This is a genomic window from Psychroserpens sp. SPM9, assembly GCF_025153525.1.
Taxonomy (GTDB): Bacteria; Bacteroidota; Bacteroidia; order Flavobacteriales; family Flavobacteriaceae; genus Psychroserpens.
The window spans coordinates 230,687-346,029 of the sequence record NZ_JANZNR010000005.1 but is presented as its reverse complement, the minus strand read 5'-3'; the positions used below and the strand labels follow the sequence as shown (position 1 = coordinate 346,029).

General features: G+C 34.7%; 103 protein-coding genes and 2 tRNA genes (2 of these 105 running past the window's edge). 81 read left to right on the top strand and 24 right to left on the bottom strand.

Translation table 11 applies throughout. The features are described from left to right. A protein-coding gene (locus tag N4270_RS12235; protein ID WP_260097500.1) for a helix-turn-helix domain-containing protein crosses the window boundary here: on the top strand, positions 1-60 show its end. The gene continues 2,370 nt to the left of window position 1, outside the view; 60 of the gene's 2,430 nt are visible here — the last part of the coding sequence; the start codon falls outside the window, past its left edge; the stop codon is at positions 58-60. 49 nt (positions 61-109) lie between these two features. Here the strand turns inward: N4270_RS12235 and N4270_RS12230 are convergent, their stop codons facing one another. Further along, positions 110-1,252 carry an acyl-CoA dehydrogenase gene (locus tag N4270_RS12230; RefSeq protein WP_260097499.1) on the bottom strand — a complete coding sequence of 381 codons (1,143 nt, stop codon included), beginning with the start codon at positions 1,250-1,252 and terminating at the stop codon, positions 110-112. 92 nt (positions 1,253-1,344) lie between these two features. Between N4270_RS12230 and N4270_RS12225 the strand changes: the two genes are divergently transcribed. From N4270_RS12225 to N4270_RS12185, 9 genes are all read left to right on the top strand, one after another. Next, positions 1,345-2,403: an anhydro-N-acetylmuramic acid kinase gene (locus N4270_RS12225; protein WP_260097498.1), complete on the top strand. Its 1,059-nt coding sequence runs from the start codon at positions 1,345-1,347 to the stop codon at positions 2,401-2,403. 149 nt (positions 2,404-2,552) lie between these two features. Beyond that, positions 2,553-3,779: a Glu/Leu/Phe/Val dehydrogenase dimerization domain-containing protein gene (locus N4270_RS12220; RefSeq protein ID WP_260097497.1), complete on the top strand. Its 1,227-nt coding sequence runs from the start codon at positions 2,553-2,555 to the stop codon at positions 3,777-3,779. A 10-nt stretch (positions 3,780-3,789) separates the two neighbouring features. Then, positions 3,790-5,184: a sodium:proton antiporter NhaD gene (gene nhaD / locus N4270_RS12215; RefSeq protein ID WP_260097496.1), complete on the top strand. Its 1,395-nt coding sequence runs from the start codon at positions 3,790-3,792 to the stop codon at positions 5,182-5,184. Between the two features lie 67 nt (positions 5,185-5,251). Beyond that, positions 5,252-5,935 (top strand): MotA/TolQ/ExbB proton channel family protein, encoded by a 684-nt coding sequence (locus N4270_RS12210; protein ID WP_260097495.1) that lies wholly within the window; start codon positions 5,252-5,254, stop codon positions 5,933-5,935. After that, complete coding sequence (locus tag N4270_RS12205; protein WP_260097494.1) at positions 5,935-6,330, top strand: biopolymer transporter ExbD; 396 nt, start codon at positions 5,935-5,937, stop codon at positions 6,328-6,330. The genes N4270_RS12210 and N4270_RS12205 overlap by 1 nt, the downstream gene beginning before the upstream one ends. A 62-nt stretch (positions 6,331-6,392) precedes the next feature. Next, complete coding sequence (locus N4270_RS12200; protein WP_260097493.1) at positions 6,393-7,235, top strand: energy transducer TonB; 843 nt, start codon at positions 6,393-6,395, stop codon at positions 7,233-7,235. Continuing rightward, the gene (locus tag N4270_RS12195; RefSeq protein WP_260097492.1) at positions 7,236-8,453 is read left to right on the top strand and encodes a folylpolyglutamate synthase/dihydrofolate synthase family protein; all 1,218 of its coding nucleotides are present in this window, start codon (positions 7,236-7,238) and stop codon (positions 8,451-8,453) included. 44 nt (positions 8,454-8,497) lie between these two features. Then, positions 8,498-8,791 (top strand): hypothetical protein, encoded by a 294-nt coding sequence (locus N4270_RS12190; RefSeq protein ID WP_260097491.1) that lies wholly within the window; start codon positions 8,498-8,500, stop codon positions 8,789-8,791. Between the two features lie 6 nt (positions 8,792-8,797). Further along, complete coding sequence (locus N4270_RS12185; protein ID WP_260097490.1) at positions 8,798-11,293, top strand: Hsp70 family protein; 2,496 nt, start codon at positions 8,798-8,800, stop codon at positions 11,291-11,293. Here N4270_RS12185 and N4270_RS12180 read toward each other — a convergent pair. Next, positions 11,290-12,900: a hypothetical protein gene (locus N4270_RS12180; RefSeq protein WP_260097489.1), complete on the bottom strand. Its 1,611-nt coding sequence runs from the start codon at positions 12,898-12,900 to the stop codon at positions 11,290-11,292. The two genes, N4270_RS12185 and N4270_RS12180, sit on opposite strands and share 4 nt — an antisense overlap. A gap of 227 nt (positions 12,901-13,127) precedes the next feature. On the opposite strand from N4270_RS12180, the gene N4270_RS12175 reads away from it, so the two are divergent. Continuing rightward, positions 13,128-13,202: transfer RNA gene (locus tag N4270_RS12175), tRNA-Val, on the top strand. Between the two features lie 45 nt (positions 13,203-13,247). Next, a tRNA-Val gene (locus N4270_RS12170) sits at positions 13,248-13,322 on the top strand. A 148-nt stretch (positions 13,323-13,470) separates the two neighbouring features. Here the strand turns inward: N4270_RS12170 and murF are convergent. Together murF and gldJ are read right to left on the bottom strand one after the other, a co-directional pair. Beyond that, positions 13,471-14,736: a UDP-N-acetylmuramoyl-tripeptide--D-alanyl-D-alanine ligase gene (gene murF / locus N4270_RS12165; protein ID WP_260097488.1), complete on the bottom strand. Its 1,266-nt coding sequence runs from the start codon at positions 14,734-14,736 to the stop codon at positions 13,471-13,473. A 64-nt stretch (positions 14,737-14,800) separates the two neighbouring features. Next, positions 14,801-16,483, bottom strand: coding sequence for a gliding motility lipoprotein GldJ (gene gldJ / locus N4270_RS12160; protein WP_260097487.1), 1,683 nt, complete (start codon positions 16,481-16,483; stop codon positions 14,801-14,803). 251 nt (positions 16,484-16,734) lie between these two features. Between gldJ and porU the strand changes: the two genes are divergently transcribed. The 8 genes from porU (at position 16,735) to N4270_RS12120 (ending at position 27,604) form a co-directional block, all read left to right on the top strand. Then, the gene (porU, locus tag N4270_RS12155; RefSeq protein WP_260097486.1) at positions 16,735-20,577 is read left to right on the top strand and encodes a type IX secretion system sortase PorU; all 3,843 of its coding nucleotides are present in this window, start codon (positions 16,735-16,737) and stop codon (positions 20,575-20,577) included. 65 nt (positions 20,578-20,642) lie between these two features. Next, entirely contained in the window at positions 20,643-21,881 is a 1,239-nt protein-coding gene (gene porV, locus N4270_RS12150) for a type IX secretion system outer membrane channel protein PorV (RefSeq protein WP_260097484.1), read from the top strand. A 73-nt stretch (positions 21,882-21,954) separates the two neighbouring features. Continuing rightward, on the top strand, positions 21,955-22,437 hold the full coding sequence (gene cdd, locus N4270_RS12145) for a cytidine deaminase (protein ID WP_260097483.1): 483 nt from the start codon (positions 21,955-21,957) through the stop codon (positions 22,435-22,437). Positions 22,438-22,592: 155 nt separating this feature from the next. Beyond that, positions 22,593-23,591 carry a pyruvate dehydrogenase (acetyl-transferring) E1 component subunit alpha gene (gene pdhA / locus N4270_RS12140; RefSeq protein WP_260097482.1) on the top strand — a complete coding sequence of 333 codons (999 nt, stop codon included), beginning with the start codon at positions 22,593-22,595 and terminating at the stop codon, positions 23,589-23,591. Positions 23,592-23,594: 3 nt separating this feature from the next. Next, a complete protein-coding gene (locus tag N4270_RS12135) occupies positions 23,595-25,226 on the top strand; it encodes a pyruvate dehydrogenase complex dihydrolipoamide acetyltransferase (RefSeq protein ID WP_260097481.1) in 1,632 nt (543 codons plus the stop codon). Between the two features lie 114 nt (positions 25,227-25,340). Next, the gene (locus N4270_RS12130; protein ID WP_260097480.1) at positions 25,341-26,291 is read left to right on the top strand and encodes a M20/M25/M40 family metallo-hydrolase; all 951 of its coding nucleotides are present in this window, start codon (positions 25,341-25,343) and stop codon (positions 26,289-26,291) included. Continuing rightward, on the top strand, positions 26,281-26,967 hold the full coding sequence (locus N4270_RS12125) for an SDR family oxidoreductase (RefSeq protein WP_260097479.1): 687 nt from the start codon (positions 26,281-26,283) through the stop codon (positions 26,965-26,967). The genes N4270_RS12130 and N4270_RS12125 overlap by 11 nt, the downstream gene beginning before the upstream one ends. Position 26,968: 1 nt before the next feature. Beyond that, the gene (locus N4270_RS12120; RefSeq protein WP_260097478.1) at positions 26,969-27,604 is read left to right on the top strand and encodes an HAD family phosphatase; all 636 of its coding nucleotides are present in this window, start codon (positions 26,969-26,971) and stop codon (positions 27,602-27,604) included. Positions 27,605-27,760: 156 nt separating this feature from the next. Here N4270_RS12120 and N4270_RS12115 read toward each other — a convergent pair whose 3' ends face one another. After that, complete coding sequence (locus N4270_RS12115; protein ID WP_260097477.1) at positions 27,761-28,246, bottom strand: hypothetical protein; 486 nt, start codon at positions 28,244-28,246, stop codon at positions 27,761-27,763. Beyond that, positions 28,243-29,079, bottom strand: coding sequence for a hypothetical protein (locus tag N4270_RS12110; RefSeq protein ID WP_260097476.1), 837 nt, complete (start codon positions 29,077-29,079; stop codon positions 28,243-28,245). Before N4270_RS12110 ends, N4270_RS12115 begins: the two co-directional genes overlap by 4 nt. Before the next feature lie 175 nt (positions 29,080-29,254). On the opposite strand from N4270_RS12110, the gene N4270_RS12105 reads away from it, so the two are divergent. The 3 genes from N4270_RS12105 (at position 29,255) to yidC (ending at position 33,887) form a co-directional block, all read left to right on the top strand. Then, positions 29,255-30,124 carry a DUF4349 domain-containing protein gene (locus N4270_RS12105; RefSeq protein ID WP_260097475.1) on the top strand — a complete coding sequence of 290 codons (870 nt, stop codon included), beginning with the start codon at positions 29,255-29,257 and terminating at the stop codon, positions 30,122-30,124. A 144-nt stretch (positions 30,125-30,268) separates the two neighbouring features. After that, the gene (locus tag N4270_RS12100) at positions 30,269-31,909 is read left to right on the top strand and encodes a CTP synthase (protein WP_260097474.1); all 1,641 of its coding nucleotides are present in this window, start codon (positions 30,269-30,271) and stop codon (positions 31,907-31,909) included. A gap of 67 nt (positions 31,910-31,976) precedes the next feature. After that, complete coding sequence (gene yidC / locus N4270_RS12095) at positions 31,977-33,887, top strand: membrane protein insertase YidC (protein ID WP_260097473.1); 1,911 nt, start codon at positions 31,977-31,979, stop codon at positions 33,885-33,887. Between the two features lie 94 nt (positions 33,888-33,981). Here the strand turns inward: yidC and N4270_RS12090 are convergent, their stop codons facing one another. Further along, on the bottom strand, positions 33,982-35,391 hold the full coding sequence (locus tag N4270_RS12090) for a fasciclin domain-containing protein (RefSeq protein WP_260097472.1): 1,410 nt from the start codon (positions 35,389-35,391) through the stop codon (positions 33,982-33,984). A gap of 82 nt (positions 35,392-35,473) precedes the next feature. Between N4270_RS12090 and N4270_RS12085 the strand changes: the two genes are divergently transcribed. The 8 genes from N4270_RS12085 (at position 35,474) to N4270_RS12050 (ending at position 43,981) form a co-directional block, all read left to right on the top strand. Further along, on the top strand, positions 35,474-36,379 hold the full coding sequence (locus tag N4270_RS12085; RefSeq protein WP_260097471.1) for a toxin-antitoxin system YwqK family antitoxin: 906 nt from the start codon (positions 35,474-35,476) through the stop codon (positions 36,377-36,379). Positions 36,380-36,505: 126 nt separating this feature from the next. After that, entirely contained in the window at positions 36,506-37,693 is a 1,188-nt protein-coding gene (mnmA, locus tag N4270_RS12080) for a tRNA 2-thiouridine(34) synthase MnmA (protein ID WP_260097470.1), read from the top strand. A 73-nt stretch (positions 37,694-37,766) separates the two neighbouring features. Then, a complete protein-coding gene (locus N4270_RS12075; RefSeq protein ID WP_260097469.1) occupies positions 37,767-39,374 on the top strand; it encodes a S8 family serine peptidase in 1,608 nt (535 codons plus the stop codon). Continuing rightward, a complete protein-coding gene (locus N4270_RS12070; protein ID WP_260097468.1) occupies positions 39,375-40,322 on the top strand; it encodes a nitronate monooxygenase family protein in 948 nt (315 codons plus the stop codon). A 38-nt stretch (positions 40,323-40,360) separates the two neighbouring features. Further along, positions 40,361-41,464, top strand: a complete 1,104-nt coding sequence (locus tag N4270_RS12065; RefSeq protein WP_260097465.1) for an ATP-grasp domain-containing protein — start codon at positions 40,361-40,363, stop codon at positions 41,462-41,464. 324 nt (positions 41,465-41,788) lie between these two features. Beyond that, positions 41,789-43,171, top strand: coding sequence for an MATE family efflux transporter (locus N4270_RS12060; RefSeq protein WP_260097506.1), 1,383 nt, complete (start codon positions 41,789-41,791; stop codon positions 43,169-43,171). 4 nt (positions 43,172-43,175) lie between these two features. After that, entirely contained in the window at positions 43,176-43,403 is a 228-nt protein-coding gene (locus N4270_RS12055; RefSeq protein WP_260097464.1) for a hypothetical protein, read from the top strand. Then, positions 43,403-43,981 carry a phosphatase PAP2 family protein gene (locus N4270_RS12050; protein ID WP_260097462.1) on the top strand — a complete coding sequence of 193 codons (579 nt, stop codon included), beginning with the start codon at positions 43,403-43,405 and terminating at the stop codon, positions 43,979-43,981. The genes N4270_RS12055 and N4270_RS12050 overlap by 1 nt, the downstream gene beginning before the upstream one ends. On the opposite strand, the gene N4270_RS12045 is transcribed toward N4270_RS12050, so the two are convergent. Then, on the bottom strand, positions 43,978-44,694 hold the full coding sequence (locus N4270_RS12045) for a glycosyltransferase family 2 protein (protein ID WP_260097461.1): 717 nt from the start codon (positions 44,692-44,694) through the stop codon (positions 43,978-43,980). The genes N4270_RS12050 and N4270_RS12045 overlap by 4 nt on opposite strands. Positions 44,695-44,793: 99 nt before the next feature. Here N4270_RS12045 and N4270_RS12040 point away from each other — a divergent pair, with 99 nt between their 5' ends. After that, positions 44,794-45,732 (top strand): NAD(P)-dependent oxidoreductase, encoded by a 939-nt coding sequence (locus N4270_RS12040; protein ID WP_260097460.1) that lies wholly within the window; start codon positions 44,794-44,796, stop codon positions 45,730-45,732. On the opposite strand, the gene meaB is transcribed toward N4270_RS12040, so the two are convergent. Next, entirely contained in the window at positions 45,722-46,801 is a 1,080-nt protein-coding gene (gene meaB, locus N4270_RS12035; protein ID WP_260097455.1) for a methylmalonyl Co-A mutase-associated GTPase MeaB, read from the bottom strand. The genes N4270_RS12040 and meaB overlap by 11 nt on opposite strands. Positions 46,802-46,809: 8 nt before the next feature. Then, positions 46,810-47,382, bottom strand: a complete 573-nt coding sequence (locus N4270_RS12030) for a DUF2911 domain-containing protein (protein WP_260097444.1) — start codon at positions 47,380-47,382, stop codon at positions 46,810-46,812. 212 nt (positions 47,383-47,594) lie between these two features. On the opposite strand from N4270_RS12030, the gene N4270_RS12025 reads away from it, so the two are divergent. From N4270_RS12025 to N4270_RS12005, 5 genes are all read left to right on the top strand, one after another. Then, positions 47,595-48,152, top strand: a complete 558-nt coding sequence (locus N4270_RS12025) for an RNA polymerase sigma factor (RefSeq protein WP_260097442.1) — start codon at positions 47,595-47,597, stop codon at positions 48,150-48,152. Continuing rightward, complete coding sequence (locus N4270_RS12020) at positions 48,136-48,720, top strand: hypothetical protein (protein ID WP_260097437.1); 585 nt, start codon at positions 48,136-48,138, stop codon at positions 48,718-48,720. The genes N4270_RS12025 and N4270_RS12020 overlap by 17 nt, the downstream gene beginning before the upstream one ends. An 85-nt stretch (positions 48,721-48,805) precedes the next feature. Then, positions 48,806-50,362, top strand: a complete 1,557-nt coding sequence (locus N4270_RS12015) for a hypothetical protein (RefSeq protein ID WP_260097435.1) — start codon at positions 48,806-48,808, stop codon at positions 50,360-50,362. A gap of 110 nt (positions 50,363-50,472) precedes the next feature. Beyond that, a complete protein-coding gene (locus N4270_RS12010; RefSeq protein ID WP_260097434.1) occupies positions 50,473-51,978 on the top strand; it encodes a serine hydrolase in 1,506 nt (501 codons plus the stop codon). A gap of 50 nt (positions 51,979-52,028) precedes the next feature. Further along, entirely contained in the window at positions 52,029-52,709 is a 681-nt protein-coding gene (locus N4270_RS12005; RefSeq protein WP_260097432.1) for a peptidoglycan DD-metalloendopeptidase family protein, read from the top strand. A 77-nt stretch (positions 52,710-52,786) separates the two neighbouring features. On the opposite strand, the gene N4270_RS12000 is transcribed toward N4270_RS12005, so the two are convergent. The 9 genes from N4270_RS12000 to N4270_RS11960 all read right to left on the bottom strand — a co-directional run bounded on the left by N4270_RS12000 (position 52,787) and on the right by N4270_RS11960 (position 63,253). Continuing rightward, positions 52,787-53,191: a hypothetical protein gene (locus tag N4270_RS12000; RefSeq protein WP_260097430.1), complete on the bottom strand. Its 405-nt coding sequence runs from the start codon at positions 53,189-53,191 to the stop codon at positions 52,787-52,789. Positions 53,192-53,245: 54 nt separating this feature from the next. Continuing rightward, positions 53,246-54,064 (bottom strand): DUF2911 domain-containing protein, encoded by an 819-nt coding sequence (locus N4270_RS11995; RefSeq protein ID WP_260097428.1) that lies wholly within the window; start codon positions 54,062-54,064, stop codon positions 53,246-53,248. Positions 54,065-54,074: 10 nt separating this feature from the next. Beyond that, positions 54,075-54,593 (bottom strand): hypothetical protein, encoded by a 519-nt coding sequence (locus N4270_RS11990; protein WP_260097426.1) that lies wholly within the window; start codon positions 54,591-54,593, stop codon positions 54,075-54,077. Positions 54,594-54,817: 224 nt separating this feature from the next. Next, positions 54,818-58,171 carry a preprotein translocase subunit SecA gene (gene secA / locus N4270_RS11985; RefSeq protein ID WP_260097425.1) on the bottom strand — a complete coding sequence of 1,118 codons (3,354 nt, stop codon included), beginning with the start codon at positions 58,169-58,171 and terminating at the stop codon, positions 54,818-54,820. Between the two features lie 286 nt (positions 58,172-58,457). After that, positions 58,458-58,679 (bottom strand): DUF2795 domain-containing protein, encoded by a 222-nt coding sequence (locus N4270_RS11980; RefSeq protein ID WP_010177336.1) that lies wholly within the window; start codon positions 58,677-58,679, stop codon positions 58,458-58,460. Positions 58,680-58,993: 314 nt separating this feature from the next. Beyond that, positions 58,994-59,569 carry a cob(I)yrinic acid a,c-diamide adenosyltransferase gene (locus N4270_RS11975; protein ID WP_260097421.1) on the bottom strand — a complete coding sequence of 192 codons (576 nt, stop codon included), beginning with the start codon at positions 59,567-59,569 and terminating at the stop codon, positions 58,994-58,996. 216 nt (positions 59,570-59,785) lie between these two features. Continuing rightward, positions 59,786-60,469: an ABC transporter ATP-binding protein gene (locus tag N4270_RS11970; RefSeq protein ID WP_260097419.1), complete on the bottom strand. Its 684-nt coding sequence runs from the start codon at positions 60,467-60,469 to the stop codon at positions 59,786-59,788. A gap of 68 nt (positions 60,470-60,537) precedes the next feature. Beyond that, a complete protein-coding gene (locus tag N4270_RS11965; RefSeq protein WP_260097417.1) occupies positions 60,538-61,308 on the bottom strand; it encodes a class I SAM-dependent methyltransferase in 771 nt (256 codons plus the stop codon). Between the two features lie 73 nt (positions 61,309-61,381). Next, positions 61,382-63,253, bottom strand: a complete 1,872-nt coding sequence (locus N4270_RS11960; RefSeq protein ID WP_260097415.1) for an ABC-F family ATP-binding cassette domain-containing protein — start codon at positions 63,251-63,253, stop codon at positions 61,382-61,384. A 103-nt stretch (positions 63,254-63,356) separates the two neighbouring features. Between N4270_RS11960 and N4270_RS11955 the strand changes: the two genes are divergently transcribed. The 42 genes from N4270_RS11955 (at position 63,357) to N4270_RS11750 (ending at position 109,333) form a co-directional block, all read left to right on the top strand. After that, the gene (locus tag N4270_RS11955; RefSeq protein ID WP_260097414.1) at positions 63,357-64,151 is read left to right on the top strand and encodes a polysaccharide biosynthesis/export family protein; all 795 of its coding nucleotides are present in this window, start codon (positions 63,357-63,359) and stop codon (positions 64,149-64,151) included. 3 nt (positions 64,152-64,154) lie between these two features. Further along, positions 64,155-66,635, top strand: a complete 2,481-nt coding sequence (locus N4270_RS11950) for an exopolysaccharide transport family protein (protein ID WP_260097413.1) — start codon at positions 64,155-64,157, stop codon at positions 66,633-66,635. Between the two features lies 1 nt (position 66,636). Continuing rightward, positions 66,637-67,224: a sugar transferase gene (locus N4270_RS11945; protein WP_260097412.1), complete on the top strand. Its 588-nt coding sequence runs from the start codon at positions 66,637-66,639 to the stop codon at positions 67,222-67,224. Positions 67,225-67,226: 2 nt separating this feature from the next. Further along, positions 67,227-68,519 carry a nucleotide sugar dehydrogenase gene (locus N4270_RS11940; RefSeq protein WP_260097411.1) on the top strand — a complete coding sequence of 431 codons (1,293 nt, stop codon included), beginning with the start codon at positions 67,227-67,229 and terminating at the stop codon, positions 68,517-68,519. Beyond that, entirely contained in the window at positions 68,519-69,502 is a 984-nt protein-coding gene (locus N4270_RS11935) for an SDR family oxidoreductase (protein ID WP_260097410.1), read from the top strand. Before N4270_RS11940 ends, N4270_RS11935 begins: the two co-directional genes overlap by 1 nt. Before the next feature lie 17 nt (positions 69,503-69,519). Continuing rightward, the gene (locus N4270_RS11930) at positions 69,520-71,337 is read left to right on the top strand and encodes a DCC1-like thiol-disulfide oxidoreductase family protein (RefSeq protein ID WP_260097409.1); all 1,818 of its coding nucleotides are present in this window, start codon (positions 69,520-69,522) and stop codon (positions 71,335-71,337) included. Between the two features lie 163 nt (positions 71,338-71,500). Then, positions 71,501-72,193 carry a WbqC family protein gene (locus N4270_RS11925; protein ID WP_260097407.1) on the top strand — a complete coding sequence of 231 codons (693 nt, stop codon included), beginning with the start codon at positions 71,501-71,503 and terminating at the stop codon, positions 72,191-72,193. Then, positions 72,193-73,122, top strand: a complete 930-nt coding sequence (locus tag N4270_RS11920; RefSeq protein WP_260097406.1) for a glycosyltransferase family 2 protein — start codon at positions 72,193-72,195, stop codon at positions 73,120-73,122. The genes N4270_RS11925 and N4270_RS11920 overlap by 1 nt, the downstream gene beginning before the upstream one ends. Before the next feature lie 3 nt (positions 73,123-73,125). Further along, complete coding sequence (locus N4270_RS11915; RefSeq protein WP_260097405.1) at positions 73,126-73,758, top strand: acetyltransferase; 633 nt, start codon at positions 73,126-73,128, stop codon at positions 73,756-73,758. Continuing rightward, positions 73,758-74,885, top strand: a complete 1,128-nt coding sequence (gene rffA / locus N4270_RS11910; RefSeq protein WP_260097404.1) for a dTDP-4-amino-4,6-dideoxygalactose transaminase — start codon at positions 73,758-73,760, stop codon at positions 74,883-74,885. The genes N4270_RS11915 and rffA overlap by 1 nt, the downstream gene beginning before the upstream one ends. Continuing rightward, a complete protein-coding gene (locus N4270_RS11905; protein ID WP_260097403.1) occupies positions 74,875-76,500 on the top strand; it encodes a glycosyltransferase family 39 protein in 1,626 nt (541 codons plus the stop codon). The genes rffA and N4270_RS11905 overlap by 11 nt, the downstream gene beginning before the upstream one ends. Next, positions 76,501-77,355, top strand: a complete 855-nt coding sequence (locus N4270_RS11900) for an ABC transporter permease (protein ID WP_260097401.1) — start codon at positions 76,501-76,503, stop codon at positions 77,353-77,355. It abuts the gene before it with no gap. 2 nt (positions 77,356-77,357) lie between these two features. Beyond that, entirely contained in the window at positions 77,358-78,626 is a 1,269-nt protein-coding gene (locus tag N4270_RS11895) for an ABC transporter ATP-binding protein (protein WP_260097400.1), read from the top strand. Between the two features lie 7 nt (positions 78,627-78,633). Further along, on the top strand, positions 78,634-79,275 hold the full coding sequence (locus N4270_RS11890; RefSeq protein WP_260097399.1) for a sulfotransferase: 642 nt from the start codon (positions 78,634-78,636) through the stop codon (positions 79,273-79,275). Positions 79,276-79,277: 2 nt separating this feature from the next. After that, the gene (locus tag N4270_RS11885) at positions 79,278-80,357 is read left to right on the top strand and encodes a DegT/DnrJ/EryC1/StrS aminotransferase family protein (RefSeq protein WP_260097398.1); all 1,080 of its coding nucleotides are present in this window, start codon (positions 79,278-79,280) and stop codon (positions 80,355-80,357) included. Beyond that, positions 80,354-81,013, top strand: coding sequence for a NeuD/PglB/VioB family sugar acetyltransferase (locus N4270_RS11880; protein ID WP_260097397.1), 660 nt, complete (start codon positions 80,354-80,356; stop codon positions 81,011-81,013). The genes N4270_RS11885 and N4270_RS11880 overlap by 4 nt, the downstream gene beginning before the upstream one ends. Positions 81,014-81,032: 19 nt before the next feature. Then, positions 81,033-81,971, top strand: coding sequence for a glycosyltransferase (locus N4270_RS11875; protein ID WP_260097396.1), 939 nt, complete (start codon positions 81,033-81,035; stop codon positions 81,969-81,971). Between the two features lie 18 nt (positions 81,972-81,989). Then, positions 81,990-82,823, top strand: coding sequence for a sulfotransferase family 2 domain-containing protein (locus N4270_RS11870; RefSeq protein ID WP_260097395.1), 834 nt, complete (start codon positions 81,990-81,992; stop codon positions 82,821-82,823). Positions 82,824-82,934: 111 nt separating this feature from the next. Continuing rightward, on the top strand, positions 82,935-83,639 hold the full coding sequence (locus tag N4270_RS11865) for an FkbM family methyltransferase (RefSeq protein WP_260097394.1): 705 nt from the start codon (positions 82,935-82,937) through the stop codon (positions 83,637-83,639). A gap of 17 nt (positions 83,640-83,656) precedes the next feature. After that, positions 83,657-84,406: a class I SAM-dependent methyltransferase gene (locus N4270_RS11860; protein ID WP_260097393.1), complete on the top strand. Its 750-nt coding sequence runs from the start codon at positions 83,657-83,659 to the stop codon at positions 84,404-84,406. After that, a complete protein-coding gene (locus N4270_RS11855) occupies positions 84,403-85,284 on the top strand; it encodes an alpha-1,2-fucosyltransferase (RefSeq protein ID WP_260097392.1) in 882 nt (293 codons plus the stop codon). Before N4270_RS11860 ends, N4270_RS11855 begins: the two co-directional genes overlap by 4 nt. Then, positions 85,269-86,309, top strand: coding sequence for a glycosyltransferase (locus N4270_RS11850; RefSeq protein ID WP_260097391.1), 1,041 nt, complete (start codon positions 85,269-85,271; stop codon positions 86,307-86,309). Before N4270_RS11855 ends, N4270_RS11850 begins: the two co-directional genes overlap by 16 nt. A gap of 55 nt (positions 86,310-86,364) precedes the next feature. Then, complete coding sequence (locus tag N4270_RS11845; protein ID WP_260097390.1) at positions 86,365-87,522, top strand: glycosyltransferase family 4 protein; 1,158 nt, start codon at positions 86,365-86,367, stop codon at positions 87,520-87,522. A gap of 29 nt (positions 87,523-87,551) precedes the next feature. Next, positions 87,552-89,381 carry an asparagine synthase (glutamine-hydrolyzing) gene (asnB, locus tag N4270_RS11840; protein WP_260097389.1) on the top strand — a complete coding sequence of 610 codons (1,830 nt, stop codon included), beginning with the start codon at positions 87,552-87,554 and terminating at the stop codon, positions 89,379-89,381. Between the two features lie 63 nt (positions 89,382-89,444). Continuing rightward, positions 89,445-90,833, top strand: a complete 1,389-nt coding sequence (locus N4270_RS11835) for an asparagine synthase-related protein (RefSeq protein WP_260097387.1) — start codon at positions 89,445-89,447, stop codon at positions 90,831-90,833. A gap of 3 nt (positions 90,834-90,836) precedes the next feature. Continuing rightward, positions 90,837-91,829: a glycosyltransferase family 2 protein gene (locus tag N4270_RS11830; RefSeq protein ID WP_260097386.1), complete on the top strand. Its 993-nt coding sequence runs from the start codon at positions 90,837-90,839 to the stop codon at positions 91,827-91,829. Positions 91,830-91,845: 16 nt separating this feature from the next. Then, on the top strand, positions 91,846-92,421 hold the full coding sequence (locus N4270_RS17155) for a serine acetyltransferase (protein ID WP_279309210.1): 576 nt from the start codon (positions 91,846-91,848) through the stop codon (positions 92,419-92,421). Between the two features lie 4 nt (positions 92,422-92,425). After that, a complete protein-coding gene (locus tag N4270_RS11820) occupies positions 92,426-93,529 on the top strand; it encodes a glycosyltransferase (RefSeq protein ID WP_260097385.1) in 1,104 nt (367 codons plus the stop codon). Between the two features lie 9 nt (positions 93,530-93,538). Beyond that, entirely contained in the window at positions 93,539-94,534 is a 996-nt protein-coding gene (locus N4270_RS11815; RefSeq protein WP_260097384.1) for a sulfotransferase, read from the top strand. 141 nt (positions 94,535-94,675) lie between these two features. Further along, positions 94,676-96,019, top strand: a complete 1,344-nt coding sequence (locus tag N4270_RS11810) for an MBOAT family protein (RefSeq protein WP_367399960.1) — start codon at positions 94,676-94,678, stop codon at positions 96,017-96,019. A gap of 122 nt (positions 96,020-96,141) precedes the next feature. Beyond that, complete coding sequence (locus tag N4270_RS11805) at positions 96,142-96,921, top strand: hypothetical protein (protein WP_260097382.1); 780 nt, start codon at positions 96,142-96,144, stop codon at positions 96,919-96,921. Continuing rightward, the gene (locus tag N4270_RS11800; protein ID WP_260097381.1) at positions 96,911-98,074 is read left to right on the top strand and encodes a glycosyltransferase family 4 protein; all 1,164 of its coding nucleotides are present in this window, start codon (positions 96,911-96,913) and stop codon (positions 98,072-98,074) included. Before N4270_RS11805 ends, N4270_RS11800 begins: the two co-directional genes overlap by 11 nt. A 10-nt stretch (positions 98,075-98,084) precedes the next feature. Further along, on the top strand, positions 98,085-99,284 hold the full coding sequence (locus N4270_RS11795) for a glycosyltransferase family 4 protein (RefSeq protein ID WP_260097380.1): 1,200 nt from the start codon (positions 98,085-98,087) through the stop codon (positions 99,282-99,284). 81 nt (positions 99,285-99,365) lie between these two features. Then, complete coding sequence (locus tag N4270_RS11790) at positions 99,366-100,100, top strand: bifunctional 2-polyprenyl-6-hydroxyphenol methylase/3-demethylubiquinol 3-O-methyltransferase UbiG (RefSeq protein ID WP_260097379.1); 735 nt, start codon at positions 99,366-99,368, stop codon at positions 100,098-100,100. 17 nt (positions 100,101-100,117) lie between these two features. Further along, the gene (locus tag N4270_RS11785) at positions 100,118-100,951 is read left to right on the top strand and encodes an FkbM family methyltransferase (RefSeq protein ID WP_260097377.1); all 834 of its coding nucleotides are present in this window, start codon (positions 100,118-100,120) and stop codon (positions 100,949-100,951) included. Further along, positions 100,951-102,279, top strand: coding sequence for a glycosyltransferase family 2 protein (locus tag N4270_RS11780; protein ID WP_260097376.1), 1,329 nt, complete (start codon positions 100,951-100,953; stop codon positions 102,277-102,279). The genes N4270_RS11785 and N4270_RS11780 overlap by 1 nt, the downstream gene beginning before the upstream one ends. Before the next feature lie 20 nt (positions 102,280-102,299). Further along, positions 102,300-103,379, top strand: coding sequence for a glycosyltransferase family 4 protein (locus N4270_RS17195; protein ID WP_260097375.1), 1,080 nt, complete (start codon positions 102,300-102,302; stop codon positions 103,377-103,379). Beyond that, positions 103,376-104,503: a glycosyltransferase gene (locus tag N4270_RS11770; RefSeq protein WP_260097374.1), complete on the top strand. Its 1,128-nt coding sequence runs from the start codon at positions 103,376-103,378 to the stop codon at positions 104,501-104,503. Before N4270_RS17195 ends, N4270_RS11770 begins: the two co-directional genes overlap by 4 nt. 153 nt (positions 104,504-104,656) lie before the next feature. Next, positions 104,657-105,460: a transglutaminase-like domain-containing protein gene (locus tag N4270_RS11765; RefSeq protein WP_260097373.1), complete on the top strand. Its 804-nt coding sequence runs from the start codon at positions 104,657-104,659 to the stop codon at positions 105,458-105,460. A gap of 95 nt (positions 105,461-105,555) precedes the next feature. After that, positions 105,556-106,911: an O-antigen ligase gene (locus N4270_RS11760; RefSeq protein ID WP_260097372.1), complete on the top strand. Its 1,356-nt coding sequence runs from the start codon at positions 105,556-105,558 to the stop codon at positions 106,909-106,911. After that, complete coding sequence (locus tag N4270_RS11755; RefSeq protein ID WP_260097371.1) at positions 106,871-107,893, top strand: glycosyltransferase family 4 protein; 1,023 nt, start codon at positions 106,871-106,873, stop codon at positions 107,891-107,893. Before N4270_RS11760 ends, N4270_RS11755 begins: the two co-directional genes overlap by 41 nt. Positions 107,894-107,938: 45 nt before the next feature. Then, positions 107,939-109,333, top strand: a complete 1,395-nt coding sequence (locus N4270_RS11750) for a sugar transferase (protein ID WP_260097370.1) — start codon at positions 107,939-107,941, stop codon at positions 109,331-109,333. A gap of 26 nt (positions 109,334-109,359) precedes the next feature. On the opposite strand, the gene N4270_RS11745 is transcribed toward N4270_RS11750, so the two are convergent. The 3 genes from N4270_RS11745 to N4270_RS11735 are packed head-to-tail and all read right to left on the bottom strand — an operon-like array spanning position 109,360 to position 112,583. Further along, positions 109,360-109,899, bottom strand: coding sequence for a hypothetical protein (locus N4270_RS11745; RefSeq protein ID WP_260097369.1), 540 nt, complete (start codon positions 109,897-109,899; stop codon positions 109,360-109,362). Positions 109,900-109,920: 21 nt separating this feature from the next. Then, the gene (lnt, locus tag N4270_RS11740) at positions 109,921-111,519 is read right to left on the bottom strand and encodes an apolipoprotein N-acyltransferase (RefSeq protein WP_260097367.1); all 1,599 of its coding nucleotides are present in this window, start codon (positions 111,517-111,519) and stop codon (positions 109,921-109,923) included. Next, a complete protein-coding gene (locus N4270_RS11735) occupies positions 111,519-112,583 on the bottom strand; it encodes a PorV/PorQ family protein (protein ID WP_260097366.1) in 1,065 nt (354 codons plus the stop codon). Before N4270_RS11735 ends, lnt begins: the two co-directional genes overlap by 1 nt. A 123-nt stretch (positions 112,584-112,706) precedes the next feature. Between N4270_RS11735 and N4270_RS11730 the strand changes: the two genes are divergently transcribed. Continuing rightward, complete coding sequence (locus tag N4270_RS11730; protein WP_260097365.1) at positions 112,707-113,450, top strand: phosphatidylcholine/phosphatidylserine synthase; 744 nt, start codon at positions 112,707-112,709, stop codon at positions 113,448-113,450. 6 nt (positions 113,451-113,456) lie between these two features. Then, the gene (locus N4270_RS11725) at positions 113,457-114,284 is read left to right on the top strand and encodes a TerC family protein (protein ID WP_260097364.1); all 828 of its coding nucleotides are present in this window, start codon (positions 113,457-113,459) and stop codon (positions 114,282-114,284) included. Here the strand turns inward: N4270_RS11725 and lptB are convergent. Continuing rightward, complete coding sequence (gene lptB, locus N4270_RS11720) at positions 114,281-115,030, bottom strand: LPS export ABC transporter ATP-binding protein (RefSeq protein WP_260097363.1); 750 nt, start codon at positions 115,028-115,030, stop codon at positions 114,281-114,283. The genes N4270_RS11725 and lptB overlap by 4 nt on opposite strands. Before the next feature lie 96 nt (positions 115,031-115,126). Then, positions 115,127-115,343: the 3' portion of a carboxymuconolactone decarboxylase family protein gene (locus tag N4270_RS11715; protein WP_260097362.1), read on the bottom strand. Its footprint extends 140 nt past the window's final position; 217 of the gene's 357 nt are visible here — the last part of the coding sequence; the start codon falls outside the window, past its right edge; the stop codon is at positions 115,127-115,129.

Sequence of the window (115,343 nt, the reverse complement as noted above, 5' to 3'; positions counted from 1 at the left end):
GTTGATGAAAAATACTCGTATGCCGAATTGAAATTAGTGCTCCAAGACTTAACTAAATAGAAAAACCTTCCGATATAAAAGAGAAGGTTTTTTATTCTAGTTTAAGTTTTTATCCTTTGATAACACCTCGAGAAATTACAATTTTTTGAATTTCTGAAGTCCCTTCATAAATCTGAGTAATCTTTGCATCACGCATCAAACGCTCTACATGGTATTCTTTTACAAAACCGTTTCCGCCGTGAATTTGAACCGCTTCAACAGTATGCGTCATTGCAACTTGGCTGGCATATAGTTTGGCCATAGCACTAGACATATCATAATTATTGCCTTGATCTTTATCCCATGCAGCTTTCATAACTAACATACGCGCAGCTTCAATTTCAGTGTACATATCAGCTAATTTAAACGCAATGGCTTGATGATTGCAAATTTCGGTTCCAAAAGCTTTACGTTCTTTTGAATATTTAAGTGCCAATTCGTACGCTCCAGAAGCAATTCCTAAGGCTTGAGCAGCAATTCCAATTCGGCCACCAGATAATGTTTTCATTGCGAATTTAAATCCAAATCCGTCGTCACCAATTCTATTTTCTTTAGGAACTTTTACATCATTAAACTGTAAGGTATGCGTATCGCTTCCTCTAATTCCTAGTTTATCTTCTTTCGGACCAATATCAAAGCCTTCCATGCCTTTTTCAACAATGAATGCATTAATTCCGCGATGTCCTTTGTCTCTGTCGGTTTGAGCAATAACAATATAGACCTCGGCACGACCACCATTAGTAATCCAGTTTTTTGTGCCATTAATTACATAATGATCGCCTTTATCAATGGCTGTAGTTTTTTGTGATGTTGCGTCACTTCCAGCTTCAGGTTCACTTAAACAAAATGCACCTATACATTCGCCAGTTGCTAATTTTGTTAAATATTTTTGTTTTTGTTCTTCAGAACCATAAGCTTCTAAACCATAACATACTAATGAGTTATTTACAGATACCATAACCGAAGCCGAAGCATCAATTTTTGAAAGTTCTTCCATTATTAATACATAAGATAGCGCATCCATACCGCTTCCGCCGTATTTAGGGTCTACCATAATTCCCATAAATCCTAGGGCTCCCATTTTGCGAACGAGTTCGTCAGGAAAGGTTTGTGCATTATCGCGTTCTATGACGCCAGGAAGTAATTCAGTTTGAGCAAAATCGCGAGCGGCATCGCGAATCATAATATGTTCTTCGGTTAAACTAAAATCCATATGAAGTATTGATTATTGAATTGATAAAAAATGATGGCAAAGATAGCTTTTTAATAGGATATTTTCAATAATGATTGTTATTTTTGCTGAATATGATAAAATCAAGATACCATGTTTTGGGTGTTATGTCGGGAACGTCTTTAGACGGAATTGATATAGCGTATATCACATTTGATTATAATTCGAAATGGACGTTTAAAATCCATGCTTCTGAAACTATTTCATATTCTGAATATTGGTTGGAAAAACTTACCAATCTTGTTGCAATTGACTTGCAAACGCTCCAACAAATTGATAAAGCCTATACTATTTACTTAGCTGAAATAATCAGCAATTTTATACAAAAATATCAGTTAAGCGAGATTGATGCTATTTGTTCTCACGGTCATACCGCATGGCATAAGCCAGAAGATAATTTTACCTATCAAATTGGAAATTTACCAGAACTGGCAAGGTTAACGGGTCATTTGGTGGTTTGCGATTTTAGAACTCAAGATGTAAGCTTAAAAGGTCAAGGTGCGCCTTTGGTGCCTATAGGTGACCAGTTATTGTTTTCAGATTATGATTACTGTATCAACCTTGGAGGCTTTGCTAATATTTCTTCAGAAAGTAATGGAAATAGAATTGCTTACGATATTTGTCCGGTAAATATTGTTATGAATCGATACGCTAAAAAACTAGGGTATGAGTATGATCGAGGAGGAGAAATAGCGAGATCTGGAGTTGTAGATTCAGGGCTTCTAGAGACGCTTAATCGTTTGCGTTTTTACGCAGTTAATCCGCCTAAATCACTCGGATTAGAATGGGTTGAAACCCATGTGTTTCCTGTTTTAGAGCATTCAAAACTTTCTGAACAAATTATTTTAAGAACGGTTGTTGAGCACATTGCTATTCAAATAACCAAAACCATAAAACCTAATTCTAAGGCCTTTTTTACTGGAGGCGGAAGTTATAATCATTTTTTGCTAGAGCGAATCAAGGCACATAAAGTATTCGACTTAATAGTACCTTCTAAAGAGATTATAGAATTTAAAGAAGCCTTGATTTTTGGCTTATTAGGTGTTTTAAAATTAAGAGGTGAAGTGAACTGCTTGGCAAGTGTTACAGGTGCGATTAAAGATCATTCTTCTGGTGTACAATTTTATCCGTAAAATTATCAGAAATTTAATATATACCGATTTTTAGTTTTTTATATTTGTTACATTAAACTAATTTAACTTTTTACTTGATGAATCAGCTTTAGCTACTCTTCATTTTATCACAATTTTTTAATAAATTATCAATGATTTAATGTATATAAATGAAAGAGTTACTACAAAAATACGAAGACAAAAACCCAGAAATTATTTTCAATTGGAAAGATCCAGAAACCGAAGCCGAAGGGTGGACAGTCATTAATTCTCTACGTGGTGGCGCTGCAGGCGGCGGAACACGAATGCGTATAGGTTTAGATATGAACGAAGTATTGTCACTTGCAAAAACCATGGAAGTGAAATTTACCGTATCTGGTCCAGCCATTGGAGGTGCCAAATCTGGAATTAATTTTGATCCTAAAGACCCAAGAAAAAAAGGCGTTTTAGAACGCTGGTATAAAGCAGTTTCTCCTTTACTTAAAAGCTATTATGGTACAGGTGGTGATCTTAATGTCGATGAAATTCATGAAGTGATTCCTATTACTGAAGAAAGTGGTGTATGGCATCCGCAAGAAGGGGTGTTCGAAGGACATTTTAAACCAACACAAGCCGATAAAATAAACCGTATTGGCCAGTTACGACACGGTGTTATTAAGGTTATTGAAAACCCGAAATATTCACCAAGTGTTGCTAAAAAATATACGGTTGCCGATATGATTACGGGCTATGGTGTTGCCGAAGCTGCTAAACATTTCTACGATATTCATGGTGATTCTATCATTGGAAAACGTGCCATAGTGCAAGGTTTTGGTAATGTTGGTGCCGCAGCGGCATTTTATTTAGCTCAAATGGGTGCCAAAGTTGTAGGAATTATCGATATTGTTGGTGGCTTAATCAATGAAAATGGTTTTTCTTTTGAAGAAATAACCGAATTGTATTTAGCAAAATCAGGAAACACCTTAGTAAGTGAAGACCTGATTCCGTTTTCAGAAATGAACGCTAAAATCTGGTCCTTAGAAACCGAAATATTTGCACCTTGTGCTGCTTCAAGATTGATTACTCAAGACCAAATTGATCAGATGATTGATACAGGTTTAGAAGTTATTTCATGTGGTGCTAATGTTCCTTTTGCTGATAAAGAAATTTTCTTCGGAAGTATTATGGAACATACCGATAACCGTGTTAGCCTTATTCCAGATTTCATTTCAAACTGTGGTATGGCAAGAGTTTTTGCCTATTTTATGGAACGAAAAGTTCAAATGACAGACGAGGCAATTTTTAGTGACACGTCAGAAATTATTAAAAAAGCGTTACAAAAAGTTTACGATAAAAATCAAACAACAACAGGCATCAGCGCAACCGCTTTCGAAATTGCCTTAACCCAATTAATATAATCCAACTCCTATGGAAAGCATAATCATAATCGTATTTGTTTTAGGTTATTTGGCTATCACCGTTGAGCATAGCATCAAAATTGACAAGTTAATTCCGGCTTTAGTAATGATGGCTATCAGTTGGGCGCTTATTTCTTTAGGTATAGACTCGTTCCCTCAGTGGTTTGATTCTTCGAGTCATGGCTTAGTTGAAGGTTTTGAAAGTTTAGGTCATGAAAGTAAAATGCACTGGATGGAAGAAACCTTACTCCATCACCTCGGTAAAACTGCCGAAATACTCGTGTTTTTACTCGGCGCTATGACCATTGTAGAAATCATAGATTATTTTGATGGTTTCTCCACAATTAAAAGCTTTATTAAAACAAAAAGTAAAAAGAAAATTCTTTGGATTTTTGGATTTTTAGCATTTTTCCTTTCTGCAATCATTGATAACTTAACGGCTACAATTGTATTAATATCAATACTTCAAAAATTAGTTAATGATAGAAGTGTTCGTATTTGGTATGCTGGTTTAATCATTATTGCGGCCAATGCTGGTGGTGCTTGGTCGCCAATTGGAGATGTTACCACAACCATGTTATGGATTGGCAAAAAAGTAACCACTGGTCATTTATTTGTTTACCTATTCTTGCCATCACTTATCTGTATGTTAGTGCCTTTCCTTATCGCGTCGTTTATGAAACCATTTCAAGGGCAATTAGAACAAAATATAAATGATAATGATAAGCCAAAAAGTAAGTTTAGTTCTACTATGCTGTATTTAGGTTTAGGCGGAATTGTATCAGTTCCAATTTTTAAGACGGTGACACATTTACCACCTTATGTAGGAATGATGTTAGCTTTAGGAATCGTAGCTATTTTTGCTGAAATTTATAGTAATTCGAAATTCAGTATTTCAAGTCATGACTCCGAAGAAAGTGATGCACACGCGCATCATAGTCCGGTACACCATTCATTATCTAAGATTGAATTGCCAAGTATTCTGTTTTTCCTTGGAATATTAATGGCCGTTGCTGCCTTAGAATCTTTAGGAATTTTATTTGGTTTTGCAGGTACATTACAAGACACCATGCCAATGTTAGGAACCGAATTACATCATGAAGGCGTTTCAGATTTGGTGGTGTTGTTATTAGGCGTAGGTTCAGCAGTTATCGATAATGTACCATTAGTGGCAGCAAGTTTAGGGATGTTCTCTGAGCCAATAGATAACGAACTTTGGCACTTTATAGCATATTCTGCTGGTACAGGTGGAAGTATGTTAATCATAGGCTCTGCTGCTGGTGTCGTAGCGATGGGAATGGAAAAAATTGACTTCTTTTGGTATCTTAAAAAAATCTCTTGGTTAGCATTAATAGGTTTCCTGGCAGGAGCCGTTGCCTTTATGTTTACCAGAACAATCTTTTAGAGGATATACTTTAGTAAGAAAACAATCGTTATTACAATAGTTAAAATTAATATTCAATATCTATCATATGACAATTCAAGAAGGAGCAGAATTACTTCCTGATTCTGAATCAACCGAAAAAACGCTATCCATTATAGAACTCATTAGTAGTGGTGGTACAGCTGGACAAATCATTATTGCCATGTTGTTTGTACTACTCATTGCTGCCATTTACATCTATTTTGAGCGCCTTTTTGCTATCAAAGCAGCATCTAAAGTAGATTCTAATTTTATGAATCAAATTAAAGATCATGTTAGTAATGGTAAAATTGATTCGGCACAAATGTTATGTGCTCAAGTTAATTCGCCTGTGTCTAGACTCATAAATAAAGGAATTACACGTATTGGAAAACCTTTAGATGATATTAATACGGCCATCGAAAATGCAGGCCGTTTAGAAATTTATAGCCTCGAAAAAAACGTAAGTATCTTAGCGACAATTTCTGGTGTAGCTCCAATGATTGGTTTTTTAGGAACAGTAATCGGAATGATTCTTTCTATTTTTGAAATTGCTAATTCTGGCGGACAAATAGATATCAAACAATTATCGGATGGTTTATATACGGCAATGACAACAACAGTTGCCGGACTCATAGTAGGTATTGTTGCTTATATGGCTTATAACCATTTGGTGGTAAAAACTGATAAAGTCGTTTATCAAATGGAAGCTAATTCCTTAGAATTTTTAGATCACCTAAACGAGCCTATTTAATGAATTTAAGAGGAAGAAATAAAGTAACACCAGAGTTCAATATGTCGTCAATGACCGATATTGTATTCTTGTTATTGATCTTTTTTATGCTCGCTTCAACGCTGGTGACAACCAATGCTATTGATATATTATTACCTAAGGCAAGTGGTAAAACTGAAAACCGACAATCTGTAGCCGTAAGTATTAAAAAAGATTTGACTTATTATATCGACCAAAAACGGGTTGGTGAAAGCGTTCTTGAGAACGAACTAGTAACCGCATTGTCCGGTCAAGAGGAACCTACCGTTGTTTTACGTGCTGAAAAATCGGTACCTGTAGAAAACGTCGTAAAAGTGATGGATATCGCTAATCGAAATAAGTTTAAGGTGATTTTAGCTGTAAAGCCTAATAATTAATATCCTTAAAAATACTATTTTGGAACGACTATTGTTTTAAAGCGTATTATACAAGCATAACGATGAAATATTTAGAGACCAAACACGAACGAAATTCAGCAAAGATCACTGCATTAATTGTGGCTATCTTAATCCTGCTGCTATTTGTCGTGGGTCCGCCTTATTTGGATCCTCCTGAAGAATATGGTGTTGCTGTTAATTTTGGGAATTCTCCTGTAGGAACCGGAAATATTCAGCCTACAAAACCTATAAAGTCGCAGCCTACGGAAGAAGTAGTGAAAGAAGAGACTAAAGCACAACCTACCGAAACTTCTAAAGCAACTAATAAAGCTGAAGATGTTATTACGAATGAATCACCTGAATCAATTGCTATAAAAAAAGCGAAGGAAGCAGAAGCTAAAGCAAAGGCTGAAGCAGAACGACAAGAAGCTATCAAAAAAGCAGAAGCTGCAGCAAAAGCTAAAGCAGAGCAAGAAGCTAAAGACAAATTAGATGCACTTATTGGAGGTGTTAAAAATTCTGAAGGTACCGAAACAGGTGGTGAAGGTCCAGGTGATGGTCCTGGTGATAAAGGACAATTAGATGGAGATCCTTATGCGCCAAGTTATTTCGGACCAGGAAATGGTGGTGGCGGAAAAGGCTATGGCCTTAACGGAAGAGGGACTGCAACCTATTCTAAAGTACTTCCTGATTGCCAAGAAGAAGGTCGAGTTGTTGTTGAAATTCATGTTAATCGTTCTGGAAACGTTGTTAAAGCTATTCCTGGAAAAAGAGGAACTACTGGAGGTTCGTGTTTATATGAAGCAGCAAGAAAAACAGCACTTACGCACAAATGGCCAGCCGATTCTAATGCGCCAACGACACAGATTGGTTGGGTGAAAATAGACTTTAGCTTAGGAAATTAAATGAACTACCTCGATACAGTCAACTGGATGTTTAAGCAGTTACCTATGTATCAAAATCAAGGTAAAACGGCTTTTAAAAAGGATCTTTCTAATACCATTCTTTTAGCCAAGCATCTCAAAAACCCTGAACAAAAATTTAAAAGTATTCATGTGGCAGGCACTAATGGTAAAGGGTCTACCAGTCATATGATTGCTTCGGTTTTACAAACGGCTGGTTATAAAGTCGGGCTTTATACATCGCCGCATTTAAAAGATTTTAGAGAGCGTATCAAAATTAATGGCAACTGCGTTAGTAAACAGTTTGTTATTGGTTTTGTAAAGCGAAACCGCACTTTTTTAGAACAACAACACTTATCTTTTTTTGAAATGACAGTTGGTATGGCATTTGACTATTTTGCAAAACAAAAGGTTGATATCGCTGTTGTTGAAGTAGGCCTAGGTGGTCGATTAGACTCTACTAACATCATTACTCCAGAAGTTTCAGTAATATCTAATATTGGCTTTGATCATACACAGTTTTTAGGAAATACCTATGAAGCCATTGCTAAGGAAAAAGCGGGCATCATAAAACCAAATGTACCAGTAGTTATTGGAGAAACTCAAGACGAAACCCAAGAGGTCTTTAAAAGCATTACCAGAGTAAACCATGCCGCTATTTACTTTGCCGACCAATGTGTAAAGTCAGCATATACCAGCGATTTAAAAGGGGATTATCAAAAGCATAATATAAAAACAGCAGTTCAAGCTTTAAAACTTCTTAACGGAAGCACATTCCAGATTTCCGAAGCTAACTTGCAGGACGGATTGCAACATGTTGTTAAACACACGGGATTACAAGGCCGTTGGCAAGTGCTACAGGAAGCACCCAAAATTATTTGTGATACCGCTCATAATAAAGAAGGACTTACATACATTATGCGCCAATTAGCAAAAGAAATCTATAATGAACTTCACTTGGTTTTTGGTGTTGTTAATGATAAAGATATACATTCAATTCTTCCTCTATTACCAAAAGAAGCCATCTATTATTTTTGTAAACCCAATGTGCCAAGAGGATTGGATGCCGAAATTCTCAAATCCCAGTTCCTTAGTGAAGGTTTTCAAGGTCAGGCTTATGAGTCGGTTAGTCAAGCCCTAAGTACTGCAAAAACAAATGCTTCAGTAAATGACTTAATTTATGTTGGAGGCAGCACATTTGTAGTCGCTGAAATCGTATAGCTTGTAAATATTCGTATATTTATTCTTCAATTTAAATGATTACAATGACAGAGATTATCAATCAGGTTTTTGCCCTGGATTTAAAGATGAAAAAAGATAATAATGCAAGTGCCAACCGATATTTGGATCGTATCTATCATGAGTTTGAAACTATGGGCTTTCAAATTGTCAATCCGATTGGTCAAGCTTATCGAAATGAAATGACCGATGTTGAAGCTAATGTAGTAGGCGACTTAAGCCGGAAATCAAAAATCACTAAAGTTTTAAAACCTGTGATTTATCAAATTGAAAATAATGAAACTAAACTCCTTCAAAAAGGAATTGTAATTGTAGAATAGCCTCAAATGAAAACCATCAACTTTGCTATAGATTTAGGGACAACCAATAGTCTCATTGCCAAATATGACGACGGAAATATAAAGATTTATAATAACCCGTTAGGACTAAAACAAACCTTGCCTTCTTGTATCGCTTTCCGCGGAAATAGAACTGTAATAGGCGATAAAGCACTTGATTATTTAGAAAAAGATGCCGAAAATATTTGCATGCTTTTTAAGCGGAAAATGGGAACTCAAGACACTTATTTTGTGCCTTCCATAGCTAAAGAAATGTCATCAATAGAACTGTCATCCTTAATATTGAAAGAGCTTAAAAACTTTGTTAATGATGAAGATACTCTTAATTCTGTAGTGATTACAATACCTGCATCTTTTGATACCATACAATCAAATGCGACTAAAAAAGCGGGTTATATGGCTGGTTTTAAAGAAGTGGTATTATTACAAGAACCGATTGCTGCTTGTTTAGCATTTGCAAATTCGTCTAAGCTTGACGTGACAGATAAGCAAAATTGGATTGTATATGATTTTGGTGGTGGTACCTTTGACGTTGCTTTGGTTGAAGTTAATGACAGAGAATTAAAGGTGACCGATAATCTAGGTGATAATTATTTAGGTGGTGCCGATTTTGACAACCTGATTGTTGAAAAATTAATCGTTCCTTTTATTGAAGAAAAGCTGGGATTAACCAATCTATGGAAAGACCTTAAGTCTAAAACCAGTAGCTTTAAAGGCTTGTATTTTGAGTTGCTTAAAATTGCTGAAGAAGCCAAAAAGGAGTTGTCACATTATGATGAAACCGAAATTGAATTAGATATTGATATCAATGGCGAAAATTTTTATGAGCAATTACTCGTAAAACGTGACGAATTTGAAGCCTTGATTTCTCCAAAAGTAGAACAAACCATCACTTTTATTCAAGATGTGATTAAAAATAATCAGTTGCTAAATTCGCAAATTGAACGTGTTATTTTAATTGGAGGAAGTACTTATGTCCCATTAATTAAAAGACGAATTGCTGACGCGATTGGCGTAGAAGTTAATTCGACTATAGACCCAACATCTGCAGTCGTTCATGGAGCAGCTTACTACGCAGGTTCTAAGCCAGCAACGGTTTCCGAAGTGGTCAAAAAAGAAGAAGAACTTACCGAAGCTGATGCTATAGGTTTTAAGTTGTTTTATGAACAAAACACCAGAGATTTAGAGGAATTGATTACAGGTAAAGTCAATGCTAGTGAAGTGCATAGTTTTAGAATCATGCGAAAAGATGGCGGCTACGATTCTGGTGTTAAACAGTTAACAGAAGCTACGTTTTCAGAGTTTGTGCCTTTGCTGGAAGGTCGTTTGAATCAGTTTAAAATTCAGCTGTTAAGTGCAGCATTAGATGTTTTAAAAGTTATTGATACGGTTGCAATCAATCAAGGAAGTTATAATGTTCAAGGACAGCCACTTCCTAATGATATTTGTATGGAGGTTGACGATTTGGATGCTTCTGCTACACGACTGGAAAAAGTGTTTGCTAAAGGCAGTATTCTTCCGTTAAAAAAGAAGATTTATAAAACCGCTTCAAAAACCATACTGCGACAATCCGATTCTAATTTAATTATCAATATTATAGAAGGTAAATCTAAGGGGTTGCCGAGTTCTGGATTGAGTATTGGTTATATTGAAATTTCTGGGAATGAACTGGAAGAAGACCTGATTAAAGGAACAGATATCGAAATCGAAATTGAAGTCACAGAGTCGAGAGATTTAAAAATTAATGTCTTTTTACAAAGTTGTGATCAAGAATTTGAGAATGTATTTAGCGAATCAGAACGTTCGATTAGCATCAACAAAATCAATATGGAAATAAATACCATATTAGGTGATGTTGAAGCCTTGATACGTGATACAAATTCTGAAGAAAATTTTGAGTATTCGCATCAGCTGGAAACGATACGTGTTGGTTTGATTGAAACACAAATAGCAGCCTCACTTATTACTGAAGACGACGTGTCTGATGCTAAGTTTCAGCTGGATGATAAAAAGCGAAAGCTCATTCAGGATTTTGATGATTTAACTCGAAACAAGTTAATAGCTCAAGAAATTGAAGAGTATAACGATACTAAAAGTAGTCTGGAATATCATTTAAATAAGGAAGAAAATGAGCGTTTTCAGGATAAATATAAACGCATCATTAATAATGAAAAGGAAGTTATTAATTCTGGAAATAAGTATTTGATTCGTTCCAAAATTAAAGAGCTTGATGAGTTGTATGATTCGATAATACAATCGAGTGACGAAAACTTTATTTCCTACTTTTTACATATGAAGTTTGTGACCGAGTTTTCTAATCAGCGTAAAGCCGAAAAATTACTCAAGCAAGGTGATGATGCCTTAGAAAAGAAAGATTACACATCTTTACGTCATATTGTCTATGGATTATCTGCATTATTGCCAGATTATGAGAAAGAAAAACAAAAGAAATTCAAGGATAACAGCCGAACCGGTTTGGGCTAATTCCTGGCATAATGTTTTTTGTAGTAATCGGTATATAAATCGTTAATATCTATACTCAAAATCTGTATATTTTTAGCAACAACTCTTTCTTTTCTAGTTGTATCGATAATCACTTTATTAGACGAACTGCTATTAACTTTTGTGATTTTATTTTCAAATGGATAAATAGTGATTTGCTTTTCCTTTGTGGGATCAAAACTGTTAATACGAAACATATTGGTTAAGTCGGTATGGGTTTTAAAATGCGAAAAGTCTGTAGCAACAAAGTCACGACCTGTGTAAAATACCAGCGAATCATTTGCAACAACTTCAACCGATAGTTTTTCATTTTTCGGAATATAAATCGATTGATCAATCCCTTGTTTTAACCTGAAAACGATTAAATCCTGTTCACTTCTGTTGCTAATATTCAAATAGTTATTGTCATTAATGTTTGTTGTGTTCGGAATTTCGTTAAAGGTTGTGGGATACGGATTAGAAAATGCATACAAAGGTTTCACATAACCATCTTCACTGTCTTTACGCTCAACTTTCCGTTTTAGTGTATAAATAAATTTGATGTGGTCTTCAAGTTTGTATCTGTCAAACTGACTATTTGTAGACGTTTCTTCAACTTCAAAAATATCGTTTGGATTTTGAGCTGCTCTAATACTATCAACGATTTTTCTCATATCATCATTATATTCAATGGAGAAGTCTCCAGATCTGATATAGTCGTAATCAGGGCTGCTGTTAGAACTTTTTCCAATCCAAAAGATAATTCGGATAAAAATCATTATAACCACAAATACACTCCAGCCGCCAAAGCCAGAGCCTGTTTTTCTGCTAGATCGAGAAGGTCTTGTGTATTGTCTTGCAATATCAGCATTAGATTCTAACATCTGCTTTAAAAATACATTTGAGGTGTCTAAAACAGCAAATGCCACCATGGCTTTTGCCATAAATTTAAACTCTTGATTGTCTACATTTCTACGCTTGGCATTGTAAATATCAATAACTTCAGAATTGAGTTCTTGAATTTCCTCATTAAAGCAATCAGGATAGACATTCAAACAGTTGATGAAAACTTTATTAGTGATAAAGCCAACAGGATATTCTTTGTCTTTTTGACGCCCTTCATTAAGGTATACTATAGCGTAATTTAATCGGGCTTTAAAGAAATTAATGATGAGCTGATTGATTTCTTCAGAAAACAAATAGTTATGGGTTAGCACTTTTAGTAGCAGTACATATTTACCTTTGTTTAAAGTTTCAGATAAAAAAACTTTTAAGTTTTCCTTTAAAAAAGGCGATAGAAAATATTTGAGATGATCCAGATTTGAGATATCCGACTCGTTAACTTCAACTTCACCTTGTTTTATGTCTTCGTAATCACCAGAAATAAGCTGCTTTAACCATTTGTGTTTTTCAACAAAGACATGGCATTGTCTGGTATTTTCATCTTTGAGTTTTTCAATTAAATTGGCGACTTCACCTAAATTATTGGCATCACCTAGCATTGCCTTGGCTTTAAGCTGTTTTTGGAGTTTGATGATACCGTCAGAATTGATATGAGCTAGCTGGTCTATATCAATATTTAACTGATCAATAAATGAGATGTATTTCAAAGTGTGATTTTAGGAAACCTAAAAATATTAAAATTAATTAGAACACTATAATTAAGCTTAATTTTTTGATGCTTAATGACTTTAAAAATTTATTTAATTTTTTTTGAAAAAACCTTTTGGTAATTAAAAATCTAGACTATATTTGCAGTCCAATATTTAGGGCATTTGTCCAGTTGGTTTTTTAAATAATCAACATCAGGTTTTCCGAATCCTGAAAAAAAAAAATCGGGCGCGTAGCTCAGTTGGTTCAGAGCACTTGGTTTACACCCAAGGGGTCAGGGGTTCGAATCCCTTCGCGCCCACAAAAGTCCACAGCAATGTGGACTTTTTTTTGGTTTAAAAGTAGCGGGTCATTAACTCAGTTGGTTTAGAGTGTTACCTTGACAGGGTAGAAGTCACTGGTTCGAATCCAGTATGACCCACATCAAGCACAATCCTGATTTGTTTTGCAAATCAGGATTTTTGTTTTCAAAAAACCAGAAGATGCGACAGCACCTTGGCTTGTATTTGTAGGAGTTGATATCTCTGGTTCAACGGAGTTAATCCAGAGAGGAAGATCAGTATACTTGCCTACAACAATTCCAATACACGTTCTAAAGCCATTCCTCTTGAGCCTTTGATTAAAATTAAATGATGATCTAACTTTAATTGTTTAAAATTATGTTTTAAATCTTCAAAAGATTTAAAATAAGAAATTCCATCATGTTTGGTTTTTGTATTGTAAAAATTCTCACCAACTAAAATAGCATCTTCAAGAGATAAGGTCTGCACGAAGTCGGCGATATGTTGATGTTCAATACCAGCTTCGCTTCCAAGTTCAAACATATCCCCAAGAATAACCATCTTATTCTGGTTGATGAGTTGATTAAAATTTGACAATGCTGCATGCATGCTTGTTGGATTAGCATTGTAGGCATCTAAAATTATTTGATGCCCATTTTTTTCAACAATTTGCGAGCGGTTATTATTAGGGATATAGTTTTCAATAGCTTCTATAATCGCCTGAGTGGGTACATTAAAATGTTCTCCAATAGCAATTGCTACGGCTACATTATTGTAGTTGTAGGTCCCCGTAAGATGTGTTTTAATAGTATTGTTTTTGTAGGCTATAGAGATATAAGGTTGCGCATTTAAAAGCTGGGTTTGCGAGCCAAAAAGCACACTGTTTTTGTAAGTGCCAGCTTGCTTTATTTGGGTGTCATCATTTTGATTAATAAAAATAGTTTTTTGATTTGCTTTTAAAAAGTCATACAATTCTGATTTGCCTTTAATAACCCCTTCAATGCTGCCAAAACCTTCAAGATGTGCCTTTCCGAAGTTCGTAATCAAACCATAATCTGGAAGTGCAATTTGCGAAAGACTTTCAATTTCCTTTTGATGATTGGCACCCATTTCTACAATACCTATTTCGGTAGCCTTTGTCATTTCTAATAAGGTAAGTGGCACTCCAATGTGATTATTGAAATTTCCTTTTGTAGCAGAGGTATTATAGGTTTTTGAAAGTACAGCATTAATGAGTTCTTTGGTAGTGGTTTTGCCGTTGCTTCCTGTGAGTGCAATAATAGGTATATTAAGGGTTTTACGATGCAAGGAAGCTAAGCTTTGAAGTGTGCTTAAAACATCATCAACTAAAATGAACTGGCTACTAAGTTTGTACTCCTTTTCATCAATAATAACATAAGCGGCTCCAGCTTCTAAGGCTTGTTTTGCAAAGGTGTTGCCGTTAAAGTTAGCGCCTTTGAGCGCAAAAAAGATACAGTTTTTAGTGATTTTTCTTGTGTCGGTACAAACGGCATCACAGCTTAAAAAGTGTTTGTAAATGTTGTCTAGTGTCATAAACTAAATGTAAAAAAAAAGTCCTAATCAAATTGACTAGGACTTTAAATTTATTTGAAAAATTTTAGTTTCTCTTTTTGCTTCCTTGTGACTTAGAACCAACTCTAGACATTGCACATCTAAATCCGATATAATCTGTCGCCATATCTTGTGGGAAGTATCTACGTTGTGCAGGATCTAACCAATACGCTCTATCTCTCCATGATCCACCTTTATAAACTCTTACTTCATCATTAATAAGCGATGTTCTTTGGTTTGAAGTATCGTATTCTTTAATCAAAGCACCTGTAGAATCTCTTTCAACATTATGTTTAGGAGAATTATACATTTTACGAGTCATGTTTTCATCTTGACCAGAGTCATCCTCATCAAAGCTATCAGCATATTGACGTGATGATCTAACATCTCCATCTCTATAGTTTCTGTTGTCACTCTTATCGAAGTTCGTTCTTAAGTAAGTTTCATTTTCATCAACACCTACTTGTAAGATTTCACCAGGTAAGTTTCTAGCAACAATTTGACCATTACTTAAGGTATCAAATACGATTTCATCTGGTGCAACAATTTTAACTGTTCCGTCTTCGTTAATGGCGTTTTTAGTATAGACATTACCTCTATAGTAGTTGAAATCATTAAATTCATCATCAACTATAGGTCTGTAAACATCAGCTACCCATTCAGCAACATTTCCAGCCATATCGTATAATCCATAATCGTTTGGTTCGTATGACATAACTTCGGCTGTAATATCGGCACCATCATCAGACCATCCTGCGATACCACCATAATCACCTTTACCTTGTTTGAAGTTAGCTAACTGATCACCTCTGGTTTTTCTACTTCCAGAACGTGTGTATTGACCATCCCAAGGATATTTTTTACGACCTCTATAAACGTTGTAGCTTCTTAATTCGCTTAAACCAAGTGCAGCGTATTCCCATTCTGCTTCAGTTGGAAGTCTGTAATCTGGAGAAATAATACCAGATTCTCTTCTAGCATATACATTGATGGTATCACCAGAAGCAGTTGTTTGTACTCTACGTCTTGATTTTTCCGGATTGATTATAGAATCATTTCCTCCATAAGTTTGTGTTGGTGCGTTGATATAAGTGTCTACATTAAAGTTACTGTCTGCAGCAGACATTAAATGCGAGTCTCTTTCTAGATATCCTGCATTTTGTAAATCCATTTCTGCAACTCTGTCGGTTCTCCAATTTGCGAACTCAACAGCTTGAATCCAACTGACACCTACTACTGGATATTCACCATAACCAGGATGACGTAAATAATTTTCTGTCATCATTTCGGCATAACCTAAACGGTTTCTCCAAACTAAAGTATCTGGAAGTGCACCTTCGTATATTAATCTGTAATTTTCTTCTTCTGGCGGATAGGTTCTCTTGATCCAATCTAGATATTCGGTATACATTTTATTTGTTACCTCACTTTCATCCATATAAAAGGACTGAATATGCTGCTGATTTGGAGAGTTATTCCAATCGTGCATCACATCATCCTGAACTTTTCCCATAGTGAAAGTTCCCCCTTCAATAAAAACTAAACCAGGTCCAGTTTCTTGTTCTTGGAACTTGTCATTATATTGAAAGCCACCATTTTTATCGTTGATTTTCCATCCTGTTGCTCTAGAAGTGTTCTTTGAAGACGAGTTTCTGCTACAGCTAACAATTGTTAAAGATACCACTAGGGCTAATAATATCCTTAGATTTAAGACGTTTTTCATATCCATACTTTTTAAGTAAGCTAGTTTAATTTTAGAGACGCAATATAGTAATTAAAGGTAAACTAACAACATTTTTTGGGAAAATCCTGCAAAAAAAGTTGCATTTCATCCTCTTTTTTATACACAATAACGGACTTTTAGTCATTTTATCGATGTATTTTGTCTTTAATAACGAACGAATAAATCAATTATTGTTGTAATTTTGAATAAAAAATTGAGACTAAATAATATCACGCCCTTTAAGGCGTTATTTCACTATGAAAAAATACTTACTATTATTTTTATCTATAATTTCTTTATATGGTTTCTCCCAACAGAAACAATTTAGCATTAATTGGGATGGCGATATAACTTTAGACACTGCGACTTCTAATATTCAAGTACCTGGTTTTGATAAAGCACATTTTGGCTTTTCTTATGAAAAAGGCTTGACTTTCTTTTCTCAATGGAGTGAAACGGCTCCTATTAATGAAAATACAGTGAGTTTATCTCAAGTGTCTTATACTACTATTAGTAGGTCTGAATTAAAAGATTTACCCTTAGCAACGATACCTACAACTCCAAAAGTCATTTTAAAAAATGCGATTGAACGTTCAAATGTTTCAGCCTATATAGAAATTACTCCTATAATTAATGATCGAGGGGTTTATAAAAAGATAACAGCATTTACCGTTAATTATCAATACGGTAGTTTAAATAGAAATAGTCAAGATGCTCAAGAGATAACAAATTCTGTTTTAAGCAATGGGACTTGGCGAAAGTTTTATGTTGAAAAATCTGGAGTTTTTAGGTTGAGTAAAGGATTTTTAAATTCAATTGGTGTAAATACTAATGTAGACCCAAGAACCATTAAACTTTATGGAAATGGAGGCGCCATGCTGCCTAAGCCTAATGATGAGTTTTACCCAATAGACCTAACAGAAAACGCTATTAGATTTGTTGGTGAAGAAGATGGTGTGTTTAATGATAATGATTATATATTGTTTTATGCTGAAGGCCCAACAGAATATGATCAAGATAGTGATACTAATATTAATTTGTATTCAGACAAATCCTATTACTTTATAAATACCGAAGGTTCAACAGGGAAGCGTATACAACCATTAGTACAACCTGAAGGCGATGTTTCTATGGAAATAAATACGTTTCAGGATTATCAATTTCATGAAGTAGATGAAAATAATATAGCTAAAATAGGTCGGCGTTGGTTAGGGGAACGTTTTGATATTGAAAATGAAAAAAGTTTCAGCTTTGATTTCCCAAACATGGTCACAACAGAGCCTGCTAGAGTTAGAGTACTTGCAGCAGCAGTTAGTGAATCAGTATCAACCAACATGCAAGTGTTAGTAAATGGTAACCTCATAAGTACCTTAAATTTTAATCCCGTAGAGGATCCAATTTTAGCCTTTGCAAATACCTACAATAATACTGTCGATTTAACAGGAGATGAGGTCTCAGTAGATCTTATCTATAATAATAATGGTAATCCGTCTGCATTGGGCTATTTAGATTTTATATCTATTGAAGCCACAAGAGCTTTAACTTTTGAAGGGTCACAAATCAGGTTTAAGAATAATGAAGTTTCACTAACTCCAGGTATTGCTCAATACACATTAAGTAATGCCGCCAATGTTCAAGAAGTTTGGGATATTTCAGATAAATATAATGTCAAGGCTATTATTAATACAGATGCCAGCGAAGCCTTTACCTTTAAAGATGTTGCAGGTACCGAGAAAACCTACCTTACCGTAACCAACTTGGATTATTTTGAACCTTCAAGAGATGCCAATACAAGTGTTAGTAATCAAAATATAAAAGGAACTATTTTTTTAAATACACAAGGCGAGTTTCAGGATATAGATTATATCATTGTGGCTCGACGAAGTTATTTGTCACAAGCTGAGCGACTTGCACAAATTAATAGAGAAAAGTATTTCCTCAATGTAAAAGTGGTCCTGCTTGAAGATATTTATACCGAATTTAGTTCAGGTAACCCAGATATTGCGGCCATTAGAAATATGGTGAGCTATGTGTATCACAACGCAAGTACACCAAGCAAACGATTAAAATATTTATGTCTGTTTGGAGACGCATCTTACGATTATAAAGATCGTATTTCAAATAATACGAATATTATTCCTATCTGGAATTCGAATCAGAGTTTTAGTTTAACATCCTCATTCATTTCTGATGATTTTTATGGTTTGATGGATGAAAACGAAGGTTTACTCGCTGGTCAGGAGCGCTTAGATATAGCTGTAGGGAGAATGTTAGTAGATACGCCTCAACGTGCTAAAGAAATGGTCGATAAAGTTGAAGGCTATTATGCTGAAGAAGCTTTTGGTAGCTGGAGGAATAATTTTATTGTTGTTTCAGACGATGTTGATGTGCAATGGGAGAAAATACTTCAAAATACAACGGATGCTATTGGTAATGAGGTCACAGGAGAAAAACCTTTTATGAATGTCGTTAAAATTCATACCGATTCATATCAGCAAGAATCAACGGCTAGTGGTGAACGTTATCCAGCGGTCAATCAAAGTTTAAAAGATGCCATGGAAGTTGGAGCTTTGGTGGTTAATTATTTTGGGCATGGTGGTGAAGATGGATTAGCTTCAGAACGTATTTTTACTAAAGTTGACGCACAAGACATTAGAAATGTGTGTAAATTCAACCTTTTTGTAACAGTAACCTGTGAATTTACAAAGTTTGATAACCCGCAAAGGCTTACTTCTGGAGAGTTTACCTATTGGAATAAAGAGGGGGGCGCTATTGGTTTAATTACTACAACGAGGCAAATTTTTGTGACTTCTGGTGTTGGGTATAATGAAGTGCTTGAAGGGTATTTGTTTAGTTACGGATCCAGTGAATATCCAAGTATGGCTGAAGCCTTAAGGCTAACTAAAAATGATCCAGCACTTTCTGGTAATCCGCAAAAGCCATTAGTGTTTTTTATTGGTGATCCAGCCATGAAACTTGCATTTGCTAGACCTGAAATTAGATTAACTAAAATCAATGATATCGATATCAATAATCAGTCTGAACCTTTAAAAGCGCTTGACCGCGTAAAAATGTCTGGGGAAGTCTACGATACCTCTGGAAATTTCTTGTCTAATTATAATGGTGTGGTTACTGCAACAGTTTTTGATAAGGAAATTAATAGACAAACGATAGGGAACAATGGTATTATGGAAGATGGGCAGCTCATAAAGCTCGACTTTAAAACACTTGGGGAAACCATTTTTAAAGGACAAGCAACCGTTACAGATGGAATCTTTGAATTTGATTTCGTGGTGCCGAGAGATATAGGAATTCCAGTAGGTCCAGGAAAAGTGAGTTTTTATGCTAAACAAGATAATATCCTGGATGATAAATCGGGTTATAGTTTTGATATCCAGGTTGGAGGGATTAATGAAAATGCTGAAGAAGACAACGTAGGTCCGGTGATTCAACTTTTTATGAATGACGAGAATTTTGTTTCAGGAGGCATTACTAATGAACAACCAACCTTACTGGCCAAACTTTATGATGATAATGGTATCAATACCGCTAGCGGAATTGGTCACGATATCACAGCCATAATTGATGGAGATGAAACGAATCCATTTATATTGAATGATTATTATCAGGCTAATGTTGATGATTATCAAAACGGAACCTTAAGTTATCCATTTAGAGATTTAGAACCGGGATTACATACCTTAACATTAAAAGCATGGGACGTGTACAACAATTCATCAACGGCTGAGATTGAATTTATTGTAAAAGATAAAGACGACGAACTCGTGATAACTAATGTATTAAATTACCCTAATCCTTTTATAGATTACACAGAATTTTGGTTTAATCACAATAGTTCTGATGTTTTAGACGTTTCAGTACAGATATTTACAGTGTCTGGTAAATTGGTGAGAACTTTAAATGGCCAAACCAATGGTGGGAGTAAGGTCACAAGCTCAATTTCTAAAGATATTGTATGGGATGGTAGAGATGATTTTGGTGATAAAATTGGCAAAGGTGTCTATATTTATAAACTAAAAGTGAGATCTAACCGTTTAAATAAACAAGTTGAAAAAATCGAAAAACTTGTCATACTATAATAATAAATTATATTTGCTACATATATTATTAGTAGCAATACCTTAATATGAACTTAAATTCACATATGAAAAATTACATTTTAGCCCTATTTTGCCTTGTTGCAATTCATAATACATATGCTCAAGAAGAAGGACAAACAATAACATTTCCTAATCAATCTACAGTAATTACGACTGGTGTACCATTTATGCTTATCGCACCTGATGCTAGATCTGCTGGAATGGGAGACATGGGAGTTGCGACCTCAGTTGATGCTTATGCACAACAATGGAATGCTGCTAAGTATACATTCTCTGAAGCAAAATCTGGAATTGCAGTAAGTTATACACCTTACCTGAGTAAATTAGTTAATGATATATCAATTGCTTATTTGACCTATTTTAATAGAATAGATGAAAGAAGTGCTTTTGGTTTTAGTTTTAAATATTTCGGTCTTGGAGAGATTGAAATTCGTCCAGATGAGTTTTCTGAGCCTTTAATCGAAAAACCTAACGAGTTTACTGTTGATGCTTCTTATTCGTTACGTTTAGCAGATCAGTTTGCTATGTCTGTTTCCTTACGTTATTTACGTTCAGATTTAAGAATCCAAGCCGTTGATGCTAATGCGAGTGCTGCAGGATCATTTGGGGTAGATATTTCTGGTTTTTACCAAAGTGAAGAAGAAGCTTACAATAGTTTTAACGGACGAACACGTTTCGGATTCGCCATTCAAAATTTAGGTCCGAAAATTAAATATGATGATGGTGGAAGAGAAAACTTCTTGCCTACAAATTTACGTATAGGTGGTGGTTTTGATTTTATTTTCGATGATTACAATAAATTAGCCGTTACGGCCGAAGTAAGTAAACTCTTAGTACCAACACCGCCTTTATTTGGTTTTGTTGATACCAATGGTGATGGAGAACAAACAGTAGATGACGCAAGTACACCTGATGTCGATGAAGGTGAGCCGACAATTATAACAGGTGGTCAATCGAATGATGTGAGTTTCCTATCAGGTGTTTTCCAATCATTTGGAGATGCTCCTGGAGGGTTTAGCGAAGAATTGAAAGAATTTACTTGGGCTTTAGGTGCGGAGTACCTTTACCAAGAATCATTTGCTTTTAGAGCAGGTTATTTTAATGAAAGTGATGAAAAAGGAGCCAGAAAGTTTTTTGCTCTAGGCGCTGGATTTAAATATACAACCATTAATATTGACTTGTCTTACTTGTTTTCAGCATCAAAAGTTCAAAGTCCGTTAGAAAATACGCTTCGTTTTTCTCTAACATTTAATTTTGGCGATGGAGAATATGACGAATATTAGACCTAAACATAATTCAAATAAAAAAACTATTGTTTCTTAAAAGCAATAGTTTTTTTGTCTAAATACCTATCTAATGAAAGACGTAAAAATAGAATCGGTACTTACGGTTTACGATACTCTAGAAGAGCTTCCCGAAGGAATTGTTTCCTTAATGAAAAAAGCGTCCGAAGCCAGACTTAATGCCTATGCTCCTTATTCTAAATTTTTGGTAGGAGCTGCTATTTTGTTAGATAATGGAGAAGTCGTGATTGGTAATAACCAAGAAAATGCGTCTTACCCATCTGGCTTATGTGCAGAGCGTACAGCTATCTATTATGCTGGAGCCAAATTTCCTAAAGCTAAAATTGTCACTATGGCATTAACAGCAGGTTCACAAATGCAAGCAACAACGTCACCAATTCCGCCTTGTGGCGCCTGTAGACAAGCTATTGCCGAATATGAAGTGAAGCAAGACACACCAATAGAGATTTATTTTATGGGAGAAACAGGCAAGATTGTAAAATCCAATTCTCTTGCTAATTTGTTGCCATTAGGATTCGATAGAAGTTTTCTATAACGTTTTCGTAACAAATTTACGTTTTTCAGTTTTTTCCTTATTAACTAAAGTGTTACTTTTGTTATTAGCTTATTCTAAATTTGATTAGAATCTTATAACAAAACCTCAAGTATTGTAACCTTGAGTATTATTTTTGACATAAATAATTAAACTAAATGCAAAAAATCACAAAAGAAGTTTACCTTAAATGGTATGAGGATATGTTGTTCTGGAGAAAGTTTGAAGATAAACTTGCCGCAGTATACATTCAACAAAAAGTAAGAGGATTTCTTCATTTATATAATGGTCAGGAAGCCGTATTAGCAGGAGCACTTCATGCTATGGATTTGACCAAAGATAAAATGATTACGGCTTACAGAAACCACGTTCAACCTATTGGTATGGGTGTTGACCCAAAACGTGTCATGGCAGAATTATATGGTAAGGCTACAGGAACGTCTCAAGGCTTGGGTGGTTCTATGCATATCTTTTCTAAAGAACACCGTTTTTATGGTGGTCATGGGATTGTAGGTGGACAAATTCCTTTAGGTGCAGGTATTGCCTTTGGTGATAAATACCACGGAAGTGATGCTGTAACACTCTGTTGTTTTGGTGATGGCGCTGCTCGTCAAGGTTCACTTCATGAGACATTTAACTTAGCCATGCTTTGGAAATTACCAGTCGTTTTTGTTTGTGAAAATAACGGATACGCCATGGGAACTTCTGTTGAGCGTACAGCAAACCATACCGATATTTGGAAATTAGGTTTAGGCTATGAAATGCCTTGCGGGCCAGTAGATGGTATGAATCCTATTAAAGTTGCTGAAGCTTTTGACGAAGCTATCCAAAGAGGTAGACGTGGTGAAGGACCAACATTTTTGGAGTTAAAAACCTACCGTTATCGTGGTCACTCTATGTCTGATGCACAACATTACCGAACTAAAGACGAAGTTGAAGAGTACAAAAAGATAGACCCAATTACCCAGGTTAAGGATATTATTCTAGAAAAGAAATATGCTTCCGAAGCAGATATAAAAATCATAGACAAACGTGTTAAAGCTTTAGTTTCCGAATGTGAGAAATTTGCTGAAGAGTCACCTTATCCAGATAAGAATGTGATGTACGACGCTGTTTATGAGCAAGAAGATTACCCATTTATTCAACACAAAATATAAGCTATGGCAGAAGTGATTAATATGCCTCGTTTGAGCGATACCATGGAAGAAGGAACTGTCGCAACTTGGTTAAAGAAAGTAGGAGACAAAGTAGAAGAAGGTGATATTTTAGCTGAAATCGAAACCGATAAAGCAACCATGGAGTTTGAATCTTTTAACGAAGGAACCTTACTTCACATAGGAATTCAAGAAGGTGAAACGGCTAAGGTAGATACACTTTTAGCTATTATTGGAGAGGAAGGTGAAGATATTTCAGGATTAATCAACGGAAAGACTTCTGAAGCAAAAAGTGATGCTTCTGAAGAGAAATCGGAAGATACATCAGCCGAAAATGATGAAGAATCTGCGTCTCAATCTTCGGGTAGTCAAGAACTCCCTGAAGGTGTTATTGTAGTCACTATGCCACGTTTAAGTGATACTATGGAAGAAGGGACTGTAGCTTCTTGGTTGAAACAAGTTGGCGACGATGTTGAAGAAGGCGATATTTTAGCAGAAATCGAAACCGATAAAGCAACGATGGAATTTGAATCATTCCAATCGGGAACCTTATTACACATCGGATTAAACGAAGGCGAATCTGCTAAAGTAGATGCGTTGTTAGCGATTATTGGTCCTGCTGGAACCGATGTTTCTGATGTCGCTAAAAACTTTAAAATTGAAGGGGCTTCTTCTGAAACTAAAACTGAAGCACCTAAACAAGAAGAACAAAAAGTTGAAGTACCAAAGCAGGAAGCTAAAAAGGAAACGCCAGCTGCAACACCAACAACAAATAATACAGCCAATGGTCGTGTTTTTGTGTCACCTTTAGCCAAAAAAATGGCCGAAGAAAAAGGCATCAATTTAGCTCAAGTTAACGGTTCTGGTGAAAACGGAAGAATTGTTAAACGTGATATCGAAAACTTTACACCATCAAGTCAGGCGGCTTCTGTAGGTAAATTTGTACCAACGGGTCAGGAAGATTTTGATGAGGTTGCAAACTCAAATATGCGTAAGGCGATTGCTAAAAATTTAGCGAAATCTAAATTTACGGCACCGCATTATTATTTAAATGTCGAGTTTGATATGGAAAATGCAATGGCATTTAGAGCGCAATACAATTCGCTTCCAGATACAAAAATCTCATATAATGATATGATTGTTAAAGCTTGTGCTTTGGCATTAAAAGCCCATCCTCAAGTAAACTCACAGTGGTTTGATGATAAAATGCGATTAAATAATCACGTTCATATTGGTGTCGCTGTTGCGGTGCCAGATGGTTTGGTTGTTCCTGTTGTTCGTTTTGCTAATGAGCAAAGTTTAACTCAAATTGGAGCGGCTGTTAAAGAATACGCTGGAAAAGCCAGAAATAAAAAACTGACTTTAGATGAGATGGAAGGTAGTACATTCACAATTTCTAATTTAGGAATGTTTGGTATCGAAAGTTTTACATCGATTATCAATCAGCCAAATTCTGCCATTTTATCGGTAGGCGCTATTGTGTCTAAACCGGTTGTTAAAAACGGACAAGTTGTTCCTGGAAACACCATGAAACTTACCATGGCTTGTGATCATAGAACAGTAGATGGCGCCACTGGAGCGCAATTTCTTCAAACCTTAAAAGGCTATATTGAAAACCCAGTAACGATGCTGGTTTAATCTATATGAATAACTTATTATTCTGAACTTGATTCAGAATCTATAGTATTTTAAATCCTGATTTGATTTGTTCAAGTCAGGATTTTTTTATCTTTAAACTCAAATATATGTTTCATGAAAAACCTTATTCCATTTTGTCTATTTCTATTGATGTTTAGCTGTAAAACATCAGTAAAAACCGAATCAAAACCTATCACCATAACCAGTGCCGAAGTTAAAGATGTGGTTACTTATTTAGCGTCCGATGAACGCTTAGGACGTAACACAGGAACTCAAGGTATTGACGAATCGGCTACCTATATCGAAAATCAACTAAAATCTTACGGTGTTAAGCCTTATTATGATACCTACAGAGACCATTTTAAAATTGGTGAAACCAATGCGTTTAATGTTGTAGGTTTTATTGAAGGAACCGATAAAACTCTTAAAAATGAGGTTATAATTTTAGGAGCACATTACGATCATATTGGTAAAGCAAAAATAGTTGAAGGCGATTCTATAGCCAATGGTGCTAATGATAATGCGGCAGGTACCAGTGCAGTTTTAGCTATGGCAAAATATTTTGCTGCTAAAAAAACGAATAAGCGTAGTATTATGGTTGCTTTATTTTCGGCGGAAGAAATGGGATTATTAGGCTCTAAGCATCTTGCTGAACGATTGAAATCAGAAAACCTTAACCTCTATACCATGGTTAATTTTGAAATGATTGGTGTGCCTTTTAAAGATCGTGACTATGAAGCTTTTGTTTCGGGATACGATTTGTCTAATATGGCTGCTAAATTAAACGAATACGTTGGACAAAATTTGATAGGTTATTCTGAAGTGTCAAAAAAATATAGTTTGTTTAAACGCTCTGATAACTACCCGTTTTATGAACAGTTTAAATTGCCTTGCCATACCATCTCTTCATGCGATTTGACCAATTTTGATTTTTACCATCATGTTGATGATGAAATCGACAAATTAGACTTTGAGTTTATGGCGAGTTTAATCAATAAAATGATTCCCGCTATTGAAAAAATGAGCGCCACAGAAACCAAAGAAATTATCATGTATGAAGAGTAAAAATATCATCATTACAGGAACAAGTAGAGGGATTGGTTTTGAACTTGTTCATCTCTTTGCTAACCAAGGCCATAATGTATTGGCTCTTTCTAGAAATGCGCAGCCTGTAAGTAATTTGCAATTTGATAATATTTCGTCTTTTGCCTTTGATTTATGTGAAGCAGATGACTATAAAAAAGTGGAATTGTTTATTGAAAATGAATTTAAACATGTTGATATTTTAATCAATAACGCTGGTATGTTACTCAATAAACCATTTGCAAATACCACCTTTGAAGATTTTACTAAGGTTTATCAAACCAATGTGTTTGGTGTTTCTGAAATGACCCGAATTGTATTACCGTTTATGAAAAGTGACGGACATGTAGTAACGGTTAGTTCGATGGGAGGCATTCAAGGCAGCATGAAATTTCCTGGCTTGGCAGCTTACAGTTCGAGTAAAGGTGCCGTAATTACGCTCACCGAATTATTAGCGGAAGAATATAAAGAGAGCGGCCCGCAATTTAATGTACTCGCCTTAGGCGCTGTTCAAACGGAAATGTTAAAAGAAGCATTTCCAGATTATCAAGCACCAACAACAGCTTTAGAAATGGCAAAATACATTCAGGATTTTGCCTTAAATGCCAATAAGTATTTCAACGGAAAAGTACTTCAAGTCTCTAATTCTACGCCTTAAAATGTCAAAATTTAAATGTGTTATTTTTGATTGCGATGGTGTTTTAGTCGATAGTGAACCCATTGGGAATCAGGTTATGGTAGACTTGGCAAACCGTCTTGGCGCTTCTATAGATTTAGAGTATGCCTATCAACATTTTAAAGGATATGCTTTAGATGGTTGTGTTCAAAAAATTTCAGAATTAATAGGGAAGGAGGTGCCATCAGATTTTAAATCAACCTATCGAAGTTTGAGCTATGAGCGTTTTCAAAAGGAGATACAACCTATAGATGGTGTTTTAGAAGTTGTTAAACGTTTAGATATCCCTTTCTGTGTGGCATCTAGTGGCCCAGAATCAAAAATAAAACTCAATTTAGAGCTCACTGGTTTATTGCCCTATTTTGAAAAGCATATTTTTAGTTGTTATACGATTCAAAAATGGAAACCTGATCCTGCTGTTTTTATCTGGGCTAGTGAAACTATGGGGTTTCAACCTCATGAATGTTTAGTGGTAGAAGATAGTCTCACTGGTGTTAAAGCGGCTAAATCTGGTGGATTTGCTGTTGCAGGTTATACCGCTCATGATGTTAAGAATGAGTTGGGTTCTGAAATAGATTACAACTTAAAATCAATGCAACAACTACTTACTATAGTATAAAGTTAATCGTTTGGCAGTTTTATTTAGTAAGGGTTTGGTCTTAACACTACTTAAGTGTCTTGCATGCCATTAAAAACCATCAGGAAAGCCAGTAATTGTAGTAAAAAGGGTAGATCTATTTTCATAGAAGTGAATCTTTAAAATTGAAAGATACGATTATTCCAAAAGCCTTAAGAATGTTATCGCTCTTGAGATTTGTGTCTTGCCATCTAACTGTATAGGTTCACTCTTAATGACAGCACCAATTGAGTCTTTAAATGTTTCTGATGGTGTGGTTACTGTAAACGTTAGTTTTAAGGTTTGTATGTTGTTTGTTAGTGCTTTAGGTTTTTTTGCAACTTGAATATTAGCTATTGAAAAACCTTCTGGATAATTTAAAACAGATGCATTGTCTAAAGTAAAGTTGCTAAGTTGCAGATTTATATCAGCTTCAAATTCGGGATGTTCTTGTTTAATTTTTATAAGATCGACGTATTCTTCTAGTTTTTGAATACTTAAAGTTTCTGGAGAGCTGATGATCTTATCAAAGTCATCTTCGGTATCTAATACCATTTCTATGTCGGTACTTTCAGTTTTCATAGCCTCATTATTGTTACAAGTCATGAAAAATAAAAGCAGTAATATGTATAGTATCTTTTTCATCGTACCGTAAATTTTAGAGTTTTGATTTGATTGTTTTCATAACTTTTGTCTAAAATTTTAACTGTTTTAAGTGTTTTTGTCGGAATGGTAAGCAACCTTACAAAATCTTCCTTTGAGTAAATTTCTACACCAATGTTATCTTCGTAGAGTCTATAAATTTGTGCATCCTCATGAATTAATTGTTGTAATTTTTGTTTGTGTTTGGTCCAGTCTTTTACATTTCCGTTGGTATAGTATTTCAAAATTAAAGCATAATCATCACTATCTAATTTGACTACATGATGTTGATTGGCTTCAATAGATCTTACAATCGTGTCGGTTTTATGATAAGGAGACGATACTACAAATCTAATGAGATTGGCTTTGGTCTTATACCTAAAACAACCCAAGCTATCGGTTTTAAAATACAAAGGTGATTGGTCTTCTTGCAGAAGTTTGATATCAATTGGAATGTTTGTTATGGCCTGATTGTTTAAATCGTCAACAAAACAAAATTGAAAATCATTTTTCCCATTCATTGTGACTATAAAGACTATTAAAATGGGAGCAAATATAATAATCCAAGGCACCTTTTTCTTATGCTTAGACGCAAACGGGTGAGTGTTTTTAAAGGTTTGCCAATTTTCAAAACCTATATAGCTACTCAATAAATTGAGCATGTCTACACGTGGTAATTTGGTCGCTTCATTTTTAAAATAGGTATAAAACCACTTTTCGCTTACTTTAGCTTTCACTTCGGAAAATAAATCCTCCTGAAAAAGTACAATAGTTTCACCATTCCAATCTTTAACATCAGAAGCAGCGCTATGCTTGTCCAGAAATTTGGAAATCACAGCTGTTTTTAGCCGATTGAAATAATATGTGTTTTCAGGATTCAAATAGTTTAAAGTCTTATAATCAAACAATTAGAGTTTGTAAAATGATTTACAATAGGTTTACAAAGCCTTTACAAGCCAAAAACATACTGGGTTTTTAGATTTGTTTCATAATCATTAAAAATATAAAATTATGAATGCAATATTAGACAAATCCAAAATTAAATACCTAATCGTTTCAAGCATGTTGGTTTCTTTAATGGCCTGTAACACTAATGCTGATTATAAAGAAAGTGTACCAGTTGCAACCAGTGATATTTCTGAAACCTATGAAGCTGTACTTGATGAAGAACCCATGACATTAAAATCTGAAGTTTCCACCAATACGATTCCTATAGATTTAAAAATCATCAAATCGGCAACAGCACGCTATAAAGTCGATGATGTGAAACTGGCAACACGAAAAATTAAACACATTGCTCAACAGTATGAGGCTTATATTTCAGACTTACGATTTGAGAATAATTTGTATCGTAAAGAAAATCGATTCACTATTAAAATTCCGCAGCAATATTTTGATGCCATGATGGATTCCATAGGTTTTATAGTTGAATTTGTAGAGTATGAAAATATCACAACAAAGGATGTTACTGAAGAATATATCGATATTCAAACACGATTAAAAACCAAAATAGAAGTAAAAGTGCGTTACGAATCCATCTTAAGACAAAAAGCAAAAACCGTTGAAGATATTTTAAAAACAGAAGAAAAATTACGTCTTATACAAGAGGAAATCGAATCGGCTCAAGGACGCTTAAAATACTTAACCAATAAAGTGTCGTACAGCACCATTCAAATTGATTTGTATGAAACTGTGACGTATACTGAAGAACCAGAAAGCTATTCAAAAACATTTCTTGCCAAAGGAAAAGAAGGCTTAAGTAATGGTTGGGCTATCATTGAAAGTTTTATTTTAGGACTCATTTATATTTGGCCTTTAGTAATCATTGGAGTCGTTTTGTTTTTTGTGATAAAAAAGAAATGGATGCGTAGAAAGGCATGAAATAATTTTTAAACGCTTAGACTTTCATAATCAAATTATTAGCCCTGCATTGTGTAGGGCTAATTCTTGTTGACGAATTAACTAAAATCTATACTATAATAACTATTTAAATTTTGTAAATTTGCCTGCGTTTAACAGCGCAACATGACAACGACTACTAAATACATCTTTGTAACTGGAGGAGTAACATCTTCACTTGGAAAAGGCATTATTGCGGCTTCTTTAGCAAAATTGCTTCAAGCACAAGGCTACAGGACGACGATTCAAAAATTAGACCCTTACATTAATGTTGATCCCGGAACTTTAAATCCGTACGAACATGGTGAATGCTATGTGACCGATGATGGTGCCGAAACCGATTTAGATTTAGGGCATTACGAGCGTTTTTTAAATGTGCCAACAAGTCAATCTAATAATGTAACTACAGGCCGAATTTATCAAAGTGTCATTGAAAAAGAACGTCGAGGTGAGTTTTTAGGAAAAACAGTTCAAGTCATTCCTCATATTACCGATGAAATTAAACATCGTGTTCAAATCTTAGGAAAATCTGGCGATTATGATATCGTCATTACCGAAATTGGTGGTACAGTTGGTGATATTGAATCTTTGCCTTATGTTGAAGCAGTTCGTCAATTAAAATGGGAATTAGGAGAAAATAATGCCATTGTAATTCATCTGACTTTAATTCCTTATTTGTCGGCCGCAGGAGAACTTAAAACCAAACCAACACAACATAGTGTAAAAACTTTAATGGAAAGTGGTGTGATGGCCGATATTCTAGTGTGCCGTACAGAACACGAACTTCCTGAAGACTTACGAGATAAACTGGCGAAATTTTGTAACGTACGCCCAGAAGCGGTCATTCAGTCTATTGATGCGTCTACAATCTATGATGTACCCAATTTAATGCTGGATGAAGGTCTTGATAAAGTGGTTTTAAAGAAACTGGCTTTAGATAGTTCACAACCAGATTTAACGCAGTGGAATCAGTTTTTATCACGTCATAAGAATCCGTCAGGAGAAGTCACTATTGGTCTTATTGGAAAGTATGTCGAATTGCAGGATTCATATAAGTCTATATTAGAAGCCTTTATACATGCTGGAGCAGAAAATGAAGTTAAGGTTAAAGTAGAGTCTATACATTCCGAATATTTAACAGCGCGAAATGCTTCAAAAAAACTGAAACATTTGCATGGTGTTTTAGTGGCTCCAGGATTTGGAGAGCGAGGAATTGAAGGAAAAATCGAAGCTGTAAAGTATGTAAGAGGACATAATATTCCGTTTTTAGGAATTTGTTTAGGTATGCAAATGGCTGTCATAGAATACTCCAGAAATGTTTTAGGATTAAAAGAGGCCAATTCAACCGAAATGGATGAACAAACCTCACATCCTGTTATTGATTTAATGGAATCTCAAAAAACCATAACAGATAAAGGTGGAACCATGCGTTTAGGCGCCTGGGATTGTGAGTTAGTTGACGACAGTATTGCCAAAGACGTATACCAAACCACAACGATTAAAGAGCGTCACAGACATCGCTACGAATTTAATAATGATTACAAGCAGCAAATTGAAGATGCTGGAATGAAAGCAACAGGATTAAATCCAGAAACAGGTCTGGTAGAAATTGTAGAAATCCCAGAACATAATTGGTTTGTTGGTGTACAATACCATCCAGAATATAAAAGTACAGTGTCTAATCCGCATCCCCTTTTTGTGTCATTCGTAAAAGCAGCTTTAAATTTCAAAACAGATAGCAATAGTGTCAGTATGGCACAAAATTAATATTGGATAGCTTTTTGATATTGAGAAAGCATCCGTTCCTAACCAATCGGAGAACTAAGTAATACATATGGAAGAAAAGAAATTTGACGTAAAATCGATTATAGGATTTGTTCTTATTTTCGCAATATTACTCTTTATGATGTGGCAAAATCAGCCCACTCCAGAAGAGATCGCAGAACAAGAGAAACAAGAGCAACTTGAAGCCGAAAAAAAGGCAACATCTACTGAAGTTAAAGCCGATGAAACCAAAGTAACTACTGCTGAAGATTATTCGACGGTAACTCCTGGTGATTCATTAAGGCTATTAAATCTACAAAATAAATTAGGCGCATTTACTTATTCGTCAACATTGCCATCGGCGACCGATAATTTTACAACGGTACAAACCGATGTTTTTGATTTGAAGTTTAGTAATAAAGGCGGATTTCTTTCCGAAGTCATTTTAAAAGAGTTTGTAGATTACGATTCAATTCCTATTGCTTTAATTCAAAACGGAAATGCAGCGTTTAACATTACACTTCCAACAACAGACAATAGAATTCTAACGACTGAAGATAAGTACTTTCAGCCTTCAGTTACCAAAAACGGAGAGAATACTGTAGTCTCTATGAAGTTTAAAGCTTCAGAATCTCAGTTTCTTGAATATCGATATGAGTTAAAGCCTAAGGAGTATATGATTGATTTTTCAATTCGTTCTCAAGGCTTAAGCACTGTAGTTAATAGTTCTCAGGAGATTAATTTAGACTGGAAACTTAAAGCGTTTCGACATGATCAAAGCATTACCTACGAAAATCGTTACACGCGATTAACATATATGTATGATGGTGAAAAAATTGATAAGTTAGGTCAAATGGGTGACGATGAAGAACGCATCGAAGATGTGCGTTGGTTATCGTACAGACAACACTTTTTTAGTACTATTCTTGTGACCGATACCCCTTTTAAACAGGCAACTATAACAAGTAAAGATTTGGTGCAAGATGAAGAAATTGATACAGTTTTTACCAAAGCCTATACTTCTAAATTACCTGTTGCATTTACAAATGGGGAAGCCGATAATAAGTTCCAATTATACTTTGGACCAACCGATAGTAAGGTATTAAAACAATACGATTACGATTTAGAAGAAAGTATTCCATTTGGTTGGGGAATTTTTGGATGGATTAACAAAGCTTTATTTATCCCTTTATTTAGTTTCTTAAGTTCATTCCTGCCTTACGGTATTGCCATTATTGTTATGACCATTTTAATTAAGTTAATGATGTCATTTGTGCAGTATAAGCAATTTTTATCTCAGGCTAAAATGAAGGTTCTTAAACCTGAATTGGATGCTATTAGAGAAAAGCATAAAGACAATAAAATGAAAGCGCAACAAGAAACAATGGCGCTTCAAAACAAAGCAGGGGCGAGTCCTTTAGCTGGTTGTTTACCAGGTTTAATACAATTGCCTGTGTTTTATGCTTTATTCATGTTTTTCCCAACAGCATTTGCATTACGTCAAAAAAGCTTCTTATGGGCAGACGATTTATCGTCATATGATGTGATTGCCGAATTGCCTTTTAGTATTCCGTTTTATGGAGATCACGTGAGCTTATTTCCAATACTGGCAGCCATTGCTATTTTCTTCTATATGAAAATGACGACAGGTCAGCAAATGGCTTCGCAACCTACTCAAGAAGGTATGCCAGATATGGCGAAAATGATGAAGTATATGATTTACTTCTCTCCAATATTAATGTTGGTGTTCTTTAATCAGTACGCCTCAGGATTGAGTTTGTATTACTTTATTTCTAACTTGATTAGTATCGGAATAATGTTAGTGATTAAAAACTATATTTTGGATGAAGATAAAATTCATGCACAAATTCAAGAAAATAAGAAAAAGCCTAAGAAACAGAACAAGTTTCAGAAAAAAATGGCTGACATGATGGAGCAAGCCGAACAGCAAAAACAAGCCCAGCAAAGACGAAAAAAATAGACTGCTGTGTCTTATAATAAATTAAAAGAGCCTTGAGTATATGATACTCAAGGCTCTTTTTTAGGTCATTATTTGATGATAAATGTTAAGCCTACTATTCGTCTGAAGGCAACATCACTTTGTTTAATACATGAATTACACCATTTCCTGCCTGTATATCAACAGCAATCACGCCAATATCAAAATTACCTGCGCCATCAGTAACGTCAGCGATGTTATCACCGGTTCCGGGTAGGTTAATTGTAATAGTTTGGCCATCTAGCATCGATGGGGAAATGCCATCGGTCAAATCTCCAGATTGTACATTAGCATCTCCTAAAACGTGATGTAGTAACACCTGAGTTAAAACTGGTTCGTCAGGAATTGAAGTTAAAGCAGCAAATGCATCATTAGTAGGAGCAAATACTGTGAAAGGAGCAGGGCTGGTTCCATTTGCAGTTGATAGAGTTGCTACAAAGTCTGTTTCAGGAGTTAATTCTGTTAAAGCAGAGACCAAGGTTGAAAAGTTTGGATCTGCAGTTGCAAACGTTACTATTGTAGGAATATCAACAACAGCATCAACCGTATGAATAATCCCATTAGTACCAACAATATCTGCTGTTGTTACTGATGATATTCCATTAATACGAACACCATCACTAGTGTTATAGTACAAACTTAAATTGTTAGTATTTGGACCGGTAGCATAAGTGTTGATGTAGCCAGAACCTGTTCCTGTAAGCGTTCCAGAAGGGACTGCATTATCTATAACGTGATTTAATAAAATAGTTGATAAAGCATCAGTGGGTACTTCGTCTAAAGGCGTTCCGTTTAAAAAAGTTGTAAATGCTGTGTTGTCTGGTGCTAAAACAGTAAAAGGACCATTTCCGCTAAGAACAGTTACCAAATCCCCATCGGCAGCACTTAAAGCCGCAACTAAATTACTGAATTCTGGATTGGAAACAGCGTGATCTACAATTGTTGGTAATCCTATTACAGCATCTACAATATGTATAGTTCCGTTAGATGCATCAATATCTGCTCCGTTGTCAGTTACTGATGATGCACCATTAAACTCCACGCCATTTGAAGTGTTAAAATATATACTAACATTTTGTCCAGCCACACCAGTAGCATTTGTTTTGGCATAACCAGATCCTAAACCAGCTAAATCTGATGCTGATAAATCTACAGATATGACATGGTTCAATAGTATTTGTGATAAAACATCAGTAGGAACTTCGCTTAATTGTGAAAATCCATTAGCACTTAAAAATGTCGAAAATGCTTCGTTAGTAGGTGCTAATACCGTAAAGGGACCATCACCACTCAAAAGGCTTACTAGGTTTCCATCTGCGGCTTGAAGTGCCGAAACTAAACTTGTTAGGTCTGAATTTGCGCTGGCAATTTCCACAATATTCATAGGTTGTGGTGTTATTGTAGAGTTGTCATCATCATTACTACAAGATGTTAATGTCAGTAGAAATAATGGTAATAATTTGAATACTTTTGAAATAATTTTCATTTTTTTGAGTTTTTGTTGTTCAACATTATTAATAAAAAAATAGTTTGTTTAACAAATTTATGAAAAGATTAAACAAAATATCATGAGGACTTATTTATTTATATTTATTTTAACACTACTTGCTTTAAGTTCGTTTGCACAACAATCTGTAAATCAGTTTGATGCCGATGGAAAGCGTCACGGTGTATGGCGAAAGTATTTTGATAAAACACAAGAGCTTCGTTATGAAGGACAATTTAATCACGGCAAAGAAGTTGGACTTTTTAAATTTTATACTCTTTACAAAGGCGAAAGTGTATTAAGTGCTACGAAGCAATTCAATGACACTAATTCCAAAGCGATGGTCAAATTTTTGTCTTCTAAAGGAAAACTGATTAGTGAAGGCGAGATGGATGGCAGACACCATATCGGCAAATGGATCTACTACCACAATAAGAGCGACGCTGTCATGTCTACAGAATATTATAATGCTAATGGCGAACTTGAAGGGGAGAAATTAGTCTTTTATCCTGACGGAACTACAGCAGAACAAGCCAATTACGTTAACGGCAAACTTGAAGGAAAATCGATTTGGTATGCTAAGGATGGAAAAACGTTAAAAGAGTTTACCTACGCTAATAACGAATTAAATGGTGTTTCTAAATACTATGATGCCGATGGTAACTTGCAAGCCGAAGGTGCTTACAAAAATGATTTGAGAATTGGTGTGTGGACCTATTATGAAAATAATAAGAAGTCTAAAGTAATGCACTATAAAAACGGAAAGTTAGATGGTAAAACCATTTGGTATGCGCCATCTGGTAAAATCTTAAAAGACTTACACTATGAAAAAGGCCTATTACACGGTGAATGTAAATATTATGATCATTTAGGAAATATAGAGTCTAAAGGCGAATATATTGAAGGTGTCAAAAGTGGTGATTGGAGTTATTATAAACACGGAAAATTAGACAAAACCGAAAACCATAAAACAACTCAAAAACAATAGCTAAAACCAATACCATACATAGTCATTTAATATAGCAACATTTATCTTGTTGCTATTTTTATTTCTTAATTTTGCAGCATCAAAATCATGAACTGAGATCTAATCTCAATCGCTAATAATAATGAGATGAAAAGAGTAATTGTCGGACTTTCAGGAGGCGTAGATTCTAGTGTTGCTGCTTATTTACTAAAGGAGCAAGGCTATGAAGTTATTGGCTTGTTTATGAAAAACTGGCACGACGACTCTGTGACGATTTCTGATGAATGTCCGTGGCTCGACGATAGCAACGATGCCATGTTGGTAGCTGATAAGTTGGGAATACCTTTCCAAACAATCGACTTAAGTGAACAATACAAAGAACGTATTGTAGATTACATGTTTGACGAATATCAAAAGGGAAGAACACCAAACCCTGATGTACTTTGTAATAGAGAAATCAAATTTGATGTCTTTATGAAAATTGCTCTCGATTTAGGCGCAGATTATGTCGCTACTGGTCATTATTGTAGAAAAGGCACAATTGAAAAGGATGGAAAGGAAATCTATCAGTTGTTGTCTGGAGTCGATATTAACAAGGATCAATCGTATTTTTTATGTCAATTGTCTCAAGAACAATTAGCAAAGGCACTTTTTCCTATTGGAGAATTAACCAAACCTGAAGTTCGTGCAATTGCGACCAAACTGGATTTGGTTACAGCAAATAAAAAAGATTCTCAAGGCTTATGTTTTATAGGAAAAGTGAGACTTCCAGAGTTTCTTCAGCAAAAATTAAAGCCAAAAGAAGGAGTGATTGTTGAAATTCCTAATGACACTAATGTATTCACAAAGCAACCACCTGAATTCGATTCTAAAGAAAAAGAACTCGAATACCTAACCCAAAAAGTAGCGTATTCAGTAAACGACGGAAAAATAGTTGGGAAACACCAAGGCGCACATTACTTTACTAAAGGCCAACGAAAAGGCTTGGCTGTAGGTGGAACGATTGAACCGTTATTTGTCATTGACACCGATGTTGATGAAAATGTCATTTACACCGGACAAGGGAAAATGCATCCAGGCTTATTCAAAAAAGCTTTATTTGTTAACGATGACGAGTTGCATTGGGTACGAGAAGATTTAAGTCTGAAAGTTGACGAAACCATGAAGGTTAAAGCCAGAATTAGATACCGTCAGGCGCTTGAAGAGGCAACACTTTATAAGGTGGATAACGGACTTTTCGTTGAGTTTAAAAATGCACAATCGGCCATTACCGAAGGGCAGTTCGTAGCCTGGTATTTGGATGATGAATTAGTAGGTTCGGGAGTAATTTCTTAAATTGCAGGAAAGCTAATTTTAAGTATGACGTTTTTAAAACGACTAAGTTTTAAAAATGAAATAACGGTTTGCTATGAAAAAAATCCTACTCCTTTGTATTGTGCTGTTTCAGTATAATGCCATTGCTCAACAAGATGCTTGGGTCTATTTTAATGCCAAAGCTAACGTTCAGGCCTCGCTTGATAATCCTATTACTATCTTAACGCAACAGGCTATTGATCGAAAAAACACCTATAATATTCCTATAGACGAACGTGATGTTCCTGTTAATGAGTCCTATATTGCAATGCTTAAAGCGCCAGAAACTGGAGTGACTGTGCATGCTAAATCCAAATGGTTTAATGCTGTTTATGTTCGCGGAAGTGAAGCCGCTATCAATGCGCTTGTTGATGATTTCGATTTTGTTGACTATGTAGATTTTGCTGATGATAATCTCAATACACCAGCTCGTTTTGCTGAGGTTAACGACAAGTTTTCTCTAGAAAATACCAATATTGATTTCAATTACGGCGATGCTCAAAACCAAGTTGAAATGATTAATGCTCATGCCTTACATCTTCAGGATTATACTGGTCAAGGTATTGTTGTTGCAATTATGGATACAGGGTTTCCAAATGTGAATACTATGGATGCTTTTCAACGTTTAAGAGACAATAATGATTTGCTTGGTGGTTATGATTTTGTGGACAGAACTGAAAATGTTTATGCTTACACTGAAAATGACCACGGAACAAAAGTACTTAGTGACATGGCTGGTTTTATTACCAATCAATTTGTTGGAACAGCACCTGATGCATCGTATTATCTGTTTCGAACTGAAGATGCCAATAGTGAAACTCCGCTTGAAGAAGCCAATTGGGTTGAAGCTGCCGAACGAGCAGACAGTTTAGGGGTTCATATTATTAATACTTCTTTAGGTTATAGAACTTATGACAACAACAATTACAGCCATACAAGTGCCGATTTAGATGGACAGACAACTTTTATAACTCGTGGTGCTAATATCGCTAATGAAAAAGGTATTTTGGTAGTGACATCTTCAGGAAACTCAGGAGCTGTTGGTGTTGGTGCTCCTGCAGATGGCACTGGTGTATTTAGTATTGGAGCCGTTGATGCCGATGGTGCTTATGCCTTTTTTAGTTCTCAAGGTAGTGATGCTCAACCCACTATCAAACCAGATGTTGTAGCACAAGGTGAAGGAGCCGCTGTAATTGATGATACAAATACCATTGTTAATAATAACGGAACCTCATTCAGTTCTCCAATACTTGCTGGAGGCCTTGCGTCATTATGGGAAGCCTTACCAGAAGCTACCAATGAAGAGATTAAACACTATGTTAGGTTATCGGCTTCACAGTTTAATTCTCCGGATTATCTACTCGGATATGGCATACCAAACTTACAATTAGCCTTAGATATAGGTTTGTCTTTACAAGAAGAAGCGGTTTTTGAATTCAAGGTGTTTCCTAATCCTGTTACAGATGTTTTGAACATTCAAATCCCGTCAATGAATAACCTAACGACATTGAGAGTGTATGACATTCTGGGGCAATCGGTTTTAGAACAATTACTAACATCAACAACACATCAACTGGATGTCTCTTCAATGGCATCAGGAGTTTATATCTTGTCTTTCCAATCTGAAAATACGTCTAAAACTTTCAAACTGATAAAATCATAAATGGCAAATAAAATTACCGAACTCTTCGATATTAAATATCCAATCATTCAAGCAGGAATGATATGGAATAGTGGTTGGAGGCTTGCTTCCGCAGCAAGTAATGCTGGTGCTCTCGGATTAATAGGAGCGGGTTCTATGTATCCCGATGTGCTACGAGAACATATTCAGAAATGTAAAAAAGCAACCAGTAAACCGTTTGGCGTTAACGTCCCCATGTTATATCCCAACATCGAAGAGATTATGGATATTTTAGTAGAAGAAGGTGTGAAAATTGTATTTACATCTGCAGGAAATCCAAAAACGTGGACTTCCTGGCTAAAAGAAAGAGGGATTACGGTCGTTCATGTGGTGAGTAGCGTAAAATTCGCTTTAAAAGCTCAAGAAGCTGGAGTAGATGCTGTTGTAGCTGAAGGTTTTGAAGCTGGAGGCCATAACGGAAGAGAGGAAACAACGACTCTAACGCTCATTCCTATGGTAAAAGAACAACTTAGCATCCCTTTGATTGCGGCTGGCGGAATTGCCAACGGAAACGCCATGTTAGCGGTTATGATTTTAGGTGCAGATGCTGTTCAAGTAGGAAGCCGATTTGTAGCTAGTGAAGAATCTTCTGCGCATCAAGCTTTCAAAAAAGTAGTGGTTGATGCCAAAGAAGGTGATACCCAACTTACGCTTAAAGAATTAGCGCCAGTGCGATTAATAAAAAATAAATTCTTTAATGAACTTCAAGAATTATATAAAAAAGGACCAACTGTAGAGGAGTTAAAGGAACTTTTAGGACGCGCTAGAGCTAAGCGAGGCATGTTTGAAGGTGATTTGGAAGATGGCGAATTAGAAATTGGTCAAATAGCGGGATTGATACACGATATTAAACCTGCAGCACAAATTGTTGCCGATATGGTTTCCGAATTTAATCAAGCACAGCGTTTGTCTCAAAATATTAGACTTTAAATAGTATATTTGAGTCGATTAATTGTTGACCCTAATTAATGACTTCTAAAATTAATGTTCTAATCCCAGATGGCGATAGCACTTGGGCTTTGTCTGTGATACAATGTTTGTCTCAGTTTAAGCACTACAAACTATTCGTTTTATCAAACAAAAAACGAACAGCGACCAAGTTTTCGAAATATACATCTTACTATAAATTTTATAAGCGACCTCAGGATGCGTCGTGGCTGGATATTTTAAATTCAGAAATAGAATCTAATGCTATTAATGTCGTTGTTCCTATTGCCGAATTAGAAGCCTCTTTTTTTATAAAAAACAAAGAAAAGCTATCGGATAAAGCACAAGTTATTCCTTTGCCAGCTTTATCTGATTTTGAGATTGCAATCAATAAAAGAAAATTGAGTGAATTTGCTGAAAAACACAGTATACCACATCCTAAATCGTTTTTGATTGCTTCGGAAAGCGATAAGAAACGTATGTTGTCACAAATCAATTTTCCAATTCTTGTGAAGCCGCTCAACCAAAAAGGAGGTGATGGTATTAAAAAAGTAGGCAATGTTAAGAAGCTCCCAAAGGCCTTGAAGATAATAACCACGCCTCAGTTTGTTCAAGAGTATATTGAGGGTTATGATATCGATTGTAGTGTCTTATGTCTTAATGGTACGATTCTTACTTATACGATTCAAAAAGGAAATTTAAAAGGAGATAACGCTTATGCACCACAATTAGGCTTCGATTTTATGGAGAACGATGAGGTGCTTAATGTTGTTAGCCATACCATGAAAAAACTCAATTGGTCTGGTGTTGCACACTTAGATCTGAGATATGATAAGCAGGTTAAAAACTATAAACTCATAGAAATTAATGCTCGATTCTGGGGAAGTATTGATGCGTCGAGAAAGGCAGGTGTAAACTTTCCTGATCTTGTCATTAAATTAGCTTTAAATGGTGATATTGAAAAACAACAGTTTGAGCCCATCAGTTACATGCGTTTAAAAGGCGTTTTGAAATCTATTAAACGCCGACCACTATTCTTATTTAATTCAAAATATTTAGCGAACAATACAGAGATGGAATCTTTTTTGAAAGACCCTTTTCCAACCATCTATAAATTTAGAGAATGGTTAGGAAGACAGTTTTAAGCTGATTTATAAAATGACAAAAAGAGGACGAATCCTCTTTTTGCATGAAACGTTTTTTAACAATAAAATTTTTAAATCCCTCTAAAATAATAGCTAAAAAAGTTTCTACCCCAAATACCTAACCTACTACAATAAGGTATTTAATTGTTATAAAAATAAGGGTTTAGAAGTGTTGTTAGTACTGTTTTTAATGCAACTTATCAACAATTATAGTTCATAACTTTATAGAAATCAAAGGTTTGAATTTTTGTTTCAGAAAATCGAGTTAAGGTAAAGTCTACCCAAATCAAATGGTTTAACTTTGCGCTTTCAAAGGTGCAACAGTTGATTTTAACCCAATACACAAAAGAATTTTATTACAATTATAAATTGGCAGCTCCAGTCATTCTGGGTATGCTCGGTCATACGTTTGTAAGTTTTGTTGATAACATTATGGTTGGCCAACTTGGTACTGCAGAATTGGCTGCAGTATCATTAGGAAATAGCTTTATGTTTATTGCCATGTCTATCGGAATTGGTTTTTCTACAGCGATTACACCACTTGTTGCTGAAGCAGATGCGGCTAAAAATTTTAATCTTGGGAAATCTTCATTTAAACACGGATTGTTACTCTGTACAGTGCTTGGTGTGCTTCTGTTTTTAACCGTGTTTTTTGCCAAGCCCCTATTGTATTATATGAAGCAACCAGTTGAAGTTGTTGAACTTGCCATACCATATTTAAATCTGGTTGCCTTTTCTTTAATTCCGCTCATTGTATTTCAGGCTTTTAAACAGTTTAGTGATGGTTTGTCAATGACACGTTATCCTATGTATGCTACAATTTTGGCCAACCTTATCAATGTCTTTTTAAACTATGTCTTAATTTTTGGAAAATTTGGTTTTCCCGAAATGGGCATCGTTGGTGCTGCTTACGGAACCTTAGTTTCAAGAGTTGTTATGGTGGCTCATCTTTGGTGGATATTGACTAAAAAAGAAAAATCGAAAGCTTTTGTTACCCAAATCAAAATTTTAGTTTTAGATAAACTAATGATAAGAAAACTCATCAACCTGGGAACACCTAGTGCGATGCAAATGTTTTTTGAAGTCGCCATATTTACGGCTGCGATTTGGTTAAGTGGTTTATTGGGAAAAAATCCTCAGGCAGCAAATCAAATTGCTTTAAACCTATCGTCAATGACCTTTATGGTGGCAATGGGACTCAGCGTCGCATCTATGATTAGAGTCGGTAATCAGAAAGGTTTAGGACATTATTTTGAATTGCGAAGAATCGCCTTTTCCATCTTTCTGTTAGCTATTTTATTGGCTGTATGTTTTGGTGCGATATTTTTTATTTTTCATGATGATTTGCCTAAACTCTACGTCGATTATGATGATACTGAAAATTTAACCGATAACATTGAAGTTGTATCTATAGCCGCTAAACTTATGATTGCAGCTGCTATTTTTCAGATAAGTGATAGTATTCAAGTCGTTGTTTTAGGAGCGCTTCGCGGCCTGCAAGATGTTAAGATTCCTACAGTAATTACCTTTATTTCCTATTGGGTTATTGGGTTTCCTATTAGTTTTTACTTCGGAAAAGAAGAGCACTACGGAAGTTTTGGTATTTGGCTAGGATTATTAGCAGGATTGACCACTGCTGCCATATTATTGTTTATAAGATTTAATTATCTTACGAAAAAGTTAATTTTGTCAAATACTAATGCCTAACAACATGGAACTACCTAAATTCATTCTTGGTGATAATACAGATTATCCTAATGCAATATTTGTTATTCATACTGAATTTCCTAGATTTATAATCAATCTTGAAGATGACGATGTCGAATGGTTTGAAGAATTTGACGAACACGATCAACGAGAGATTGAAAGCGAAGCCGAAAATTTAATTCAGGCTGCAACCGATTTTTATGACCGAGAGGTTTCCAGATACGACGACTAATGATTGAAGAACTCTTAAAACTCGATACCGAACTCTTTATTTACTTAAACAACCTTGGTAACAAATCCTGGGATGCTTTTTGGCTGTTTTATACCACCAAATTCAATTGGATACCGTTTTATGCAGTGCTGGCTTATCTTATGTATAAGCGACTCAATACCAAAATGTTTTTGTTAACCTTATTGGTCGTTGCCTTAATGATTACATTTACAGATCAAATGACTAATGTATTTAAAAAAGTATTGGTCATGCGTTTAAGACCCTGTCATAATGGTGATATCGATGGGATGTTTAGATTGGTTAAAGAATATTGTGGCGGACAATATGGTTATTTTTCCGGGCATTCTTCAAATTCAATGGCAGTTGCGGTTTTCACAAGTTTAATGCTAAGATCCAAGTATAAATACATTTCGTTTATTATGATTCCTTGGGCTATTGCGATGGGATACAGTCGCATTTACATTGGTGTTCATTATCCTCTGGATGTGATTAGTGGCATGTTATTCGGCGCTGTTTCAGGTTTTGTTTTTTATAAATTAGATAAATACCTTCAGTCCAGATTTCAGCTCATTACTTAAAAGCTCTTTTTTGCTATCTTGTAATGGAGCATTCTTTTTTTCATCCATACATAGGCAAAGCAATCTGCCAAAGGAGCAAACAATCGCTTTCGCAAGCCATATTTTGATGTTCCTGCAATTCGCGGAAAATGATTGACTGGGACTTGTTTTATCCTTCCGTTTTGTAATAAAACCAAAGCTGGTAAAAACCGATGTAAGCCTTTAAACATGATGATTCGTTTTGCGTATTCAGTCTTTATTACTTTTAAAGGGCAACCTGTATCGTCCATGCCGTCTTGTGTGAATAGACGCCGAATACGATTAGCAATTTTTGAAGATAGCTTCTTAATAAAATGGTCTTTTCGGTTCAGACGAACGCCAGTGACTAAATCATAATCACTACTGTACTCGAGTAATAAATTGAAATCTTTTGGAGACGTTTGTAAGTCGGCATCTATATAACCAACCAATTCTGTTGTTGCGAGGTCAAAACCTGCTTTTAAAGCCGCACTCAAACCCTGATTTTTTTCAAAAAGAACATAATCAAAATTGAAATGTTTATGGCAAATGGCTTCAATTAACGACTGACTAGCATCTGTTGAGCCATCATTGATGATAAGTATTTTGGTAGAAACAAGTGCCAACTCTAAATAGGCCACGAGTTCTTTTTCCAAGCGTTCTATGTTATCCTCTTCATTATAAACAGGAACAATAATTGTAAACTTATAATCCATTTGTAAGGCGTTGATAATGCAAAAATATTCTTTTTTATCTGCACGATGCTGAATGGGTTTGATTTAAAAATTGTTAATTTGTAGCATCAAAAGATTAATATGAAAATACTCGTTACAGGCGCTGTTGGTTTTATTGGTTCGCATACTGCAGAACGTTTGCAAAGTCTTGGCCATGATGTTTTGGCCTTAGACAATTTTAATGATCACTATAGTTTAGAGTTAAAAAACCTGAACGCCAAGGCATTAAAAGCAAAAGGTATTACCGTTTTAAAAAAAGATTTACGTGACGAATCGTTTGCTTCAGATTTGCCTAGAGATATTAGTTATATTTTTCATTTTGCAGCCCAACCTGGAATTTCTCAAACTTCGACCTTCGAAGATTATTTCACAAATAATATCATCGCGACAAAAAATTTAGTGGATTATGCTTTAGAATGCAAAGACTTACAGCTATTTGTCAATATTGGTACTTCTTCAATTTATGGTTTGGAAGCCACATTTCCTGAAGAAAAAGCACCAAAACCAGCATCGCATTATGGTGTGACCAAACTAGCAGCAGAACAGTTGGTGCTTCAAAAAAGCAGAGAACAACTTATCAAAGCTTGTTCATTGCGATTGTACTCTGTAATTGGTCCGCGAGAGCGTCCTGAAAAAATGTATACCAAACTGATTGCTTTAGGTTTAGAAGATAAGCCTTTTCCTTTGTTTGAGGGAAGCGATAAACATCTACGCAGTTTTACCTATGTTGGAGATATCGTAGATGGTGTCGTTAGTGTTATTGGAAATGAAGCTAAAGTAAATGGCGAAATTATTAACCTGGGTACCGAAGTCGAACATACAACGAAAGAAGGTATTGAAGCGGTTGAAAAGGTTCTGGGAAAATCTATAGCAATTCAAGTAATTCCGAAGCGACCTGGAGATCAATCCCGAACCAAAGCGAATATTGAAAAGGCGAGAAAATTACTGAATTACAATCCGAGAACCACATTATTAGAAGCGGTTAAAAAGCAGGTCGAGTGGTATAAAGCTAATTTTTAAGTTGCAGTAAAAATTCCGCAGCTGTAAAAGGCGTTGTTTTACCATCTTCTATTAGTTGGAGTTGTGTTTTTAAAGCTTTTTTGATTTCTGGCTGATTAAAAAAATCAGATTTCAATCGGTCTTCAATCGTTTGTAGGAGCCAGAATTTATTTTGCTCTGTCCTGTGTTGTTCAAAATAGTTATTAGCTTTGGTATGTTTCATATAATCCAAAACCAAGTTCCATAAATCGGCAATACCTTCATGTTTTAAAGCACTACATAAGGTGACTTTAGGTTGCCATGCTGATGCTTTCTGCGGATACAAATGTAAGGCTCTATTAAATTCAACTTTAGCCAGTTTAGCAGCTTTAAGGTTATCACCATCGGCTTTGTTGATAGCAATCGCATCGGCCATTTCAATAATACCGCGTTTAATTCCCTGAAGTTCATCACCAGCTCCAGCGATTTTAAGTAATAAAAAGAAGTCTACCATACTGTGTACAGCCGTTTCACTTTGCCCAACGCCAACCGTTTCAATAATAATGGTGTCAAAACCAGCGGCTTCACAGAGTATAATAGTTTCTCGGGTTTTTCGCGCCACACCACCAAGCGAGGTGCCAGAAGGCGAAGGTCTAATAAACGCTTGGTCACTTTTTACCAAATCTTCCATTCGGGTTTTGTCTCCCAAAATACTGCCTTTGCTTAAGCTGCTACTTGGGTCTACAGCTAAGACAGCAACTTTTTTGCCTAAAGCGATTAAATGCAATCCTAGAGCTTCAATAAAGGTGCTTTTTCCAACACCAGGAACACCAGTAATGCCGAGTCGTACCGACTTATTAGCATGCGCTAAACATTCAGTAATAATAGCATTGGCTTGTTTTAGGTGTTTCGGATTAGAACTTTCAATCAAAGTAATGGCTCTGCTTAAAGCCGTAATATTTCCTTTTAAAATATTGGCGACTAAAGTTGATGTGTCGGGCTGTGCTTTTCTTTTTTGCTTGATACTGTCAATCGAAGACGCATTGGTGATATCAGATTGCGATACACCATCTGTTTCATGTATGGCTGAGGTTTTCGATTTTTTAGACAAATTCCCTTTTAGTTTTGGTCTTTTATGACTTTTAAAGGTACTGCAATTTTTGTATTATCCCAAGCCATAGTCAGTTTAAGGTCATCGGTAGAATTGTCAAATGCAATGGTAAATTGTTCGACCGTTGTGTCTAGTTTTTCAATAGGAACAGTTATTTCCATCACGTCGTGATTAGGATCCCACATCACTTGCATTTCTTCATCGACACCCCAAGCGTATTGCTTGCTATTAAACATCACATTCCACGCCGAGTCTTTTGGGACAGTCCAAAGTGTATACTTTCCTTTCGGTAAAACAATTCCTTTTATGAGTAAATCTTTGTTAGATTCAAAAGTTGTTGCTTCATTGGCACCAGTTCTCCATACCTTATCATAAGGCACTAAAGCACCAAAAATCTCACGTCCTTTTTTAGAGGGTCTATTATAGAAGACTTCTAGTTTAAGATCATTTAATTTAAATTCTACTGTATCTTTAGGACTCAGCCTAGGTGAAAAAATATTTTCAACAAAATAGGAATATAGAAAGAGTCCGAGCGCAACAATAGATAATATAACAAGTAGGCGTTTTAAAAACGTGTTCATAGTAAAAAAAGATTGTAACTAATTGGCGTCAAAGATAATTTAAAATTGAAACGCTCAGTAAATACTTAACGTGAATTTCTATAAATTTCTTATGAAAAATAAAAAAATCATATATTTTTTGCAACACTTCATTTTTTGTGTCGTCTTTATAAAGAACCCATACCAAATAAGCATCATCAGTTTATGAGGTATATAACCAAACCAAAAGAGATTTGAATACGTTTCAAGTTGACATTATTGAACAATGCAAGCAGAATGATCGCACTGCGCAATTAAAATTATACAATCAATATTGTGATGGTATGTTTGCGGTTGCCATGCGTTTTGTAAAGGATTCTATGGAAGCTGAAGATATCGTACAAGAAGCCTTTATTAAAGCATTTGCAAAACTCAATCAGTATAAAGCTGAAGTTACTTTTGGAGCTTGGTTAAAACGTATCGTGATTAATAAAAGTATCGACTGTTTAAAATCCAAAAAGCAGCACATGCAAGAATTGGAAGAGGTGCACCTCAAAGTAGTAGATACCGATTATCAAAGCGAATGGTTAGTAGATGATACAATAACATTGGATGAGATTAAAAGTGCGATTGAAAAATTACCCGACAAATACCGTTACGTGGTAACCTTGTATTTGGTTGAAGGGTATGATCATCAGGAAATTTCAGAGATTTTACAGATTTCAGAAATCGCTTCAAGAACACAACTCTCCAGAGGAAAGTCGAAATTAAAAGAACTATTAATTCCCGTTAAAAATGGCACGAGATATTAAAACATTATTTGAAAACGAAAATAAGGCATCACAAGAAAAAATGCCTCAAGGGCATCAAGCACGCTTTCTTCAAAAGTTAGACGAAGCCTTACCCGTTGAATCATCAAGCAAAAAACGTTTCAGTATGTTGCAAATTGCGGCGAGTATCGTCATTTTAATCGGATTAGGACTTGGAGCTTCTCAGTTTTTTCAGAAACCATTACCCGAAGGATTAAAAACTGTAGATGTAGATCAACCAGAAAAAGAAGCAAAATTGAAATCTCTTGGCGACATCTCTCCAGATTTTAAAAAGGTTGAAGATTACTATTTAGCCCATATCAATTTAGAATTATCTAAAGTGAAACTTACCGAAAATAATAAAGAATTGTTTGATGGTTATGTAGCGCGATTGGGCGAATTAAATCAAGAGTACAAGCGTCTTTCGGTAGAGCTAACCGAAAATGGACCAAACGAGTTAACCGTTAGTGCTTTGATAGACAATCTTAAACTCAGACTTAATTTATTGTATCGTTTAAAAGAACAATTAAATGATTTAAATACATCAGAAGAAGAAAACATTAAAGCATAAACCAAATCCTGAATACTTGTAAAACAAAAGGTTAAGAATGATTATAACCTTAAATACAACGATTTCAGTATAAAAACATAAGACAATGAAAACAAAATATAATCTAATATTACTCGTGTTGTTCTGTTTCACTATAAGTGTTTCAGCCCAACAACAGTTGACTAAAATGTCAAAGAAAATCGATGTGACTAAAGATGTGACAATCGATTTAAATACAAGTTTCGTAGAAATTGAAATTGATACATGGAACAAAAGTACCTTAGAAATTGAGGCCTATATCGATGGTGAGAAATTATCTAAAGAAGATCTGGAAAAAGCCTTAAAAAACTGGAAACTTAAAGTAGAAGGTTCAGGAAGCCGTGTAAGTATAACTTCGGAAGGCGGAGGTCATGGAACTTGGGATCAACTAACAGGATTTGATAAAAATTTTGAACCTTTAATGATTATCGAAGGTTTAGATTTGGGTGATATTCCTGAATTACCAGAAATGCCGGAAATGCCAGAGTTACCTGAGATTGCACGTTTTGAAATGCCAGAAATGCCAGAATTACCTGAATTGCCAGAATTACCTGAAGGTGTTAACAACGTTAGCTTTGATACCGAAGCCTATAAAAAAGGTGGTGAAGCTTATCTTGAAAAATGGAGTAAAGAATATGAAGAAAAGTATGGTGCCGAGTACAAACAAAAAATGAAAGAATGGGCTCGTAAAATGGGCGAAATGGATTTTTCAGCGTATGAGAGAAAAATGGAAGCTTGGGGTGATAGGTTTGGTGAAGAATACGGTAAGAAAATGGAAGCTTGGGGCGAAGAATTTGGAAAGCAATTCGACAAAGATTGGGCTAAAAAGATGGAAGTTTGGGGTGAAAAATACGGCAAGCAAATGGAAGAGCGTGCTAAAGTTATGGAAGAGCGTTTAGCCGAACGGGAAAAGCAAATGGAAAAGCGTACTAAAGAAATGGAAAAACGTCAGGAAAAGTTAGCAAAGCGTTTGGAAGAACGTCACGAAGTCCAAGAGCAGCGTCGTGAAGAGATTGCAAAACGCATTGAAGAGCGTCATCTTAATGTAAAAAAGGTCATTAAAATTAAAATGCCTAAAGATGCTAAACTAAATCTCAATGTGAGACATGGTCAATTAAAAATGGCATCTGTTATTCATAATCTAAAAGCAGATATATCACATGCTACATTTTTAGCAAATCACATTGATGGGAGCGAGACTTCCATCAATGTGTCTTTTTCTCCAGTGCATGTTACAACGTGGAGTGCGGGAGAACTTAACTTAAAGTATGTAGAGGATGCACATTTAAATACCGTGAGAACGCTACGTTTAAACAGTAATTCATCAGATATTCGTATCAATGATTTAATCGAAAATGCCATAATTGATGGTAGTTTTGGAGATTTGTCTATTTCTAATATTGCCGATAGCTTTACAAATTTGAATATCATTCTCGAAAACAGTGAAGCCCTTATTAAATTGCCTAGTAAAACCACCGATTATAGCGTGTATTTTAAAGGGAACCGTTCCCGTTTAAACGATCAATTAACGACTCAAAAAACCATTACTAATTTTCCAAATTCTAAAAATTCTGCTAAAACCATTATCATTAATGCGAAGTTTAGCGCTATCGTTTTAAACTAATAGTATAGCGTTGTCTCATTTCCGAAGCAAAACAAGCAATATTTTAGACTACTGTAACAATTAATTAAATACTTATCTTTATAGAGTAAAACTACAATCAATCAAAACATATGGGTTTATTCAAACAACTAATAGTAGTGTGTCTTTTTTCGGCATGCTTTTTTTCGTGTAAAAAGGAAACTAATACCAATACTACAAAAGACGTTAAAAGTGAATACCAATCTTTTGTACAGGCTATGAAGGCTAAAGGTCTGTCTACCGGAAATATACTCGTATATGAAAATGGAGAAGTCGTTTTTAAAAATTCTAACGGATTGCGATCTATCGCTCCTAATGATTCTTTAGACTTGAATTCTCAATTCAGACTAGCTTCAGTGAGTAAACAGTTTACTGGGATGGCTATTATGAAATTAAAAGAAGCAGGTAAACTCGATTATGATCAACAAGTAAATACAGTTTTAACCGATTTTCCTTATGATAATATTACCATTCGACAATTATTGCATCATACATCTGGACTTACAGACTACGAACGGGTGATTGCTAATCATTTTGTAAAAGAAGATTCAACCAAACAGTATATTCTGGGTAATGACGAAATTTTAGACGTGTTTTACCGTGTCAATCCTGAGTTAGATTTTCAGCCAGGAGATAAATGGGAATATAGTAACACGGGTTATTTGGTATTGGCCTCAATTGTTGAAAAGATTTCTGGTCAGCATTTTAGAACGTTCTTAAAAGAACATATCACTGATCCGATTGGGATGACTAATACAGTATTATATCAATATCAAATAGCTGCAGATCCAAAGATGCCTCATCGGGTTTTTGGCTATAATTTTTCGCTTAATCAAAAAGACTTAGTACTTAATGATTACAATATTGTTAATGATGTAAGAGGCGATGGCGGTATTTATTCTACGGTAGAAGATCTCTATAAATGGAATATGGCTTTGGCGAATCACACCATTATCTCTAAAGCGTATCTGGATGAAGCCTGGTCCTCAGGACAAACCAATGATGGCGAATATACAGGGTATGGCTTCGGATGGTTTCTGGAGTACAACCCAGGAGAACCTCGTGTGATTAATCATTCTGGTGGTTGGGTAGGTTTTGTGACGTTTTTACACAATGAGGTCGATACAAAAAGCGGATTTGTCATTTTAACCAACAATTCTGGAGCGCATTTTGGAACTGTTTACGATAATGTTAAGCGTTTACGAGCAGGTGAAACCTATCAAATGCCAAAGAAAATTGCCTATAAGGAAATGGCAAAAACAATCTACGAGAAAGATGTCAACTCAGCAATTTCATTTTATCAAGAGGTAAAAACAGATACTACAAACTATAGTGTTAACGAAAATGATATCAATCAATTAGGTTACTTACTCATCAATGAAAATAAGGTAGATGCAGCCGCTCAGATTTTTAAACTAAACATCAGTGAGTATCCAGCATCTGCAAATGTTTACGATAGTTATGGTGATGCTTTATTGTTACAAGGCGACTCGCTTCAGGCTTTAGCTAATTTTAAAAAGTGTTTTGAGATGGATAATAGTTTGATGTATGCAAAAGATAAAGCTGAAGCCTTGGAAAAAGCGCTTTCAAAAAAGTAATTGACGCTTATTTGCTTCGGAAGTTTTAGTTTTTACGCCAATTTAGATTTATGAACACCACACTTGAAACCTTGTTGCTATCGTTACCTAAGACATCTGTTTTAGATCCCTCGATTGCCCCTTCTGATTATGTGACTTTAGATTTGTCAAAAACCAATACCAGATTACAAGCGATAGATGTATCTTCTTCGGAATTATTGGAGGATTATATCAATGCTTTTAAAGCAAAACATCATGCTAAAGTGGCTTTTGGGGGTTATCTTGAAGCTCGAAATATTTACCAGCGAAGCGCTTATTTTAAAGCTGAAAACCCCGAAACCGAACGTCACATTCATCTAGGTCTGGATCTTTGGATTGCTGCTGAAACACCTATTTTCACACCAATGGATGCTGAGGTTCATAGTTTTAAAAACAATACGAACTTTGGTGATTATGGACCGACGATTATATTAAAACACACGCTTAAAAATTTTACCTTTTATACACTTTACGGACATCTAAGTCTGGCTTCAATTGAAGGTTTAAGCATTGGACAAACTTTTAAAAAAGGGGAGCAGATTGCCACTTTGGGTGATGCAACGGTTAATGGTGATTATGCACCACATTTACACTTTCAGCTTATTAAAGATTTGCAAAATTATAAAGGCGATTATCCTGGCGTATGTTCAAAACATGATGTGGCGTTTTATAAAAATAATTGCCCAAATCCTGAGTTGTTATTAAGGTTATAGTAAAATAATATATGGTTTGTAATACTGTCATTCTGAGCCTGCAAATGCTTCAGGTGTACTATATTATGAAAGGTTACCTATATTTTTAACTGTCGCTTCGCCAAAGACTTTCCGAGTAATAAACCAGCAACAGCTAATACAATATCGCTAATGCTAAACCACAATTCTTTTGGTAACATCGCCACATTAAAAATAGTTGCGGCTAACATCAATCCACCAACAATATAAGCTGGAACCATACTGGTTTTAGAAATCAAGCTTGCCACTACCATTCCGGCAACTATACCTACAAAATGAGCAATAACAACAAATATTTTAGCTCCCGTTGGGATTTGATCCATATTATTTTTAATCCATTCCATATCCATTGGATTGGCACCTTCAGGCAATGGAAACAGGTTGTGGCCAATAAGAGATTCAAAAATGTAAACAGTTAATGATGCTACAATAAAGCCTACTATGGTTGCTATTACTTTTTTCATGATTGATTTTTAAGTATTGATTGTTGGTTTTACGCATTTAAATTTAATCAATAATTATTTTAGATGTATTGGTATTGAAATCAGAGTTTTGTCCCAAGCAAGTGTTAATTGGATGCTTTTTGGATTTGAATACATGAAGTTAGCCGATAAATTCATTAATGGTTGAATAATTTTTTCGGGATTGACCATTATTTCCGCAGCAATTAAATTTTTATCTAATGTTTTACTGTTAGAATTTGTGTTTTGGTAAAACACAACGAGCCAATCGTTCCCAGGAAATTCATCCATAGCATCATTTAAAGGGCTCCAATCATTTCCTGGAAAGGCAATTTTTGAATTTTTAGGCTTCCAATCATTACCTGGGAATTTAACTTTGGAATCTTTAATATTCCAGTCATTCCCTGGGAAAACATTAAGAGTGTCAGTACTTGGTTTCCAATCATTTCCTGGAAAAGCTTTGACAGAATCATTTTTGGGTTTCCAATCGTTACCTGGAAATTTAATTTTGGAATCTTTTGGACTCCAATCATTCCCAGGAAAAGCTCTCATAGAATCATTTTTAGGTTTCCAATCATTCCCAGGAAATAGTAAAATTAAGTACTTCCCGGCTTTTAGTTTAATCTTGTCAACAATAACATCGTTGTTAAATTCTATTTCAGCAGCTCCATTTACATGTTGTTTCCAAAGGTTTTTGTAATTGAGTGCTTTATTGCGATTAGTAACTCTCATTATTTTGGGTTGAACAACGCTAACTTTTATTTCAGTTTGGCCAATTTTTTGAATTGTAGTCGTAATCACTGGTTGCTCTTGAGCTTGAATTTGCATTGATATTGAGCTAATAAAGAACGCTAAAAAAAGGAAATTGATTTTCATATGGATGTTTTTAAAACATTTTAGTAGAAGCTTTATGAATATATTCAATTTGGTCGTTTTGTATTGGGAATATGCTTTGTTTACTTTCGCTACCTGGGACATTAATTGTAGTAGGATCACCAATTTTTGCTGGAGATTTGATTAAAATAAGCTTCCCTTCTTGATCATAGTTTTCGAATAAGGATTTTATCGCTAAGAAAGCATCCATATCTGTATAACTATATTTGAAGTAAACACTTTTTGTTCCATTTTTAGAATACTCTCCTTTGATCATAATTGTTGATACAGGTACCGTTTTAGATGTTGCTTCATTAATCACTTCGGTGGTGTGCTTTTGTTTAAAAAATAATATTTTCAATGGGATTATTTCATAATCATCTATTTGATAATAAACATTTAAAAAGTTTGAATTGAAATCAAAATTTTTCACATCAACAATCGTCAATGTTGGTTTGGGTTTAATTATTCGGTCTTGAGCAAATACTGTGGTACACATTAATAATGCAATAAAGAAAATTAATTTTTTCATGTTGATGGTTGTTTGGTTTGTGAAATTGATTTTTGAATATAACGTATTGGTTATGAATATAGTAAAATATAACTTATAATAATGAAACAATTTAATTTATTGTAAACAAAAAATCCCAAACGTCATGTTTGGGATTTTTTTAGATATGTCATTTCGTTTTGAATGACTGTTTTATATATAATTCTGAAACACGTTCAGGATAATTAAAAACCAATTGGATTCATCTATTCTTCGATAAGTACCCATTCGCCTTTAGCAATTAAAGGTTCGGCTTGTTTGTATTTTACCGTTTTGTTTTCGCCACTCATTACATGTTTAATTGTCACACGATCGTTACGACCAATTTTTGGTTTGTCGCGTACAATCGTTTCAACAACTTCAGGTTGACGTTGTGTATTTCCAGCAGCTCTACTTTGCGCAGCACGTTCATCCATATTTGGGATTTCGTCTTTCTGAGTTTGCAATTTTTCTTGCTTGCGCGCTTTCGCTTCTTGGATATTGTTCTGAGTTTCGGTTGGTAATTCTCCTTTAAATAAAAATGAAATCACATCTTTATTCACTTGATCAATCATTTGTTTGAATAACTCAAAGGCTTCGAACTTGTAAATTAATAAAGGATCTTTTTGCTCGTGAACCGCTAACTGTACCGATTGTTTTAACTCATCCATTTTACGTAAATGCGTTTTCCAGGCATCGTCTACAATGGCTAAAGTAATGTTCTTTTCAAAATCGTTAATTAACTGAGTTCCCTTTGTTTCATAGGCTTTTTCAAGATCTGTAACGACTTGTAAATTCTTCACGCCATCAGTAAAAGGAACAACAATACGTTTGTATTTGTCACGCTGATTCAGGTAGACATTCTCAATAACAGGAAATGCTAATTCAGCATTGCGCTGCATTTTTTCTCGGTAATGCTCAAATGCAGCTTTATAAACTTTTCCAGCAATATCTTGAACGGAACCTTTAGCAAATTCAGCTTCAGAAATTGGAGAACTCATTGAGAAGTATCTAATCAATTCAAATTCAAAATTCTTAAAATCTTCAGCGTTTTTATTGGTTTCAACAATGCCTTCCGAAGTATCATAAATCATATTTGCTAAATCCACACGAAGACGTTCCCCTTCAAGAGCGTGGCGACGACGTTTATACACAACTTCACGTTGAGCATTCATCACATCATCATATTCTAACAAACGCTTACGAACACCAAATTGATTTTCTTCCACCTTCTTTTGTGCACGTTCAATCGACTTTGAAATCATAGAATGCTGAATCACTTCACCTTCCTTTAATCCCATTTTATCCATCATTTTGGCAATTCGTTCACTACCAAATAAACGCATTAAATTATCTTCTAAGGAAACATAAAACTGCGAGCTTCCTGGATCTCCTTGACGTCCAGCACGACCACGTAATTGTCTGTCGACACGACGTGAATCATGACGTTCGGTACCTACAATAGCCAGACCGCCAGCTTCTTTTACAGCTTCGGTTAACTTAATATCGGTACCACGACCTGCCATATTGGTTGCAATAGTTACTTGCCCAGGTTGTCCTGCTTCGGCAACAATATCGGCTTCTTTTTTATGAAGTTTTGCGTTTAATACGTTATGAGGTACTTTTCTAATGGAAAGCATTTTACCTAATAATTCTGAAATCTCAACACTGGTTGTACCAATTAAAACCGGTCGACCAGCTTGTGATAATTTAGTCACTTCATCGATAACAGCATTGTATTTTTCACGCTTGGTTTTATATACCAAATCCTCTCTGTCATCACGAGCGATAGGTCTGTTGGTTGGAATTTCAACCACATCCAGTTTATAGATTTCCCAGAATTCTCCTGCTTCAGTCACAGCAGTTCCTGTCATACCAGAAAGTTTACGATACATTCTGAAATAATTCTGAAGGGTTACTGTGGCAAAGGTTTGGGTAGCGTCTTCAATTTTTACATTTTCTTTGGCTTCAATCGCCTGGTGTAAACCATCGCTATAACGACGTCCATCCATAATACGACCTGTTTGCTCATCAACAATCATTACTTTATTGTCCATAACGACATACTGAATGTCTTTTTCAAACAAAGCATAAGCTTTTAATAATTGGTTGAGTGTATGGATACGTTCTGATTTGATACCAAAATCTCTAAATAATTCTTCTTTTTCGGCCGCTTCTTCTTCTTTAGACAAGCCTTTTGCTTCAATTTTTGAGATTTCCATCCCAATTTCAGGCATCACGAAAAAGTCAGGGTTATCTTTACCAGAGAGGTATTCAACCCCTTTATCGGTTAATTCAACTTGATTGTTTTTTTCTTCGATAACGTAGTAGAGTTCTGCATCTACTTTAGGCATTTCTCTATTGTTATCTTGCATGTAGAAGTTTTCGGTCTTCTGAAGTAATTGTTTGATACCTTCTTCACTTAAGAATTTAATTAAGGCTTTATTCTTCGGAATCCCTCTGTAGGCTCTTAATAAAAGGAAACCTCCTTCTTTAGTATCACCTTCAGCAATTAACTTTTTAGCTTCGGCTAAAACACCAACCAGTTCTTTTCTTTGAATATTAGCAAGGTCTTCTACTTTTGGTTTTAATTCTGTAAACTCGTGACGATCTCCTTGCGGAATAGGTCCGGAAATAATTAAAGGTGTACGCGCATCATCGACCAATACCGAATCGACCTCATCTACAATAGCGTAGTGATGCGGACGTTGTACCAAATCATCTGGCGAGTGCGCCATGTTATCTCTTAAGTAATCAAAGCCAAATTCGTTGTTTGTTCCGTAAGTAATATCAGCTCTATAAGCTTTACGACGTGCTTCAGAGTTTGGTGTGTGGTAATCAATACAATCGACACTTAAGCCGTGAAATTCGAAAATAGGAGCCATCCACGCGCTATCACGTTTGGCAAGATAATCGTTAACTGTGACTAAGTGAACACCTTTTCCTGCAAGCGCATTGAGATATACTGGAAGCGTTGCTACTAAGGTTTTTCCTTCACCCGTTTGCATCTCAGCAATTTTACCTTGATGCATGGCGGCACCACCAATAAGCTGAACATCGTAATGAATCATGTCCCAAGTAATTGGCTTTCCTGCAGCATCCCAAGAATTAGCCCAAATGGCTTTATCACCTTCTAAGGACACATAGTCTTTATCTCCAGAAATTAAACGGTCAAACTCATTGGCTTGTACCGGAATTTCTGTATTGTGAACAAAACGTTTGGCAGTTTCTTTAACAACAGCAAAGGCTTCGGCCATGATGTCGTTTAGAACATCTTCTGTGACTTGATAAATATCATCTTTGATTTTATCGATTTCGACATAGATATCTTCTCTTTTATCGATGTCATCGGTAGCTTCAGCGTCTTTTAATAATTGATCGATGGTATCCTGAAGCGGTTTGCGTGCTTCGGCAATTTTTGCTTTGAAGGCTGCTGTTTTTGCTCTTAACTCATCATGTGATAATTGCTCAAGAGCGCTTTCAAATGCTTTTACTTTTTCAACGATAGGAGAGAGTGCCTTTACATCTTGTTTGGCTTTGTCTCCTACAAATACTTTTAATACTGAATTTAAAAAACTCATTGGTGTTTATTTTATTTAATGACATTATCTCAAAACATTTGAATTTGTTATTCTTAACTTGGTTCAGAATCTCATAATTTAGGTGAACCTTTTATAGAGAACCAGAAATGCATTCAGGCTGCGCTATATTATGTGTTTTTAGATAACGTCTTATCTTCAAAATTCTTAGGTTTCAAAGATAGGATTTGTGTTAGTTATACTGAAAGATTCAGGCACAAAAAAAGTCTCAGTATGAGACTTTTTAACTTTTATTTTACGTTTAATGTAACTTGAACGCCAAATTACTTTAATATTCGTCTTCGTTCCAGAGATAATCTTCGTCAGTAGGATAATCTGACCAGATTTCTTCTATGGAATCATAAGAGTCGCCTTCGTCTTCTATCGCTTGTAGATTTTCAACAACTTCTAAAGGAGCTCCTGTTCTAATAGCGTAGTCAATCAATTCGTCTTTTGTCGCTGGCCAAGGCGCATCACTTAAATAGGATGCTAATTCTAATGTCCAATACATTTCTTAATGGTATTTATTTTTTTGCAAAAATAAAATTATAGTTCATAAAGTCAAGAAAAAAACGAATTAATTAAATAATAATTTTAAAGAACTTACATTTTCAATCATTTAAGCCAAGTAGAACTTCTAATTTATTCTGCAAAGTGGTACTTAAGTGTTAAGTCAAATCAAAACATTCACATTATCCAAAATGTCTTTTGTGGTATCTCTTCGTTAAAAACTAATTTCGTAGCTATGGCTATGCAATTATTTTTTGCCTAAACCTATCACAAATTACACGATTGCCTAATGCGTTATTTTAATGTGACATAACACTAGGATTCTTTCTTCGGAATCCATTTTACTTCTTCGGCTTGTAAGTCATAAGACAACTTTCGTGCCAATACAAAGAGGTAGTCAGAAAGTCGGTTTAAGTACTTTAAGCTTTCCGGTTGAAAGGGTTCTAAATCGTTTAAGGCACTGGCTAAACGTTCGGCTCTGCGGCATACACAACGCGCAATGTGACAGAATGACACCGTTTGGTGTCCGCCAGGTAATACAAAGTGCGTCATAGGTGGTAACGATTCGTTCATCCTATCCATTTCTGTTTCAAGTAGCGTGATATCAGCTTCAGAAATTTTTGGGATATTGAGTCGGTCTTTACCATTTTTAAGCGTCGCTTTTTCAGGGTCGGTTGCCAAAATAGCGCCAACTGTAAATAATTTATCCTGAATGTCTATAAGCACATCTTTATAATGATGGTTGATATTTTGGTCTCTGATAAGACCTAAATGTGAATTGAGTTCGTCTACTGTTCCGTAGCTATCAATACGAATATGATGTTTAGGGACGCGAGTACCTCCAAAAAGTGCTGTGGTGCCTTTATCTCCAGTTTTGGTGTATATTTTCATAGAGGCAAGTTAACGAGTAATAGGCTAAAAGGCAAACGTTTTATTCTTAAAAAGGATGGTGAATTTGAGTCGTCTAACGTTTGAATCGGCGCTTATTAAACATAGAGTCTTTGTTGCGACGTTCTCTGAGGCGATCGTTGTTTTTGCTAATCATTTTGATCATCATAAAAAAACCGATAATTAATAACACCCAAAGCATGACGATTTATTTTACATTTAGTTTCTTGTGTCACTTTCTATAATACCATCTCTAAGTCTGATAACCCGACTGGCATGAGCTGCAATATCTTCTTCATGTGTAACCATAATCACCGTATTTCCTGCTTTATGAATCTCATCAAAAAGTGCCATGATTTCATGTCCGGTTTTAGAGTCTAAGTTTCCTGTTGGCTCATCGGCTAATATGATAGAAGGTTTATTTACTAAGGCTCGACCTACGGCTACACGTTGGCGTTGCCCACCAGAAAGCTGGTTGGGTTTATGATCCATTCGATCTGCGAGTCCGACATCTGTTAAGACCTCTTCAGCGCGTTTGTTGCGTTGTGCTTTAGACATTCCGGCATATACCATTGGCAAGGCTACATTATCTAAAGCGGTAGTTCTGGGCAACAAATTAAAGGTTTGAAAAACGAAACCAATTTCAGTATTTCTAATGTCGGCTAATTCGTCATCACTCATCTTGCTTACATCTTTTCCGTTAAGAATATACGTTCCCGCAGTTGGCGTATCGAGGCAACCTAAAAGATTCATTAGTGTTGATTTTCCTGAACCTGAAGGTCCCATGATAGCGACATAATCACCAAGTTCGATATCTAAATCGATGCCTTTTAAAACGTGAACGATTTCTTGGCCAAGTTCAAAATCACGGATGATATTTCTAATTTCAATGACATTACTCATACAGAAGTTTGCTTTTAATTGATGCGCATTTGCAATATAATCAATATGACGCTAAATAGGGAGTGATGTTACAACCTAATGGTGAAATTTTCTTTAGCTTGTTCTTTTCTGAAAAATACGAATCCCCAAAAAAAAGTGTCTATAGTGACGCTTACTTGTGGGTGTGTTTTTATAGTTTCCCAGGCTTCACGCATGTCTTTAGACCAATGAATATCATCAAAAATAAACACGGAATCGTTATGCGCTTTAGTTACAAGCCTATTGAAATACTTTAATGTGGCTTCCTTATTGTGATGGCCATCAAAGAAAATTAAATCATAAAATTTGGTGTCTAACTCAGGAAGTATCGCTTCAAATGCTCCAGTTTTAACAGTGATTTGAGGGCTCTGAAATTTTGAAAATTGTTGTTTTGTATGCGCAGCAATGTTTGAGCAACCTTCAATTGAAGTGATGCTATTTTTTGAATGGCCCAAAGCCATCGCATAAGAGGCGATGCCCAGAGATGTCCCGAGTTCTAAGGTGTGTTCTGGCTTAAAATAGGTTACCAGACGATATAAAAGCTGGGCTCTTTTTGACGTTGTTCCCGAAGTTTTTGCAATAGCGCTGATTTGGCGTTGGTTAGATTTAAACACTCTTGAGCCTGAGCCAAAATCGGTGACATTAATAGTGTTTTTATTTGTAATTAATGCAGAACGGTAAGCCTTAAGTTTAGAATAGGCGTCGTGTTTGGTGTTGTCATAGAAGCATTTGGTCACCAAATCATAAACAAAAGGCGAATGCACACCATGCTGATTGGTTGAGGATACTAGAAACTTGATATATTCAATAATTTGAAACACGTATAGTTAGATGGTTTATAGTTTATAGCATATCACAGTTAAAAAGCAGTTGGTATTAACAACTACTAATAAATTAAGATTCAAACTTTTCAGCTAATTCAAACCAGCGCATTTCTTTTTCCTCTATAGCATCTAATATCACTTGAAGCTGTTGCGATAGTTCGTTGATTTTATCTTGGGTTAATGTGGCATCGTTAAATTGGGCTTCCAATGCTTTTTTGTCTAATTCGAGCGCACGGATTTTACTTTCTAAGTTTTTATATTCTTTTTGTTCGTTATAAGATAATTTTTGAGCCTTATTAGCCTCTTCTTTTTCTTCTGAAATTTGAGGTGTAGGGGTTTCTGAAGTGTTTTCTTCCTGAGGTTTTGAGGCTTCATACTCACGATAATCGGAATAATTTCCGGGAAAATCCTGAATTTCACCATTTCCTTTAAACACAAAAAGATGATCTACAATCTTATCCATGAAATAACGGTCATGCGATACAACAAGGAGGCAGCCTGGAAAATCCAGAAGGAATTCTTCTAAAATATTCAGGGTAACGATATCAAGGTCGTTAGTAGGCTCATCGAGGATTAAAAAATTAGGATTTTGAATTAAAACGGTACACAAGTAGAGTCGCTTTTGTTCGCCACCACTTAATTTTTCAACAAAATCATGTTGCTTTTTGCCATCAAAAAGAAAACGTTCTAATAATTGTTTGGCACTAATTTGACGTCCTTTGGTTAATGGAATATACTCCCCAAAAGCTTTAATAACATCAATTACTTTTTGTTCGGGTTTGACTTCGATGCCGCCTTGTGTATAATATCCAAATTTAACAGTTTCACCAATGATTATCTTGCCAGCGTCTGGTGTAAGATTATTGGTAAGCATGTTTAAGAATGTCGATTTGCCTGTACCGTTTTTTCCAATAATACCAATGCGTTCCCCACGTTTGAAAACGTATTCAAAACCATTGAGAATCACTTTGTCTTTAAACGATTTTGAAACCTTATGAAACTCAACAATTTTGCTGCCTAAGCGTTCCATATTAATTTCTAATTCAATCTTATGGTCCTTTCGGCGTTGGTGGGCTCTTTTTTTGATGTCAGAGAAATCATCAATACGTGATTTAGATTTGGTGGTTCTGGCTTTTGGCTGGCGACGCATCCATTCCAACTCTTTTTTGAAGAGTTGTTTGGCTTTTCCGGTTTCGACTTGTTCTTGGGCTATTCGTGCTTCTTTGTTTTCTAAATAGTAACTGTAATTTCCTTTGTATGTGTAAAGTTTTCCGTGGTCTAACTCGATAATTTCATTACAAACACGTTCTAAAAAATAACGGTCGTGAGTAACCATAAATAATGTAAACTGTGCTTTGGCAAAATACTGCTCTAACCATTCAATCATTTCTAAATCGAGATGGTTGGTAGGCTCATCAAGTACAAGTAAATCGGGATTGCTAATAAGTGCTTGTGCTAATGCCAACCTTTTTATTTGTCCGCCAGACATGGTACTTATTTTTTGGTTGAGGTCATCAAGTTTAAGTTGTGATAAGATTTGCTTAAACTGAAGTTCAAATTCCCAGGCATTATGAATATCCATTTGCTCGAAAGCTTTTTGATAGGCTTCGGTGTTTTCAGGATTTTGCAAGGCTTTCTCGTAATTTTCAATAATTTTTAATTGCGGAGACTCTGAATTGAATATGGTATCATTAATGGTGAGGTTTGGATCAAATTGAGGCGATTGTGATAAAAAGGAAATTCGTAAGCCATTTCTCATTACTATTTGACCAGAATCAGGTGTGTCTGCACCAGAAAGGATATTAAGAATGGAGGTTTTTCCGCTACCGTTTTTGGCTACAAAAGCGATTTTGTCATCTTTATGGATACTGAAAGAGAGATTAGAGAACAGCTCTAATTCGCCATAAGATTTTGATATATTTTCTACAGTTAGATAGTTCAAATTAAATTTTTTACAAAGAAAGTGATATTACTCAAAAAAACGATGAATAGTTTTTATATTAATAGTGATAGGCTATATTTGTGAAGCAACAAGCAACTTAACAATGAATAGACTATTATTGCTTACAGGTGTGTTACTCTGTATATTATCAACATCCTGTATACCTCATAAGGATACTGTTTATCTTCAGAATAAAAATACAGCAACAGACTCTACACAAACTATGGTAGAGCAACAGAAGCCTTATCGTGTACAAATTAATGATATTTTAAATATTAGAATTAAAGTTTTAGATCAAGAAAATGTAACCATATTTAATCCGGTAGGTGAAGGTAATTTAAATGCGTCTAGTGCAGAACGTGCCTATTTTGATGGGTTTACGGTAGATTATCATGGTAATATTAGAATTCCTGAATTAGGGAAATTAAATGTTTTAGGCTATACAGCAGAAGAAATTGAAGTTTTAATAAAAGAGAAGTTATTGGCCGATCAATTTAAAGAAACGGCTAATATATTTATTACTGTAAAGTTATCGGGATTGCGTTTTACAGCTAATGGAGAAGTTGGAAGCCCAGGAACTGTAACTCTTTTTCAAGACCGAGTTAATATTTTTGAAGCCATTGCAAATGTTGGAGAAATTCCGGTAACGGGAAATAAAAGAGAGGTTCAAATTATTAGGCAATATCCTCAAGGCCAGCAAATACATACGATAGATTTAACCGACATAAATGTTATGAAATCACCGTTTTATTACATTCAGCCAAATGATATCATTTATGTTAAGCCGCTAAGGCAGAAGTCGATAGGTACAGGTCGAACAGCAGTGGAAACTTTAGGAACAATTGTTACAGTATTATCATTGATTACGACTTCAATATTACTATTTACAAGATTATAAAGCATGGAACATAACACTCAAGAAGAATTTGATCAAAGTGAATCGGGTCGTGTAAGTTTTGACTTCAGAGGTTATTTATTTAAAGTTTTAAACCTATGGAAGTTTATTATGCTTTCTATAGGTACAGCGCTTTTAGTCGCTTATTTTATTAATGTTAGAAAGCAAAATGTTTATAAACTTGACACTTTAATTTCCGTAGAAAATGATCAAAACCCCTTTTTTACTGCCAATACGAGTATATCGTTTAACTGGGGAGGTGTGTCTGGTAAAGTCAGTAAAATTATTACTGCAATCAAAACCAGAAGTCACAATGAAAAAGTAGTCGACTCTTTACAATTTTATAAGGAATATTTAGAAGAAGGTAAATACAGAAAGCAAGATATTTACAATAAAGCACCATTTGATTTTTTAATCGATAAAACCAAACCGCAACTTCTAAGCTCCCCAATAGGTATCAGATTTAAAGAAAATAATGAATTTGAGATTTTTACAGAGTTTGAAGGTTCGAGACGACGTGCTCAGATTTATGAAGATAAAACCTTTGAAACTGTAGATGTGCCAACCGGTGTCTATACAAAAACATATAAAAATGGCGAGTTAATTGATTTACCTTTTCTTAACGGTCGACTGGTCATAAAACCTTCGTTACGCGTCAAACCAGGCTCTGAATATTTTGTAAGATTTTTAAGTTTTGATAACATAGTAAAAAACTATCAAGATCGTATTATGATTGCGCCGTTTTCTACATCGTCATCAGTGTTGCGATTGCAATTGGCAGGAAATAATAAAGCAAAAATAGTCGATTATCTAAATGCGACTTCTGAGATTTTAAGTAAAACGGAATTAGAACGAAAAAATCTATATGCAACCAATACGATAAAGTTTATTGATAGTAGTTTGGCAGCTGTAAATAATAGTCTGAAAGACGTCACAGACGAAATGAATAAATTTCGAAAAGAGAATAAAGTTTTTGATGTTACCGAAGAAATTACTCAAATTTCAAACCAGTTGAGAGATTACGATTTAACCAAAGAGCAAGAAAAGCTAAAGTTGGATTATCTTGATAATTTAGAAAAGTATTTAAATACAAAAACAGACTATACCGAAATAGCCGCACCAACATCTGTTGGGATTCAAGAAGCCAATATATTGAGCAGTGTCTCTAAAATCATAGCGCTGGCTGCCGAGCGTCAAAACTTAGAATATACCACTAAAGAAGGCTCCAATTTGTTCAAAGACTTAGATCGAAAAATAGATTCTGAAAAGAACGTACTTTTAGAGACTATTGATGCGACTAAAAAAACACTTGGCATTCAATTATCGACCATTAACAGAAGTATAGCCAATTTGGAAGCTAAATTAAGCGGCTTGCCTGAAGATCAACAAGAGTATCTTAAAATTCAAAGAAAGTTAGATATCAGTCAGGAAGCTTATGACGTATATATCGAAAAGCGTAGTGAAGCAGCTATTGTTAAGGCTGCCAATATTTCGGATATCACGGTAATTGATGAAGCTAAAGATATTGGTGGCGGACTCATTGGTCCTAATAAGTCACTTAATTATATGATGGCTTTGATGTTAGGCTTTTTTATACCGATGTTTTTAATTTTTGTATTGTTCTTATTAGATAATACCATTCACGGTTCTGATGAAATAGAGCAGCTGTCTAAGATTCCTATTTTAGGATTAATTGGAAAGTATAACTACAAAAACAATTTAATTGTCTTCGAAAAACCGAAGTCTGCAGTTGCCGAATCCTTTAGATCCATACGATCAAGCTTACAGTTTTTATATAAAAAACAAGGAAAATCCGAAGGAAAAACCTTAATGATTACCTCTTCGGTAAGTGGTGAAGGAAAAACATTTTGTTCTATCAATATGGCGACGGTATATGCCTTGTCAGGAAAGAAAACAATCTTACTGGGTCTCGATTTGCGTAAACCTAAAATATTTGGAGATTTTAATATTGATAATGACAAAGGGATTGTAAATTACCTTATAGGGGAAAGTACTTTTGAAGAAGTAAAATATACCACTCATATTGAGAATTTAGATGTCATTCCTTCTGGACCAGTACCTCCTAATCCTTCTGAATTATTGATGAGCGACCAAATGAGTATTATGATTAGTCAACTGCGAAAAGACTATGATATGATCGTTTTAGATACGCCGCCTTTAGGTCTGGTGACCGATGCACTTGAATTAACACAATATGCCGATGCTACCATATTTATGGTTCGATTAGATTATACTAAAAAAGGCATGTTGGCTTTAATTAATGCTAAGTATCGTGCAGGTGAAGTGAAAAACATAAGTTTTGTATTGAACTTCTACAAGCATAAAACAAATCATAACTATGGTTATGGTTACGGTTACGGTTATGGTTATGGCTATGGTTATGGTGTTTATGGTAATGCCTATCATGAGCGTGATAACCAATCGTCTGTGTGGAAGCGTGTCAAACGTTTTCTAAAACGCTTGTAAAGTGATTGGGAAAAAGCAACTCATACAAAAACGTATATTTGATTTGGTGTTGTCTGTTCTGTTGCTGCCTGTTTTAATCGTACCTATTATTCTGTTAATTATTCTATGCACTATTGATTCCAAACAGTTTGGTGTGTTTTCTCAATACCGGATAGGGCAACACGGAAAGCCTTTTAAGATTTTTAAATTGCGAGCTTTAAAAGAAGAACCACATCAATTAGGTCATCTTAATAAGAGTACAACACGTTTAGGGCTTTTTTTACGGAATTCTAAATTAGACGAACTGCCTCAATTGTTCAATGTGCTGCTTGGTGATATGAGTTTTGTTGGTCCGCGACCTGATATTGAAGGATTTGCCGATCAATTAACTGGAGATGATCGAATTATTTTAAAGGTCAAACCAGGGATTACAGGACCCGCAACTTTAAAATATAGAGACGAAGAAGCAATTTTGTGTAAGCAGGATGACCCCGAAACCTACAATAGAACGATTATTTGGGTAGATAAGGTTGAAATCAATAAAAAATACGTGCAAAATTGGAGTTTTTATTTAGATTTGAACATTATTACTAAATCTATACTTAACTGAAAATGAATACCAATAAAAAAATAACAATCCTTGGATTAGGTTATGTAGGTCTGCCTTTAGCCGTAGAATTTGCTAAAAAATATATGGTTGTCGGATTTGATATTAACCAGAAACGTATTGATGAGCTTAATAGCGGTGTTGACAAAACCTTAGAAGTCGAAAATGAGGATTTAAAAGCGGTTTTAACAACAAATTCAAATGCTGAAAAAGGCCTCTTAATAACCAATAATCCAGATGATTTAGCCGATTCAAAAATCTATATAGTAACGGTTCCTACACCAACAGACGAACTTAAAAGACCTGTGTTTACGCCTTTAGTAAAAGCAAGTGAAAGTGTAGGTAAAGTGTTAAAGCAAGGTGATATTGTTATTTATGAATCTACAGTATATCCAGGCGTTACCGAAGATATCTGCGTGCCTATATTAGAAGAACATTCAGGATTAAAATTCAATGAAGGCTTTTATGCGGGCTATTCTCCAGAGCGCATCAATCCGGGTGATAAAAAACATACAGTAACTAAGATTCTTAAAGTGACTTCGGGTTCTACACCAGAAATAGCTAAAGAAGTAGATGATTTATACAAATCAATAATTATAGCAGGCACTCATTCGGCACCATCGATTAAGGTTGCTGAAGCCGCTAAAGTTATTGAAAACTCTCAAAGAGATATCAATATTGCTTTTGTGAATGAGCTTTCTAAAATATTCAGATTGTTAGATATCGACACCAAAGCAGTCTTAGAAGCCGCTGGTACCAAATGGAATTTTATTAATTTCACTCCAGGTTTAGTTGGTGGGCATTGTATTGGAGTTGATCCTTATTATCTTGCCCAAAAAGCAATTGAGTCTGGTTACAATCCGGAAATCATTTTGGCAGGACGTAAGATGAACGATAGCATGGGTGGTTATGTTGCCCAGGAAACGGTGAAAATGATGATTAAAAAAGGCGCAAGAATTAAAGATTCTAATGTACTTGTGTTAGGCATCACTTTTAAAGAAAACTGTCCAGATATTCGAAACTCTAGAGTCATAGATATTATTGAAGAGTTTGAAACTTATAACGTTAATGTTGATGTGTATGACCCTTGGGCTTCAAAAGAAGAGGTTACTCATGAATACGGATTTGATTTATTAGACCAAGAGTCACAATTAAAAAGTGATTATGATGCTATTGTTTTAGCAGTTTCCCATAACGAATTTTTAGAATTAGATTTACAAAACTTAAAGTCGGATATAGGTGTCATTTTTGATGTAAAATCTTTATTACCAAAAGACACAGTAGACGCAAGATTATAATGTACGAAAACAACTATCACAACCAAGATTTAAGTCAGTTATCATTTTTAGTAACAGGTGGCGGCGGATTTATAGGCTCGAATATTGTTGAATATCTTCTGAAATATAATGCGAAAAAAGTAAGAGTTCTCGATAACTTTTCAAACGGTCATCGAAAAAATCTTACCGAATTTCATGATAATCCTGCCTTTGAATTGATAGAAGGCGATATCAGAGATTTGCAAACCTGTAAAGACGCGATGAAAGACATAGATTATGTGTCTCATCAAGCCGCTTTAGGTTCGGTGCCTAGATCCATAAATGATCCTGCAACAACAAACGAGGTTAATATTACGGGGTTTTTAAACATGATGATTGCTTTAAAAGAATCCTCATCTGTGAAACGAATGGTCTATGCGGCTTCAAGTTCTACTTACGGAGATAGCAAAGCTTTGCCCAAATTAGAAGATAATATCGGAAACCCTTTATCGCCTTATGCAGTTACCAAATATGTCAACGAACTGTATGCGAATGTTTTCGGAATCACTTATAATACCGATGTTATTGGTTTAAGGTATTTTAACGTCTTTGGTCCAAAACAAAGTCCAGATGGTGCCTATGCTGCGGTTATTCCGTTATTTATGCAAGCCTTAAAAGATGAAAAATCACCAAAGATTAATGGTGATGGTGAGCAAACCAGAGACTTTACTTATGTTGATAATGCCGTACAAGCAAATATTAGAGGATTTTTTGCTTCAGAAGCTGCAAAGAATCAAGTGTTTAATGTAGCTTGCGGTGAACGAATAAGCATTAACTATTTGTGGGATTCTTTAAAAAATGCTGCTAATTCGAAGGTTGATGCAATTTATGGACCACCAAGGCAAGGAGATGTGAGAGATTCGCTTGCCAATATTTCTAAAGCAGAACATTTATTAGGTTATCAACCACAGTTTTCTGTAAGAGAAGGATTAACCATAACTTACGATTGGTTTACTAAACACTAGTTGTATTTAATAGTTTTATGAACTTTATAAATAGACTTTATGATAAAAAAATATCCTCTAAAGGTTTAGGTCTCTTTAGGATACTCTTTTCTTTAGTGCTACTATGTGAAGTTTTTAGAATTTTTAGATACAGGCAGTTATATTATGACCCTATTCCTTTTATTCAGACGAGTGGTTTAAGTGCGGAAATTCCTTTTGTTATTTGGATGGGAGTTTTGTTTATGCTTGTTATTGGTGCCTATACAAAGCTCATGGCGCTGCTCAATTATATTTTTATAATTATTTATATTTCTTCGATAGGTGTTTATGAATATCATATGGATTACACCTATACAGGTGTGAGTTTTATGCTTATTTTTCTTTCGGCATCAAAATCCTATTCCGTAGATCGTTTACGAGAAAAACTCAATTATTCTAATTTAAACCGGCTGCATAAGCCTAAAGAGCTAACTTCAGTACTCACGTATTGGCTTATTATATTTGTTGGTGTAGGCTTGGTTTATCTGGACTCTGTATTTTTTAAAATGGGCTCTAAGATTTGGACATCAGGTTTAGGGATGTGGTATCCGGCTTCATTACCACAAATGACGGTGTTTGATAATCAATGGTTGTTAAATCAAGAAGTCTTGATTAAATTTTTAGGGTACCTCACTTTTGCTTTTGAAGTGTTGTTTCCATTTCTGTTTTGGGTGAAAAAACTTAGAATTCCTTTTTTAATTATAGGTATCGGACTTCATTTAGGCATATTGTTAGAGTTTCCTATTCCATTTTTTGCATTGGGAGTTGCAGCACTTTATATATTGATGGTTCCTAATTGTGTGTGGAAAAGGCTAGAACAAAAAATCAAAGCTAAAACACCTCGCCTCACCTTGTTTTATGATGCTGAATGTCCGCTATGTATGAAAACTCGTATCGTTTTAAAGCATTTTGATAGTTTCAATATGCTAGAGTTTAAATCGGTACAACAAAGTAAAGCTACCAATGAAGCTTTAGATCATGTGTCGATGACTGACTTATTACTTACAATGCATGCTATAGATAACAAAGGTCATTTGTATTCAGGGATTAACGCTTATAAGAAGGCATTTTTGATAACTCCGTTATTCTTTCCTTTGGGTGTTATCTTGCATATTCCTGGCATATTCCATATTGCAAAGTTTGTTTATAAATATGTTGCTTCAAACCGAAATGTAGAACGTTGTACTGCTGATAATTGTGGGTTTTTACCTGTAGCTGATAAAGTTGATAAAGATGCTATCATGATAGGGCATAATTTTAAGCGAAAGGATGTTAAAATTATTGCTTTTAAATTATTTATTATAAGTGTTGTGGTTTTGCAAGTTTTAGTAAATCTTAAAAAGCCATTTTCAAACGGTATTTTAAATAGCGTACATGCTAAGGTAAAAGTTGTTTCTTCTAAATTATTAGGGATCACTCAACATGGTGTTTTTATGGATGGTCATTATAAAAATTATGATGAAATTTTCACAGTATCTTATAAGGGGAAACTGTTGCCATTTTATAATGAAAAAGGGATGCCTGATGCATACATTCGAGGTGGGTTATGGGTGAATTTTAATTTTAGAGTTAATAAAGGTGGAAGAGAAGCCAATAACCTAGAGTTGAGAAAAGGATTAGAACGATATATTATATTTTGGGCACATAAAAACAATGTAAAATTAAATCTCACTAGTTTTAAGCTTTTACGAAAAGAAATACATTTGCCAACAGCATGGGAGTTAAATGTGCTTCATGATAATTTTGATTCTAAATGGGAAACAATTGGAGATGTTGTTTGGAATGATAATCAAGCAACGTTTCTATTACATGAATAGAAAAAAGAAGCTTATAGCTTTACACAATCTTTTACATTGGTAAAGAGTTGTTTCTCTTATCATTGTTTTGAATTGTATGATTTAAAATTAAAAGTGAAAGTATCTCCAATACTTATCGGTAATGATTAATGTATTTTATTGAACACGTTTAAGAACGAAATTAATGGGCTCAAAAAAAATTGCTATTTTACAATCTAATTATATACCTTGGAAGGGGTATTTTGATATGATAGCAAATGTTGACGTTTTTGTAATTTATGACGAAGTACAATACACAAAAAATGATTGGAGAAATAGAAATATTATTAAAACAAAAAATGGACTTCAATGGTTAACTATAGCTGTAAGGCAAGAATCTTTAAGTCAAGCTATTTGTGAAACTTTAGTTTTTAAAACGAATTGGACAAAAAAGCATATTGGTACTTTGCAAGCTAATTATAGCAAGGCACCATATTTTTCAGATTATAAAGACAGAATTTTTAAAATTTATGAAAATGCTTCCATTAATTTAAGTGAGATTAATATCAGTTTTATTAAAGAAATTTGTGCTATTTTGGAAATTGACACTAAAATTATCGATTCTAGAAGTTTAAATCTAACAGGTGATAAACAAGAAAGATTAGTGCAAGCATGCAAACAATTAAATGCAGATACTTATCTTAGTGGTCCAGCTGCTAAAAACTATATTGACGAAGATTTTTTTAGTAATCATCAAATTAATGTCGAGTGGATGGATTATAGTAATTATAAAACTTATAACCAGTTGCATCCACCATTTGAACACAGAGTAAGTATTTTAGACTTAATCTTTAATGAAGGACCTAATGCTAAAAAGTACTTGAAAAGTTATACATAATGAAATTATCTGTTGTAAGTACATTGTATCAATCTAAAGTCTTTTTAGATACTTTTTTAGTAGAAATAGAAAAAGCAATTGCAAGCATTAAAGTGGAAGATTATGAGTTAATCTTTGTTAATGATGGTTCTCCAGATGACTCTCTTCAATATCTAATCACTTTAAAAAAAGAAAAATATCCAAAAATTAAAATCATTGATTTATCAAGAAATTTCGGACACCATTATGCAATTCAAGCTGGATTAATAAAAGCAAAAGGAGAATTCGTTTTTTTAATAGACAATGATTTAGAAATATCACCCAAGGTTCTAGTGGATTTTTATAATGAAATACAAAAAGATACAGACTTAGATGTTGTGTATGGTTATCAAAAATCACGTAAAGGAAATCTAATGGAAAGCGTTTTGGGAAGCATCTTCTGGGTTCTTATAAATAAACTATCAGACACTAAAATTCCACATAATATATTAACAGAAAGACTTATGACTAAAGCCTATGTAAAAGCTTTGTTAAGTCTTAATGATGCTAACTTATTTTTAGGAGGAATGATGTATTGGGTAGGATTTAATCAAAAAGGAATAGCCTTATCAAAAGGACAAAGAGAAGGTGCGAGTACCTATTCTTTAAAAAAACGCGCTGACTTAATGTTACAAGCAGTTACTTCCTTTTCGGCAAAGCCTTTAGAATATCTCTTCTATTTCGGATTAATTGTTTCTTTTTTAAGTGTCCTATTCATTATTTATCTTATCATTCAAAAGATTTTGTATGTTGAAGAGGTACAGTTAGGGTGGACCTCATTAGTTGCTATTAGTGTTTTGGTTTTAGGTATTATTTCTACTTTTTTAGGTGTTATAGGTATTTATCTGCATAAAATATTTAAACAAGTCCAAGGAAGACCTAATGCAATCATTAAAAAAATTTATGAATAGAAAATGAAAAAACTAGCCATTATTGGATCTGGAGATTTAGGACAGTTAATGGCCTATCATGCTGTACAGGATAAGCAGTTTGATGTCGCTGGTTTTTTTGATGATTTTCAAGCCAAAGGAAGTACCGTAAATCACATCAAAGTTTTAGGGGCTATTTCAGATATAGAAACTTGCTATCATCAAGGTGATTTTGATGTCATCATTTGTGGTATAGGGTATAAGCATCTGGCATTTAGAGAACGAATCTTTAATCAACTACATCAAAAAATAAAGTTTGCTAATCTTATACACTCGTCATGTTATGTCGATGCTTCTTGTAATTTAGGACAAGGTATTTTTATGCTGCCTGGTTCTGTCTTAGATCACAATGTGACTATTGAAGACAATGTTGTCATTAATATTGCTTGTGTCATTGCTCATGATTCTACAATTGGCGCGCATTCCTTTGTGTCTCCAAGAGCCGCTATTGCTGGTTTTGTAACACTTGGTAAACGCTGTAATATAGGTGTAAATACCACTATAATTGATAATATTACTATTGCTGATGATATCCAGACAGGTGGCGGAACTATCGTCATTACTAGTTTAAAAAACAAAGGATTATATGTTGGTAATCCCTCTAGATTTATACGTTAATGATACCATTTAATAAGCCTTTTTTAACCGGAAAAGAAACAGCATACATCGAACAAGCCGTTAGTTCAGGTATGATTTCAGGTAATGGCATGTTTACAAAACAATGCCAGCATTTCTTTGAAACAAAATACCATATCAAAAAAGCTTTATTAACCACATCGTGTACAGATGCCCTAGAAATGTGTGCCATACTCTTAAATATTAAAGAAGGCGATGAGGTGATTATCCCTTCCTATACCTTTGTGTCTACGGCAAACGCATTTGTTTTGCGAGGTGCTAAAATTGTATTTGCCGATTCTAAATCTGAGCATCCTAATATCGACGAAACAAAAATAGAAGCTTTAATCACGCCCAAAACCAAAGCTATAGTTGTAGTGCATTATGCAGGTTTTGCTTGTGAAATGGATACAATCATGGCCATTGCAAAAAAACACAGCCTCTTTGTGGTAGAAGATGCCGCTCAAGCCATTGAAAGCTATTACAAAGGAAAAGCCCTAGGAAGCATAGGGCATTTGGCGACATTCTCTTTTCATGAAACAAAAAATATCATTTCAGGAGAAGGTGGTTTGCTCGCTATTAATGATGAGCAGTTTATAGAACGTTCAGAAATTATATGGGAAAAAGGAACCAATCGTTCGGCTTTTTTTAGAGGTGAAATCAATAAATATGGTTGGGTCGATATTGGCTCTTCTTTTTTGCCTTCGGAAATTATTGCCGCTTTTCTTTGGGCACAATTAGAAACCATTGATGATATTCAGGCTAAACGGAAGTTAATTTGGAATCAATACGCTTCTCAACTTCAGCCTTTAGAAGATAAAGGCTTTATTAAACTGCCAAAACACCCTGAATATTCTACCAATAATGCGCATATGTTCTACGTGTTATGTCGAAACTATGATGAGCGGACACAACTTATAAGTTTTCTGATTGCTAAAGAAATTAAAGCTGTGTTTCATTATTTGAGTTTGCATAAAAGTGTCTTTTATCATAGCAAACACGATGGAAGAATGCTTCCAATGACCGATTCCTATGCCGACAGATTATTGAGATTGCCCTTGTTCTATGAACTTGATTTAAAAGACGTTTCATACATCGCTAATCAAATAAAGGCGTTTTATGAGCATTAAAAAAGTTTATATTTTTTATTCAGTCTTATTTCTTGTTATAGGCTTGTTAGCACTAAACCTGAATTATATAGAAGGTGACGACGCTAGAACCATTCTATTTCATGCTTTTGGTAGAGATGTAGATTTTCAACCGCCATACTCGCCCTATCATTCTATGTTTGATACCTTGTTTTCTTTGCTGCCTACACAAAGTGAAACTCTACTGAGGCAAATGGGTATTGTATTATCATTTTTGTCAGGACTTGCCGTACTTCTATGTCTGGCGAAAATAGTTGTAGATATTCTAGGCAAAGAGAAACCACAACTGTGTTGGTTTTTGTTAGCCTTACCGTTTATAATTCCTGAAACACTTTTTAGTAGCTTGATTATTAATCCTACAAACATTTCTTTTGCTTTAGTGCTATTAGCGCATGTGTTTTTTATCAAGTATTTAAAAAATAATTCAATCCCAACACTTGTTGTAGCTATAGTTTTGTTTGGTCTGGGTGTGAGTTTTAGATGGAGCATTGGCTTTTATATTTTTGTGTTGTATGGACATTTTGTGTTTACAAATTCTGCGCATTTAAAAGCGGTAGTTTCCGTAGAAAAATTAAAGAAAAGCTTTATCGTTTTTCCCTTTTTTATTGTGTCTGTAATTTTGTGGATTCAAATTTCCGGGTATTCGGTTGTCGATATTTATGAAGTGTTCGTTAATGGCTCCAAATATCTAGAAGATAAGGAAACCTCATTATTGTCGGTTGGAGCTGTAGCAATTTCTTTTATAACACCAGCCTTGGCAGTCTTGTTGATTCTGGGTGTTATTTACTGTATAAAGCAAAAACTTTGGTTCCCTTTAGGACTGTGGCTAATGTCTGTATTGCCTTATTTTACTATGGGTATTGTGCCCATGTATAAGTATATGATCACCACAATTTTGCCTTTGGTTCTAATATTGGCACATGGATTTTTATCTATTAAAAATCAAAAGATTAAATATATCATATATGCTGTAATTATTGGACCATGGTTGGTTGGGTTACACCTTAAAAGTAATTCGGCTTGGGGCCCAGGTTTTGAGGTAAGAGCCATTACTAATAACAGTATTGAAACTCATAATTTTAATCCAGATAAGTCTACAGCTATTGAAAATGTTAGTTTGGTATTAGGCTCCGGAATGGCCATGCCAACACCTGAAGGGCCTCGTCCATTATTCGGATTTGGAGCAGTGCTTTTAAAAGACTGGAAACAGTTTGTGTCTAAGCATAATAATGAAAGAGAAGCTGCAGTTAATTATGCGATTGAAAATAAATGTAATATTTTGCAGGATGTTAATCATTCGTATATCGCAGCAAAGCTTAGTGAAAAAGGGTATAGTGCTAAAGATGAGTTGAATGCATCAAATGAATTTGGTTTTCATAGACGTTTTGAAACGAATTCAAATAGTATTAATATTGATGTTTTTAAAAATAAAAAAGCACTTTTTGATTCGGCGTTAATGCAATCATATGTATCAAAAAACAAAAAAGTAGTCGTGTATTCTTCCTATACTAATATTATTACAAAGTTAGAAGCGAAATATAATACTCAGTTTGAGCAGTATGGTGCTTTTTGGGGCGTCTTAACAGTAAATGAATAAATGAAAGATAATTCTTGGTTATACACAATTTCGGCTAAACGAAAGCTACTAGATCTTAATTTTAAAGAGATTTGGCAGTATAGAGATTTGCTTGTGTTATTTGTAAAACGAGATGTTGTTACAGTATATAAACAAACTATTTTAGGGCCACTATGGTATTTAATTCAGCCTTTGTTTACGGCACTTATATTTACATTTATTTTCAATAAAGTTGCAAAAATTGAAACAGGAGGCATTCCACCATTTTTATTCAACTTAGCTGGTGTGTCTATTTGGAATTATTTCAAAACCTGTTTAACATCTACCAGCGATACTTTTAAAACCAATGCGTCTATTTTTAGTAAGGTTTATTTTCCTCGTGTTATTTTACCATTATCACTGGTTATTTCTAATTTAGTTAAGTTCGGCATTCAATTATTGATTTTTATAGCCTTCTATATTTATTATTATTTTCAAGGCGCTGCGGTTTCCATAGATAGTTCCATTGTGTTTTTTCCTATTGTAGTTGTATTTATGGGATTATTAGGGCTTGGTCTTGGAATGATAATTTCCTCTTTGGTAACCAAATATAGAGACTTAACCTTTTTAGTCACTTTTGGTGTGCAATTACTCATGTATGTTTCTGCGGTAATGTACCCATTAGCATTGGTTAGAGAACAAATGCCTAAAATAGCTTGGTTGGTAGAATATAATCCGGTAGCTTATATTGTAGAAATGTCAAGAGTTATGTTGCTTGGGGAAGGCGCTGTTGGGATGTTTGGCATTGTATATACCATAAGCATAACATTAATTATTTTATTTTTCGGAATCATTATTTTTAACCGAACAGAAAAAACATTTATCGATACCGTTTAATTATGTCTGATATTATATTAAAAGTTTCTAATATTAATAAGCAATATAGGCTAGGCCTTGTTGGTACAGGCACTTTAAGTCATGATTTAAGCAGATGGTGGCATCGAATTCGCGGAAAAGAAGATCCCTTTTTAAAGGTTGGAGAAGTCAATGATAGAAGTACAAAAGGAGAAAGTGATTATGTATGGGCTTTAAAAGACATCAACTTTGAAGTTGCCAGAGGCGAAGTTTTAGGAATTATTGGTAAAAATGGTGCCGGAAAATCAACCCTCTTAAAAATATTATCACGTGTTACTGGTCCAACCACTGGTGAAATTAAAACCAAAGGCCGAATCGCCTCTTTACTGGAAGTAGGTACAGGGTTTCATCCCGAACTTACCGGAAGAGAAAATATCTACCTCAATGGTGCAATTTTAGGAATGACCAAATCCGAAATAAAAGCCAAAGAAGATGAAATTATAGATTTTTCTGGCTGTGCAAGATATATTGAAACTCCGGTTAAAAGATATTCTTCGGGTATGCGCGTGCGGTTAGCGTTTGCAGTAGCCGCTTTTTTAGAACCCGATATTTTAGTTATTGATGAGGTGCTAGCTGTAGGAGATGCTGAGTTTCAGAAGAAAGCCGTTGGAAAAATGCAAGATATTTCTAAAGGCGACGGACGCACAGTGATTTTTGTAAGTCATAATATGGCTGCTGTAAAAAGTTTATGTACCAGAGCAATTGTTTTGAGTAACGGCCAGTTAGTGTACAGTGGTGGAACCGAAGAATCCATTCAATTTTATTTACAAAACGGAAATGAAAAAGGCAGTGATACGCTTCGGTATTTTAGTGAAGAGCTTTACAATGAATTCTTTCAATTAAAAAAGACCTCTATTCGAGCTGTTGGAAAAGAGATTGGTGAACCTATTGATAGAAATGATACGATTGTTTTTTCTACTTTGATTTCCAATAGTTATCCTAAAAACTTATATCTGGTCTACAGATTTAAAGATGCTCAAGGCGATTATATTTTTGTGAGTAGCTCAGCATTTAGTGATTTTAAGCTAGATTTTGAAGGTGAAAAAGAAGTCTTAATGACGATTCCGTCGCATTTTTTTAATGAAGGCTCTATTTATGTCGATGTCATGCTGTCTAACGGAAGAAAAGTATTATTTAAAGAAGAAGATGCGCTTTGCTTGATAATAGTTCAAGAAGAACGCGAATTAGGAGAGTGGATGGGAAGAACACCAGGTGCGCTTAAACCTCAATTTAAATGGGAATTGTCAAACTAACGTATACATGAAGTCATTGTTTCGCAAAACAAGCGCTGCTAAAATATTTTGTATTGGACAGAATAAAACGGGTACCACAACCGTCGAGTCTGTCTTTAAAAGTTTTGGGTACACTTTGGGCAATCAAATAAAGGGCGAATTGTTATTTAAAGCCTGGCAAGAAGGCAATTTTAAAGAAATTATTGAATTTTGTAAAACGGCTGAAGCATTTCAAGACGTGCCTTTTTCTTTGCCAAATACTTATCAACACCTAGATGAAGCCTATCCTGATGCTAAATTTATTTTAACAGAAAGAGATTCAGCTGAACAATGGTACCAATCGCTTACCAGATTTCATTCTAAAAAATGGTCTGATGGCAAGCGCATCCCAACAGTAGAAGATTTAACCAACGCTACGTATCGTTATAAGGGGTATGCCTATCAATTTATGAAGAATATATATCATACTCAAGATTCTGATCTCTATAATAAGACTGCTTTAATCTCCCATTATAATAATTACAACGAGCAAGTCAAAACTTATTTTAAAGAGCAACCTGAAAAATTGCTGATTATCAATGTATCAAACTCATCAGATTATGGTAACTTGTGTTCGTTTTTAAAACAAACACCACAGGGCGACAATTTTCCATGGAAAAATAAAACCTAATTATGATTAACGTTACTAAAACTTTTTTACCTCCACTTGATGAATATCAAGCCATAGTATCCAGAGCCTGGGAAACAGGTTGGATCACTAATAGAGGTGTTTTAGTACAAGAGCTCGAAGCAAAACTTAAAACCTATTTGGGTGTAAAGCATATTATTGCCACTACAAATGGGACACTTCCAATACAAATTGCCATAAAAGCATTAGCTCTAAAAGGGGAAATTATTACAACACCTTTTAGTTATGTAGCAACAACTAGTAGTATTGTTTGGGAAGCTTGTACGCCTGTTTTTGTAGATATTCATCCCGAATATTTAACTATAGACGACACTAAAATAGAAGCAGCCATCACTCCTAATACTTCAGCAATTTTAGCCACACATGTATTTGGAAATCCTTGTCATATTGAAGCTATAGAAGCCATAGCTAAAAAGCATCATCTAAAGGTTATTTATGATGCTGCACATTGTTTTGGAGTATCGTATAAAGGTCAAAGTGTTTTTAACTTCGGAGATGTGAGTACCTGCAGTTTTCATGCAACAAAGGTGTTTCACACAGGAGAAGGAGGTACGATGATCACCAATAACAGTAAATTACACGAGACTTTATTTCATCACCATAATTTTGGTCATGATGGTTCTGAAGCCTTCCATGGCATTGGTATTAATGCTAAAATGAGTGAATTACAAGCAGCTATGGGACTTGCTGTTCTTCCTTATTTTGATGAAATAATAAGGAATCGAAAAGCAATTGTAGATCAATATAATGAAGGTTTAAAAGAGACCAATCTAAAAATGCTTAAGATTAGAACGCATACAGATTGGAATTACTGTTATTTTCCTGTAATTTTTAAAACTGAAGCTGTCCTCATTAAAGTAAAAGAGGCTCTAGAAGCGCAAAAGGTCTTTACCCGACGGTATTTTTATCCAAGTTTAGATACATTACCTTATATTGATGTGTCTGACAATAAGTGCCAAGTCTCTAGAGCGATAGCGTCAACGGTCTTGTGTTTGCCCTTGTACGTGGGTCTCAATGAGGAAGCAATACAAATGATTATTAATACGATTAAAAAGAATTTATGATTGTTGTTGGTGCCAAAGGTTTTGCAAAAGAGGTTTTAGAAACATTACATCAATTAAATGAGACTGATAACTTGGTGTTTTATGATGATGTAAATCCAGATGTGCCCAAACTTCTTTTTGATACATTTCCCATACTTAATACTTCAAAACAAGCCGAAGACTATTTTAAATCTACAGACAAAAAGTTCACCATCGGTATCGGCAAACCTGTTTTGCGGAAAAAAGTTTATGATACATTTACCAAACTTGGTGGTGTGTTTTCAAGTACAATTAGTAAACATGCCATTATAGGAAGTTACGATATTAGCATTGGTGAAGGTTCTAATATTTTAGATCAATCAATCATCGCTAATGGTGTTAGTGTTGGAAAAGGGGCTATTATTTATTACAACGTAACCTTAACGCATGATGTCACTATTGGTGATTTTGTCGAAATTTCTCCAGGTGCACAACTGTTAGGAAGATGCACCATTAAAAGTTATTCTCAAATAGGAAGTCATGCTACAATTTTACCCGATGTTGTTGTTGGTGAAAATGTTATAGTGGCTGCTGGAGCTGTCGTTACTAAAGATGTTCCTAGTAATTGTATGGTCGCTGGAGTACCTGCTACTGTAAAAAAACATCTCGAACCTCTAAATTTTGAAAGTGAAAGATAAACCGCTATTAAGTGTTTGTATGATCACATACTTGCATCAAAACTTTATAATTCAAGCGATTGAAAGTGTTTTAATGCAACAAACAAATTTTGAGTTTGAATTTATTATTGCTGATGACTGTTCTAAGGACCAAACGGTTCAACATATTGAAAGGGTTCTAAAAAATCATGAAAAATCAGAAGTAATCAAATTGATTTCTCATTCTGAAAATAAAGGAATGTATGATAATTTTATGTTTGCATTAGAGCAATGCCAAGGAACATATATTGCATTGTGTGAAGGTGATGATTACTGGACAGACCCTTTGAAATTGCAGAAGCAAGTAGATTTTCTTGAGGCTAATGCCGACTTTGAAGTTTGCTTCACGAATATAAATATTGTCAATAAAGACAACCACATAGTAAAAGAGCAATTAATACCAAGTGAGCGTAAAAATATCTACGAACAAAAAGATTTGCCAATTTGGGCGCCTACCTTAACACGGGTTTTTCGAAATAGAAATTTTCAAAATGTATTACCAAATGTACCGGGATTAGATACTGTGATGTTGTTGTATCAATCTAACTTCGGAAAAATTAAGTGTTTAGACGAAATTACTGGAAGCTATAGGTTACATGAAGGCGGTGTTTTTAGTTCAAAAAGCAAGATTAAAAAGATTGAAGCCATGCTTTTAACCATGTTTGGTTCGTTAAAACTGATTGATAGAAAGCTTTATCTTAAATATTATGCCATGATCTTTAAAAAATTACTGGCACTTAAAATCCACGATGTGAAACGCTTTAGGTGGTTTAGAAAATTATGGACAAAAAATTATCGGCAGTCGTTTAAAAAACTCAGGTTTTCAGAACATATAAAAATTTGGGTAGCGTTCAGTATAATTTCAATGCCCTTTATTTTAAAGCACAAAAAAACAAACCAGTTTTTCAATAAAGTACTCAATAAGTTATTGGTATATTAAATACATAAATACAGCACCATGATAATTACAAAAGATTTTGTTGTTCTTAATCTGCCTAAAACAGGTAGCACATTTACCCGTAATGTTTTAAAAACACTATACAAAGTTGATAAGCGCTCTATCTTTGAAAAAGCGCTTTATAAGTTTCATATCGTTACACCTAAGTTTCAGGAATTGATACTGCCTAACATCAAAATGCCTAACCGTCGTCCCGATCAACACGGAACGTATTCACAAATTCCTCAGCAGTATTTAAATCGCGTCATTGTTTCAACAATACGAGACCCTTATAGTCGGTTTTTATCAACCTATAAATTTAAAGCATGGGCAAATCCTAATCAGTTGGAAGTCCCGAAATCAATACTTGATGTGCATTTTCCGTCTTTTCCAGACTTAAATATGGATGACTATGTCGACTTGAATAAACATGCCGAAAAAATAAGAATAAACACCATAGACGAAGCCTTAAATAACCTTGATATTGGTACTCAAACCATACAATTTGTTCAAATGTTTTTTAAAGATCCTAAAGTAGCCTTGTCTAAACTTAATGATGACTATATCAATTCTGGAGCATTTAAAGCAGATATGGGAGAAATGAAATTCCTCAGACAAGAACACTTAAATGATGATTTGATTCAGTTTTTGTTAAATCACGGATTTGATAAATCAGATATCGATTTTATCAATCATAAGAAGAAACTTAATATTACCGATTATAACGTCGATGATGTTAATAAGCTATGGACACAAAAGGGAATCGACTACGTAAGTTATCGCGAGCGGTATTTACTTCAAATGCTGAATCATTTTGGAGTCACCTATAAAGCCCCAAAATTACAAAATCTATAAGAGCCTTTGGCTGTGTTAATTGACAGAACAACAGGTTAAGCTGTATAATTCACAAGCGCTTAAGTAATTACATAAATAAGTTTAACTTTGAGATATAAATAACACCCACAAGTGAAGTCTAAAATCAAATCCGTATTAAAATCGTTCAAGGCAAAAGCGTCTTATGAAAAAGTGTCTTATTCGCAATGTGGCGAAGATTTAATCATAGGTTTTGTTTTTAAGCGATTAGGGATTTCTAAACCAACATATATCGATATAGGAGCGCATCACCCTTTTAAAATAAGTAATACAGCATTGTTTTATAAGTCAGGTGCCCGAGGCATAAATATTGAGCCAGATCCTGTTTTATTCGAGGCGTTTATAGAGCATAGAAAAGAAGATGTTAATATCAATATAGGTATTGGTGATACTAATTCTGAAGAGGATTTTTATATCATTAGCTCGTCTACATTAAATACCTTTTCAAAGACCGATGCCGAAAATTATAGTAAAGAAGGAAATTATAAAATTAAAGAAGTCAAAAAGATACAAGTCAAGACCCTGCCGACAGTTTTAAACGAAAATTTTAATGGTGAATTCCCTCAGTTCCTTAGCTTAGATGCTGAAGGTATTGACGAGTTAGTGATTAAGTCTATTGATTTTGAAAAGAACTACCCATTGGTTATTTGTGTAGAAACCATTTCATTTTCAACGAGTGGCCAAGGCGTAAAAAATCAATCATTAATTGATTATATAGCAAGTAAAGGGTATCTTATTTATGCAGATACCTATATCAATACTATATTTGTTCGCGAATCCTTATGGCGTTCAAAATAGGATAAAACAAAGTTGAAATGAATTTAAAACATAAGCTGAAATCAATTTTAGGGAAAGCTCCAAACGAAAAAATAGATGTAGGCAAGTCTAATGAGCGTGACCGAAAAGTGTGGTTAAAAGAAACGCTTAAAAATTTACCTAACGGAAGCAAAATTCTAGATGCTGGTGCCGGACAACAACAGTATAAGGCTTATTGTACACATTTGGAGTACGTGTCTCAGGATTTTGGTGGCTATGAAGCCAATAATGGTAAACCGGGTTTGCAAAAGAAAGATTGGGATTATGGCGAACTTGATATCATTTCAGATATCGCTTCGATTCCGAGAGAAGATGCATCCTTTGATGCTATTATGTGTATTGAGGTTTTAGAGCATGTTGTCAACCCAAAAGAAGCTATTGCTGAGTTTACGAGACTTTTAAAACCTGGCGGAACTTTAATTATAACCGCGCCATTTTGTAGTCTGACGCATTTTGCACCTTATCATTTTTATTCGGGCTTTAATTCCTTTTTTTATGAAACCGAATTAGAGAAAAATGGTTTTGAAATTGTAAACATCACTGCCAATGGTAACTATTTCGAATACCTAGCTCAAGAAGTCAATAGGTTGCCATCAATGTCTCAGCGTTACAGCAATGTTACTTTAGATGCTCCATCAAAAAAGTTGTTGTTTAATATGAAAAAACTGCTAAAAACGCTGTCTGATAAAGATGCTAATTCGTCAGAGTTGTTATGCTATGGCTATCATGTTTTAGCTAAGAAAAAATGATTATAATCAGATTAAAAGGAGGTTTGGGAAACCAAATGTTTCAATTTGCACTTGGATATGTTTTGTCTGAAACACATAAATGTCCTCTTAAAATTGATACGCGTTTTTTTGATTTGAGTCGACATAATCATCGAGTTACTACCAGAGATTTTGAACTCGATATTTTCAATAATTCCTATAATTTTGCGAGTAAAAAAGATATTTTACAATTTGATCAGCTTTCAGTAATTCATCGTATTAATAAAAAACTGGGCTTCAATTATCTTAAAAAATACAATGAACCTTCTCCGGTTTTTCAGCAAGATCTAAGTAATATCAAGCCACCATTATTTCTAAATGGTTATTTCCAAAGTCATCACTATTATCGCGGCTATGAAGAAGCTATAAGAGCATTGTTTTCTTTTCCTACGGAAGATTTTCAACCTAAAAACCGTGATATTTTAAATACACTTAATTCTGAAACAACCCTAGGAATTCATATCAGAAGAGGGGATTATATAAGTGACCCTAAAACCAATCAAACCCACGGCGTGTGTAGTGTTGATTACTACATGAAAGCGATTGAGCAACTTACAAAAAACAATGACAAGATGAAGCTTGTGTTTTTTTCAGATGATTCTAAATGGGTTAAAAATACATTTGAACAGCTGTCTATGGATAAGTTGTTTGTAGATCATAATACGGGTAAAGATAGCTGGAAAGACCTGTGTTTAATGAGTAAGTGTACCCATAATATTATTGCAAATAGTTCTTTTAGCTGGTGGGCAGCATGGCTAAATGCACATCCGCAAAAAAAAGTGATTGCTCCTAAACAATGGTTTGCAGATCGAACAAGAAATACCAATGATTTAATTCCTGAGACATGGATCCGACTGTAACTCATCCTAAAATATCGGTCTTAATGCCTGTCTATAATTGCGCTGCTTTTGTTGAGGATGCCGTGGCGAGTATATTAGAACAAACACTTACCAATTTTGAGCTCATTATAATTGATGATGCCTCAACAGATGAGACGGTGTCTAAGGTTAAGAAGTTTAAGGATTCACGAATTCAACTCATTGAGAAATCTGTTAATAGCGGACATACCAATAGTTTAATTCATGGGGTGACTATTGCTAATGGGCAATATATAGCGCGAATGGATGGTGATGATATTAGTTTGCCAGACCGTTTTAAAAAGCAAGCCGATTTCTTAGATGCACACCCAGATGTTGTGTTATGTGGTTCGGCTCATGTTATTTTAGGAACCGACAAGATTGTAAAACGACCAGAGTCTCACGAGGCTATTAAAATAGAATTATTACAAAAAAACTGTTTTACTCATCCTTCGGTAATGATTCGCAATAGCGTATTAAAAGCAAATCAACTCAATTATGATGAAGCTTTTAGCGTCACTCAAGATTATGATTTTTGGGTGCGATTAATTCCGTTTGGGACATTACATAACTTACCAGATGTATTGCTGAAATATCGTATTCATGATAATCAGGTTTCTGTTAAAAAGCAAGACATTAAGCCCAAAGTAAGAGCTACAATACGCCTTAAAATGTTGCGATATCTCAATGCTGAGATGGATTCCGAAGCTGAAGCTGTTCTCACAAAATTATTTGAAAGGCAACAGGATATTGAGGTCCAAGATATACAAGGCTTTGATAGAATTAAAGCAAAATTGTTAAACGCTAATTCTTCAAAATTTTACGATACCAGAGGTTTTGAGGATTATCTTGAACGTGTCCAGCAATTAATGTTTAAAGACTATTTTTTAAACAGAATGTCTTATTCTCCAAAAGTTTTTAAGCAGTACTTGAAAACAAAAAGCGACGGAACTTATAAACTGAAGTTTCGCGACGGTTTAAAATTGTTTTTAAAATCTATGGTTTTTTATAAAAATAACGTAAAATAAGACTATTTTTAAAGCCAAAGCACACCAAAAGGAATCTGAATTTATGTTGAGAGTCATGCATCTTGTAAAGTTTTTAGGCCATCCAGACCAGCCTTATATGCAAACGCTCTTTAATGCTTTGTCTTTAGAAAAATCAACGCTATCACACACCGTCTTTTGCGTAAAAAACTTAGGCAAAACTTCAAATATTCCTTATCAGCAAATAGGTAAACCCTCTCATATTTTTAAACCCAAAACAGCAGGTTTTATTGGGTCTCAACTCTTGTTCTCAAAAGGAGATATGGCTGTTTTTAATTCTGAAACCTTAAAAAACAGAATAAAACTACTGATAAAATGGGAACAGGTTTTAAGAACTAATAGTGATGTGCTTCATGTGCATAATTTGCATATGGTGCCTCTTGAAGTTTTAAAATTTCTGAAATCTAAAAATACCAAAATGTTGGTCTCGCTCAGAGGACGAGACTTAGTGGTAGAAACTCTTAATGAAACCAGTAGAGCAATCTTTTTAGAAAAAATGGAATGCTTTACAAACATTCATGTCAATAGCCAGTATCTTAAAGAGTTGGCTCAAGAACGTGGTATTGAATCTCAAAAAATAAAAGTGATTTATAGAGGTGTAGAACCCGATTTGTATCAAAAAGAAAATTATAATCACAAGGAGTTGCCAACAAGTGATCAAGCTATTAAACTTATTTCGGTAGGAAGGCTTGAATGGGAAAAAGGGCAATGGTATATTCTCGATAGTATTTACAGGCTTAAAAACAAAGGGGTGAATGTGTTTTGTGATATTTATGGAGATGGAAGATTCAGAGAATTCCTCGAATTTAGAATAGCTCAGCTTAAACTTCAAGACCATGTAAGACTACTTGGCTATATGAAAAATGAAGCTTTAAGAAAAACCTATAAAACGTATCACCTGGCAGTTCAGTGTTCAATTTATGAGTCGTTGCCTAACGGATTAATAGAAATGTGTCTGCATAATTTACCTTGCGTGACCTCAAACGTTGGCGGAATTCCTGAGTTTCTGTCTCATGGTATTAACGGTATTAGTTTTGACATAAATTCTCCCGAAAACCTAGATGCTGCCATTCTAGAATGTTTAACACTTGATAAAGAAAAGCTTCAGGAATTTAATCAAAAAGTAACAGAGAAATTTTCGTTTAATAAAGGTGTTAAACAATTAAATGAATTGTATACCGAACTCAATAGTTAAGTTATCTTTAGCAAAAAAATTAAAAGTAAATGTGTGGATTTTTAGGGGAGTTTTGTTTTAATTCTGAAATGCTATCTCATGCCAGTTCATTTGATAAACTGTTGGAATTGTCTAAGCATCGCGGTCCAGATTCTACTCAGGTACACACAGGCGAAAATTATAGGTTGGGATTTAATAGGCTGGCAATTTTAGATTTATCACCTAAGGGAAACCAGCCAAAAACGAGTCCGAGTGGCCGATATCATATCGTTTTTAATGGTGAAATTTATAATTATCTCGAATTAGCCGAACGTTATAAGTTACAAAACCTTAATTCTACTTCAGATACCGAAGTCATTATTTGTCTTCTAGATATATTGGGTGTCGAACAAACCCTTACGCACCTAAACGGAATGTTCGCCATTACAATTATAGACAAGCAAACCAATAGTTGTTATTTGAGCCGAGATTTTGCCGGAATTAAGCCTTTGTTTTATGGAGTTCATGCTAATGGCATTGTAGCAGCTTCTCAATTTGACCAAATTTTTAAACACGAATGGTTTAAGCATGAATTACAATTACGACCAGAGATTGTAAAAGAATATTTTGGCTTCGGATATATGCAGGCGCCCAATACCATTTATGAAAATATATACCAGGTCAACCCTGGGGAAGTCGTTATAATTTCAAATACTGGTCAGTACAGCAAGAACATAATTCTACAATTTGATAAGACCCATAAACACATTCCAAAACCTGAACCTTCTAACTATGGCAATGTTCTTAAAGATGCAATAAAACGACAGTTAATTAGTGATGTTTCAGTCGCTACTTTTTTAAGCGGAGGTATTGATAGCCCTTTGATTAGTAGCTATGCAAAAAAATCAAAAACCGATATTGAAGCCTTTACTTTAAAGGTGAATGATAAAAGACTTAATGAGAGCGAAATTGCGCAAAGTTATGCTAAAGCTATAGGTTTAAGTCAGCATATTGTTTCAATAGAAGCCAACGATTTGATACAAAGTCTCGACGACCATTTTAATGCGTATTCTGAACCTTTTGGAGATTATTCAAGTATTCCAACTTATGTTATTGCAAGAGAATCTAAAAAACGACATACTGTAATGCTTTCGGGAGATGGAGGCGACGAATTGTTTTTGGGATACCCACGAATGTTAGATGTTCTAGATAAACGGTTTTGGTTTAAAATGCCTTATATCCTTCGGAAAAGCTTAGCCAAAATCACAAATAAACTTGGAATTACAAATACTTGGGCGCCTTACTTTAATACGATTGACACTTTTATTTTAAACAAACATATTAAGATTCCGTTTCATATATTGGATAAAGTGCAGCCTAATTGTGACTTTTCAGAAGCGATTCACCAGTTGTACCAATTTGATAATTCATCTCGGGAGGGACTTTTGCATGAAATGCGATGGAATGAATTTTATGCACACATGCAGCGTGTGTTAATAAAGGTTGATCGTGCCAGTATGGCTCATAGTCTGGAGGTCAGAATTCCTTATTTAGATAAAGAAAGTATTGTACATGCTTGGAAAGAATTACAGGATTTGAAAACCTACAAGGATTTAAAAATAACACTCAAAACATTGCTGTCTGAAGAAGTCCCCAACGACTTAATCAACAAAAAGAAACGCGGATTCTTAGTGCCGCTTAGTGATTGGCTACGTGGCGATATAAAACAAGATCTAATCAAAACTGTTTTTGATGTTCCATTTTATGGCGCAAATATTTTAGAGACCGATGTATTAAAACAATATGTACAAGATTTTATCGATGCTAAACATGACAATTCTTGGGGTGTATGGCACATTTATTCATGGCAAAAATGGGCAGCAATTCATGTGAATAATTAATCTTTGAATTAGGTAAAATTTATTGTGCCTAAAGGACGGTTTTTTTTATCTTAGCGCTTGTCTATGAATAGTATAATCACTCCGATACTTCCTAAAAATCATACCTATGCTAAAGAGCCAACTCATTTACATGAATTGCATCTTGAAGCTATTTGTGTTTTTGTTGCTACTGGTTTTTTTTTAGATGAAGATAGCTATTGGAAAGATGAGGTGTGTTTAAGTCCTGCTCATGAACATACGCTTGATGCTCAAAACAAGCGTATTAAAAGTAAACCCTGGTTTGAGTGGTATTATGAGCCTCGTGCTATTTCTTTTCAAGAGGCACTAGAAGAATACATTGCGTTGTTAACCACCATAACAAAAGAACAAATTAAAGATCATCCTGTTATTTTACCTTTATCAGGCGGATTAGATAGTAGAAGTCAGGCACTTATTTTAAAAGATCTTAATAACCCAGTACAAGCTTATAGTTATGCCTTCCCTGGTGGTTATCCTGAGCATAAAATAAGTGAAAAAATAGCGAAGGTTTGTGGTTTCGATTTTAAGTCTTTTATGATCCCAAAAGGTTATTTATGGGAAAGTATTGACGAATTAGCTCAAATAAACGGATGCTATTCAGAATTTACACATCCCAGACAAATGGGTGTGTTAGACGAATTAAAAAAAATGAATGGTCTTTTTTCTCTTGGGCATTGGGGCGATGTGCTATTTGATAGAGGTGTTCCTGAAGGTACAAAGGAAAAGGATGTAATTCCATTACTACTTAAAAAAATGTTGAAGCCTGGCGGATTAGAACTTGCTGAGCAATTATGGCAAGCTTGGGGTTTGCCTTCAAATTTTAAAGCCTATCTTGAATCTCGCATTGAAGTTCTATTAGCTAAGATAAAAATTGAAGATTTAAATGCTAAGGTAAGAGCTTTTAAAACGACGCATTGGGCACATAGATGGACCACAACTAACTTGAGTATTTTTGAGGCAGCACATCCTATTAGTATGCCATTTTATGACGATAGAATGTGCCAGTTTATTTGTACTGTCCCAGAAACCTTTTTGGCAGATCGCCAATTGCAGATCGCCCACCTAAGACAAAATAATGACTTGTCTAGAATCACATGGCATGAGCAAAAGCCTTTCCATTTAAATAATTATCATTTAAATAAAACGCCTTATAATTTGCCATATCGAGTGGTGAACAAAATGAAGCGTGAGTTGAATGCACTTCTAGGAAATCCTTATATTCAGCGTAATTATGAATTACAGTTTTTAGGAGCAGATAATGATGAGCAATTAAGACAGCGTATTTTTAACACCTCATTTTTTGATTTTATCCCGGAAGAAATTGTGAGGAATGTTTATCAAAAATTTAAGAACATAGATAATGTGTACCATTCTCATCCTACCAGTATACTGCTAACATTGGCTGTATGGCATCAACAAAATCACAATAAGTAACCTATGAAATTATCCGTTATCATTCCTGTTTATAATGGCGCAGATTTTATCTGGAAGTCTTATAATTCTATTATAGATCAACAGGTTACCGATATTGAAATTTTATATGTTGATAATAATTCTGAAGACAATTCCGTAGAGAAAATTCAAGAGGTTATCGCTATGGATGACCGGGTCAAATTATTTAAGCAATCCAAACAAGGTTCTGCCCCAGCCAGAAATAAAGGGATAGAGAATGCAAGTGGTACCTATGTGTATTTTTTTGATGTTGATGATGAGATTTATCCGAAAGCCTTACAAAAGATGATAAACGTCTTGGATACAAACCAGACGGTTGATGCTGTTTTTGGTAAAATGATTAAATCTCACAAGGGTATTTCAGAAACTAAAAAACCTGATGATGAAACCGATGCATTAGTTTTAAAAGAGAAACCATACTGGGGAATGTTTTGGTTTTCTAACTTAAAACATGTTGTTGGGCCTCCTGCTTTTTTGTACAAAAGGACTGTGTTTGATACCATTGGGCATTATAATGAAGATCTTAGAATTGGTCAAGATACAGCTTTAGATATCAAGCTGGGAATGACATGTAATGTCGCGTTTTTGAATACCTATATTTATTTGTATTATAAACATTCGACATCCACTATTGAGAAAGCAAAAAAGAAGAAAAGTAAAGTTGCACTGCATTGGCCGAGATATGTAAAATCTCACTTGCCTTTTTATTTAGAAAATGATGTACCTTTAAAATATAAAGAGTTGCTTTATGCTTATTTGTATTCTACAACGGCAAAAAGACTCTGCGAAACAAAAGGAATCCAAAATAGAAAACAGTTGCTTAAAGACATGCTAAATGAAATTAAACCTGTGAAAACACCGTTGGTTTTAAGACTGTTTTTGTCGATTATGACTATCTTCCCATATCCAATTTTTTTAAAGGTTTACGTGTATTATTTAGCACCTTACTTTTTAAAAAATCACATAGAAAAACTGTAAACTATCTAAACTCACTATGAACCGTTTGTTATTTATTTTAAGACATGCTTACAAGAAACTGTTACTGCGTGCTTTGTATAAAAGGTATGTGATAAATGATAACGTTATTCAAGACGATGTTTTAGAAACTATAAGGGTAAGAGGCTGTAAGGTCAATCCAGATACTATTGAAAAAAAGTTTTACCATTTAATGCTGTATTACCCTGAGTATGCTATTATTTTTCTTTGGAGAATAGGTGGCGGAAGCAAGCGAATAAAACAGGTATTTGGTAAAGATTTTCATTGTAAAATATTTCAAAGTACTAAAATAGACGGTGGTATGATGTGTTATCATCCTTTTGCTACAGTGATAAACGCTAAATCGATTGGAAAAAATTTTCAATTTAGAAATGGTTTAACCATTGGAAATAAAAATAATGATAATACCTTGCTGCCAACTATTGGTAATAATGTTGTTGTTGGTGCTCATGTGGTTATAATAGGTGATATTACTATTGGCGATAATGTTGTGATTGGAGCGGGTTCAGTTGTTGTTAAAAACGTCCCGTCAAACTGTGTGATTGCAGGGAATCCTGCTAAAATTATTAAATAGGTTTATGCAAAAAAAAATTAGGGTTTTATATACTATTCCTAACTTTGATACCGCAGGAAGCGGAAAGTCGGTTTATGATTTAGTGAACGGATTAGATCGCTCAATCTTTGAACCCGAAATTTGTTGTTTTCATAATAAAGGGGCTTTTTTTAAAGAGGTCGAAAAACTCGATGTTAAGATTCATATATTTTCTTTCACAACAAAATATACACCAAAAGCCAGTTTTATTTTTAGAGTTTTAAAGATTAAGAAATTTTTTAAAACGCATAATTTTGACCTGATTCATTCGTGGCATTGGAGTTCTGATATTTCTGAACCTTTGGCGGCTAAATTAGCTGGTATTCCTTATGTATATACTAAAAAAGCGATGGGTTGGGGAAATAAATACTGGTCTTGGCGCTCTAAATTGAGCAAAAAAGTTATTGTGGTAAATCAAGATATGATCGAGCAATACTTCAGTAATATGGCGCATAAGATTGTCAAATTTCCCCTGGCTATTGATACCAATCGTTATCGTCCTAACGGATTTGAGTCTCCAATTTCTAAGACCACTTATTTCAAAACAGAAGATTTTGTGATATTATCGATCGCAAACTTGGTTGCCGTAAAAGGTATAGAAATTCTTTTTCAGGCCGTCGAAAAATTAAATGATGAGCGCATTAAAGTACTTATTGTAGGTAATGATACTAATGACTATGGTGTCGATTTAAAACAACGGTATGCCTCAAATAAAAATATTGTTTTTGCAGGCAAACAGTTAGAAGTGAGACCTTTTTTGGATTTAGCAGATTTGTTTGTCATACCAACCAAAGATGAAGGTAGGCGCGAAGGGATCCCCAATGCACCATTGGAAGCTATGGCAACTAATTGTGTCGTTCTTGGTTCTAATGTTTCGGGTGTCAAAGACATTTTAAAGGAATTTCCTGATTGTTTATTCCAAGCCAGTAATGTAGATGAACTCGCTGAAAAAATCTTATGGATTAAAACGATGTCTGAAGCCAAAAGACAATCTCTTGGTGAAGCCATGAGAAAACAAGTTATTAAAGAGTTTTCTATTGAAGAATTTCTTAAAAATCATGAACGCTTATATTTAAGTATGGTTAACTAGTAGCTATCTATGACCGATGAGTTAAAGCACATATGGACGTCTAAAGAACCAGATTCATTGCCCGATTTTATCATTGGAGGCGCCATGAAATCTGGAACTACTAGTCTGCATGCCATACTCAATAGTCACCCAGATATAGCTATAGCGCATGATGAATTGGGCTTTTTTGATATCGATAATATTTTACAGCATCCCGATTTTAATTTTTATGATAAGACTACCAATCAATGGTTAAGTCAGTCGATGGAAGAACATCCAGAGTTACTGTGGAATTGGTATCATACACAGTTTAATGGGCTTCAAAATAAATCGCGTCTTGTTGGTGAAGATTCGACGACCTATTTGTGTTCTGAAACAGCTGCTAAACGAATCGCTCTTCAGAAAAAACCTATAAAACTCCTCTTTATTTTGAGGCAACCTACAAAGCGCGCCATATCCAATTACCTCCATTTAGTTAAATCTGGGAGAGCCATTTATTCACTTGAAGATACTTTGCGGTTTAATCCTAACAGTATTATTAGAAGAAGTTTATACAAAGAACAACTGGAAGCTTACTATAAATACATTCCGTTTGAGAGGATTAAGGTGGTATTGTTTGAAGATTTAATTCAAAATAAGGAAGCTTGCTTAAAAGAGGTTTGTGATTTTTTAGAAGTCGATTTTAAAAAATTCGAACCAAGTGTTTTTAATACGCATTCTAATATTACTAAAATCCCTAAAAATATCAATCTTCAGCTTTTTAGAAATCGTTTATTACGTAAGTCTGGTAATTATAGATACTCCAATTTTTTGCCGTTACAGCCCGGTTTTCAGCATAAATTGCCGTTGCGATATCGATTAATCGATAAAATTCACAAAAAAATCAATCCTAAAAAGAGCGCTTACACATACAAAGCAGCTCCCGCCACAGAAGCCTTGCTAAATGCGTTTTTTAAAATTGAATTTCAAGGTTTTGATGATTTGGTAAAAAAAGAAGTATATTCAAAATGGTTTAAAAACATATAACCATTGAGCATGAAACCTGAAATCTCAAAATTAGCTGTAGAATTTTAAAGCCAGAAGATGTTATTCAACTCCTTAGATTTTATTGTTTTTTTACCGCTAGTCTTTGTTTTGTATTGGTTTGTAACCAACAAATCGTTGCGTTTGCAAAATTTGTTTTTAGTGTGTGCCAGTTATGTGTTTTATGCCTGGTGGGACTATCGTTTTTTAGGACTTATTGTGCTAAGTACGCTTATCGACTATGCTGTTGCCCAACAGTTAAAAGTTACGGTTAAACCTAAGTCACGCAAAGCCTTGCTAGGACTTAGCTTGGTTTTTAATTTAGGAATGCTGGCTTTTTTCAAGTATTTTAATTTTTTTATTGAAAGCTGGGTCGATGCATGGGACATGCTGGGTGTAGAAATGCAGGTTTCTACCTTGAAAATTATCCTTCCGGTCGGAATATCTTTTTATACATTTCAAACCCTTAGCTATACCATTGATGTGTATCGTAAAAAAATAGAACCCACAGCTAATCTTATTCAATTTGCAGCCTTTGTGTCCTTTTTTCCGCAGTTAGTTGCCGGACCAATAGAACGTGCTTCTCATTTGCTTCCGCAGTTCAGCAAAAAAAGGCATTTTAATACCCAATTTGCTCTTAGCGGATTTTACCTCATAATTTGGGGCTTATTTAAAAAAGTCGTGGTTGCCGATAATTGCGCCTTCTTTGTAAACCAAATTTTTGAGGGATCTTCGGGCTATTCTTCGGCGGAATTGTTTTTAGGAGCCTTGCTTTTTGCGTTTCAAATTTATGGCGATTTTTCTGGATATTCTGATATTGCTATTGGTGTAGCTCGCTTGTTCGGATTTTCATTAATGACCAATTTTTCCTTTCCTTATTTTTCAAGAGATATTGCCGAATTCTGGAGACGCTGGCATATCTCATTATCAACGTGGTTTAGAGACTATGTTTATATTCCCTTAGGTGGTTCTAGAGGAACTATTGGAATGCAATTACGAAATGTCCTGATTGTTTTCTTAATTAGCGGCTTCTGGCATGGCGCCAACTGGACGTTTATTATTTGGGGTGCCATTCATGCTCTTTTGTTTTTACCTTTATTGCTAACCAAAAAGAACCGGACTTATGTGTCTGATACACATGTATTAGTTTGGCATATTCCGAAGCTTTTATTGACATTTTGTATGGTGACCTTGGCATGGGTTTTTTTTAGAGCCGATACCGTGTCAATAGCCAATCAGTTTTTGATTGATATCTTTAGTTTTAATGGTTATTCTCTAACTGTCTTTGTTCAGAATTCTAAATCGATGCTGTTTACAGGTATTATTGTACTGAGTATTCTTATCTTGCTGGTATTTGAATTGTTTGCAGTTCAGAAAAATCAAAAAGAAGTTGTGTTAACCAAATATTCGGCACTAATAATTGCCATTTTAATATGTTTTATGGGGGTGTTTAAAAATCCATCCGACTTTATATATTTTCAGTTTTAGGTATGCGCGTATTTTTAAAAAAAATAGGGTTTATTTGTGTCGCTGTTGTCGTTTTATCGTCTGTAATAGCCTTCTTTAGTTTACAGTCGTTAAAGGCTTCTTCGTTTTATAAACCTTCATTTTTGGCAAATCAAGTCAGTGAACAACAATTTGATTATATCGTATTAGGAGCTAGTACCGGACTAACAACACTAAACACAAAGCTTATTGATTCCATAGCGCATACCAATGGAATTAACTTAGCAATGGACGATACAGCACTGTCTAGTCAATACCTTATGTTGCAACATTTTTTAGCTCAAGGAAAAACGACCAAGTATTGTATTTTGGCACCGAGTAATCCAAGTTTTGATTCAAAAACTATGGATGTAAGTGATAATGATTATAGATTTTTACCATTTATTTCAACGTCTTATGTTTCAGATTATTACAAGCAATTTGAAAGTAAAAGAGCGCGTTTATTGAGCCTGTCTCAATGGTTTCCTATGCTTGGTGTGACTTATTATAACACCGAACTTTTTTATCCGTCCTTATTAGGTGTTCTTCAGCCAGAGAAAAGAAATCGCTTTGATGATCGAGGAAATTATACTTATCCTGTGATTAAAAACAGCTCTAAAATCATTCAATCTCAATCCAATTTGAGAGTTGATTTTACGAATCAATATGTAGAAAAAATAAAACGTCTCTGTGAGGCCAATAATATCAAACTGATATGTTATTTTTCACCTGTAAAAGGGGTTACTGTAATTTCTGAAAACAATGAATATCGTTGCATTAACCATAGCAACCTCTTAACTAATACCATGTATTTTTATGATTCAATTCATGTGAATTATAGAGGACGACAGATTTCAAGTATCAAATTTGCTGAAGAATTTAGTAGGATAACCAATGAAAAATAGACTTAAAATAGCCGTTTATTCGGGAGATATTCCTAGTACGACATTTATTGAACGTCTTATTGAAGGCTTGTCTGGTTCGCCACATGATATTTATATCTTCGGATTTGTTAAACGCCGTGTTAGTTACCCAAGTAATGTGTCGGTTTTTGGGTATAAAAACATTAGAATTTATAAGGCCATTACACTGCTTAAATATAGTTTGCTTCTAAAACTTTTTAAATCTAAAGACAAAGCAAAACTGGATAAGATTCTGAAAAATAAATCCAAAAATCTTTTGCTCGAGAAACTTAAAAGTTATCCTGTATTATGGCATAAACCTGATGTTTTTCATATTCAATGGGCTAAAGGACTTTCAGAATGGATTTGGCTCAAAGAGTTTGGGGTTAAGATTGTACTTAGTTTAAGAGGCGCGCATATTAACTATTCTCCCATTGCAGATGAGCAGTTAGCAGCGATGTATCGGGAGCATTTCCCGAAAGTAGATGGATTTCATGCGGTGTCTGAAGCTATTGCGCAAGAAGCTGAAAAATATGGTGCTGATAGTCATAAGATTAAAGTGGTTTATAGCGGATTAGACATTACTTCAAATACCAAAGAAACTAGACTCAAAAATGATGTGTTTCATATTATATCGGTTGGGAGACCCCACTGGAAAAAAGGATATACTTATGCTTTAGATATGTGTGATATACTGAAGGAGCAAGGTCTAAAATTTAAATATACTATTATTGGAGGTGCTGGTGATATTGAATTGGCTTATCAGATTAAAGATTTGGACTTATCAGCTCAAGTGACGCTTTTAGGAAATTTACCGTTTAGTAAGGTAGAAGCGCAAATGAAGGCTTCAGATTTATTGGTGTTGCCGAGTGTTGAAGAAGGTATTGCAAATGTCGTATTAGAAGCAATGGCTTTACAAACCTTGGTGCTTACTACAGATTGCGGCGGAATGGGAGAGGTTATAGCCGATGGTGAAAACGGATTTATTGTCCCTATTCGCCAAACGAAACTATTAGCAGAAAAAGTTATTGAAGCGGCCAGCTTAACTTCTGAAGCCTATAAAAATTTAACAGATCAGGCATTAAAAACAGTAAAGGCGAGGCACAATGAAGCCCAAATGGTAACAAACATGCTTAAACTTTACGAACAAATATAAAGGGTTGTTGATGCATCAAAACAAAGGACATAAATTAACGATAGGACTTGTTTTATCTACAGTTCCGAAATATTCTGAAACTTTTTTTAGAAATAAAATAAAGGGCTTGCAAGCTAATGGATTTGAGGTGATTTTGTTTGTAGATTATGCTACAGCTCATGATGATGATTTTCTTTGTGATTGTGTTGTGGCACCCAATTTTGGAAAATCTAAATTAACATCAATAAGCTATAGCATAGCCTCGCTATTTAAAAGCCTATTCAAGCATCCAAAACGGAGTTATAAACTATTTAAACTAGACAAACAAGATGGTTTGTCTTTTAATAAATGCTTCAGAAACCTCATAGTTAATGAGTTTTTGCTTACAAGAGACTTAGATTGGTTGCACTTTGGTTTCGGAATGTTATCCGTAAATAGAGAGAATATAGCCAAAGCCATTGGAGCTAAAATGGCTGTTAGTTTCAGAGGTTTTGACTTGTATTTGTCGCCTCTTAAGCATCAAGCGTGTTACAAGTATTTATTTCAAAAAGCTGTAAAATACCACGTGCTGTCTAATGAAATGAAAACAGACTTGACAGCTTATCATATTTCAGAAAAACAAATTGAAGTAATTCCGCCAGCTATAGATGTTAATGTCTTTCAAACCGATAAGAAACAAAGTATTAATGATAATGTGATACAATTGGTTACAGTTGCCAGACTTCACTGGAAAAAAGGCTTAGAATATACATTGGAAGCTTTACAGTTGTTAAAAGAAAAAGGCGTTAAATTTCATTACACAATTATTGGCGATGGAAGCGAATACGAGCGTTTAATTTTTGCGGCATACCAGTTAGGCCTTAAAGACCATGTTACTTTTAAAGGAAAATTGCCACAAATAGAAGTTAAACATTGCTTAGAGCAATCAGATATTTACTTACAATACAGTATTCAAGAAGGGTTTTGTAATGCGGTTTTAGAAGCACAAGCGATGGGTTTAATGACCATTGTTTCTAACGCCGAAGGTTTAAGTGAAAATGTTCTTGACGGTCAAACAGGATGGGTTGTACCAAAGCGTCAGCCAAGAGTACTTGCCGAAAAAATAGAAGCGGTAATTCAAATGAATCAAAATGAAAAACAAGCTATTAGGACGTTTGCGATTAGTCGCGTTCGTGAAGAGTTTAATTTAAAAAAGCAGAATACGGCATTTGTTAAATTTTACGAAGATTAGGTTTTAATCTTTGAGGTTTTTTAATGCATTATATCTAATATTGTAATCTTTAGATAATGAAATATAATACGATAGGGTCCTATGACAAACTATGAATTCATGCGTTGGGCAACATTTTTTATCATGCCAACACATTTAGTTACAGTACGAAATGATATCAAACGATTGATAAATACCAATAAACAGCGAGAAGCGTTATCAATTCTTGATGTTGGAGGACGAAAATCACCTTATACTATAAACTTACCTGCCGAAATCACATTGCTGGATGTACCTCAAGAAAGTGGCACTCGGGAAGCGTTGAATCTGGGATTTACCAATGATATTTTAGCTACAATCCAAAAAAAGCGTAGTAATATTAAGGATGTTGTAATTCAAGATATGACTAAGTCTACCTTAGCTGATGCATCCTATGGAGCTGTAGTTTGTATAGAGGTTATTGAGCATGTTGTTGAGGATGATATTTTTGTAAAAAACATTTCAAAAGTGATTAAAAAAGGTGGTTGGGCTTATTTTACAACTCCAAATGGTGACTATATAAAAAATGAAGGGCCTCATAAAAACCCAGACCACGTAAGGCATTATACAAAAGATCAATTACAAGCCCTGTTAGAAAAGTATTTTGATTCGGTTGATGTTCATTATGCTGTTAAAACCGGAAAATATAGAGTACAAGGCTTAAAAAGTTTTAGTTTGCGTCGTCCTTTGAGTACATTTAAATCTATTTATTCTAATATTGTTAATCGTTTTCAATCACAAGGTGTACAACATATATCTCAAGAAACGGCCCACTTAATTGCTATTGGTTATAAATAATTGATAAATTAAAACAAATGAATTTTAAAAAAATAAAGACTAAATTATCGCGTCTTATAAATAAAAATGAGTCTAATATGACTCAAGTTTTACTGTGTGGTAAATCGTTGAAAGTTTTAAAAAATTCATTTCGATTAAAAGAAGATCAAGATGATGCATGGTGGTTTTATTTAACTCAAAATCACGATGTTATTTATGATATAGGTTGTAATGTTGGCTATACAGCTTTACTGGCTTTAATTCAAAATCCTAATAGATCAATACTTCTTGTAGATCCTAATCCTACAGCACTTCAAAAGGCAGCCACTAATCTCATTCATAACGGCTTGAGTAATAAAGCGTTTTTTATGCCTGCATTTGTAAGTGATGCGGTAGATGAAACGGTTAAATTTTATACTATCGGTTCGGGAGCCGCTGGAAGTATGTATGCTTCTCATGCGCAATCTGCAGCAGCGATTAATTCGTTTATGGAAGTTAAAACAGTGACTCTGGATTATTTGTATTCGTTTTACGGACTTAAACCTGATCTGGTTAAAATTGATGTTGAAGGAGCCGAAACCATGGTTATGCAAGCTTCAAAAGTGCTTGCTAAAGAGGCCCAATGCTCATTTTTTATTGAAATGCATAATGTCGAAAATCTAGGTATGGAAGCTGCTGGTCAACTAATGTTAGATTGGTGTAAGGAAATGAGTTATCGTGCTTGGTATTTAAAAACAGGCTCGCAATTATTGACTGCCGAAACCATTAAAGATCGTGGAAAATGCCATTTGTTATTATTACCCTCAAACCAAGAATACCCTGCTTATTTAAAAGGTATTTTACCTAATTCACCATTACCAAAATCGATGTAATGCTATTTAGTTTTTTAAAATATCTTCAGCCCACACATTATTTTCAATTATATACGAATTCTGGAACCTCAATTTTTCCTAAAGCGGAAGACTTACCAAAACAATTAATAGCACAATTAGACAGCGATGCAACCTACGAATCAGAAATCGCCAAAGCCTATGATTTGTCATGGCAGGCGATTCAAAAAGGATATGTTGGAGCAGAAGCTACCTATTCAGATTTTGCTACTATTTCAGTGAGAGATAATTACCATTTTATTAGAAAATACTTTCATAAAGCTTGGGTGTTATATGTATTAATATTGCGTCTAGTGTCTTTCCATAATCCGCTAAAGGAGATAAAAGGTTGGTATAAGACACGTCATGTCAAGCGGACTCCAATTCAATCAATTTCTATCTATGATAGTGATTATAAGAACTTCAAATCGGCACTAATTGAGAAAAACTTAAAGGTAAGTGTCGTGATTCCGACCTTAAACAGATATGCTTATTTAAAAGCTGTTTTAAACGATTTAGAACGTCAGGATTATTCAAATTTTGAGGTGATTGTTGTAGATCAATCCGATCCTTTCGATGCCGGTTTTTATAGAAACTTTAATTTAGACATTCAGCTTATAAAACAAGAGGAAAAAGCGCTGTGGTTAGCAAGAAATAGCGCGATTAGGAAAGCGAAAGGTACATTCATCGCACTATCAGAAGATGATGTGCGTATCGAACCAGATTGGATTTCATCACATTTAAAATGCCTCGACTTTTTCAATGCTCAGGTGTCTGCTGGTGTCTTTTATCCGGAGGGGCAACAGATTCCAAAAGAGCGTTCGTTTTTTGCTGTAGCCTCACAATTTGCTACTGGAAACGCCCTATTGTATAAAGAGGTATTTAAAACCGTAAAATTATTTGACCGCCAATTTGAAAAGCAGCGCATGGGCGATGGCGAGTTTGGAATGCGTTTATATTTAGCAGATATCAAAAGTATATCAAATCCTAAAGCCTCGTGCATTGATGTTAAAGCCGGAGAAGGTGGTTTGCGAGAAATGGGAAGCTGGGATGCCTTTAGACCATCCAATTTTTTCGCTCCGAGACCTATTCCGAGTGTGCTGTATTTTTTTAGACGCTATTTTGGTAAAAAAGCATCGCGATTGGCATTACTGCGTATGGTGCCACTCTCTATTTTTCCGTATCAATTTAAAAAAAATAAACCGCTATTGGTTTTAGGTGTTTTAGTCAGTATTTTGATATTACCTTTAGTGATTTATCAGGTTTTTAAATCCTGGCATCTGGCGAGTAAAAAAATAAAGCAAGGTCCATTAATCAAACCATTAGCGTGAATTCGGTTAAACCACATATAGTGATTGTAACTTCAGAGTTTCCGCCACAACCTGGTGGTATAGGAAACCATGCCTATCATCTTGCCTTGTATTTGTCGAAACAAAATTTAGACGTTCAGGTCATTGCCGATCAACGTTCAGAAACAGGAAAAGAAGAAGCTCAATTTGATGCGACACTTCCGTTTTCAGTAACACGTATTAAACGTCAAAGGCTTCGCTTTAAGATGTACATAAAGCGTATGATGATGACTCGTAATAGTTTTAAAAAAGCAACATATATGATTGCTACGGGGAAATTTTCACTTTGGAATGTCGGTTTTTTAAGTCTGTTTAGCAAGGTGCCAACACTAGCAGTTGTACATGGAACAGAAGTTAATTTTAAACCTTTTTTGCTTCGGAAATCTGTAGATTTAGCCTTAAAGCGATTTGATAAGATTGTAGCTGTATCACAATATACAAAACAATTAATGTCGCATTTAAATAAGAATATTGATGTGATTCCTAACGGAATTAATGTCAACGACTGGCAATTCACCGAATCACCAACAATGCAATTAAAAGGAAATCCTGTATTAACGACTGTTGGACGTGTGAGTTCCAGAAAAGGACAGTTAAATGTGATTAAGCAATTGCCAGAATTGATTAAGACCTTTCCAGATGTACATTACCATTGTATTGGCATACCCACTGAAGCCGATGCATTTATAGAAGAAGCAAAACGACTAAAAGTCGATCATTATATCACATTCCACGGAAGTGTAGCTACTCAAACTTTAAAACAAATGTTGGCTTTGACCGATGTGTTTGTTATGTTGAGTTCTGAAGATATTTCTGGAGATGTTGAAGGTTTCGGAATTGCAATATTAGAAGCTAATGCACTTGGCGTTCCTGCAATTGGTTCAAAAGGTTGCGGTATTGAAGATGCTATTCAGCCTAATCAATCAGGTGAATTGGTAGACTTTGATGATTCCAAGCAATTTAAAACGGCGTTAGAACGCATTTTATCAGATAAAAACACTTATCAAAACAACGCTAAAAACTGGGCGAAGCGTCATGACTGGGCAGTTGTAATAAATCAGTATTTGGCATTAACGGCATGAGTACACTAACAATTATATCACATACCGAACACTATAAAACTCCCAATGGTCAATTGGTGGGTTTAGGATCAACGGTTACAGAACTCAATCATTTGGTTGAAGTGTTTGATGAGGTGATTCATGTGGCTATGTTGTATGATTCTTTAGCACCAGCCAGTGCTTTGCCTTATACTTCCGATAAAATCAAATTTGTACCATTGCCTGCATTAGGAGGTTCAAAACTAAGTGATAAACTGGCTATTCTTTGGAAAGCACCTTCGGTTTTAAAAATAATTAGTAGCGCTTTAGATAAAACGGATTACTTTCAGTTTAGAGCACCAACAGGTATTGGAGTATTTGTGATTCCGTATTTGATGTTTAAACGCTCTAAAAAAGGATGGTTTAAGTATGCTGGAAACTGGAAACAAGAACAGGCGCCTTTAGCCTATCGTTTCCAACGTTGGTTGTTAAAACAGCAAAGCCGAAAAGTGACTATAAATGGAAAGTGGGAACATCAGAAATCACAGTGTTTAACTTTTGAAAATCCGTGTTTAACTGAACAAGAAATAGCCTTTGGAAACGAGGTTATACAAGGTAAAAGTTTAGAAGGTGAAGGACTAAATTTTTGTTTTGTTGGTCGGCTAGAAGAAGAAAAAGGTATTGGTTTACTAATTCAGTGTTTGTCTGCTTTGAGCAAGACCGAAAAAACAATGTTGAATACCATTCATATAGTTGGCGATGGAAAAGCTAAAGAACGCTATCAAAAGCAAGCCGATGAAAGTGGTCTTAATTTTATATTTCACGGATTTATATCACGAAAAGAAGTTCATAAAATCTATCAAATATCTCATGCCATACTATTGCCTTCAGCCTCTGAAGGGTTTCCTAAAGTTATTGCCGAAGCTATGAATTATGGCTGCTTACCAATGGTGTCAAATATTTCATCAATTGCAGATTATGTCAAGGATGAAATCAACGGATTTTTATTCTTTCCAATTACTTTTGAAAATCTTACTGTTAGTATTAAAAAAATGTTAAATTTGTCTGATTTTCAGTACCATAAGATGATTCAAGCCCAAAATCAAGAACTGATAAAATTTACCTACTCCTATTATAATAAACGAATAAGGGAAGAATTATTATGAGAATAGTTGAGGGACTATTCTAAGAAGTTTGCTAGTCAAATTTCACTTAATATTCGCCTTTTTTTTATGACTGTTATTTGATAACTTAGATAATTAGGTCTAACAAAAAAAAAAAATTACATTTAGCACTTGCTATTAAACGAAGTATTGTAAATGATTTTAAAGAAAATATCTTGGGTTTTTAAACGACATCCATTTTTGTATATAGCACGTTTTAAATTGCTGTCTAAAAATTCTAATATTAAAGATATTGACCAGTATACTTACAATCAAATCAATCAAAAAGCCGATATTCCAAAGTATTTTAATGAAGTTAATACTGTAATTTTTAAGGATGTTAAACCTCAAACAGACTTAGATTTAATAAAGCACTTAAGTTCTTGGTTGCAGAATAATATTAAAGGCGGACCAGGTTTAAGTGAGCCTTCTGATGCAGCACTTAAAATCATGCTATCTGGAAAAGGTGGCGTTTGTAGTGATATGGCACAAGTTTTTAATAATTTTTGTGTGATTAATGATCTTAAGGTTAGAGAATGGGGTAATACTCGAGCGCCTTTTGATAAAAATTATGGCGGTCATTCTTACAATGAAGTGTACTGTAAGGAGCTTAATAAGTGGATTTTAATAGACGTATACAGTTGTGTGTTGTTTTATTATAACGATAACCCTTTGTCGGTTATTGACCTTTATGAATTAATACGGAAGAATGAAAAGGTAAGTTTTAAATCCTTTAATTTTAAAAAGGAAATTAATGAAAAAAATATCATTAAAAACTATTTAAATCCAGATACTGTCCCTTTTTTAATTTGTAACTATTCTAATAAAACATATGATAAAGTCTTAAGAAAATTTAGACCACGAGTTCCTGTGTTTATTGTTCACTTTGGATTATTTGTTTTAGGAAAAAGTTATCATTACCGCTTTCCTTTAGATGATTATAAACAGATTTTATCTTAAAAATAAATAGATATTTATTTCAAATTTGTCTCAATACTTTATAAGCTTTATTATTTCTATCTTTAACCATTATCCTCATAAATTTAAACTAAGATTTGAAAACTAATATTACCTACATAAGTGCGGTTGTATTTCATATGCTCATAGGCATGTTAGTTTATTTTAATGAGTCTTTGGCAAAAGTGTACTTTTTTTGCGCTGTTGTATTCTTTCTATATCGAATTATTTTATCGCCAGATCACTTAAAAACTTTTGAGGTCTTAAAGGCTTGTGCCTATTTTGTTGGTGCTGAGGTGTTTTTAAGAATGACAAAAGGATCAATTTCTTATGAGGCCGGAAAATATATATTAATCTTATTCATGTTTGTAGGGATGTTCTATAAAGGGATGTCTGGTAAAGGTTATCCCTACTTTTTGTACATCATGTTGCTCATACCGTCCATATTTGTGGCTTCTACAACATTGAGCTTTGATGCAAATTTCCGAACAAATATTGCTTTTGTACTCAGTGGTCCAATTTGTCTTGGTGTAGCCGCCTTGTTTTGTTATGACAAAAAACTATCTATAAATAAGCTCCATTCTATTTTATTATATATTCTATTACCTATAATAACACATACCATCTATATCTTTTTTTATAATCCAAGTGTCAGAGATGTATTGTCTGGAACAGGTTCAAATAGAGCAGCTTCAGGAGGTTGGGGCGCAAATCAAGTTTCTACAATTTTAGGGTTAGGAATGTTTATTGTCGTTGTACGACTGGTCACGAAATCACCAAACTTGGGTATGAAACTCTTAAACATTGGGATTTTTTCTGCCATTACTTTTCGCGCGATTGTTACTTTTAGTAGAGGAGGAGTGATTACGGCATTGATTACCATTTTCGCTTTTTTCGTGATTTATTATACAAAGATTTCAAGAAAAAGAAGAAATGAATTAGTAGCTTTATTTGCTGTGTTTATTGTAAGTGTTGTGGCAACTTGGGTATTAAGCTCTAAGCAAACGGATGGTTTTATTGATTTAAGATATTCTAATAAAGATCACTTGGGACGAGAGAAATCTGATATCACAACAGGTAGAGGCGAGCTTTTTAAAGATGAGTTAGCAGGTTTTATTTCTAATCCTTTTTTTGGTATTGGTTCGAGTCGAGCTAAAGATCAACGTATCGAAGTTGAAGGTCAAGGGGTAACATCACATAGTGAAATAAGTAGAGTATTGGCCGAACATGGAATTTTTGGAGTAATCATTATTATAATCTTAATTTTTAAACCTTTTGATTTAAGGTCTAATAATAAACGCAATTATTTTTTCTATGCATTTCTTTGCTTTTGGTTTGTAACGATAAATCATTCATCTATGCGTATTGCTGCTCCAGCTTATATCTATGCTTTAGCTCTTTTAAATGTGACTTATGAAAAAAATACTGTACGTAGGGAACAACTTGCAAAATAACACAAGTAATACGTCATATATAAATATTTTGGGCGGCTTTCTTAGCAAAGAAGGCTTTACGCTTTTCTATACCTCAAGTTATACCAATAAATTCATCAGACTTTTAGATATGGTGAAATCTTGCCTATGGGTATCTCGAAAAGTAGACTTGGTTTTGATTGACACTTATAGCACGCAAAACTTTTATTACGCCTTTATTATTAGTCAGCTTTGTCGCATTTTAAGGTTGGATTACATTCCCATTTTACATGGTGGCAACCTGCCTCAGCGCTTAAAGTCAGATCCTAAAAAGAGTCGTATGATTTTCAGTAATGCCAAACAGAATGTAGCCCCATCACTATATCTTAAAGCAGCTTTTGAAGACTCTGGTTTTACTAATATTACACATATTCCTAATGCTGTTGACCTAAGTCAATATCCTTTTCGCACAAAAGTCTATGAAATCCCTAAGTTGTTATGGGTAAGGTCATTTTCAGAGATTTATAACCCAAAACTTGCAATTCACGTTTTTAAGGCATTAAAAGATATCTATTCGGAAGCTGAATTATGTATGGTAGGACCCGATAGTGATGGTACTTTGAAAGCAGTTAAGCAATTAGCCAAAGATTTGAATTTAAATGTGAAGTTTACAGGAAAGCTTTCCAAATCGGAATGGATTAACCTTTCTAAGGGTTATAATGTTTTTATAAATACCACTAATTTCGATAATATGCCAGTAAGTTTAATTGAAGCTATGGCTTTAGGTTTTCCTATTGTTTCAACCAATGTTGGTGGCATTCCGTTTTTGATTCAGAATAATGAAAATGGGATGTTAGTCCCACCAAAAGATTCTGAAGCGATGGTAAAAGCTATTACTTATGTTTTTGATAATGCTGAACAAAGAGCCCAAATAATAAATAATGCCAGAGCACAATCAGAACTATTGGATTGGAATACGATAAAATATAAATGGTTTCAAATTTTAGAGGCCGATAATTCTTGATAAATGCCATAACTTGTTATATTTACAAAGACCCAAACCAAACTAATGAGTCGAAAAAAAGACATACATTTTGAAATATCTGAGCGAAAAATATTACTGCGTATTTTAGATATATGCATGGTTTTATTAGGGCTCTGTATTTTACAAAATTTTCTTGATTTTGATTACCTTACTATAAGTCAGGAAAACATCACCTACATTGTCGTCTTAGTAATTTATATTACTATTTTCGGTACTATCTTTGAAATTTACAATCTTCAAAAATCGAGTAAGCTCGATACAACGTTTAAAAATATAGTCTTAACAGCATCAACAACAGTGCTGTTTTATATGTTAACACCAGTATTAGCACCTTTTTTGCCTGTTCAAAGACTTGAGATTTTATATTTCTATTTGACTATAATCTTCATGATATTTTTATGGCGATGGGCTTATATCGTTTTTATTTCATCACCTAGATTCTATAAAAAAGTACTTCTAGTTGGCGAAATTTCGAATATTGAAAACATTATCAGACCCTTAAATCAATCGGATCCTAACTATAAAATTGTTGGGTTTATTAATTCCGAGACTGAAGTAGAATCTCCTATAAAATTTAAAGGATTAAAAGAATTTGCATCTGAAGAACTTATGGAAGTCATTCGGAAAGAAAAGATTTCAGAAATATTGGTAGCAAGTTATAATTCGGAAACCATCACACCAGAAATTTATCACGATCTTATTGCGCTCTTAGACCAAGGATTTACAATTAGAGAATACACACAGGTGTTTGAAGAAATAACGTATCGCGTTCCTATTCAGTTTGTTGGAAAGGATTTTTATAAATATTTTCCGTTTAGTCGGAGCAATCAAAATACACTATACTTGTTTTTTCATCGCACCTTTGATATTGTCTTTTCAATCTTAGGTTTGGTTTTTGGAGCCTGTATTCTTCCTATTATTTACATTGGCAACCTTTTAGGGAACAGAGGTCCGCTTTTTTATTTTCAGGAACGTGTTGGAAGAAATGGAAAACTGTTTCAAATTGTAAAACTTAGAAGCATGATTGTGAATGCTGAAGTTGGTGGTGCCAAATGGGCACAAAAAAATGATGTGAGAATCACCACTTTTGGAAAGTTTCTCAGGCGTTCTAGAATAGATGAAATTCCGCAGTTTCTCAATGTACTCATGGGCGATATGAGTATTATTGGTCCGCGACCAGAACGTCCGTTTTTTGTCAACGAATTATCTCGAATCATTCCGTTTTATGAAACCCGACATATTGTTAAACCTGGACTAACCGGCTGGGCGCAAGTCAATACGCGCTATGGTTCATCTGTTGACGATAGCTTGACTAAGCTGCAATACGACTTGTATTATATCAAGCATAGAAGTGTGTTTTTAGATATCAATATTGTCGTTAAAACCTTGAGCACTATTCTATATTATAGAGGGCAATAAAGTTTGCAGTATTCAGTTTTTGGCTGTTATTTTAATAACTCGTTTAATAAAATTCGGTAGCTCATATTTTTTTTCTTGGTGTAAAAGCGTTGGGTTTGCTTATCTAAAGTGAGATGTTCAGAATAATCCCTAGTAGATAATTTAAACAAAAAAGCACTATCATTTAGCACTTCGATTTGAGCTTTTTCAAAACCGCCAAATCCAGCAGCCGAATTAGAGAATTCACCATTTAGTTTTCCGTTTTTAGCTCTAATTGTGAGTGATTTAGTTGTGGCAAAACCATCATCAATTATGCTAAGTACAATTTTACCCTTAATTTTTGTCCGAATAGAATTTGTAATTCCTAATGATACATCAAACATTGGAATGAGTAGTAATATTATTAGAAGTGTATTAGATTTTAGAATTCGTTTTTTCTTTATAAAACGTATAAGAGCGATAACACATAAAAGAAATGAAATAAACCAAATACCAATGGTAATAATATTTGGGTAGAATTCATTTAGAAGAACACTCCCAATATAAATAAGAGGTAATAGGTGATACTTAAGATGTTTGTTTTTCATGTGGGATTAAAACCGTTGAGCTTAAAGCTTTTCTTTCTCTCTTCGGAAAAACCCAATTAGGAATACAAAGAGCATAATAAAAATGCTAATTCTCGCTATATAATCTCCTGCTTTTACATAAAAAGTCACGTTATTATTGGTTGTTAGCTGTCCAGATAACGCTCCTTTTTTACCGTAAGCTAAGCTATTAGTTATCTCACCTTTGGCATTAATGATGGCCGAAATACCAGTGTTAGCACTTCTTACAATATCCCGACGTGTTTCTATGGCACGTAATCTGGCATAGCTCAAATGCTGTTTATGGCCTTGAGTTTCGTTCCACCAGGCGTCATTTGTGATTATTGCTAAAAAATTAGCATCATTTCTAATATAACCTGTTACAAACTCACCATAAACCGATTCGTAGCAAATAATAGGAGCCGCTTTAAATAAGGTGTTAGAAGCCGTAAAAACACTTCGGTCTTTTTGAGTTGTTTTCATAGCAACTGTTCCTCCCAAATCTATAAGTGCATCACCAATAATTGGTTTTAAAACGCTTTGATAAGGGAAATTTTCAATGCCAACTACCAATTTTGATTTATTGTATTGCGCTACAGAGTCAGACGTGTTGATGAAAATAGCCGAATTGTAATCGTCGTACCAAGTATCAGGTCTAGGCTTATAAACATTGGTTTCTTTTCGAACTCTGTTTTTATCATGAAACCAGTCGATAAACGAAATTCCGGTAAGTAAATTCACATTAGGGTGTTCATCTACATAACGCTCTAGCCTGTTTTTTAAAAGTGAGTTGTCAAACTTGTTAAGTCGTGTGCTTTCAGCAAAATACGTTTCAGGCGCAATGATAAAGTCTGTAGAATCTGTAAGCTTCGTATCTGATAGTTCAAAAAACAAATCCGCAAACCTCATATTAGTCATATTGTATTTGTCTGAATACGGATCGATATTAGGCTGCAATGCAATAACATTTACAGTTTCACCATCATGAGAATAGGTCTTGTAAATCACTACAGAAATCAGAATAGGAACAAGTATTATTCCAATAGATTTAAATAAAACAGAGGTGAGGACTGCTTTAGATTTTTCTTTCTGATAAGAAAGCACAGCTTTAAAAACAAGTACATTAACCAGCCAAACCCAAAGTGTACCGCCAAAAGTTCCGGTGTATTCATACCATTGAATCCAGGAAATATATTCTGAAAATCCATTTCCGAGGTTAAGCCAAGGCCAGGAAAATTCCCAGCCCAGATGAAGTTTTTCAAAACTAATCCAAAGAGTTACTAAAAATAGTAAGGCTCTGTTTTGTGATTGTCTTTTGGCGTATTTGTGATAGATTAAAAACAGTAGTGCCATTAAAGCCGAATTCACAAAAATGGCAAAACAAGCCCCAAATAAATCGGCAAACCTCAGCCAATTGGTGGTAACGATATTCCAGATAAAGAAGGTGAGATACGACAGACCGAATAGTTTGAGTCCTTTGCGTTTTATTTCAGATAAGCGTAATTGCTGTTCGGCCAGAAGTAGCGGAACAAATGCTACAAACAAAAAGGCAGGAAAGCCGTAAGTTGGCCAGGCGATTGCCAGTAATATTCCTGAGGATAAAGCTAGTAAAAGTCTATTCACTATCTAAAGATACTAAAATCTAGTTTTAACGAAAATACATTAGAGTATAAAGCAGCACTTTGGTCTCCAATATCCGTAAAGGCGTAATCAATTTGAATACCTCTGTATTTAAATCCGAGTCCCAAACTAGGCTGAAATGTGAGATCTTCAGAATTGTCAATTTGTAATTCATTTTGAAAATTTCCTAGACCTGCTCTTAAAAACACAAGATCTGTATAGCCAAATTCAAATCCTAAAGCGGGATTTATACTAGCGAAAGATGTAGAAATAACATCATTATTTTCTTCAAACCGCACATTTAAATCCAGCGAAGTTAATAGCGTATAATCATAATGAAAAATGAATTTTTTAGACATTCCAATTTGTAATTTAGGAATGGTTAACTCTGTTTTTTCTGGAACTGTTTGATTTTGACCTTCAATAGCGTTTTGGATATCTGCCAACTTATCTTCATCAAAAGACCAGGCATTAAATGTGGTCGTAATATCTCTTGCCATAAGACCAAATTTCCAGTCATTTTTAGTTTCAAATTGAATTCCGGCATCTAAACCAAATCCCCAAGAATTAGCAAAATCACCTATAATACGACGTACTACTTTGGCATTCACACCATAACTAAAACCGTCGAGCGGAAGTTTTCTTGCATACGAAAACGTCAGAGCATAATCTGCTGTAGAAAAAAGACTAATACGATCGTAGTTAATATTTCCTTGATCGTCAATGAGTTGTGTGGTGTCTAAAATGTCATCAACACCAAATCGTATTAAAGATAAAGCGATGGCACTTTTGTCGTCCAGTGGTTTGGCAAAGGCGATGTAGTTATAGTTGGCAATATTAGCGAAATAATTAGAATGTAAAAGCGCCAATTGGTTATCTTCAAGATTGACTAAACCAGCAGGATTCCAATATCCTGAGTTAACATCTGCTGTATGTGAAACGACACTGTTACTCATGCCAAGTGCAGCCGCATCGACACCAATATTCAAAAATTCATTCGAATATTTAGTTTGGGCAGCGCAAAAAAATGTAATTAAAGTCGTGACAACGAATAGGTACTTTTTCAACAGCAAAATTTTTTTACAAATATGCACAATATTTTCCACCTATTAAACTGTAAATAGCGTGAGATATTGTACTTCACTTGCATTAGTCGAAAATAGTTTGCTATTTTTACACAAATCTTATGTATGTCCATAAACAAGTACATTCCAAATTTTGTCACTTTACTTAATTTGTTCTGCGGAAGTATAGCCGTAGTCTTTGCTGTTCACAACAATTTCGTTGCTGCTTCGGCTTTTGTGTTCTTAGGAATTTTCTTTGATTTCTTTGATGGTTTATTAGCTCGAAAACTCAATGTTCAGAGTCCTTTAGGTGTTCAGCTCGATTCACTAGCCGATATGGTCACCAGCGGATTGGTACCAGGTATTGTGATGTTTAAACTCATTTCGATGAGTATCAATGCGCCAGAAATGCTCACTCAAAATGAATGGAATTCTAATTTCAGTTTTAGCGAATTTAATATTGCACCACTTGCACTTATCGGATTATTCATCACGCTGGCTTCTGCGTATCGTTTGGCAAAATTTAATATCGATGAAGATCAGCAAACGTATTTTAAAGGCTTACCTACACCAGCAAATGCCTTGTTGGTTTTGTCATTGCCTTTAATTATAGAATTTCAGAATAGCAGTTTGGCAACCTCATTGTTGTTAAATCAATGGTTTTTAATAGGTTTTACCTTGCTAAGTTGTTATTTTCTCAATTCTAATATTAAGCTTATTGCTTTAAAATTTAAAGACTTTAGCTTCGCCAATAATAAATTTAGATATATTTTAATCATTTCAACCATCGTATTATTAGTGCTGTTGCATTTTATGGCGATTCCTCTAATCATTCTATTATATATCATTCTTTCTCTAATTAAAAGATAAACCATTATGTTAGAAGTTATTTTTACACTATTAATGTTAGTGTTATTACAAGCTGTTTTAGGATTTGACAACTTGCTTTATATTTCTTTAGAATCTAAAAAAGCGCCAGTAGAAGATCAAAAGCGTGTACGTAAAGTCGGAATTTTAATTGCAATCGTCTTACGTATAGTACTGCTTTTTGTGTTGGTATCTATTATAGACTTTTTTCAAGAACCATTTTCATTTTTAACAGGACATATTGAAGATGTTTTAGATTTTGCTTTTAATGGTCATAGCTTAATTGTATTGGCTGGAGGTGCTTTTATTATTTATACAGCTATCAAAGAAATTTGGCATATGATTGGTAAAACCGACTTGCATGATGAGGTTGGTGATACTCAAAAAAGCAGAAAATCTGCCAATGCCGTAGTGACTAGTATTGTGATTATGAACTTGGTATTTTCTTTCGATTCTATTTTAGCGGCTATAGGTTTGACCAGTGATATTGAAAATGCGACCACAGCTTTTATCGTTATGGCAATTGCTATTGTTGTAAGTGGTTTATTAATGTTATTACTGGCTGATAAGATTTCGGTGTTTTTAGCTAAAAACAGGATGTATGAAGTATTAGGACTTTTTATTTTATTTATTGTAGGAATTATGCTTATTACTGAAGGCGGACATTTAGCGCATTTAAAAATCTTCGGAAATGAGATTGTTCCAATGAGTAAGACAACCTTCTATTTTGTGATTGTGATTTTAGTTATCACAGATATCGTGCAAGGACGTTATCAAAAGAAACTGATTGCCGAACAGGAAAAAACACTTAAAAAAACAAAAGAGGAAAAGGCCTAGCCGTTAAAGTTTATCTTTTTCTTACGCAATTCAAAGTTTTGCCCAAGATAGACTTTACGAACCATTTCGTCATTGGCTAGTTCTTCAGGTTCTCCAGCTTTTAGAATGCTACCTTCAAACATTAAATAGGTACGATCTGTAATCGCTAAGGTTTCCTGAACATTGTGGTCGGTAATAAGAATTCCGATGTTCTTTTTGGTCAATTGTGCAATAATGCGCTGAATATCTTCTACAGCCACAGGATCTACACCTGCAAAAGGTTCATCGAGTAGAATAAAATCTGGATCGGTTGCCAAAGCACGTGCAATTTCGGTACGTCGACGTTCGCCACCAGATAATAAATCACCTCTATTTTTTCGAATGTGACCTAAACTAAATTCGTCAATTAAAGACTCCATTTTAGCTTCTTGCTCTTTTTTGCTGAGCTTGGTCATTTGAAGCACACTTAAAATATTATCTTCAATACTTAGCTTTCTAAATACTGAAGCCTCTTGAGCCAGATAACCTATCCCAATTTGAGCACGTTTGTACATTGGGAAAGAGGTGATTTCAGTATGATCAAGATAGATGCTTCCACCATTAGGTTTAATCAAACCAACAATCATATAGAAAGACGTCGTTTTACCTGCACCATTAGGTCCTAGCAATCCGACGATTTCTCCTTGGTTAACTTCCAAAGATACGTCTTTAACAACTTTTCGTCCGTTGTAAGACTTCATTAAATTGTCGGCTCTTAATTTCTTCATGGTTGCTAAAATAGTAAATTCAAAAGGACTAACTTTTCAGTTTATTAAAAGTTTAACGCGTGGGATTGTAGTATTGTAACAATTACAAATCCTGCTTTATTTTGTTTCAGCATTAGCTTCTAGTGCATCCCAATATTCGTAAGCTCTACGTAGATGCGGAATGACAATCGTGCCACCAACCAAAGTTGCGATACCTAAAGCCTCTACAACTTCCGTTTTGTTTAATCCAGCCTTATGACTCGACTCTAAATGGTACTTGACACAATCATCGCATCGTAAAACGGTAGAAGCGACCAAACCGAGTAACTCTTTG

Bases quoted from the DNA above. Each gene is read 5' to 3' on its own strand.
- N4270_RS11930 (WP_260097409.1), top strand. From the start codon at position 69,520: ATGAACTTTATAAATAGACTTTATGATAAAAAAATATCCTCTAAAGGT.
- N4270_RS11750 (WP_260097370.1), top strand. From the start codon at position 107,939: ATGAGTCGAAAAAAAGACATACATTTTGAAATATCTGAGCGAAAAATA.
- N4270_RS12205 (WP_260097494.1), top strand. From the start codon at position 5,935: ATGAATTTAAGAGGAAGAAATAAAGTAACACCAGAGTTCAATATGTCG.
- N4270_RS12090 (WP_260097472.1), bottom strand. From the start codon at position 35,391: ATGAAAATTATTTCAAAAGTATTCAAATTATTACCATTATTTCTACTG.
- N4270_RS12030 (WP_260097444.1), bottom strand. From the start codon at position 47,382: ATGAACACGTTTTTAAAACGCCTACTTGTTATATTATCTATTGTTGCG.
- N4270_RS11870 (WP_260097395.1), top strand. From the start codon at position 81,990: ATGATAATTACAAAAGATTTTGTTGTTCTTAATCTGCCTAAAACAGGT.
- N4270_RS12070 (WP_260097468.1), top strand. From the start codon at position 39,375: ATGGCAAATAAAATTACCGAACTCTTCGATATTAAATATCCAATCATT.
- porV (WP_260097484.1), top strand. From the start codon at position 20,643: ATGAAAAATTACATTTTAGCCCTATTTTGCCTTGTTGCAATTCATAAT.
- N4270_RS12220 (WP_260097497.1), top strand. From the start codon at position 2,553: ATGAAAGAGTTACTACAAAAATACGAAGACAAAAACCCAGAAATTATT.
- N4270_RS12040 (WP_260097460.1), top strand. From the start codon at position 44,794: ATGAAAATACTCGTTACAGGCGCTGTTGGTTTTATTGGTTCGCATACT.
- N4270_RS11795 (WP_260097380.1), top strand. From the start codon at position 98,085: ATGCATCAAAACAAAGGACATAAATTAACGATAGGACTTGTTTTATCT.
- gldJ (WP_260097487.1), bottom strand. From the start codon at position 16,483: ATGGATATGAAAAACGTCTTAAATCTAAGGATATTATTAGCCCTAGTG.
- N4270_RS12055 (WP_260097464.1), top strand. From the start codon at position 43,176: ATGGAACTACCTAAATTCATTCTTGGTGATAATACAGATTATCCTAAT.
- N4270_RS11800 (WP_260097381.1), top strand. From the start codon at position 96,911: ATGAAAAATAGACTTAAAATAGCCGTTTATTCGGGAGATATTCCTAGT.
- N4270_RS12020 (WP_260097437.1), top strand. From the start codon at position 48,136: ATGGCACGAGATATTAAAACATTATTTGAAAACGAAAATAAGGCATCA.
- N4270_RS11820 (WP_260097385.1), top strand. From the start codon at position 92,426: ATGCAAAAAAAAATTAGGGTTTTATATACTATTCCTAACTTTGATACC.
- N4270_RS12010 (WP_260097434.1), top strand. From the start codon at position 50,473: ATGGGTTTATTCAAACAACTAATAGTAGTGTGTCTTTTTTCGGCATGC.
- asnB (WP_260097389.1), top strand. From the start codon at position 87,552: ATGTGTGGATTTTTAGGGGAGTTTTGTTTTAATTCTGAAATGCTATCT.
- N4270_RS11955 (WP_260097414.1), top strand. From the start codon at position 63,357: ATGAATAGACTATTATTGCTTACAGGTGTGTTACTCTGTATATTATCA.
- N4270_RS11815 (WP_260097384.1), top strand. From the start codon at position 93,539: ATGACCGATGAGTTAAAGCACATATGGACGTCTAAAGAACCAGATTCA.
- N4270_RS12015 (WP_260097435.1), top strand. From the start codon at position 48,806: ATGAAAACAAAATATAATCTAATATTACTCGTGTTGTTCTGTTTCACT.
- N4270_RS12045 (WP_260097461.1), bottom strand. From the start codon at position 44,694: ATGGATTATAAGTTTACAATTATTGTTCCTGTTTATAATGAAGAGGAT.
- N4270_RS12105 (WP_260097475.1), top strand. From the start codon at position 29,255: ATGAATGCAATATTAGACAAATCCAAAATTAAATACCTAATCGTTTCA.
- mnmA (WP_260097470.1), top strand. From the start codon at position 36,506: ATGAAAAGAGTAATTGTCGGACTTTCAGGAGGCGTAGATTCTAGTGTT.
- nhaD (WP_260097496.1), top strand. From the start codon at position 3,790: ATGGAAAGCATAATCATAATCGTATTTGTTTTAGGTTATTTGGCTATC.
- N4270_RS12005 (WP_260097432.1), top strand. From the start codon at position 52,029: ATGAACACCACACTTGAAACCTTGTTGCTATCGTTACCTAAGACATCT.
- N4270_RS11990 (WP_260097426.1), bottom strand. From the start codon at position 54,593: ATGAAAAAATTAATTTTCTTTATTGCATTATTAATGTGTACCACAGTA.
- secA (WP_260097425.1), bottom strand. From the start codon at position 58,171: ATGAGTTTTTTAAATTCAGTATTAAAAGTATTTGTAGGAGACAAAGCC.
- N4270_RS12210 (WP_260097495.1), top strand. From the start codon at position 5,252: ATGACAATTCAAGAAGGAGCAGAATTACTTCCTGATTCTGAATCAACC.
- murF (WP_260097488.1), bottom strand. From the start codon at position 14,736: ATGACACTAGACAACATTTACAAACACTTTTTAAGCTGTGATGCCGTT.
- N4270_RS11995 (WP_260097428.1), bottom strand. From the start codon at position 54,064: ATGAAAATCAATTTCCTTTTTTTAGCGTTCTTTATTAGCTCAATATCA.
- N4270_RS11900 (WP_260097401.1), top strand. From the start codon at position 76,501: ATGAAAGATAATTCTTGGTTATACACAATTTCGGCTAAACGAAAGCTA.
- N4270_RS11845 (WP_260097390.1), top strand. From the start codon at position 86,365: ATGCATCTTGTAAAGTTTTTAGGCCATCCAGACCAGCCTTATATGCAA.
- N4270_RS11890 (WP_260097399.1), top strand. From the start codon at position 78,634: ATGAAGTCATTGTTTCGCAAAACAAGCGCTGCTAAAATATTTTGTATT.
- N4270_RS12185 (WP_260097490.1), top strand. From the start codon at position 8,798: ATGAAAACCATCAACTTTGCTATAGATTTAGGGACAACCAATAGTCTC.
- N4270_RS12200 (WP_260097493.1), top strand. From the start codon at position 6,393: ATGAAATATTTAGAGACCAAACACGAACGAAATTCAGCAAAGATCACT.
- N4270_RS11885 (WP_260097398.1), top strand. From the start codon at position 79,278: ATGATTAACGTTACTAAAACTTTTTTACCTCCACTTGATGAATATCAA.
- N4270_RS11725 (WP_260097364.1), top strand. From the start codon at position 113,457: ATGTTAGAAGTTATTTTTACACTATTAATGTTAGTGTTATTACAAGCT.
- N4270_RS12190 (WP_260097491.1), top strand. From the start codon at position 8,498: ATGACAGAGATTATCAATCAGGTTTTTGCCCTGGATTTAAAGATGAAA.
- rffA (WP_260097404.1), top strand. From the start codon at position 73,758: ATGATACCATTTAATAAGCCTTTTTTAACCGGAAAAGAAACAGCATAC.
- N4270_RS11785 (WP_260097377.1), top strand. From the start codon at position 100,118: ATGAATTTTAAAAAAATAAAGACTAAATTATCGCGTCTTATAAATAAA.
- N4270_RS12100 (WP_260097474.1), top strand. From the start codon at position 30,269: ATGACAACGACTACTAAATACATCTTTGTAACTGGAGGAGTAACATCT.
- N4270_RS17155 (WP_279309210.1), top strand. From the start codon at position 91,846: ATGAACCGTTTGTTATTTATTTTAAGACATGCTTACAAGAAACTGTTA.
- N4270_RS12000 (WP_260097430.1), bottom strand. From the start codon at position 53,191: ATGAAAAAAGTAATAGCAACCATAGTAGGCTTTATTGTAGCATCATTA.
- N4270_RS11915 (WP_260097405.1), top strand. From the start codon at position 73,126: ATGAAAAAACTAGCCATTATTGGATCTGGAGATTTAGGACAGTTAATG.
- N4270_RS11745 (WP_260097369.1), bottom strand. From the start codon at position 109,899: ATGAAAAACAAACATCTTAAGTATCACCTATTACCTCTTATTTATATT.
- N4270_RS11925 (WP_260097407.1), top strand. From the start codon at position 71,501: ATGGGCTCAAAAAAAATTGCTATTTTACAATCTAATTATATACCTTGG.
- N4270_RS12135 (WP_260097481.1), top strand. From the start codon at position 23,595: ATGGCAGAAGTGATTAATATGCCTCGTTTGAGCGATACCATGGAAGAA.
- pdhA (WP_260097482.1), top strand. From the start codon at position 22,593: ATGCAAAAAATCACAAAAGAAGTTTACCTTAAATGGTATGAGGATATG.
- N4270_RS12065 (WP_260097465.1), top strand. From the start codon at position 40,361: ATGACTTCTAAAATTAATGTTCTAATCCCAGATGGCGATAGCACTTGG.
- N4270_RS11970 (WP_260097419.1), bottom strand. From the start codon at position 60,469: ATGAGTAATGTCATTGAAATTAGAAATATCATCCGTGATTTTGAACTT.
- N4270_RS12085 (WP_260097471.1), top strand. From the start codon at position 35,474: ATGAGGACTTATTTATTTATATTTATTTTAACACTACTTGCTTTAAGT.
- cdd (WP_260097483.1), top strand. From the start codon at position 21,955: ATGAAAGACGTAAAAATAGAATCGGTACTTACGGTTTACGATACTCTA.
- N4270_RS11770 (WP_260097374.1), top strand. From the start codon at position 103,376: ATGAGTACACTAACAATTATATCACATACCGAACACTATAAAACTCCC.
- N4270_RS11875 (WP_260097396.1), top strand. From the start codon at position 81,033: ATGATCACATACTTGCATCAAAACTTTATAATTCAAGCGATTGAAAGT.
- N4270_RS12120 (WP_260097478.1), top strand. From the start codon at position 26,969: ATGTCAAAATTTAAATGTGTTATTTTTGATTGCGATGGTGTTTTAGTC.
- N4270_RS11950 (WP_260097413.1), top strand. From the start codon at position 64,155: ATGGAACATAACACTCAAGAAGAATTTGATCAAAGTGAATCGGGTCGT.
- N4270_RS11780 (WP_260097376.1), top strand. From the start codon at position 100,951: ATGCTATTTAGTTTTTTAAAATATCTTCAGCCCACACATTATTTTCAA.
- N4270_RS11850 (WP_260097391.1), top strand. From the start codon at position 85,269: ATGGATCCGACTGTAACTCATCCTAAAATATCGGTCTTAATGCCTGTC.
- N4270_RS11755 (WP_260097371.1), top strand. From the start codon at position 106,871: ATGAAAAAAATACTGTACGTAGGGAACAACTTGCAAAATAACACAAGT.
- N4270_RS12130 (WP_260097480.1), top strand. From the start codon at position 25,341: ATGAAAAACCTTATTCCATTTTGTCTATTTCTATTGATGTTTAGCTGT.
- N4270_RS11905 (WP_260097403.1), top strand. From the start codon at position 74,875: ATGAGCATTAAAAAAGTTTATATTTTTTATTCAGTCTTATTTCTTGTT.
- N4270_RS11765 (WP_260097373.1), top strand. From the start codon at position 104,657: ATGATTTTAAAGAAAATATCTTGGGTTTTTAAACGACATCCATTTTTG.
- N4270_RS11935 (WP_260097410.1), top strand. From the start codon at position 68,519: ATGTACGAAAACAACTATCACAACCAAGATTTAAGTCAGTTATCATTT.
- N4270_RS12075 (WP_260097469.1), top strand. From the start codon at position 37,767: ATGAAAAAAATCCTACTCCTTTGTATTGTGCTGTTTCAGTATAATGCC.
- porU (WP_260097486.1), top strand. From the start codon at position 16,735: ATGAAAAAATACTTACTATTATTTTTATCTATAATTTCTTTATATGGT.
- N4270_RS11880 (WP_260097397.1), top strand. From the start codon at position 80,354: ATGATTGTTGTTGGTGCCAAAGGTTTTGCAAAAGAGGTTTTAGAAACA.
- N4270_RS11855 (WP_260097392.1), top strand. From the start codon at position 84,403: ATGATTATAATCAGATTAAAAGGAGGTTTGGGAAACCAAATGTTTCAA.
- N4270_RS11975 (WP_260097421.1), bottom strand. From the start codon at position 59,569: ATGAAAATATACACCAAAACTGGAGATAAAGGCACCACAGCACTTTTT.
- lptB (WP_260097363.1), bottom strand. From the start codon at position 115,030: ATGAAGAAATTAAGAGCCGACAATTTAATGAAGTCTTACAACGGACGA.
- N4270_RS11895 (WP_260097400.1), top strand. From the start codon at position 77,358: ATGTCTGATATTATATTAAAAGTTTCTAATATTAATAAGCAATATAGG.
- N4270_RS11790 (WP_260097379.1), top strand. From the start codon at position 99,366: ATGACAAACTATGAATTCATGCGTTGGGCAACATTTTTTATCATGCCA.
- yidC (WP_260097473.1), top strand. From the start codon at position 31,977: ATGGAAGAAAAGAAATTTGACGTAAAATCGATTATAGGATTTGTTCTT.
- N4270_RS11980 (WP_010177336.1), bottom strand. From the start codon at position 58,679: ATGTATTGGACATTAGAATTAGCATCCTATTTAAGTGATGCGCCTTGG.
- N4270_RS11940 (WP_260097411.1), top strand. From the start codon at position 67,227: ATGAATACCAATAAAAAAATAACAATCCTTGGATTAGGTTATGTAGGT.
- N4270_RS12050 (WP_260097462.1), top strand. From the start codon at position 43,403: ATGATTGAAGAACTCTTAAAACTCGATACCGAACTCTTTATTTACTTA.
- N4270_RS11730 (WP_260097365.1), top strand. From the start codon at position 112,707: ATGTCCATAAACAAGTACATTCCAAATTTTGTCACTTTACTTAATTTG.
- N4270_RS12195 (WP_260097492.1), top strand. From the start codon at position 7,236: ATGAACTACCTCGATACAGTCAACTGGATGTTTAAGCAGTTACCTATG.
- N4270_RS11830 (WP_260097386.1), top strand. From the start codon at position 90,837: ATGAAATTATCCGTTATCATTCCTGTTTATAATGGCGCAGATTTTATC.
- N4270_RS12115 (WP_260097477.1), bottom strand. From the start codon at position 28,246: ATGAAAAAGATACTATACATATTACTGCTTTTATTTTTCATGACTTGT.
- N4270_RS12230 (WP_260097499.1), bottom strand. From the start codon at position 1,252: ATGGATTTTAGTTTAACCGAAGAACATATTATGATTCGCGATGCCGCT.
- N4270_RS12125 (WP_260097479.1), top strand. From the start codon at position 26,281: ATGAAGAGTAAAAATATCATCATTACAGGAACAAGTAGAGGGATTGGT.
- N4270_RS11920 (WP_260097406.1), top strand. From the start codon at position 72,193: ATGAAATTATCTGTTGTAAGTACATTGTATCAATCTAAAGTCTTTTTA.
- N4270_RS11835 (WP_260097387.1), top strand. From the start codon at position 89,445: ATGAATAGTATAATCACTCCGATACTTCCTAAAAATCATACCTATGCT.
- N4270_RS11860 (WP_260097393.1), top strand. From the start codon at position 83,657: ATGAATTTAAAACATAAGCTGAAATCAATTTTAGGGAAAGCTCCAAAC.
- N4270_RS12225 (WP_260097498.1), top strand. From the start codon at position 1,345: ATGATAAAATCAAGATACCATGTTTTGGGTGTTATGTCGGGAACGTCT.